This window comes from Haloechinothrix salitolerans (genome assembly GCF_042662605.1).
Lineage (GTDB): Bacteria > Actinomycetota > Actinomycetes > Mycobacteriales > Pseudonocardiaceae > Haloechinothrix_A > Haloechinothrix_A salitolerans.
Genome location: NZ_JBHSXX010000001.1, coordinates 2,850,470 through 2,963,772, shown reverse-complemented (window position 1 = coordinate 2,963,772; position 113,303 = coordinate 2,850,470). Strand labels below are relative to the sequence as shown.

General features: G+C 67.9%; 113 protein-coding genes, 1 tRNA gene and 3 pseudogenes (2 of these 117 running past the window's edge). 48 read left to right on the top strand and 69 right to left on the bottom strand.

The genetic code is table 11. The features are described from left to right. The 3 genes in view from ACFQGD_RS14080 to ACFQGD_RS14070 are tightly spaced (at most 40 nt apart) and all read left to right on the top strand, a layout consistent with a single transcriptional unit that may run on beyond the window. Nucleotides 1-105, top strand: partial view of an acyl-CoA thioesterase gene (locus tag ACFQGD_RS14080; protein WP_345398216.1) — the 3' end only. It extends 330 nt beyond the left edge of the window; 105 of the gene's 435 nt are visible here — the last part of the coding sequence; the start codon falls outside the window, past its left edge; the stop codon is at nt 103-105. A 40-nt stretch (nt 106-145) separates the two neighbouring features. Continuing rightward, nucleotides 146-433 carry an ArsR/SmtB family transcription factor gene (locus tag ACFQGD_RS14075; RefSeq protein WP_390221056.1) on the top strand — a complete coding sequence of 96 codons (288 nt, stop codon included), beginning with the start codon at nt 146-148 and terminating at the stop codon, nt 431-433. Then, complete coding sequence (locus tag ACFQGD_RS14070; protein WP_345398210.1) at nt 430-819, top strand: VOC family protein; 390 nt, start codon at nt 430-432, stop codon at nt 817-819. The genes ACFQGD_RS14075 and ACFQGD_RS14070 overlap by 4 nt, the downstream gene beginning before the upstream one ends. A gap of 160 nt (nt 820-979) precedes the next feature. Here the strand turns inward: ACFQGD_RS14070 and ACFQGD_RS14065 are convergent, their stop codons facing one another. Together ACFQGD_RS14065 and ACFQGD_RS14060 are read right to left on the bottom strand one after the other, a co-directional pair. Then, a complete protein-coding gene (locus ACFQGD_RS14065; protein ID WP_345398207.1) occupies nt 980-2,794 on the bottom strand; it encodes an Hsp70 family protein in 1,815 nt (604 codons plus the stop codon). Nucleotides 2,795-2,898: 104 nt separating this feature from the next. Continuing rightward, nucleotides 2,899-3,804 (bottom strand): alpha/beta hydrolase, encoded by a 906-nt coding sequence (locus tag ACFQGD_RS14060; protein WP_390183614.1) that lies wholly within the window; start codon nt 3,802-3,804, stop codon nt 2,899-2,901. Between the two features lie 54 nt (nt 3,805-3,858). Here ACFQGD_RS14060 and ACFQGD_RS14055 point away from each other — a divergent pair, with 54 nt between their 5' ends. From ACFQGD_RS14055 to ACFQGD_RS14040, 4 genes are all read left to right on the top strand, one after another. Further along, nucleotides 3,859-4,479, top strand: a complete 621-nt coding sequence (locus tag ACFQGD_RS14055) for a TetR/AcrR family transcriptional regulator (protein ID WP_345398201.1) — start codon at nt 3,859-3,861, stop codon at nt 4,477-4,479. A gap of 9 nt (nt 4,480-4,488) precedes the next feature. Beyond that, nucleotides 4,489-5,001: a mycothiol transferase gene (locus ACFQGD_RS14050; protein WP_345398198.1), complete on the top strand. Its 513-nt coding sequence runs from the start codon at nt 4,489-4,491 to the stop codon at nt 4,999-5,001. Between the two features lie 70 nt (nt 5,002-5,071). Next, nucleotides 5,072-5,200, top strand: a complete 129-nt coding sequence (locus tag ACFQGD_RS14045; protein ID WP_345398195.1) for a hypothetical protein — start codon at nt 5,072-5,074, stop codon at nt 5,198-5,200. A 43-nt stretch (nt 5,201-5,243) separates the two neighbouring features. Next, nucleotides 5,244-6,182 (top strand): DNA polymerase domain-containing protein, encoded by a 939-nt coding sequence (locus ACFQGD_RS14040; protein WP_345398192.1) that lies wholly within the window; start codon nt 5,244-5,246, stop codon nt 6,180-6,182. A gap of 162 nt (nt 6,183-6,344) precedes the next feature. Here the strand turns inward: ACFQGD_RS14040 and ACFQGD_RS14035 are convergent, their stop codons facing one another. The 10 genes from ACFQGD_RS14035 to ACFQGD_RS13990 form a co-directional block, all read right to left on the bottom strand. Beyond that, on the bottom strand, nt 6,345-6,842 hold the full coding sequence (locus ACFQGD_RS14035) for a helix-turn-helix domain-containing protein (protein WP_345398189.1): 498 nt from the start codon (nt 6,840-6,842) through the stop codon (nt 6,345-6,347). Between the two features lie 73 nt (nt 6,843-6,915). After that, nucleotides 6,916-8,820 (bottom strand): Xaa-Pro dipeptidyl-peptidase, encoded by a 1,905-nt coding sequence (locus ACFQGD_RS14030; protein WP_345398186.1) that lies wholly within the window; start codon nt 8,818-8,820, stop codon nt 6,916-6,918. A gap of 370 nt (nt 8,821-9,190) precedes the next feature. Continuing rightward, nucleotides 9,191-9,715: an RNA 2',3'-cyclic phosphodiesterase gene (gene thpR / locus ACFQGD_RS14025; protein ID WP_345398183.1), complete on the bottom strand. Its 525-nt coding sequence runs from the start codon at nt 9,713-9,715 to the stop codon at nt 9,191-9,193. Between the two features lies 1 nt (nt 9,716). Continuing rightward, nucleotides 9,717-10,199 carry a helix-turn-helix domain-containing protein gene (locus tag ACFQGD_RS14020; protein WP_345398180.1) on the bottom strand — a complete coding sequence of 161 codons (483 nt, stop codon included), beginning with the start codon at nt 10,197-10,199 and terminating at the stop codon, nt 9,717-9,719. A gap of 102 nt (nt 10,200-10,301) precedes the next feature. Next, the gene (locus tag ACFQGD_RS14015; RefSeq protein WP_345398177.1) at nt 10,302-11,279 is read right to left on the bottom strand and encodes a bifunctional riboflavin kinase/FAD synthetase; all 978 of its coding nucleotides are present in this window, start codon (nt 11,277-11,279) and stop codon (nt 10,302-10,304) included. A gap of 115 nt (nt 11,280-11,394) precedes the next feature. Beyond that, complete coding sequence (truB, locus tag ACFQGD_RS14010) at nt 11,395-12,306, bottom strand: tRNA pseudouridine(55) synthase TruB (RefSeq protein WP_345398174.1); 912 nt, start codon at nt 12,304-12,306, stop codon at nt 11,395-11,397. Between the two features lie 57 nt (nt 12,307-12,363). After that, the gene (locus tag ACFQGD_RS14005; RefSeq protein ID WP_345398171.1) at nt 12,364-12,636 is read right to left on the bottom strand and encodes an HPr family phosphocarrier protein; all 273 of its coding nucleotides are present in this window, start codon (nt 12,634-12,636) and stop codon (nt 12,364-12,366) included. A gap of 44 nt (nt 12,637-12,680) precedes the next feature. Beyond that, nucleotides 12,681-14,333: a phosphoenolpyruvate--protein phosphotransferase gene (locus tag ACFQGD_RS14000; RefSeq protein WP_345398168.1), complete on the bottom strand. Its 1,653-nt coding sequence runs from the start codon at nt 14,331-14,333 to the stop codon at nt 12,681-12,683. A 3-nt stretch (nt 14,334-14,336) separates the two neighbouring features. Next, nucleotides 14,337-15,605 carry a PTS transporter subunit EIIC gene (locus ACFQGD_RS13995; RefSeq protein ID WP_345398165.1) on the bottom strand — a complete coding sequence of 423 codons (1,269 nt, stop codon included), beginning with the start codon at nt 15,603-15,605 and terminating at the stop codon, nt 14,337-14,339. An 11-nt stretch (nt 15,606-15,616) separates the two neighbouring features. Next, nucleotides 15,617-16,369: a GntR family transcriptional regulator gene (locus ACFQGD_RS13990; RefSeq protein WP_345398162.1), complete on the bottom strand. Its 753-nt coding sequence runs from the start codon at nt 16,367-16,369 to the stop codon at nt 15,617-15,619. 143 nt (nt 16,370-16,512) lie between these two features. Here ACFQGD_RS13990 and nagA point away from each other — a divergent pair, with 143 nt between their 5' ends. From nagA to ACFQGD_RS13975, 3 genes are read left to right on the top strand one after another with little or no spacing between them, the layout of a single operon-like run. Then, nucleotides 16,513-17,697 (top strand): N-acetylglucosamine-6-phosphate deacetylase, encoded by a 1,185-nt coding sequence (nagA, locus tag ACFQGD_RS13985; protein ID WP_345398159.1) that lies wholly within the window; start codon nt 16,513-16,515, stop codon nt 17,695-17,697. Nucleotides 17,698-17,752: 55 nt separating this feature from the next. Next, on the top strand, nt 17,753-17,983 hold the full coding sequence (locus ACFQGD_RS13980) for a PTS sugar transporter subunit IIB (protein ID WP_345398156.1): 231 nt from the start codon (nt 17,753-17,755) through the stop codon (nt 17,981-17,983). After that, nucleotides 17,980-18,435, top strand: a complete 456-nt coding sequence (locus ACFQGD_RS13975; protein WP_345398153.1) for a PTS sugar transporter subunit IIA — start codon at nt 17,980-17,982, stop codon at nt 18,433-18,435. Before ACFQGD_RS13980 ends, ACFQGD_RS13975 begins: the two co-directional genes overlap by 4 nt. A gap of 109 nt (nt 18,436-18,544) precedes the next feature. On the opposite strand, the gene ACFQGD_RS13970 is transcribed toward ACFQGD_RS13975, so the two are convergent. The 5 genes from ACFQGD_RS13970 to ACFQGD_RS13950 form a co-directional block, all read right to left on the bottom strand. Then, nucleotides 18,545-19,390, bottom strand: coding sequence for a hypothetical protein (locus tag ACFQGD_RS13970; RefSeq protein WP_345398150.1), 846 nt, complete (start codon nt 19,388-19,390; stop codon nt 18,545-18,547). A gap of 101 nt (nt 19,391-19,491) precedes the next feature. Beyond that, nucleotides 19,492-20,133, bottom strand: coding sequence for a GTP-binding protein (locus ACFQGD_RS13965; protein WP_345398147.1), 642 nt, complete (start codon nt 20,131-20,133; stop codon nt 19,492-19,494). Then, the gene (locus ACFQGD_RS13960; protein WP_345398144.1) at nt 20,114-20,488 is read right to left on the bottom strand and encodes a DUF742 domain-containing protein; all 375 of its coding nucleotides are present in this window, start codon (nt 20,486-20,488) and stop codon (nt 20,114-20,116) included. Before ACFQGD_RS13960 ends, ACFQGD_RS13965 begins: the two co-directional genes overlap by 20 nt. Before the next feature lie 8 nt (nt 20,489-20,496). Further along, nucleotides 20,497-20,925: a roadblock/LC7 domain-containing protein gene (locus ACFQGD_RS13955; RefSeq protein ID WP_345398141.1), complete on the bottom strand. Its 429-nt coding sequence runs from the start codon at nt 20,923-20,925 to the stop codon at nt 20,497-20,499. 13 nt (nt 20,926-20,938) lie between these two features. Continuing rightward, nucleotides 20,939-23,317 (bottom strand): sensor histidine kinase, encoded by a 2,379-nt coding sequence (locus ACFQGD_RS13950; RefSeq protein WP_345398138.1) that lies wholly within the window; start codon nt 23,315-23,317, stop codon nt 20,939-20,941. Between the two features lie 390 nt (nt 23,318-23,707). On the opposite strand from ACFQGD_RS13950, the gene ACFQGD_RS13945 reads away from it, so the two are divergent. The 3 genes from ACFQGD_RS13945 to ACFQGD_RS13935 all read left to right on the top strand — a co-directional run bounded on the left by ACFQGD_RS13945 (nt 23,708) and on the right by ACFQGD_RS13935 (nt 29,077). Next, nucleotides 23,708-24,217 carry a (2Fe-2S)-binding protein gene (locus tag ACFQGD_RS13945; protein ID WP_345398135.1) on the top strand — a complete coding sequence of 170 codons (510 nt, stop codon included), beginning with the start codon at nt 23,708-23,710 and terminating at the stop codon, nt 24,215-24,217. A 17-nt stretch (nt 24,218-24,234) separates the two neighbouring features. Further along, a complete protein-coding gene (locus tag ACFQGD_RS13940; protein WP_345398133.1) occupies nt 24,235-26,412 on the top strand; it encodes a molybdopterin cofactor-binding domain-containing protein in 2,178 nt (725 codons plus the stop codon). 268 nt (nt 26,413-26,680) lie between these two features. After that, nucleotides 26,681-29,077: an ATP-binding protein gene (locus ACFQGD_RS13935; RefSeq protein WP_345398130.1), complete on the top strand. Its 2,397-nt coding sequence runs from the start codon at nt 26,681-26,683 to the stop codon at nt 29,075-29,077. Nucleotides 29,078-29,255: 178 nt separating this feature from the next. On the opposite strand, the gene ACFQGD_RS13930 is transcribed toward ACFQGD_RS13935, so the two are convergent. The 5 genes from ACFQGD_RS13930 to ACFQGD_RS13910 all read right to left on the bottom strand — a co-directional run bounded on the left by ACFQGD_RS13930 (nt 29,256) and on the right by ACFQGD_RS13910 (nt 35,698). Continuing rightward, on the bottom strand, nt 29,256-30,626 hold the full coding sequence (locus ACFQGD_RS13930) for an MFS transporter (protein ID WP_390183620.1): 1,371 nt from the start codon (nt 30,624-30,626) through the stop codon (nt 29,256-29,258). 260 nt (nt 30,627-30,886) lie between these two features. Then, on the bottom strand, nt 30,887-33,259 hold the full coding sequence (locus ACFQGD_RS13925; protein WP_345398127.1) for an FtsX-like permease family protein: 2,373 nt from the start codon (nt 33,257-33,259) through the stop codon (nt 30,887-30,889). Beyond that, on the bottom strand, nt 33,256-33,936 hold the full coding sequence (locus tag ACFQGD_RS13920) for an ABC transporter ATP-binding protein (RefSeq protein ID WP_345398124.1): 681 nt from the start codon (nt 33,934-33,936) through the stop codon (nt 33,256-33,258). Before ACFQGD_RS13920 ends, ACFQGD_RS13925 begins: the two co-directional genes overlap by 4 nt. Further along, nucleotides 33,933-34,475 (bottom strand): PadR family transcriptional regulator, encoded by a 543-nt coding sequence (locus tag ACFQGD_RS13915; RefSeq protein ID WP_345398121.1) that lies wholly within the window; start codon nt 34,473-34,475, stop codon nt 33,933-33,935. The genes ACFQGD_RS13920 and ACFQGD_RS13915 overlap by 4 nt, the downstream gene beginning before the upstream one ends. A 224-nt stretch (nt 34,476-34,699) precedes the next feature. Further along, nucleotides 34,700-35,698, bottom strand: a complete 999-nt coding sequence (locus ACFQGD_RS13910; protein WP_345398118.1) for a DHH family phosphoesterase — start codon at nt 35,696-35,698, stop codon at nt 34,700-34,702. Between the two features lie 86 nt (nt 35,699-35,784). Here ACFQGD_RS13910 and ACFQGD_RS13905 point away from each other — a divergent pair, with 86 nt between their 5' ends. Next, nucleotides 35,785-36,837 (top strand): TRM11 family SAM-dependent methyltransferase, encoded by a 1,053-nt coding sequence (locus ACFQGD_RS13905; RefSeq protein WP_345398115.1) that lies wholly within the window; start codon nt 35,785-35,787, stop codon nt 36,835-36,837. A gap of 38 nt (nt 36,838-36,875) precedes the next feature. Here the strand turns inward: ACFQGD_RS13905 and rbfA are convergent, their stop codons facing one another. The 6 genes from rbfA to rimP form a co-directional block, all read right to left on the bottom strand. Beyond that, nucleotides 36,876-37,313: a 30S ribosome-binding factor RbfA gene (gene rbfA / locus ACFQGD_RS13900; protein WP_345398111.1), complete on the bottom strand. Its 438-nt coding sequence runs from the start codon at nt 37,311-37,313 to the stop codon at nt 36,876-36,878. After that, nucleotides 37,306-37,629, bottom strand: coding sequence for a DUF503 domain-containing protein (locus ACFQGD_RS13895; protein WP_345398772.1), 324 nt, complete (start codon nt 37,627-37,629; stop codon nt 37,306-37,308). The genes rbfA and ACFQGD_RS13895 overlap by 8 nt, the downstream gene beginning before the upstream one ends. 87 nt (nt 37,630-37,716) lie before the next feature. Beyond that, nucleotides 37,717-40,617, bottom strand: coding sequence for a translation initiation factor IF-2 (gene infB, locus ACFQGD_RS13890; protein WP_345398108.1), 2,901 nt, complete (start codon nt 40,615-40,617; stop codon nt 37,717-37,719). Between the two features lie 161 nt (nt 40,618-40,778). After that, nucleotides 40,779-41,018: a DUF448 domain-containing protein gene (locus ACFQGD_RS13885; protein WP_345398105.1), complete on the bottom strand. Its 240-nt coding sequence runs from the start codon at nt 41,016-41,018 to the stop codon at nt 40,779-40,781. A gap of 106 nt (nt 41,019-41,124) precedes the next feature. Then, nucleotides 41,125-42,168 carry a transcription termination factor NusA gene (gene nusA, locus ACFQGD_RS13880; RefSeq protein WP_345398102.1) on the bottom strand — a complete coding sequence of 348 codons (1,044 nt, stop codon included), beginning with the start codon at nt 42,166-42,168 and terminating at the stop codon, nt 41,125-41,127. Further along, nucleotides 42,165-42,731: a ribosome maturation factor RimP gene (rimP, locus tag ACFQGD_RS13875; RefSeq protein WP_345398099.1), complete on the bottom strand. Its 567-nt coding sequence runs from the start codon at nt 42,729-42,731 to the stop codon at nt 42,165-42,167. The genes nusA and rimP overlap by 4 nt, the downstream gene beginning before the upstream one ends. Nucleotides 42,732-42,939: 208 nt before the next feature. On the opposite strand from rimP, the gene ACFQGD_RS13870 reads away from it, so the two are divergent. After that, nucleotides 42,940-43,860: a ferritin-like domain-containing protein gene (locus ACFQGD_RS13870; protein WP_345398096.1), complete on the top strand. Its 921-nt coding sequence runs from the start codon at nt 42,940-42,942 to the stop codon at nt 43,858-43,860. Between the two features lie 10 nt (nt 43,861-43,870). On the opposite strand, the gene ACFQGD_RS13865 is transcribed toward ACFQGD_RS13870, so the two are convergent. The 5 genes from ACFQGD_RS13865 to ACFQGD_RS13845 all read right to left on the bottom strand — a co-directional run bounded on the left by ACFQGD_RS13865 (nt 43,871) and on the right by ACFQGD_RS13845 (nt 48,659). Continuing rightward, nucleotides 43,871-44,584: a hypothetical protein gene (locus tag ACFQGD_RS13865; protein WP_345398093.1), complete on the bottom strand. Its 714-nt coding sequence runs from the start codon at nt 44,582-44,584 to the stop codon at nt 43,871-43,873. A gap of 31 nt (nt 44,585-44,615) precedes the next feature. Beyond that, the gene (locus ACFQGD_RS13860; protein ID WP_345398090.1) at nt 44,616-46,196 is read right to left on the bottom strand and encodes a PH domain-containing protein; all 1,581 of its coding nucleotides are present in this window, start codon (nt 46,194-46,196) and stop codon (nt 44,616-44,618) included. After that, entirely contained in the window at nt 46,193-46,678 is a 486-nt protein-coding gene (locus tag ACFQGD_RS13855) for a PH domain-containing protein (RefSeq protein ID WP_345398087.1), read from the bottom strand. Before ACFQGD_RS13855 ends, ACFQGD_RS13860 begins: the two co-directional genes overlap by 4 nt. Before the next feature lie 135 nt (nt 46,679-46,813). After that, the gene (locus ACFQGD_RS13850; RefSeq protein WP_345398085.1) at nt 46,814-48,217 is read right to left on the bottom strand and encodes an amidase; all 1,404 of its coding nucleotides are present in this window, start codon (nt 48,215-48,217) and stop codon (nt 46,814-46,816) included. Nucleotides 48,218-48,263: 46 nt separating this feature from the next. Beyond that, nucleotides 48,264-48,659 (bottom strand): hypothetical protein, encoded by a 396-nt coding sequence (locus ACFQGD_RS13845; RefSeq protein ID WP_345398082.1) that lies wholly within the window; start codon nt 48,657-48,659, stop codon nt 48,264-48,266. 270 nt (nt 48,660-48,929) lie between these two features. On the opposite strand from ACFQGD_RS13845, the gene ACFQGD_RS13840 reads away from it, so the two are divergent. Continuing rightward, nucleotides 48,930-49,003: transfer RNA gene (locus ACFQGD_RS13840), tRNA-Ile, on the top strand. Here the strand turns inward: ACFQGD_RS13840 and ACFQGD_RS13835 are convergent. From ACFQGD_RS13835 to ACFQGD_RS13815, 5 genes are all read right to left on the bottom strand, one after another. After that, on the bottom strand, nt 48,963-50,552 hold the full coding sequence (locus tag ACFQGD_RS13835; protein WP_345398769.1) for a recombinase family protein: 1,590 nt from the start codon (nt 50,550-50,552) through the stop codon (nt 48,963-48,965). The two genes, ACFQGD_RS13840 and ACFQGD_RS13835, sit on opposite strands and share 41 nt — an antisense overlap. Nucleotides 50,553-50,676: 124 nt before the next feature. Beyond that, nucleotides 50,677-51,771, bottom strand: a complete 1,095-nt coding sequence (locus ACFQGD_RS13830; RefSeq protein ID WP_345398079.1) for an IS630 family transposase — start codon at nt 51,769-51,771, stop codon at nt 50,677-50,679. A gap of 147 nt (nt 51,772-51,918) precedes the next feature. Next, nucleotides 51,919-52,161 carry a hypothetical protein gene (locus tag ACFQGD_RS13825; RefSeq protein WP_345398076.1) on the bottom strand — a complete coding sequence of 81 codons (243 nt, stop codon included), beginning with the start codon at nt 52,159-52,161 and terminating at the stop codon, nt 51,919-51,921. Between the two features lie 618 nt (nt 52,162-52,779). Beyond that, a complete protein-coding gene (locus ACFQGD_RS13820) occupies nt 52,780-54,180 on the bottom strand; it encodes a replication-relaxation family protein (protein WP_345398073.1) in 1,401 nt (466 codons plus the stop codon). 463 nt (nt 54,181-54,643) lie between these two features. Continuing rightward, entirely contained in the window at nt 54,644-56,116 is a 1,473-nt protein-coding gene (locus ACFQGD_RS13815) for a helix-turn-helix transcriptional regulator (protein ID WP_345398070.1), read from the bottom strand. 159 nt (nt 56,117-56,275) lie between these two features. Here ACFQGD_RS13815 and ACFQGD_RS13810 point away from each other — a divergent pair, with 159 nt between their 5' ends. From ACFQGD_RS13810 to ACFQGD_RS13770, 9 genes are all read left to right on the top strand, one after another. Continuing rightward, on the top strand, nt 56,276-56,923 hold the full coding sequence (locus ACFQGD_RS13810; protein WP_345398067.1) for a bifunctional DNA primase/polymerase: 648 nt from the start codon (nt 56,276-56,278) through the stop codon (nt 56,921-56,923). 87 nt (nt 56,924-57,010) lie between these two features. After that, nucleotides 57,011-57,562: a DUF4254 domain-containing protein gene (locus ACFQGD_RS13805; protein ID WP_345398064.1), complete on the top strand. Its 552-nt coding sequence runs from the start codon at nt 57,011-57,013 to the stop codon at nt 57,560-57,562. Next, nucleotides 57,559-59,442 (top strand): hypothetical protein, encoded by a 1,884-nt coding sequence (locus ACFQGD_RS13800; protein ID WP_345398061.1) that lies wholly within the window; start codon nt 57,559-57,561, stop codon nt 59,440-59,442. The genes ACFQGD_RS13805 and ACFQGD_RS13800 overlap by 4 nt, the downstream gene beginning before the upstream one ends. Continuing rightward, on the top strand, nt 59,439-59,996 hold the full coding sequence (locus tag ACFQGD_RS13795) for a phosphoribosyltransferase (RefSeq protein ID WP_345398058.1): 558 nt from the start codon (nt 59,439-59,441) through the stop codon (nt 59,994-59,996). Before ACFQGD_RS13800 ends, ACFQGD_RS13795 begins: the two co-directional genes overlap by 4 nt. A gap of 20 nt (nt 59,997-60,016) precedes the next feature. Beyond that, nucleotides 60,017-61,060: a glycosyltransferase family 9 protein gene (locus tag ACFQGD_RS13790; RefSeq protein WP_345398055.1), complete on the top strand. Its 1,044-nt coding sequence runs from the start codon at nt 60,017-60,019 to the stop codon at nt 61,058-61,060. A 6-nt stretch (nt 61,061-61,066) separates the two neighbouring features. After that, on the top strand, nt 61,067-62,203 hold the full coding sequence (locus ACFQGD_RS13785; protein ID WP_345398052.1) for a hypothetical protein: 1,137 nt from the start codon (nt 61,067-61,069) through the stop codon (nt 62,201-62,203). A 2-nt stretch (nt 62,204-62,205) separates the two neighbouring features. Further along, the gene (locus ACFQGD_RS13780; RefSeq protein ID WP_345398049.1) at nt 62,206-62,952 is read left to right on the top strand and encodes an SDR family NAD(P)-dependent oxidoreductase; all 747 of its coding nucleotides are present in this window, start codon (nt 62,206-62,208) and stop codon (nt 62,950-62,952) included. Then, nucleotides 62,949-63,545 carry a histidine phosphatase family protein gene (locus ACFQGD_RS13775; RefSeq protein WP_345398047.1) on the top strand — a complete coding sequence of 199 codons (597 nt, stop codon included), beginning with the start codon at nt 62,949-62,951 and terminating at the stop codon, nt 63,543-63,545. The genes ACFQGD_RS13780 and ACFQGD_RS13775 overlap by 4 nt, the downstream gene beginning before the upstream one ends. Continuing rightward, nucleotides 63,542-64,309 carry a TylF/MycF/NovP-related O-methyltransferase gene (locus ACFQGD_RS13770; RefSeq protein ID WP_345398044.1) on the top strand — a complete coding sequence of 256 codons (768 nt, stop codon included), beginning with the start codon at nt 63,542-63,544 and terminating at the stop codon, nt 64,307-64,309. The genes ACFQGD_RS13775 and ACFQGD_RS13770 overlap by 4 nt, the downstream gene beginning before the upstream one ends. Before the next feature lie 7 nt (nt 64,310-64,316). Here ACFQGD_RS13770 and ACFQGD_RS13765 read toward each other — a convergent pair whose 3' ends face one another. Beyond that, nucleotides 64,317-64,793, bottom strand: coding sequence for an NUDIX domain-containing protein (locus tag ACFQGD_RS13765; RefSeq protein WP_345398041.1), 477 nt, complete (start codon nt 64,791-64,793; stop codon nt 64,317-64,319). A gap of 100 nt (nt 64,794-64,893) precedes the next feature. Here ACFQGD_RS13765 and ACFQGD_RS13760 point away from each other — a divergent pair, with 100 nt between their 5' ends. After that, the gene (locus tag ACFQGD_RS13760; protein WP_345398038.1) at nt 64,894-65,124 is read left to right on the top strand and encodes a hypothetical protein; all 231 of its coding nucleotides are present in this window, start codon (nt 64,894-64,896) and stop codon (nt 65,122-65,124) included. Nucleotides 65,125-65,439: 315 nt separating this feature from the next. Here the strand turns inward: ACFQGD_RS13760 and ACFQGD_RS13755 are convergent, their stop codons facing one another. The 5 genes from ACFQGD_RS13755 to ACFQGD_RS13735 form a co-directional block, all read right to left on the bottom strand. Then, the gene (locus ACFQGD_RS13755; RefSeq protein ID WP_345398032.1) at nt 65,440-67,002 is read right to left on the bottom strand and encodes a serine/threonine-protein kinase; all 1,563 of its coding nucleotides are present in this window, start codon (nt 67,000-67,002) and stop codon (nt 65,440-65,442) included. A 120-nt stretch (nt 67,003-67,122) separates the two neighbouring features. Beyond that, nucleotides 67,123-70,326 carry a type I restriction endonuclease subunit R gene (locus ACFQGD_RS13750; RefSeq protein ID WP_345398029.1) on the bottom strand — a complete coding sequence of 1,068 codons (3,204 nt, stop codon included), beginning with the start codon at nt 70,324-70,326 and terminating at the stop codon, nt 67,123-67,125. A gap of 3 nt (nt 70,327-70,329) precedes the next feature. Beyond that, complete coding sequence (locus tag ACFQGD_RS13745; RefSeq protein ID WP_345398026.1) at nt 70,330-71,574, bottom strand: restriction endonuclease subunit S; 1,245 nt, start codon at nt 71,572-71,574, stop codon at nt 70,330-70,332. After that, the gene (locus ACFQGD_RS13740) at nt 71,571-73,553 is read right to left on the bottom strand and encodes a type I restriction-modification system subunit M (RefSeq protein ID WP_345398023.1); all 1,983 of its coding nucleotides are present in this window, start codon (nt 73,551-73,553) and stop codon (nt 71,571-71,573) included. The genes ACFQGD_RS13745 and ACFQGD_RS13740 overlap by 4 nt, the downstream gene beginning before the upstream one ends. Before the next feature lie 64 nt (nt 73,554-73,617). Further along, complete coding sequence (locus ACFQGD_RS13735; RefSeq protein ID WP_345398020.1) at nt 73,618-74,220, bottom strand: restriction endonuclease subunit S domain-containing protein; 603 nt, start codon at nt 74,218-74,220, stop codon at nt 73,618-73,620. A gap of 99 nt (nt 74,221-74,319) precedes the next feature. On the opposite strand from ACFQGD_RS13735, the gene ACFQGD_RS13730 reads away from it, so the two are divergent. After that, nucleotides 74,320-75,188 (top strand): IS5 family transposase gene (locus ACFQGD_RS13730; protein ID WP_377478175.1). Its coding sequence is split into 2 segments (ribosomal slippage): nt 74,320-74,685 and nt 74,688-75,188, totalling 867 coding nucleotides; the frame shifts between segments, so codons are not numbered across the junction. Here ACFQGD_RS13730 and ACFQGD_RS13725 read toward each other — a convergent pair. From ACFQGD_RS13725 to ACFQGD_RS13695, 7 genes and pseudogenes are all read right to left on the bottom strand, one after another. Next, the gene (locus tag ACFQGD_RS13725; protein ID WP_345398017.1) at nt 75,169-76,587 is read right to left on the bottom strand and encodes an HsdM family class I SAM-dependent methyltransferase; all 1,419 of its coding nucleotides are present in this window, start codon (nt 76,585-76,587) and stop codon (nt 75,169-75,171) included. The two genes, ACFQGD_RS13730 and ACFQGD_RS13725, sit on opposite strands and share 20 nt — an antisense overlap. Before the next feature lie 415 nt (nt 76,588-77,002). Continuing rightward, nucleotides 77,003-77,731: a DUF2637 domain-containing protein gene (locus ACFQGD_RS13720; RefSeq protein WP_345398014.1), complete on the bottom strand. Its 729-nt coding sequence runs from the start codon at nt 77,729-77,731 to the stop codon at nt 77,003-77,005. Beyond that, nucleotides 77,728-77,928, bottom strand: a complete 201-nt coding sequence (locus ACFQGD_RS13715; protein WP_345398011.1) for a hypothetical protein — start codon at nt 77,926-77,928, stop codon at nt 77,728-77,730. Before ACFQGD_RS13715 ends, ACFQGD_RS13720 begins: the two co-directional genes overlap by 4 nt. Then, nucleotides 77,925-79,583 (bottom strand): recombinase family protein, encoded by a 1,659-nt coding sequence (locus ACFQGD_RS13710; protein WP_345398008.1) that lies wholly within the window; start codon nt 79,581-79,583, stop codon nt 77,925-77,927. The genes ACFQGD_RS13715 and ACFQGD_RS13710 overlap by 4 nt, the downstream gene beginning before the upstream one ends. Then, a pseudogene (locus tag ACFQGD_RS13705) lies at nt 79,537-80,028 on the bottom strand (sigma factor); the annotation flags it as partial. The gene ACFQGD_RS13710 and the pseudogene ACFQGD_RS13705, both read right to left, overlap by 47 nt. Nucleotides 80,029-80,056: 28 nt before the next feature. Then, the gene (locus tag ACFQGD_RS13700) at nt 80,057-80,479 is read right to left on the bottom strand and encodes a YciI family protein (RefSeq protein ID WP_345398005.1); all 423 of its coding nucleotides are present in this window, start codon (nt 80,477-80,479) and stop codon (nt 80,057-80,059) included. A gap of 105 nt (nt 80,480-80,584) precedes the next feature. Then, nucleotides 80,585-81,991: an aldehyde dehydrogenase family protein gene (locus tag ACFQGD_RS13695; RefSeq protein ID WP_017985083.1), complete on the bottom strand. Its 1,407-nt coding sequence runs from the start codon at nt 81,989-81,991 to the stop codon at nt 80,585-80,587. 83 nt (nt 81,992-82,074) lie between these two features. Between ACFQGD_RS13695 and ACFQGD_RS13690 the strand changes: the two genes are divergently transcribed. After that, nucleotides 82,075-83,478 carry a PucR family transcriptional regulator gene (locus tag ACFQGD_RS13690; RefSeq protein WP_345398001.1) on the top strand — a complete coding sequence of 468 codons (1,404 nt, stop codon included), beginning with the start codon at nt 82,075-82,077 and terminating at the stop codon, nt 83,476-83,478. Next, the gene (locus ACFQGD_RS13685; protein ID WP_345397998.1) at nt 83,465-84,400 is read left to right on the top strand and encodes a ribonuclease Z; all 936 of its coding nucleotides are present in this window, start codon (nt 83,465-83,467) and stop codon (nt 84,398-84,400) included. Before ACFQGD_RS13690 ends, ACFQGD_RS13685 begins: the two co-directional genes overlap by 14 nt. A 181-nt stretch (nt 84,401-84,581) precedes the next feature. On the opposite strand, the gene ACFQGD_RS13680 is transcribed toward ACFQGD_RS13685, so the two are convergent. Continuing rightward, nucleotides 84,582-85,396 (bottom strand): IS5 family transposase gene (locus ACFQGD_RS13680; protein ID WP_390183615.1). Its coding sequence is split into 2 segments (ribosomal slippage): nt 84,582-85,054 and nt 85,054-85,396, totalling 816 coding nucleotides; the frame shifts between segments, so codons are not numbered across the junction. Between the two features lie 130 nt (nt 85,397-85,526). Between ACFQGD_RS13680 and ACFQGD_RS13675 the strand changes: the two genes are divergently transcribed. The 3 genes and pseudogenes from ACFQGD_RS13675 (at nt 85,527) to ACFQGD_RS13665 (ending at nt 87,432) form a co-directional block, all read left to right on the top strand. Beyond that, entirely contained in the window at nt 85,527-86,312 is a 786-nt protein-coding gene (locus tag ACFQGD_RS13675) for a DeoR/GlpR family DNA-binding transcription regulator (RefSeq protein WP_017985043.1), read from the top strand. Between the two features lie 267 nt (nt 86,313-86,579). After that, on the top strand, nt 86,580-87,128 hold the full coding sequence (locus ACFQGD_RS13670) for an enolase C-terminal domain-like protein (RefSeq protein WP_345397994.1): 549 nt from the start codon (nt 86,580-86,582) through the stop codon (nt 87,126-87,128). After that, a pseudogene (locus ACFQGD_RS13665) lies at nt 87,050-87,432 on the top strand (enolase C-terminal domain-like protein). The gene ACFQGD_RS13670 and the pseudogene ACFQGD_RS13665 overlap by 79 nt, the downstream one beginning before the upstream one ends. 278 nt (nt 87,433-87,710) lie before the next feature. Here the strand turns inward: ACFQGD_RS13665 and ACFQGD_RS13660 are convergent. Next, on the bottom strand, nt 87,711-87,905 hold the full coding sequence (locus tag ACFQGD_RS13660; protein WP_345397985.1) for a hypothetical protein: 195 nt from the start codon (nt 87,903-87,905) through the stop codon (nt 87,711-87,713). A gap of 741 nt (nt 87,906-88,646) precedes the next feature. On the opposite strand from ACFQGD_RS13660, the gene ACFQGD_RS13655 reads away from it, so the two are divergent. After that, nucleotides 88,647-89,627 carry an AraC family transcriptional regulator gene (locus ACFQGD_RS13655; RefSeq protein ID WP_345397981.1) on the top strand — a complete coding sequence of 327 codons (981 nt, stop codon included), beginning with the start codon at nt 88,647-88,649 and terminating at the stop codon, nt 89,625-89,627. A gap of 74 nt (nt 89,628-89,701) precedes the next feature. Here ACFQGD_RS13655 and ACFQGD_RS13650 read toward each other — a convergent pair whose 3' ends face one another. Next, nucleotides 89,702-90,427, bottom strand: coding sequence for a type 1 glutamine amidotransferase domain-containing protein (locus ACFQGD_RS13650; RefSeq protein ID WP_017985041.1), 726 nt, complete (start codon nt 90,425-90,427; stop codon nt 89,702-89,704). Between the two features lie 260 nt (nt 90,428-90,687). Here ACFQGD_RS13650 and ACFQGD_RS13645 point away from each other — a divergent pair, with 260 nt between their 5' ends. The 12 genes from ACFQGD_RS13645 (at nt 90,688) to ACFQGD_RS13590 (ending at nt 99,696) form a co-directional block, all read left to right on the top strand. Then, complete coding sequence (locus tag ACFQGD_RS13645; protein WP_017985040.1) at nt 90,688-91,707, top strand: DJ-1/PfpI family protein; 1,020 nt, start codon at nt 90,688-90,690, stop codon at nt 91,705-91,707. Between the two features lie 44 nt (nt 91,708-91,751). Beyond that, nucleotides 91,752-92,183 (top strand): nuclear transport factor 2 family protein, encoded by a 432-nt coding sequence (locus ACFQGD_RS13640; RefSeq protein WP_026153522.1) that lies wholly within the window; start codon nt 91,752-91,754, stop codon nt 92,181-92,183. 8 nt (nt 92,184-92,191) lie between these two features. Further along, nucleotides 92,192-92,668, top strand: coding sequence for a nuclear transport factor 2 family protein (locus tag ACFQGD_RS13635; protein WP_026153521.1), 477 nt, complete (start codon nt 92,192-92,194; stop codon nt 92,666-92,668). A 43-nt stretch (nt 92,669-92,711) separates the two neighbouring features. Continuing rightward, nucleotides 92,712-94,244 carry a ferritin family protein gene (locus tag ACFQGD_RS13630; protein ID WP_017985037.1) on the top strand — a complete coding sequence of 511 codons (1,533 nt, stop codon included), beginning with the start codon at nt 92,712-92,714 and terminating at the stop codon, nt 94,242-94,244. Next, nucleotides 94,241-94,549, top strand: coding sequence for a toluene-4-monooxygenase system B family protein (locus ACFQGD_RS13625; RefSeq protein WP_013673011.1), 309 nt, complete (start codon nt 94,241-94,243; stop codon nt 94,547-94,549). The genes ACFQGD_RS13630 and ACFQGD_RS13625 overlap by 4 nt, the downstream gene beginning before the upstream one ends. Further along, nucleotides 94,546-94,863, top strand: a complete 318-nt coding sequence (locus ACFQGD_RS13620) for an MmoB/DmpM family protein (protein WP_013673010.1) — start codon at nt 94,546-94,548, stop codon at nt 94,861-94,863. The genes ACFQGD_RS13625 and ACFQGD_RS13620 overlap by 4 nt, the downstream gene beginning before the upstream one ends. Then, nucleotides 94,860-95,912, top strand: a complete 1,053-nt coding sequence (locus ACFQGD_RS13615; protein ID WP_013673009.1) for a ferritin family protein — start codon at nt 94,860-94,862, stop codon at nt 95,910-95,912. Before ACFQGD_RS13620 ends, ACFQGD_RS13615 begins: the two co-directional genes overlap by 4 nt. Next, on the top strand, nt 95,912-96,238 hold the full coding sequence (locus tag ACFQGD_RS13610) for a Rieske 2Fe-2S domain-containing protein (protein ID WP_026153519.1): 327 nt from the start codon (nt 95,912-95,914) through the stop codon (nt 96,236-96,238). Before ACFQGD_RS13615 ends, ACFQGD_RS13610 begins: the two co-directional genes overlap by 1 nt. Then, entirely contained in the window at nt 96,235-97,476 is a 1,242-nt protein-coding gene (locus ACFQGD_RS13605) for an NAD(P)/FAD-dependent oxidoreductase (RefSeq protein ID WP_345397963.1), read from the top strand. The genes ACFQGD_RS13610 and ACFQGD_RS13605 overlap by 4 nt, the downstream gene beginning before the upstream one ends. Nucleotides 97,477-97,502: 26 nt before the next feature. After that, a complete protein-coding gene (locus tag ACFQGD_RS13600; RefSeq protein ID WP_345397959.1) occupies nt 97,503-98,264 on the top strand; it encodes an iron-sulfur cluster assembly protein in 762 nt (253 codons plus the stop codon). Nucleotides 98,265-98,284: 20 nt separating this feature from the next. After that, a complete protein-coding gene (locus tag ACFQGD_RS13595; protein WP_013673005.1) occupies nt 98,285-98,575 on the top strand; it encodes a putative quinol monooxygenase in 291 nt (96 codons plus the stop codon). 149 nt (nt 98,576-98,724) lie between these two features. Then, complete coding sequence (locus ACFQGD_RS13590; protein ID WP_026153516.1) at nt 98,725-99,696, top strand: AraC family transcriptional regulator; 972 nt, start codon at nt 98,725-98,727, stop codon at nt 99,694-99,696. 5 nt (nt 99,697-99,701) lie between these two features. Here the strand turns inward: ACFQGD_RS13590 and ACFQGD_RS13585 are convergent, their stop codons facing one another. The 9 genes from ACFQGD_RS13585 to ACFQGD_RS13545 all read right to left on the bottom strand — a co-directional run bounded on the left by ACFQGD_RS13585 (nt 99,702) and on the right by ACFQGD_RS13545 (nt 107,490). Beyond that, a complete protein-coding gene (locus ACFQGD_RS13585) occupies nt 99,702-99,935 on the bottom strand; it encodes a biotin/lipoyl-containing protein (protein WP_017985032.1) in 234 nt (77 codons plus the stop codon). Beyond that, nucleotides 99,932-100,978: an alpha-ketoacid dehydrogenase subunit beta gene (locus tag ACFQGD_RS13580; RefSeq protein WP_345397946.1), complete on the bottom strand. Its 1,047-nt coding sequence runs from the start codon at nt 100,976-100,978 to the stop codon at nt 99,932-99,934. The genes ACFQGD_RS13585 and ACFQGD_RS13580 overlap by 4 nt, the downstream gene beginning before the upstream one ends. Nucleotides 100,979-100,996: 18 nt before the next feature. Beyond that, nucleotides 100,997-101,971, bottom strand: a complete 975-nt coding sequence (locus ACFQGD_RS13575) for a thiamine pyrophosphate-dependent dehydrogenase E1 component subunit alpha (protein WP_345397940.1) — start codon at nt 101,969-101,971, stop codon at nt 100,997-100,999. 20 nt (nt 101,972-101,991) lie between these two features. Next, entirely contained in the window at nt 101,992-102,972 is a 981-nt protein-coding gene (merB, locus tag ACFQGD_RS13570) for an organomercurial lyase (RefSeq protein WP_345397937.1), read from the bottom strand. Then, complete coding sequence (locus tag ACFQGD_RS13565) at nt 102,959-103,384, bottom strand: MerR family transcriptional regulator (protein ID WP_345397934.1); 426 nt, start codon at nt 103,382-103,384, stop codon at nt 102,959-102,961. The genes merB and ACFQGD_RS13565 overlap by 14 nt, the downstream gene beginning before the upstream one ends. A 57-nt stretch (nt 103,385-103,441) precedes the next feature. Next, nucleotides 103,442-103,741 (bottom strand): hypothetical protein, encoded by a 300-nt coding sequence (locus ACFQGD_RS13560; protein ID WP_345397931.1) that lies wholly within the window; start codon nt 103,739-103,741, stop codon nt 103,442-103,444. Between the two features lie 80 nt (nt 103,742-103,821). Then, a complete protein-coding gene (locus tag ACFQGD_RS13555) occupies nt 103,822-104,583 on the bottom strand; it encodes an MATE family efflux transporter (protein ID WP_345397928.1) in 762 nt (253 codons plus the stop codon). Beyond that, nucleotides 104,580-106,757 (bottom strand): recombinase family protein, encoded by a 2,178-nt coding sequence (locus ACFQGD_RS13550; protein WP_345397925.1) that lies wholly within the window; start codon nt 106,755-106,757, stop codon nt 104,580-104,582. Before ACFQGD_RS13550 ends, ACFQGD_RS13555 begins: the two co-directional genes overlap by 4 nt. 142 nt (nt 106,758-106,899) lie before the next feature. Then, complete coding sequence (locus ACFQGD_RS13545; protein ID WP_345397920.1) at nt 106,900-107,490, bottom strand: IS5 family transposase; 591 nt, start codon at nt 107,488-107,490, stop codon at nt 106,900-106,902. Between the two features lie 177 nt (nt 107,491-107,667). Between ACFQGD_RS13545 and ACFQGD_RS13540 the strand changes: the two genes are divergently transcribed. Continuing rightward, nucleotides 107,668-108,857, top strand: a protein-coding gene (locus tag ACFQGD_RS13540) for an IS3 family transposase (RefSeq protein WP_390221019.1) whose coding sequence is annotated in 2 segments (ribosomal slippage) — nt 107,668-107,920 and nt 107,920-108,857 — 1,191 coding nt in all. Because the reading frame shifts where the segments join, the coding sequence is not laid out codon by codon here. A gap of 38 nt (nt 108,858-108,895) precedes the next feature. Here the strand turns inward: ACFQGD_RS13540 and ACFQGD_RS13535 are convergent. The 6 genes and pseudogenes from ACFQGD_RS13535 to ACFQGD_RS13510 form a co-directional block, all read right to left on the bottom strand. Further along, a pseudogene (locus ACFQGD_RS13535) lies at nt 108,896-109,066 on the bottom strand (transposase); the annotation flags it as partial. 38 nt (nt 109,067-109,104) lie between these two features. Then, on the bottom strand, nt 109,105-109,437 hold the full coding sequence (locus ACFQGD_RS13530) for an ImmA/IrrE family metallo-endopeptidase (protein ID WP_345404820.1): 333 nt from the start codon (nt 109,435-109,437) through the stop codon (nt 109,105-109,107). Nucleotides 109,438-109,694: 257 nt separating this feature from the next. Beyond that, nucleotides 109,695-110,039, bottom strand: a complete 345-nt coding sequence (locus tag ACFQGD_RS13525; RefSeq protein ID WP_345404817.1) for a helix-turn-helix domain-containing protein — start codon at nt 110,037-110,039, stop codon at nt 109,695-109,697. Between the two features lie 111 nt (nt 110,040-110,150). Beyond that, nucleotides 110,151-110,771: a DUF2637 domain-containing protein gene (locus ACFQGD_RS13520; protein WP_345404814.1), complete on the bottom strand. Its 621-nt coding sequence runs from the start codon at nt 110,769-110,771 to the stop codon at nt 110,151-110,153. Continuing rightward, nucleotides 110,761-111,687, bottom strand: coding sequence for a replication-relaxation family protein (locus tag ACFQGD_RS13515; protein WP_345404811.1), 927 nt, complete (start codon nt 111,685-111,687; stop codon nt 110,761-110,763). Before ACFQGD_RS13515 ends, ACFQGD_RS13520 begins: the two co-directional genes overlap by 11 nt. 101 nt (nt 111,688-111,788) lie before the next feature. Then, complete coding sequence (locus ACFQGD_RS13510) at nt 111,789-112,292, bottom strand: recombinase family protein (protein ID WP_345404808.1); 504 nt, start codon at nt 112,290-112,292, stop codon at nt 111,789-111,791. Between the two features lie 175 nt (nt 112,293-112,467). Between ACFQGD_RS13510 and ACFQGD_RS13505 the strand changes: the two genes are divergently transcribed. Continuing rightward, nucleotides 112,468-113,013: a helix-turn-helix domain-containing protein gene (locus ACFQGD_RS13505; RefSeq protein ID WP_345404805.1), complete on the top strand. Its 546-nt coding sequence runs from the start codon at nt 112,468-112,470 to the stop codon at nt 113,011-113,013. 74 nt (nt 113,014-113,087) lie between these two features. Then, nucleotides 113,088-113,303, top strand: the 5' end (the start) of a protein-coding gene (locus tag ACFQGD_RS13500) for a hypothetical protein (protein ID WP_345404802.1). Its footprint extends 351 nt past the window's final position; 216 of the gene's 567 nt are visible here — the first part of the coding sequence; it begins with the start codon at nt 113,088-113,090; the stop codon falls past the right edge of the window.

Below are 113,303 nucleotides of genomic sequence, written 5' to 3'. Positions count from 1 at the left end.
CAAGGTACGCAGACGGTCGCCTGCATGCGCCGTGACGACCACGGCACCACGCCGACGGAGATCCCCGACGAACTCGCGAGGGCACTACGGGCGTTCAGTGACTGACCATTGACAGGCAAGTCGTCACTTGCCTATGGTCTGCCGTGTGAGCGACATCTTCAAGGCACTCTCCGACCCCACGCGCCGGGCGATCTTGGATGAGCTCACCGACCGCAACGGACAGACCCTGTTCGAGATCTGCGCGCGGCTGACGACCAAGTACCAACTCGGCTCGTCCAGGCAAGCGATCTCGCAACACCTCGACATGCTCGAAACCGTCGGACTCGTCATGACCCGGCGCGAAGGCCGCTACAAGTACCACTACCTCGACGTCACGCCACTGGAGCCAATCGTCGACCGGTGGCTGACACCCAACCGAAGGAACACGCCATGAGGATCACCATCACCAGTGTCTTCGTCGACGACCAGGACAAGGCGCTCGACTTCTACACCAACGTCCTCGGATTCCAGAAGAAACACGAGGTCCCTCTCGGCGAGGACCGGTGGCTCACCGTCGTGTCCCCCGAGGACCCCGACGGCCCCGAACTCCTCCTCGAGCCCGACGGACACCCCGCCGTCAAGCCGTACAAGTCGGCCCTTGTCGACGACGGCATCCCCTGCACCAGCTTCGCCGTCGACGACATCCAGGCGGAGTTCACCCGGCTCCGCGACCTCGGCGTCACCTTCACCCAAGAACCACTCGAGATGGGGCCTGTCACCACCGCCGTCCTCGACGACACCTGCGGCAACCTCATTCAGATCGCCCAGCACCACGGATGATCGCTTATCCCGGCCCGCTATGCGCCCGGTGTGACAAGAAAATGTTCCTGATGTCCGGTTTCAGTTGTCACAGCGGGCGTGAAGCTGGGCGAACCAGAGACGTGACCGTGCCCAACGCCATTCGGCACGTCGCGGCCGACGCGGCCGGCCGAAGCTGCCCTCACCGGTACACGGCGGCGTCCTCCCAGCTCCCGGTGTCGCTGAGGCGTTTCGCGAAGCAGTCGTCCGCTGGGAACCCCTCGGCATCGCACCACTGGTTCGCCTCGTCGGGGCTGGCGAACGGCACCGCGAACACCGTGACGAAGTAGTTGTCGAACCGGAAAATCGGATAGTCGCCAGACCACAGCAGGCGAGCCTCGGGGTAGCGTTCACGCAGGTCGTGGTGGTTGGCGAGGATCGCGTCGGCGTCGTAGGTCGTCCCGTCGACGACGAGCCCTTCGGACTTGGCCGACAACTGCGGCACCCAACTCCCGAGCAATCCTCGCACGTCGGCCTCGTCGCCGTCGAGGATCGCGGCCAGTTCCTCGGCAGCCGTCGGCGGCTCCTCGGTGAAGCCACTGTCAGACGTCGTCTCCCCCGTATCCGCACGACTATCGGCACCGTTGAACCACCCAGCCTGGTCACCCCACCACCAGGTGCCGAGCGCCGCGACAAGGAGCAGCGCGACGCCGACAAGGGCCGGCACCAGGAGGCGACGGCGACCGCGCGTCACCGATGTGGTGGACGTCGTGCCGGGGTCCGCGTCGACCGGCGCGGGCTGCGGCACGGTCAGCGGCTCGGTGCGCTGCGGACGTCCCGAGCCGTCGTCGGCGGGCACGGTCACGCGCTGCGTCGTGGCTGCCGGCGTCACCGGCGGTTGGGGATGTCGGGCAGGCGGAGGGGCGGCCGGGGCTTGCCACTGCCTCGGCGGTGCGAGCGCACCGGCGGCGAGCCAGGACGCGCCGATCGCGACGGCGTGTTTCGGGTGGGCGTCGACCGCGACCGGCCTGCCGAGCTCGGACCCGACCAGCTGCGAGACCAGCGGCATCCGCGAGGCACCACCGACCAGGAGCACCGAGTGCAAGTCGTTGGCCGCTACGTGCGCGGACTCCAGCGCCCGCCGCAGCGCCTCGATCGTGCCGTGCAGCATCGGCCGAACCGTGGTTTCCAGTTCCTCCCTGGTCAGTCGCACTTCGGTAGACGTGTTCGGCAGCAGCACCGGAATCGTGGCATCGGTGTCCGCGGACAGCGCCTCCTTCGCCTCGACGCACTCCTGCTTGAGCCGCGCGACAGCGGTCAGGTCGGCGGGGTCGTCCTCGTCCAGGTCGTCAAGGGTGTCACCGAGCGTTCGGCTGACGTGGTCGAAGACAGCGGCGTCGATGTCGATGCCGCCGAGTTGCTCGACGCCTTCCGGCCTGCCGAGGATCTCGAACCCCGACGTCCGTTTGCGCAGCACCGTGGCGTCGAAAGTGCCACCGCCGAGGTCATACACCGCGACCACCGAGCCAGGGTCGACCCGCTGCTCGTGGGCGTAGAAGACGGCCGCGGCTTCGGGTTCCGTGGTGAATCGGAACGGCTGGCTCAGCCCGGCGATCCGGACCGCCTGGTGCATCCGGTCGCGTTTAAACGGGCCCCAGTTGGCGGGGTGCGAGAGGCAGACGTGCGCCGGTGGCTCGCCCTGACGTGCGCTGACCTGCTCGACCACGGCGGCGATGAGCTTCGCGACCAGTGCCTCCGGGGAGTACGGCGTGCCGCCGAGCAGGATTGGGACGCTGTCACCGATACGACGTTTGAACTCGCGCGCCACACGCTGCGGCTCGCTCAGGGCTCGTCGTTGTGCGGTCTCGCCGGTCAGCACGGTCTCGTCCTCGCGCACCAGCACGATCGACGGGATCGCGGCGGTCTTGTCACCAAGCGGGAAGATCTCCGCGCGCCCGTCGCGCCAGACCGCCGCTGCCGTGTAGGTCGTGCCGATGTCGATGCCGAGCCCGTACATCAGTGCTCCCAACCGCTGACCGCCGAGCCTGGCGGAACGCCCAATTTCTCCGGTTTGACGGTACTCGACAGCAGCGTTCGGTGGGACCCGGTCGTCGCGGGCGGCTACCTCGCGTCGAGCAGGCCGTCCCGGACCGCGCGCAGTGCCGTAGCGAGCTGTGTGACACCAGGTTCCTCGATCGGAAAGTGCCCGCAGCCTTCCAGCAGCACCAACGACGTCGGACCGGCGATGCGTTCGAGAAAACGGATGCTCAATTCCGGCGGCGTCCACTGGTCCGCCGCCGGGTGCACCAAGGTGACGGGCGCGGCATCGAACGTCTCCGGCCGGGTGTGCTGGAACGTCAGATAACTCGCGAGTAGTCCGATCGGCACTCGGGTACCGCCGCCCTTCGGGTCCGTGGCACACAGCCGTGACAGCGCGTGGTTCGCGCTCATGCGACGCATGTTGACCAGCCATTTGATCGGCACCCTGACCTGCCCGACCACACGATCGAGCGGGCGCAGGACGGTTGGCCCGTACCGCCCGGCGACGCGGAACCGTGCCGCGGCAGCGCGAGCGTCGGCGTCTGACGGATCGAGCAGGCAGGTCGCGACCACGGCGTCGGCCAGCCGCGTGCGGGCCGCGACCTCGTACGCCAGCATCCCTCCCATACTCGCGCCGAACAGCACGAGCGGGCGATCGTCGTGACGATGTTCGGCGGCGACGAGATCGCACAGCAGCTCCAGCCACGTCTCGTAGCGGACCCGTGCCGGGTCAGGCTCGATCGTGCCGCCGTACAGCGGCAGGTCAGGAAACGCCAGCTCGACGTCGTCCCCGGAAATGAGCGCCGCGAGCGGCCACAACGCGCCGGAGTAACCACCGGCACCGTGGATACCAATCATCCGAACGTCGGCGGACGCGTTGTCCGACCGTGCGATGTGGACACGCCTGCCGCGCCAGTCCCACCACGTCGACCGTGGCTGGCTCCAGGTGGCGCACGGGAGAAACGCCGCGTAGTTTTCGCTGTTCACAGGCATAATCGTCGCCATAGCCAACGGGCGTTGACAACTCGCGTTAGGAGTGCCGTGGCCGGACCCCGCAAAACGCCGTCCCAGCAGCGGTCGCGCTTCACCTACGACACCATCCTGGAAGCGGCTGCTCGCGTTTTCGACCGCGACGGCCTAGCGGCGACGACCAATCGGATCGCCGAGGTCGCGGGCGTGTCGGTCGGGTCGCTGTATCAGTACTTTCCGAACAAGCACTCGATTCTGCACGAGCTCGCGCTCCGGCATCTCGACCACGCCGAAGCCGAGTTCGCCGCCGCGCTCCAGCGTTTTCGGGTCACCCGCCCGAGCCTCGAGTCGGTAGTGACCGAACTCGTCGGGCTCGCCGTCCGGGAGAACACGCCGTTCGCACTCGCGCACCGGTTGATGCGCGAGCACGCGCCTCGCACGCCGGAGTTGACGGAGCGCTTCGAGCGCCTGACGACCCTCCTCGTCGACGGATTGTCCGACGTTCTTACGTCGTCGGCGGACGAACGAGCAGAGCTTCGACCACGGCTCCAGTTGGCCATCGCCGCGCTCGACGGGCAGGTGCACCAGATCGTGCTCGACGCGGCCACGCCGGAGGAGCGTGGCGCTCGGACGGCATTAGCCGTCGAGCACTGCCTGCGCGCGCTCACTGCTGATCGCGCGCCGCGGCGGTAGCGTCGAAGCATGACTAGCGCGGAGCTGCTCACGGATGCGTTCGACAGGGTGCGACAGATCGTCCATGACGTCGTGGACGGGCTCAGCCCTGACCAGCTGGCATACCGCATCGACGACGACGACGCGAACTCGATCGGCTGGCTGATCTGGCACCTCACCCGTGTCCAAGACGATCACGTCGCCGACCTCGCGGGTACCGAGCAAGCATGGACGTCGCAGGGCTGGATCGAGCGATTCGCGCTGCCGTTCGACGAAGCCGACATCGGATACGGACACAGCAGCGAGCAGGTTGCCGCCGTGCGCGTTGAGTCGCCGGACCTGTTGACCGACTACCACGATGCTGTGTACGAGCAAACGATCGCCTATATCAGCACGCTGAGCGACGACGACCTGCCACGGGTCATCGACGAGTCGTGGGACCCGCCCGTCACGGTCGGCGTGCGGCTGGTCAGCGTCATCGGGGACGACATGCAGCACGCGGGTCAAGCGGAGTTCATCCGGGGCATTCTCGAACGCCGCTGAGCCACGAGACCCCTCAGGGCGCCGCGAGAATCCCTTGACCTTAAGTCGACTAGAGGTCCGAGACTGTTGGGTGCTGGAGGAACTCCGGCCGAGCCGGTACCGGGTCATCGTCGGTCAGGAGGACGCCGAGCGACTCGACCTGTCGGCAGGCATGCCCGCCGACATGCTCGTCTGGCTGGCCCGCGCCCGGCGACTCTGACATCGGAGTTGTCCGGGCGTGCCGAGACGAGGAAGATGATCGGGTGGGCGCCGACGAGGTGCGCGACGGAGTGTCGCTGACGAATCTGGACCAGCCGCTGTTCGACGGCGCTCAGGCGACCAAGCGTGACCTGGTCGACTACCTGGACGCGGTGCGCGACCGGATCATCCCAGTGCTCGCGGACCGGGCGCTGTCGGTGATTCGAGTGTTGCGCGGACAGCAGCCGTTCATGCAGAAGAACGTCCCGAAGTACACACCATCGTGGGTGCGCACCGTGCCGCTGTGGGCGGAGACCTCACAACGCGAGGTGCGCTATGCGCTGTGTAATGACCGCCGCACGTTGCTGTGGTTCGCCAACCAGCGTGCCGTGGAGTACCACCCCACACTGATCCGCGACCAGCGCGTGACCCACGTGGTGCTCGACCTCGACCCACCCAACGACGACTTCCGCGCGGTCGTCGACACCGCCTACCTGGTGCGCCAGGCGCTCGCGGACGCCGGTCTGGCGGGGACGGTCAAGACCAGCGGCGCGAAGGGCCTGCACATCGTCGTTCCGGTCGAGGCGGATACCGCGATCGACGACGCGGCCGCGGCCACCCGCGCGATCGCCGCCCGGGCCGAACGGCTGGACCCCGCGCTCGCTACCACCGCCTACATCCGGGAAGACCGTGGCGGCAAGGTCTTCCTCGACTCGACACGAGCAGGCGGAGCGACGGTGGTGGCGGCCTACAGCCCTCGGGTGCGGCCGGGCACGCCCGTGTCGTTTCCGGTGGACTGGGCCGATCTGGACCAGATCACGCCGAATGACTTCACCCTGCACACGGCGGTCAGGCTGCTCGCCGACCGTGACCCGTGGGCGGAGCGCATGCCGGACCCGCAGCGGCTGAGCGCCGAGCTGGTCGAGGAGGGTCACGCGATCCCGGTAGCCAGGGTGCAGGCGATGCACGAGGGCAAGCGACGTGCCCGCGCTCGCCGCACCTGACGTCGTTGTGCGGTGACTCCCTCCCGCAGTTCGGAGTAGCCGTCGACCTGGCCATGTCGACCGACCATAACGGCTGGAACACACCTTCTTCGGCGATGCTCAGCAGGGTGTCGCACAGCAGCGGCTTGAAAAGCACGCAGGTGTCGAGCAGCGCCCTGAACATCAGCCCAGGTTATCGCGCTCGGCAGATGTCGAAAGGCGCTCGATCGTGGCATCTTCGGGAAGGTCGTACATACCAGCGTCTTCGGCGTCCCGCACCATCTCATCCAGACCTGGCGCTCTGGCTCGCTGCATTCGCTGCTGGTAGGCGAGGACATCGTCGAGCCGCACCTTACGATGCCGTGCTGGCTGCTCGTAGGGAATCTCGCCCGCTTCAAGCAGCCGAACCAACGTCGGCCTCGAGACGCCGAGGAGGTCAGCCGCCTCGCTGGTGGTGAGCACAGTGTGCGTCGGAGCGACCGTGATGGCGAGCCCGTCCGCCAACGACTTCACGACATCGCGCAACACTTCGAACAGCTCCTCGGGCAGGTCGATGCGGCTCCCGTCAGAAGCAATCAAGGCAGGTGTACGCACCTGTTCCTCAGTGCCGAGAGCACCGAGCAGTTCGAGTAGGCGCTGCGGCTGCTCGGGTGGCATGACCGTACGACCGGTGGAACTCATAGCTCCACCGCACCCTTAAAACGAACAAAACGAAAGCTAGAAGTACGGCGTCGTGACGCGCTCACCTCCACAGTCACCCCGCGAACCGCAGTGCCGACGCGCCGCCGACCACCGGCAGTGACACGCTGCTCCGGCCGGGCGTCACGCTTAGCTCGGTCCCTGGCTTCGGTCGCAGGGTGTAGCGCATGTCGGTGGACACCACGACGAGTCCGATCCGGCTGCCCGCGTCGAAGACGTAGTCCTCGGCCTGCATATCCCAGCGGAACGTGTAGTTCCAGCCCTGATGGATCGGCACGCTGACGTGGTCGGCGAAGCGGTTTTGCGGATCCATCCAGCCACGCGTCACCATCACCGGTTCCCGGTCGCTGCCGGCGGGCCCGTAGTCAACCAGCACCGCGGTCAGGTTCGCGGCGTACCGGTTGTCCACCGACGCCCGCAGCGACACCCTCGGCGTCCCGCTCAAGTGGACGTCGTCAGCCAGCGGCGGCGAGACGTAGGCGAGCCGGTTCGGGTGCGCGGTGTCCGGGTCGGGCAATAGCTCCGTGTCGGTGTCCAGTTCACGACCCCGATCGACGAAGCTCTGCCTCGGCGCGTCGACGTCCCGCCGCGTGCCTAGGCTGCCGGGCTCGGTCGCGCTGGACGCACCTAAGTGCAGGCGCGCCTGCCTAGTGCCCGGTGCGGGCCAGGAATCGTACCGCTCATAGGTGTCGTCCGGGCGGTGCACCGTCGCCGTGGGTTCGTCCATGATTCCGTTGTCGACACCGAACAGCCAGTGGTCCATCCACCGATGCAGCGTGTGCAGGAACGTGTCGAAATCCGGCGGCCACCGGTGCCCGCCCGAATGCAGCCAGATCTTGCGCGGCACGCCGCTCGCGGCGAGCCGCTGCCACCAGGGTGCGAACGCGTTGGTCATGACGTTGTAGTCCTCAAGCCCGTGCACGAGGAACACGCTCGCGTCGACCCGATGCGCTCGGGGCTGATAGTTCCGATGACGCCAGAACGCGCTGTAGTCGCCGGTCTCCCGGTCCTGTTCGCGCCGCAGCTCCTCGATCACGTGCGCGCACTTCTCGGCCCGCTTCTCGCCCTGCGTGAAGATCGCCAGCACGTCGGTGTCCTCGCCCTGGTAGGCGTTCTCCCCCACACCGGACTCGGCCGAGTGCGGCGCGCGGACCAGACCGTTGGCGCGGTAGTAGTCGTACCAGTTCGAGATCGCCGCGATCGGCACGATCGTGCGCAGCCCGTCCACGCCGGTGGTGGCCACCATGTTCGGCAGCGTGCCGTTGTAGGAGACGCCCATCATGCCGACGTCACCGGTCGTCCAGTCCGCTTCCACCGGCTCGCCGTCCGCCGTCCACGCCTTCGCGCGCCCGTTGAGCCAGTCGATGATCGCCTTGGTGCCCTGCGTCTCCTGCCGATCGCCGACGGTCGGACAACCATCGGAGAACCCGGTGCCGATGCTCTCGCCGAGCACGACCGCGTATCCGCGCGGCACCCAGTAGTCGTCGAGCCACCCCGGCAGATCCGGCGTCGCCTTCGGCTGCCCGGCCCGCGCCGACATCGTCTTGGTACCCGCCACGCGGCGATGTCCAGGCCGGATGCTCTCCTGCGGCAGTTCGTCGACGTCGACGTCGTGGTTCGGGGCGCCGTTGACGTCGTACCGGTACGGGCTGTGCTCGAAGATCACCGGCACCTTGATGCCATCGGACTCAGTCTCGCCCGGCCGCGACAGCTTGAGGCGCACCCGGTCGCGCTTGCCGTCGCCGTCACTGTCCACTCTGGTCTCGACGAAGACCGTCTCCTCGATGGCGTCATCGCGGGAGAACCGAGGCTGACTCACGCCGTTCTCGATCTCCAGCCACGACGGCGGTGTCGGGGTGTCGTCAGGGGATTCTCTGTCCGCTGACGCCGCGGGGGCGATGGTGACGGCTGTGGTGGCGGCCGCGACCAGCGCGATGAACGCTCGTCGACACTGTCGCATGAGGACCTCCGTCTGCCTTGTGGGCGCACGCGAGCGACGGCAGAGTAGCGGCGGCGCTCGGCGCGGCGGGACCGACTTTCGTCGGGAATCCCAAGCCGGAGCGGCGAATGGACGTCGACGTCGGGCCCAAGTTGAGAGGTCGGGGCGAGTTGCGACGTCTAGCACAGGCTAGTTGATCAGCTTCCCCTGCCTTAGCACCACCAGAACCCGTCAAAAAGGACACGAGGTGGTCACAGCACAGGGGGAGTTGATCGACTCCGACGTCAGCGGGTGCGACCGCGAGCGAGGCGGTCCATCGGGCCGGACGGCGACACCACGCGGAGCCCGCGCGGCGACACTGCGGGGAGGGACGGCGTCTGTAGCGGCGGCGCTATCCCGCCAGCGGCGCGCGGTGCTGGACCGCGTACGTCGGACCGTGGTGGTCCCGCACGCTGCTCATCAGCACGACCTCGTCCGCCTGCCAGCGCGGGCCGCGGTAGTCGGCCAGGGCCGCCGCGATGCGACGGGCGGGACGCTGCGCCGAGCGACGCTTCCACCGGGCCAGCGTCAGATGAGGGTGGAACGGTTTCGCGTCGCCACCCGGCCCCCGAAGCGCGACCGCCAGCGCTCCCAGCGCCTCGACGTCGCCCTGGACACCGGCCCACAGCACGCCGGTGAACGTCCCGGCACCGGCCAGCCCGAGCCCCAGTGGGCCGTGCCCGCGCACCTGCTCCGCAACGAACCGCGTCCGCTCCCCAAGGTCAGCCTCCCCGTAGAACGCGAGCGTCAGATGCCACAACGGCCGGCCGGACCAGCGCAACGGAGAGTCGGGCGAACGGACGTCGAGGCGCGTCAGTTCGGCGTCCAGCGCGTCCAGCACCTCGGGCGGCGGGACGATCGCGGCGAACAGGCGCATCTCAGGTGGCGCTCTTCCCCGCCCTGCGGAGCAGATCCGCGATCGCGGGGAAGTCGTTGTCCAGCCGGGCCGCCGCGTCGACGAGGTTCTCGTCCTCCGCGACGTCGCGCAGTGCGGCGAGCAGGGTCTGCTCTTCGACACCGGGGTGCACCGGCACGGTGTCCCTGCCGACCGTCGGGTTGGAGTCCTTGACGTCTTGCATCGCGGCGTCGATCGCCGCCTGATCCCCCGAAGCGACGCCTGGCGTGAGGATCTTGCGCTCAAGCATGATCAACCGGGCGAGCACGGCAGGATTGCCGATCTTCGCGCGGCGCCCACTCATCACCTGACTGAGCATCGGCGCGCTGATCCCGAGCACATCGGCGAGGAAGGCTTGCGAAACGTCGAACGCCTTGACGAGCCGCCGAACCCGGTCGCCGAGCGGCTCCCCGTACCACTGGCGCTGCAGCTCGATGTTCTTCTGGATGCTGTTGTTGTCTTCCACGCCTGCACTCCCCTATTGGCCGCGACGACATACCCAGATACTGCATCCTGCCGCATCAGCTCGTTCGCCGGGCGGAAACGTCTCACCCGTTCGCACACGCACTCACGAAGATTCGAGAATCTCTCGCGTTTGCTGGACGTCGTCGCTGATCTGGTCGACCAGTTCCTCCACCGAGGAGTAGCGAACCATGTCACGCAGGCGGGCGACGAAGTCGAGCGAGGCGTGCTGGCCGTAGAAGTCCTCGTCGACGTCGAGTACGAACGCCTCGACGCTGCGCTCCCTGCCCGAGAACGTCGGGTTGCTGCCCACCGACACCGCCGCCTTCAGCCGCTCGCCGGGACGTCCCGAGCTGGTGAACCAGCAGCTGTACACCCCATCGGCCGGGACCGCCGCGTAACGCGGGATAGACAGGTTCGCCGTCGGATACCCGAGATCCTGGCCCCGCCCGTCACCGCGCACGATGATGCCTTCCAGCCGGTGCGGCCTGCCCAGCGCGGCGGCAGCGGCCTCGACGTCGCCCGCGTCGATGCAGGAGCGCACATACGTCGAGGAGTAGGTGATCTCACCTTCCACCGTCTGTCCCCCCGCGTGGCCGCCTTTGACCGACGCCCCCTGCAGCTCGGCGCCGTGCACGACGTAGCCGAACCGGGTACCGAGCTCACGCAGCAACGCGACGTCACCAGCCGCCTTCGCCCCAAAGGTGAAGTTCTCCCCCACCAGCACCACGGCGGCGTGGAGCTTGTCGACCAGGATCTCGTGCACGAACTCGTGCGCGGTGACCTTCGACAGCTCCAGCGTGAACGGCAGCACGGCGAAGACGTCGACGCCCAGCTCCTCGATCAGCTCCGCCTTACGACGCAGCGTGGTCAGCTGCGCGGGATGGCTGCCCGGCCGGAGGACCTCGGAGGGGTGCGGGTCGAACGTGAGCACCACGCTGGGCAGCCCCCGCTCGCGGGCGACCTCGACGGTGCGCCGGATCAGCTCCTGATGTCCGCGATGCACACCGTCGAACACACCGATCGTCACGACGCACCGGCCCCAGTTACCGGGCAGGTCTTCCAATCCTCGCCAACGCAGCACACGCAGAGGGTAACCGTTCGACCCGCGCCGCTGATCCGACGCCCGCCGGAACGAGGTCGCCGTGTCGGGCGACCTCGCCGCACGCCTAGCAGCCTCATAGGACTGGCGGTCGAGCTCAGGCCGGAGCGAGGACTACCAGGTACTTCGCGTGACCGCCCTGGTCGGTTGCGATGGCGAGCGCGCGACCCTCCGCGTCGGCGATGCCGTAGGTTCCTGGCAGACCGGCCGCGGGTGTGCGCTGGCCGTATCGCACCGCCCGCGCGGTGGCGGCGTCCACCATGTGGACGTCGAACGCGGTGGTCACCGCCTCGTCGAGGGTGAGTGACAGGCTCGGGTCCTCCTCCAGTCGCTCCAGCGTGCGGGCCCTGGCCAGTCCGAACGGCCCGACCTCGGTGCGCCGTAACGCCGTGAGGTGACCGCCGACACCGAGCGCCGCGCCGAGGTCACGGGCGAGCGCCCGCACGTACGTGCCGGACGAGCAGTCCACCAGTGCGTCGATCTCCAGGCGTGGCTCGGTGCGCAGCGCGAGCCGGTCGAAGCGGTGCACGGTGACCGGGCGGGCGTCCAGCTCGACCCGCTCCCCCGCTCGCACCTTCGCGTAGGCGCGCTCCCCGTTGACCTTGACCGCGCTGACCGCGCTCGGGACCTGCTGGATGTCGCCGGTCAGGTCGGCGATCGCCTTGTCGATGTCAGCCTCGGTGATCGCGGCGAGCGCGTCAGGATCGGCCTGGGTGAGCGCCTCGCCCTCGGCGTCGTCGGTGGTGGTCGACGCGCCCAGGCCGATGGTGGCCAGGTAGCTCTTGCGATCCAGCGCGAGGTGCCCGAGCAGCTTCGTCGCGCGTTCGACGCCGATCACCAGCACGCCGGTGGCCATCGGGTCGAGCGTGCCCGCGTGGCCGATCTTGCGGGTGCCCATGATCCGGCGCATCCGCGCGACGACGTCGTGTGAGGTCATCCCGTCCGGCTTGTCGACGATCACCAGACCGGGTGGTGGTGCGGGCTTGTTACCGCGCTGCTTGCGTGACACGCAGTGCAGGGTAACGGCGTGGTGGTGCGGGGCGGCGGGTGCGTGGCACCGCGCGGGTCAGTCGTGGTCAGTCGCGAGCAACCCGGCGAGGTGATCGAGGGCGGCCTCCGCTCCGTCGCCGTCCGCGGTGAGGACGACGTCGTCGCCGTGGCGCGCGCCGAGGGACATCACACCCATGATGCTGTCGGCGGCGATGGCGGTCGCCTGGTCGGTGCCGTCCTTACGGATGGTCACCTTCACCGGCTGAGCGGCGGCCGCCCGCACGAACAGGGCGGCGGGGCGGGCGTGGAGGCCGACCGCGCTGGCGATCGTGACGGTTCGTTCGGGCATGGGAACTCCTGACTGGTCGATAGGTGCTGGGTGACGCTGGGCGGTCAGGTGCCGAGGGCGGCGCGCGCACGCCGTCGAGCATCGGCGGGATCGGTTGCCTCGACGGCGATCCGGGCGAGGTGCTGGCAGTCGTCGTAGGAGACAGCGGCGAGTGAGGCGGCTACCGCGGGGATGGCGCGAGCGCTCATCGAAAGGCTGGTGACACCGAGGCCGACGAGCACCGCCGCGAGCAGCGGGTCCGAGGCCGCCTCGCCACACACCCCGACGGGCTTGCCCGCGCGCCGACCCGCCGCGCCGATCAGCTCGACCAGCTGGAGCAGGGCGGGCTGCCACGGATCGGTCAGCTCGGCGAGTTCGCCAAGCTGACGGTCGGCGGCGAGGGTGTACTGCGCGAGGTCGTTGGTGCCGATGCTGACGAAGTCGCAGGCGGCCACGACGGCGTCCGCGGTCACGGCGGCGGACGGAACCTCGACCATGACACCCACTGTGCGCAGGTCATGCGCACGTGCACGCTCCGCGAACGCCGCGGCCTCGATCGCGGTGGCCACCATGGGTGCCATGACCCAGACCTCGGCGTCAGTCCCGAGCGCGGCGGCGGAGATCGCCCGCAGTTGGTCGTCCAGCAGCGACGGCGTGTGACGGGCAGTGCGCAACCCCCGGACCCCGAGCGCGGGGTTCGGTTCCCCTTGCGCGGTCAGGAACGGCAGCGGCTTGTCCGCGCCCGCGTCGAGCGTGCGGACGACGACCTTGCGTTCCGGGAACTGGGAGAACACCGACCGGTATGCGGTGACCTGCTCGTCGAACGACGGTGGCTCGGTGCGGTCGAGGAAGCAGAACTCGGTGCGGAACAGGCCGATCCCCTCGGCACCGACGTCGACGGCGGCCGACGTCGACCGCGGGTCACCGACGTTCGCCAGCAGCGCCACGGGAAACCCGTCGGAGGTCTGCCCGTGCCCCGCGAACGGCCCGGGCAGGGCGGCGGGTGGGGCGTCGCCGGGGACGTCGGGGGCTGGGTCCGGCACGACGACGCTGTCCGTGCCATCCACCAGCACCGGCGTCCCGTCCCGCAGGTCGGTGATCCCTCGGGCCGCGACGACCGCGGGCAGGCCCAGCGCCCTGGCGAGGATCGCCGTGTGGCTGGTGGGCCCACCCTCCTCGGTCACGAGGGCGAGCACGGCCTCCGCGTCAAGTGTCGCGGTGTCGGCAGGAGCGAGATCCCGCGCCACCAGCACGAACGGCTCGGGGTGGGTCGGGATGCCCGGTGCCTGCGTGCCGTCGAGCGCGGCGATGATGCGGTCGCGGACGTCCCGCACGTCGCGGGCCCGCTCGGCGAGATACCCACCGGCGGCCGTGAGGGTCCGCGCGACGTCCTCCGCCGCCTCCCACACGGCTCGGGGTGCTGTCTTGCCGTGGTCGAGCACCGCGGCCCGGGCGGCGTCCGCGAGCGCGGGATCGGACGCCATCAACGCGGTCGCGTCGAGGACGTCTTTCGCCTCGCCGCTCGCTCGCCGCGCCCGTGCGGTCAGCTCCTCGGCCACGCGCGCCGCCGCTGGGGCGATGCGCGCGGCCTCTGCCTCCCGTTCGGACGGAGCGAGGATCGCCGCCGCGTCCGGTTCGGACACCGCCTCCACCATCCGGAACGCGGGACCGACGACGCGACCGGGACTCACCCCGATGCCGCTGATCCGGTTCGTCACGCCTCAGTCCCTGGCCTCGGGCGACGACTGGGTCGTAGCCTCGGTCGTGACGGACGTGGCAGACGTGTCGGGCGCGGCCTCGGCGGACTCGTCGTCTTCCCGGCCCGGGGTGCGCAGGTTCCATTTCCGGATCACGAAGCGGAAGGTCACGAAGTAGATCACCGCGTAGGCCAGCCCGATCGGGATGAGCAGCAGGGCGTTGGTCGCGAGACCGAAGTTGAGCAGGTAGTCGATGGCGCCCGCGGAGAACCCGAAGCCATGGTGGATGTCCAGCGCGTTCACGACCATCATCGACGTCCCGGTCAGCACGGCGTGCAGCACGTACAGCGGCCAGGCGACGAACATGAACGCGAATTCGAGCGGCTCGGTCACGCCGGTGAGGAACGACGTGAGCGCGGCGGAGAACATGATGCCGCCGACCACCTTGCGTTGCGACGGCCGTGCCTCGCGCCAGATCGCGAACGCCGCCGCGGGCAGCGCGAACATCATGATCGGGAAGAATCCGGTCATGAAGACGCCCGCTTCGGGGTCACCGGCGAAGAAGCGGTTGAGGTCGCCGTGCGCCTGCTCGTAGTCGCCGACGACGAACCAGACCACCGAGTTGATGATGTGGTGCAGGCCGAGTGGGATCAGCAGCCGGTTGACCACGCCGTACACGCCTGCGCCGATGACGCTGCTCCCGGTGATCCACTCGCCGAACGACGTCAGGCCCGCGTTGAATACCGGGTACAGCAGGCCGAGAACGACGCCGAGCACGAGGCCCGCGACCGCGGTGATGATCGGCACGAACCGGCGTCCACCGAAGAACGCGAGGTACGGCGGCAGCTTGATCCGGTAGAACCGCTGCCACAGCACCGCGGACAGCACGCCCATCAGAATGCCCGCCAGCACCCCGTAGTTGATCTCGATCGGGTTGTCAGGGTCGTCGGAGATGAGCGGCCCCATCTCCTGGAACACGCCGTCGAGCACGAGGAAACCGACGACGGCGGCCAGCGCGGTCGAGCCGTCGGCCTTCTTGGCGTAGCCGACCGCGACACCGACGGCGAACAGCAGCGGGAGATTGTCGAACAGCGCGCCGCCCGCGGCGCCGATCACCGCCGCGACGTTCTCCAGCACGGCGACACCGCCGAGCAGGTCGTCCTGGCCGAGCCGCAGCAGGAGCGCGGCGGCTGGCAGGACGGCGATCGGCAGCATGAGGCTGCGCCCGATGCGCTGGAACGCGGCGAGGCCCCAGATGCGGCGCCCGCCGTCGATGGAAGCTGCGGAGGACATCGGTTTCTCCTTCAGTGGTGGGGAGGGGCAGGAGTGAACGAACTGTCGAGGGACATGTGCACCCGGTAACGATCGCCGCGGTACCACGAGGTGGTGTATTCCACGGGGATGCGTCCCGCGGACGAGACACGCTGGAACGCCAGCAGCGGCGCCCCGGCGCGCACGCCGAGCATCCGGGCGTCGGCCGCGTCGGCGACCGCTGCCCAGACGGTTTGCTCGGCCGAGTCGATCGTCAGGCCGTACAAGTCGGTGAAGATGGTGTAGAGCGAGCCGGACAGGTCCTTGTCGAGCAGGTCAGGCAGCGGGCCAGGGTCATACCAGCTGTCCTCGAACGCCATCGGCGTGCCGTCCGCGATGCGCAGCCGTTCGAGGTGATACGCCTGTCCCTCCGGGGGCAGATCGAGCGCCTCGCGCACCCGCTCCGGCGGGTCGGCGAGTTCCGCGCGCAGCAGCGCGGTCGAGGGGGTGAGGCCACGGCGGCGCATGTCCTCGGTGAACGAGGCGAGGTGCAGCTGCGACTCGACCTTGGGCGGGGCGACGAACGTGCCCTTGCCGCGCACGCTGTAGAGCTTGCCCTCGCTGACCAGTTGGCCGATCGCCTCCCGCACGGTCATGCGGGACACGCCGTGCTCTGCCATCAGTTCGCGCTCGGAGGGAATCGGCGCGTCCGGCGCCAGCCGGTCATCGATCAGTTTGAGCAGAATCTCTCGCAGTTGCGCGTGTTTGGGAATGGGGCCTTCGGTAATGGCTCGCTCGGGGGCCATGTGCCGCCTCCGTGGTCGTGGGCGATGCGAGAGTCTCGACTACCGACCCCGCAGCTGGTACGGTCCAGTCCGTACCGGAAGGATGCATCCCCGACCGGGGCACGTCAAGACTTCCGCAGGGAAAAACCGAACGGAGCGCAGCAATGGCCCTGTGCATCACCGCACCCCGTGTGGTGACGGCCGGACAGGTGATCGAACCGGGATTCGTCCTGGTCAATGACGGTCTTGTCGAGCAGGTAGGCACGGGTTCACCTCCGGACGCCGACGTGGTCCTGCCCCACGGCATCCTGACCCCTGGCCTGATCGACCTCCAGCTCAACGGTGCCTTCGGCGTCGACCTGGTGGATGCCACACCGGACCAGTGGGTCGATGTCGTACGCCAACTGGTCCGTACCGGTTGCACGGCTTTCACACCCACCTTCATCACGGCGCCGGTGGACGCGCTCGTCGCGGCGCTCACCCGCTACCGGGAGGTGCGGCCGCGACTGGACGCGCTCGACAGGGCCGCGCGCACGCTCGGCGTCCACGTCGAAGGCCCGTTCCTGTCCACCAAAAGGCGTGGCGCACATCGGGAGGAGTACCTGTGCGATCCGACCCCAGAACGGGTCGAGCGCCTCATCGACGCGGGCACCGGCGGGACGCTGGCATACGTGACCCTCGCACCGGAACGGGAAGCCGCACCGAAAGCCATCACGCGGCTGCGGGAGAAGGGCGTGCGCGTGTCCCTCGGGCACAGTGACGCCACCGAAGACGTCGTGCGCGCCGCGGTCGACGCCGGCGCGTCGCTGATCACGCACCTGTTCAACGCCCAGCGTCCGTTCAGCCACCGGGATCCCGGCGTGGTCGGCGCCGCGCTGACCGATGAGCGACTGACGGCGGGCCTGATCGCCGACCTGCACCACACCGACCCCACCGCCGTGAAGCTGGCGTTCGCCGCGGCTGGCGATCGCATCGCGCTGGTCACCGACTCCGTAGCGGCGATGGGGATGCCCGCGGGCAGCTACGTGCTCGGCGGGGACCGCCTGCACGTCGAACCCGGCGGCCCGCCCCTGCGCGAGGACGGCACGATCGGCGGCTCCGCGCTGCGCCTCGACGAAGCCGTCGGCAACGCCGTCGCGTGCGGGGTTGACCTGGCTGTCGCCGTCGACGCGGCGACCCGCGTGCCCGCCGACGCACTGGGGCACACCCATCTGGGCCGTCTCACCGCGGGCGCCGCCGCCGACCTCGTCTGGCTGTCGGACGACTTCCGCACGCTCGGCACCTGGGTGGCGGGCACGCTCGCCTACACCGATCCCGACGCCCCGCCGACCAGGAGGTTCCCTCGTTGATGGCCACCGCGACCACCGTCACCCAGACCGATCCCCGCACACCAGGAGGTACCCGATGAGCAAGGCAGAACAGATCGTCAACGGCCTCGGCGGAGCGGCGAACATCGTCGAGATCGAAGCGTGCATCACCCGGCTGCGTACCGAGGTGGAGGACGCCGCGCTGGTCGATGACGCGACGCTGAAGGCAGCGGGCGCCCACGGTGTCGTGCACTCCGGCACGGTGGTGCAGGTCGTCGTCGGCCCCGAGGCCGACACACTGGCCAGCGACATCGAGGACATGCTGTGAGCATCGCCGTCGCCGCGCCGCTGCCCGGTACGGTGGTGCCGCTCGCTGACGTGCCGGACGCCGTGTTCTCCGCCGCGCTGGTCGGGCCAGGTGCCGCGATCGACCCGCTCCGAGGACCGGTGGTCGCGACCGCTCCGGTGGCGGGCAGGATCGTCAAGCTACATCCGCACGCCTTCGTGGTCGCGACCGACGACGGAGCGGGCGTGCTGGTTCACCTCGGCATCGACACCGTGCAGCTCGACGGCGAGGGATTCACCGTGCATATCACCGAAGGCGTGACCGTCGAGGCCGGCGCGCCTATCGTGAGCTTCGACGCGGCCGACGTCGAGGCGGGCGGCCGGTCACCGATGTGTCCCGTGGTGGCCCTCGACGCGGATGGCGCCGCACTCACCGACCTGCGTACCGATGGTGCCGTCGCGGCCGGGGACGTGCTCTTCGGGTGGACGTACTGAGGACGCCCGACGCCGTGTGAGCGAACGGCATTCCACGCATCCTCCGGCCGGGCTTGACGATGCCGTGCGGAGGCTACCGCCCGCTGGCCGAAGGACGAGCGGAAGCCAACTAGCTCAGGTGGTGCTTGCCGTAGCTGGGGACGTCAGCAGCGTGCCGGTTCCGCGCCTCGGCGGGCCGCTGCGCGGGCGGCTGCTGCCGTGCGGCGGTCCTGTCGGGCACACGTTGTTCGGCGCGCTGGGCCGGGCGTGCTTCCCTGCGCTCGTCCGGGTACCACTCCCTGCGCTGCGCGGGGGGACGCTGCGCGGGGGGACGTTGGGCAGGCGGACGCTGGGCAGGCGGACGCTGGGCAGGCGGACGTTGTGGCCGGGCACTGGAACGACCGTCCTGCGGGGAGGGCGGTCGCTGCGGCGGACGCCACTCCGATGCGCGCTGTGGCGCGCGAGGCACCACCGGCACCGCCGGCATACCGTCGCGCAGCTCGAAAACCGTGGTGTCTTCCCAGCAGTCGCACGGGCCGTCGTGGTGGGCGACCTGACGGGGCATGCAGCACACGGGCTCCGCGTCGACGGCGTCCGGTTCCGCCACGGGCCACGGGCCAGGGTCGGACGCGTCGTCCGGTCGCCACCCCGCGGCATGCTCACCACTGGCCGCCGCTGCCCGCCCGCGACTACCCCGAATCGCCTGCCGCTCTCCGGTTTGGCGCACCGAGGCACGCTCGCCGGTGTCGCGCGCCGCCGTCCGCTCGCCGGTCGGCTCACCACCCGGCGAACGGCGGGAGCGCCGCTCCGGCTCACGACCCGGCACCTTGACCGCCTCGTGGTAGTACGTCTGGCTCATCCGCTCGGCGATCCGCGTGCGCCTGCGGTCGCTGATCTTGCTGTTCAGCACCCACCACAGGCAGCCAAGCACCGGCGCGCAGGCCAGCGCGATCACCAAGAGGAAAAACCAGTTCATATCGACCATGATTTGCTCGATTCGGGGTCCGGCTCGGGGCGGCCGTGCGACCAGTATGGCCGACGGTGGCAGCCGACACGCCGGGAGGACTACGTAACCGGCTACGTAGGCGCGCTCGACCTGGCCTGTTGCGAGGGCACCCGATCGGCTAATCGTGCGGCGGCCATCACGTGCTCCATCAGCTTGACCAGCAGTTCCTTAGTGGACTCCCGCTCCCGGGCATCGCACAAAATCACCGGAATGAATGAATCTATGTCGAGGGCGGCGCGGATCTCGTCGACGTCGTACGGCTGGTCGCCGCCGAAGCAGTTCACGCCGACGACGAACGGCAGCTCCCGCCGCTCGAAGTAGTCGATCGCGGCGAAGCACGCGTCCAGCCGCCGGGTGTCAACCAGGACGACAGCACCGAGCGCGCCTCGCGCCAGCTCGTCCCACATGAACCAGAACCGATCCTGGCCGGGCGTCCCGAACAGGTACAACACCAGCTCGGGGTTGATCGTGATGCGACCGAAGTCCATCGCGACCGTGGTCGTCGACTTGTCCTCGATGCCGCTGACGTCGTCGATACCGTTGCTCAGCTCGGTGATGACTTCCTCGGTGCGCAGCGGCACGATCTCGCTGACCGCCGATACGAGAGTCGTCTTGCCGACGCCGAACCCGCCGGAGATCAGCACCTTCACCGCGACGGCGTCGATCGCGGGTCCCGCGACCGGGCTGGAGGGGTTAGAGCTTGCGGATACCATCGAGAACCTTCTGCATCGTGTCCATATCCGGGGCGTTGCGCACCGGCTGCCAGCCGGTCCGGTAGATGACGTAGTCGACCTCGATGAGGTCGGCGAGCATCACCTTGACGACGCACAACGGCAGGTCGATCTTCGCGGCGACCTCGGCGATCGACAGCGGGTGCTCGCACACCCAGAGCACATCGGCGTACTCCGGCTCGACGATCCGCTCGTGCACCTCGGGCCGCACCGAAACGACCAGCGTGACGAGATCGAGGCCGTATCGGTTGTCCCTGGTTCTGCCGCGGGTCAGCGCGTACGGCCGAACCAACGGGCCTGCCGCGTCGTCGAACCAGACCTCGTCTCTGCTCGCCATCGGCGTCCTCATGACGCCTTCGCGTCGACCCGCTCGCCCTGGGGATTACGCGGCGTCGTCGCGAGCGCGGCGCCGACCCGTTTGACAAGCAGGTTCATCTCGTAGGCCACCAGACCGAGGTCGGCGTCGGCCTCGGTGAACAGCGCGAGACACGCGCCTCTGCCAGCGGCCATGACCAGCAGATACCCGTGTTCCATCTCGACCATCGTCTGCCGCACCTCGCCGAAGCCGAAGTGCCGCCCGGTGCCGCGCGACAGGCTCTGGTACGCCGAGGCGACCGCGGCGAGATGTTCGGCGTCCGGCCGCGTCAGGCTCTGCGAGCGCGCCATCAGCAGCCCGTCCGCCGAGAGCACGACCACCCTGTCCACGTCGACGACCCGCTCGACGAGATCGTCGAGCAACCAGTCCAGATCGGTCGACCGCGATGTGACCGTCATGTGTTCACCTCTCTCAGTTGTGCCCGTTGAGGCTGACTTCCGTGGTGCGACCACGGAGGTTCCCCTGCTGTAGCGCCGCCATCACGGTGCGCGTGCGTTCGGCGTCCACCAGGTCGTCGTCCGCGTCCGGCACGTCGGCGGCTTGCTGCTCTGAGGCCAGCTGCGGCGCGATGTTCGCCTGCCGTGTGCGCTGCGGCAGTGGCGGCTTACCGTCGCGCCGTGGGGTGTTCGCCTGCCCCTCGCCACTCGACGTCGCGCCGTTCGACGCGGGCGGTGCCGAGCGCGCGGACGGTGGCGCGTTCTGACCCTCCGGCTTGTCGAAGACGACCGTGCGCCACGACGATCCGATCGCGGGCACGTCGGTGGCCGTCGGCAGGCCGTTGTCCGGGTCGGGCAGCGTGCCCTCGTGGCGCGGCTCCCGCTCGTATCCGGCACCGTCGTCCTGAACGCCGATCCCGCTCACCATCGGTGGCTCGTGCGGGGTGGTCTCCTGCGCGATCAGATCGGTCGGCACCAGCACGATCGCCGTGGTGCCGCCGTAGATCGACTCCCGCAGCGTGATCTTGATGCCGTGCCGGGACGCCAGCCGCGCCACCACGAAGAGCCCGACGCGCGACTCGGTCGACAGTGCCATGACGCTGAAGTCCGGCGGCTTGCGCAGCATCGTGTTGAACTTGTCGAGCTGTTCTTTCTCCATGCCGAGGCCCTGGTCCTCGACCTCGATCACCACACCGCGCCCTACGGCGTTGCCGCGCACCTCGACCTTGGACTGCGGTGGTGAGAACGCGGTCGCGTTGTCGATCAGCTCGGCGAGCAGGTGCGCGAGGTCGGCGACGACCTTGCCGTCCATCAGCGTGTCCGGAATGGACACGGCTCCGACGCGCGTGTAGTGCTCGGTCTCGGAAACCGCGCTACGCACCACCTCACGGAGCGAGACCGGGTTGCGCCACTGCCTGCCGGGCTGCTCACCACCGAGGATGATCAGGTTCTCCGCGTTGCGCCTGCTGCGGGTGGCGAGGTGGTCGAGCTGGAACAGCAGCTGCAGCTGGTCGGGGTCGTCCTCGGAGCGTTCCACCGAGTCGAGCACCTTGAGCTGGCGGTGCACGATGACCTGGGTGCGGTGGGCGATGTTGAGGAACACCGATCCGACGCCCCTGCGGGTTTCGGCCTCCTGCACCGCGGCGGAGATGGCGGTCTGCTGCGCCTTGTTGAACGCGTTGGCGACCTGGCCGATCTCGTCGGTGCCGTGGTCCAGCCACGGGATCTGGTACTCGACATCGACCCGGTCGCCCTGCCGCAGTCGCTCGACGACGCCGGGCAGCTCGCGGTTGGACAGATCGAGGGTCTCTTCCCGCAGCCGGGTGAGCCGTTCGATCAGCGCGCGGGAGAGCCGCAGCGCGATCACCATCGCCGCGAGCGCGGCCGCGAGGATGCCCACGCCGGCGAGCGCCGAGGTCCACAGGGTCGCGTTGCCGCTGGCGGCGCCGAGGTCGGCGGCGTACGAGGAGTGCGACATGTAGAGCCGCAGCAGTCCTTCGGACAACGTGCGCGCGGCGTTCTCCCACTCAGCGACGTCGAAGTTCGGCGCGTGCTTGCCCGGCCCCTGCGCCATGATGTCGTTGTCGCCACCAGTGAGCGCCGCCCAGGCGTCGGTCTCCTGCAGTGCCGCGTACTGGGCCTGTTCATCGGCCGTCAGCCGCGCCTCGATGAGGTTGATGAGCTCGTGGTACGTACCCATCTGGTGGGCCAGCTCGTGGTAGACCTTCGAGTCGAGGCCGCGCGACATCGCCAGCCCGACGAGCACGTGCGACCGCGACTGCGCCTCGACCGAGCGGAAGAGGTCGTAGCTGATCATCTGCTCGAAGGCGACCTCGGCGTCGCTCGCCGACCGGGCGGTGCCTTGAATGCCCTCGCCTACCCGCTCGACCAGCTCGCCGTAGAAGTCGTACACCTCGAGAGGTGTGGCGTCCTTGCTGTTGATCCGGCTCCGCATGCCGGGCAGTTCCCGCGCGTCAGCCGCCAGGTCGTTGAACGCCGCGCGCACGGAGCCCGGCCCGCTCGAGGCCAGCCGCTCACCCGCGGTGTAGACGTCGTTCAGCGCGACATCGACCTCGCGCCGCTGCCGCTGCAGGTCACCGGCGTCTACGGCGCCCGTTGTCAACAGCAACGCGGAGAGCCTGCGTTCCTCCTGCAACTCGACGACGACCCGCGCGGTGGGCTTGAGGGATGCCCTGACGTCCTCGGCGAACTCTTTCGCCTGCAACCCCTTGTTGATCAAGTACCCGGACACCGCCGCACCGACGATGAGCAGCGCGATGCTCGGGATCAGCGCGATCGCCAGCACCTTGGCTTTGATCGTCTTCGACCCCGCGCCTATAAATGTTCGGAGCATGGTGAGCCGTCCAGATTCTTATTTCGCGACGAAGCACGGCGATGCCATTCGATCGGCACCGCTACGGGTGTTGGTTCCTATTCGCGAGCGGTGACGCTACGGGCGCCAATCCCCGCCGTCAATAATGCTTCGATAGAATTACGCCAAATGGACTCACCCAGCGAGATCAAATACGAATAACGCATTCCGTTACCGGGCGATCACCCACTATATACGCTCCTCACCTGCTGGTATGTCGCCGACAAAATGGGCCGAACAGAGTATGGACCCACCGCGTATCGGTCCTTAAAGTGTCGCTTCCAGGGCCCGAAAAACCGCGTGTCAAGTGATGCGACGACACCCGTACGTATTCCTACGTACGCGACTACGTAGGAATACGTAAGAATTCGCATGCCCAGTCAAGAAAATGGCAGCGACAAACAGATCGACAACGCCGAGGAGCGCGAGAAAGTGCCCACGTACAAACTTTTCGTCAATGGCGAGCGCGTCAGTGTGGACGCACCGGCCGACATGCCGTTGCTGTGGGTGTTGCGGGACCTGCTTGGTCTCACCGGCCCCAAGTACGGCTGTGGGGTCGGCGCGTGCCGGGCCTGCACCAGCCATCTCAACGGCAAGGAGATCCAGCCTTGCGTCGTGCCGATCGCTGACTGCGCGAACCGGCACGTCACCACCATCGAGGGGCTCGCGAACGGCGACACCCTGCATCCGGTGCAGCAAGCATGGCTCGACGAGGACGTGCCGCAATGCGGCTTCTGCCAGCCCGGCCAGATCATGGCCACCGCCGCGCTGCTCAAGAGCACCAACAACCCATCGGACGCCGACATCGACGCGATCGCGAACGTCTGCCGCTGCGGCACCTACTGCCGCATCCGAAGCGCCATCAAACGAGTCACCGCGTGAACCGAGGGCGACACGACATGACCAGTACAGAGCACACCACCACATCCGTCGCGCCCGACAGGCCAGACATGGGTCGCCGCCGCTTCGTCACGTTCCTCGTCGCCGCGCCAACGCTGACCGTGGCGGCACGTCTCGGCATCGACCTCACCACCCATCCCTCGGCATTCGCCGCGGGTCGCCCTTCGGCGGCCAGTAGCGAGACCACGACGGAGACGGATCTCGGTACCACGTACGTGCTGCGGGTGACCAGCGACAACCGCATCGTCTTCGAGTCCCCCAAGGCCGACGTCGGCCAGGGCATCAGCACCGCGCTGTCGATGCTGATCGCCGAAGATCTCGACGCACGGCTCACCGACGTGCGCACCGAGCTAGCCGACGCCGCGAACCTGCCAGGCCAGTCGGTCGGCGGGTCCCTCTCGATCCGTGACGCCTACGACCCGGTTCGGGAGATGGCGGCGCAGGCCCGCGCCCGCCTTGTCACCGCGGCCGCGCGGCGCTGGGGCGTCGACGCCGACACCCTGACCACCCACGACACCGCGGTGCACGCCCCCGACGGTAGAAGCGAGACCTACGGTGCGCTCGCCGCGGACGCCGCCAACGTCACTGATCCCGAGGTGTCGACCGCTCCGAAACCGTTCAGCGAGCACACCGTGATCGGCAGCCCCGCCTCGCAGCAGGAGGGACGCGCGATCGTCACCGGCGCGATGACCTTCAGCCTCGACGTGCCGGTGGCAGATGCGCTGCCCACCGTCGTCGCCAGGCCACCGACGATCTATGGCACCGTCGAGTCCGTCGACGCCTCGGCGACGACATCGATGTCCGGCGTGATCGCGGTGACCACCATCCCTACCGGGGTCGCCGTCACCGCTCGCTCCTTCCACGAGGCGATGCGCGGGCGCGACGCACTGCGGGTGACCTGGGGGCCGGGTCCGGTCGACGACGTCTCGGACAGCACCATCAACGAGCGGCTGGCGCAGGCCATCCCGCCGTTCGCCGACCCGCCACTGCTGTCGAACCACGTCGACGGCCGGTTCGAGTTCGCCTTCGTCAACCACGCGCCGATGGAGACGAACGCCGCCACCGCCGACGTCCGTCCCACCTCGGCCGTGGTCTGGTCATCAACCAAGGTACCCAACAGCACCCGGCGTCAGGTCGCCGAGGCGATCGGTTACGCGGAAGACGCCGTGACAGTGCATGTGACGCGCGGCGGTGGCTCGTTCGGCCGTCGATTGAGCTCGGAAGCGCAAATCGAGGCCGCGCGCGTGTCACACGCGCTGGGTAGGCCCGTCAAGTTGATGTGGACCCGCGACGACGACACCCGCCACGGCAGGATGCGCCCGGCGAGCATGCACCGAATGCGCATCACGTACCTCGCGGGCGAGATGGTGAGCTTCGAGAACCTCAGCTCGGCGGTGCAGCTGGACTTCGGGGTGAGCTCGGTCATCACCGGCATCGACCCCGGCGCGCTCGGCTACCCATCGATCGGCTCGGCGTTCTTCGCGCTCACCCAGCACACCCCGTACGCGCTAGGCACCGAAGCCAAGGAGCTCAACGAAGTCCCGTTGAAGTTCCCCACCGCGACGTGGCGCTCGGTGTACTCCGGGCACAACCGCGCGGCCGAGGAACTGATGATGGACCGGCTGGCCAGCAAACTGGGCAAGGATCCACTGGGGCTGCGAATCTCGCTGGCCAAGGACCAGCCCGCCAAGGCGCTGCTGCGGCGCCTGCGCACCGAGAGCGGGTGGGGGTCGAGCCTGCCCGCCGGCTGGGCGCACGGCGTCGGCTACCACGAGGAGTACGACGGCAGGGCCGGCTGTGTCGTGACGATCGACGCCACCGACCCGAAGGCTCCCCGTGTCATGTCCGCGCTGGTGGTCGCCGACATGGGCATCCCGGTGAACCCGCGCGGACTGGAAGCGCAGTTCATGGGCAGCGTCATGGACGGCATTGGCACGATCCTGCGGGCGGGCAACCACATCGACAACGGCAGCGTGCGGGAGTCCAGCTTCGCCGACTTCGCCTGGCCCCGGCAGCGGCACGCGCCGAGGGACTTCCGGCTGGTGCTGATGCCCGCGACGGGCACCAGCATCGCCGGTGCGGGCGAGATCGCGGTCCCCGCCGCCGCGGCGGCGGTGGCGAGTGCCTTCGGGCGAGCCACCGGCACCCAGCCGTGGCGGTTCCCACTCACCTTCTAGCGCTTGGCGTTCTCGCGTCGTCGCAGCTCAGCGAGCCAGGAAGCGAACAGCCACCACGCGGTACCGACGACGGTCACCGCGAGTGGCGCCAGTACGAAAGTCGCGGAAACGGACATGCCCCGAGCATGACTCGAGACGATCGAGAAAAAACCCGGATTTACCCGTAACCCGCTACGTATCTCCTCGTTGACCTTTACAGGTGTAGTGTGCCCAATAGGCTATTTGGCCTATTGACCTGGTCAGTATCGGCGCATAGCTTTTCGGCACAATGGTGCGAAGGATCCCCGACCCGAGACCACGGTCATCTCTTCCCGTCGAAGCCGCCAGCTTCGTCGGCAGGCGCCATGAACTCGCCAAGATCCGCACACTGCTCGGGAACAACCGGCTGGTGACGCTGCTTGGTGTTGGTGGTGTCGGCAAGACGCGGCTGGCGCTGCGCGCCGCCCACGACCTGCGGCGCGCGTTCCACGACGGTGTCTACGTCGTCAATCTCGCGGGGTTGTCCGACGCCGGGCTGCTCCCCCAGACCACCGCCGCCGCGCTCGGCATGCGCGACGACTCCCCGCTGCAACCGACCGAGCGACTGATCGAGCAACTGGCCGAGCGACAGGTCCTGATCGTGCTGGACAACTGCGAGCACCTGATCGACGACTGCGCGATGCTCGTTGACGCCATCCTCTGTGGCTGCCCCGACGTCAGGGTGCTGGCGACCAGCCGCACCGCGCTACAGATCGAGGCGGAATGCACGTTGCCGCTGCCGCCGCTGTCCGTGCCGGAAGCACCGGAGAACCCGGACGACCCGGGCGGCATCGTGTCCGCTGAGGCCCTGCTGGCCTCCGACGCGGTCGAGCTGTTCACCTCCCGCGCGACTGCCTGCTACCCCGACTTCGAGCTGACCGAAGACAACGCCCCCGCCGTCGCCGAGCTGTGCCGCCGCCTCGATGGCATCCCGCTCGCGCTGGAACTCGCCGCGGTACGCATCCGCTCGCTGTCGGTGCGGCAGATCCTGGACGGCCTTTCCGATCGATACCGGCTGCTCACCCAAGGCAGCCGCACCGCACTGCCCCGGCAGCGCACACTGCGCTCGCTGATGGACTGGAGCTACGACCTGCTCACCGAGGAAGCCAGGCTGCTGTGGGCCCGGGTCTCGGTGTTCGCGGGCAGCTTCGAGCTGGACGCGGCCGAAGGCATCTGCCCCGACGACGCGCTGGCACGCGAAGACGTCCTCGACCTGCTCGCCGAGCTGGTCGACAAGTCGGTGCTGCTTCGTGACGAACGGGACGGACAAGCGCGTTACCGGCTCCTGGAGACCATCAAGGAGTACGGCCTTAACCGGCTGCGCGCCTCCGGTGAGCTCGCTACGCTGCGGCAGCGCCACCGTGACTGGTACGCGGGGCTTACCGCGCACGCGCTCACGCAGCTCGAGGACGGCGAGCAGATCGAGGCCTACCACCGGCTCCGCGCTGAACAGGCCAACCTGCGTGCGGCGTTCGAGCTCTGCACCGCCTCGTCCGATGACGCGCGGCTCGGGCTACGGATGGCCGCCGACCTGCGTCACTTCTGGATCATGTCGGGCGCGTTCAGCGAAGGCAGGCGCTGGCTGGAGGAGTTGCTGGCGTTGGCGCCCGCCGCCCCGGAAGCCGTTGGCGGGCTCACCGCGGCGGGCAAACTGGCGGTGCTGCAAGCCGACGTCACCGAGGGACGGCGGCTGCTCGCGCGAGCACGCACGCTCGCGACGTCGACCGGCCAGGAAATGTGGCTCGCCGAGATCACCCACAACGAAGGCATCGCCTCACTGTTCCACGGCGACCCCGCCACCGCGCTCACCCACTTCACCGAATCCCACGACGCGCACAAGAAGGCGGGCAACGACTTCGGCATCATGGTCGCGCTGATCCAGTCCGCCGCGGCCAGATCACTGCTCGGCGAGACCAGTCACGCGCTCGAACTGTGCGAGGAGTGCCTGGAGATCAGCACGCGGCACGGTGACCGCTGGTGCGCCGCGCTGGCGATGTGGACACAGGCGTTGCTGCGGTGGCACTGGAACGAACCGAAACGCGCCGAAGCACTGGCCACCGAGACCTTGGCGATCAAGGAGGCCTTCGACGATCGGCTCGGCATGGCCATGGCGATGGAGCTGATCGCCTGGGTCACCGAGCAACATGGCCAGCACGCCCGCGCGGCCACACTGCTCGGCGCCGTGCAGTCCGCCATGCGCTCGGTCGGAGCGACGTCGCTGTTCAAGCACCTCGAACGCGGCCACGCCATCTGCGAGGAACGCACGCGGGCCGCGCTCGGCGAGACCTGGCAGACCCATGTCGACAAGGGCGCCGCGATGGACACCGAGAGCGCGATCGACCTCGCGTTGCGGCGCACCGCCAAGCCAGTCGTGGCGCACCACGGCGCCAGGCTGGACGACGAACTGACCGGCAGAGAGCGGGAGATCGCCCAGCTTGTCGCTGACGGGCTGTCCAACCGTGACATCGCGGCCAAACTGGTGATCTCGCCCCGCACGGCGGAGAAACACGTCGAGAAGATCCTGACGAAGCTCGGTCTCAGCTCGCGCACCCAGATCGGGGTCTGGTTCGCGACCGGCCGGCAGGACGACCCCACCAGCTCGTCCTACTCGCGGTTCCACGACCGACATCACGCCGTCGGCGCCTGAACGATCGCCGCCCCCGCGGTGTGGCAATGAGGGTCCCCCACTCCCCCATTGCCACACGGGGCCGCGCCGGTGGAGAGCGCCACTGGGCTCGCCCATGCGATGCGGCGAGCACATCACCGCAGGTGACGCTACGCGGGCGACGACGTCACGACTACCTACGAAGGTCGGGAATCGGTCATCAAGATCCGGTCGACGCGCGCTCTCGTGACGGGCGCCGCGCTTTCGTGCACTCCCGCGCCACCAGCGGCGTGTCCCAGGTCCTGCGCCGCAGCCGAACCGGCACGTCCTCGCCGCGGGACTCGGCGGCGAACACGGCGGCGCGGGTGCGGCGGTACCAGACGGCCATCCGCCACGCCCCGGTCAGCAGCATCAGGACCAGCGCGGACAGGGCGATACGGAAGTTGCCGTCCGACAGCTGCAGCAGCACGCCAACCAGTAGCGAGGCGATCGTGGTCGCGAAGAAGCCACCGACGTTGACCACGCCGGTCGCGGTGCCGACCCGCCACAGTGGGTTGTAGTCGCGGGCGAGCGCGAACGCGACCGTCGAGACCGGACCGCCGAGGGAGAGCAGCGCGAACGCGACGAACAGCAGGCCGAGCGGGATCGTGCCTTGCCAGCCGAGCACCACCGCCCACACCACCAGCGCGGTGACGAGGTAGCCGATCACCAGCGGCATCCTGCGTTCCCTGCGACGCGAGGTGACCGCGCCGAGCAGCGGGCCGGTCAGCATCGCGCCGATGACCAGCACCATCAACACACTGCTCGCCGTCGTCGGCGAGTAGCCCTGACCTTGCACCAGGAACGGCATGCCCCACAGCAGACCGAGCGTGGTGGGGGCGAACATCGTCGAGAAGTGGGTCCAGAAGCCGAGCCGGGTACCGGGCACGCGCCATGCCGCGAGCACCTGCGCGCCGACCTCGCGGGCGGACGTGTGTCGCGTCACCTCCCGCACGCTCCCGACCGGGACGTCGCGCACCGCGAAGCGCACCAGGAACACGACCAGCGCCGTCACGATGCCCGCGCCGAGGAACGTCGTGAACCAGCCGGGACCGGCGAGCAGCAGCGTCAGCGGGACGGTGGCGGCGAGCGCACCGACGAAGCCGAGTGCGCTGGTCAGCGTCGTGACGATGGTGTACTGCCTGATCGGGAAGTGGTTCGCGGCCAGCCGCAGCACCGAGACGAAGGTGAGCGCGTCACCGAGGCCGAGGACGCCGCGCGCGGCCAGGCCGAGCCAATACGTCTCGGCGAGGGCGAGCAGCAGTTGTCCCGCGGCCAGCAAGACGAGGGCGGTGATGAGGATCCGGCGGGGGCCGTAGCGGTCGACGAGGACGCCGGTGGGGATCTGCATCGAGGCGTACACGCCGATCTGCAGCACAGTGAAGGTGCTGAGCGCGGCGGCGCCGACGCCAAATCGTTCGGCGGCCTCCAGCCCGGCGACGCCGAACGATGTCCGGTGGAACACCGCGAGGATGTAGACGAGGGCGCCGGTGAGCCACACGATCCAGGAGCCAAGCGAGGCGGATCGCACCGGGCCAGGCTGGGTGGGAATGGACTTCGACGGCGTGGACGACGTCGGCACGGATCTCCTTCACGGGCGGCGGGCGGACACGGACTCACGACGCGGCACGGGGCTGCCGGTGCGGCACTGGCCACGACAGGCAGCGCGGCGCGTCAGCTCGCGCTGCGGGCATTGGCACGCCCGCACGAGAACGGTACCCCCGTACCACTACGTATATCGCTCCGTGACCTCGAATCCATACCACTTTTCGCCGTGGGATCGACCACACCAAGACCCCGCGAGTCCCGACCTCACTCGGTGCGGAGGTGCTGCGTCGACACGGCGGCACGGAGCGCGGGGAGGCTCAAGACCGTCAGCAGCAGCGCGAGCACCGCCGCGCTCCCGAACGGCAACGCCACGACTGTCCAGTCGACACGGATGTGTCCAGCTGTAACCGGCAACAGAATCACGGCGAGCAACACACCACCCGCCAGCGCGAGCAGCGCCGCCAGCGCGAGGGGAATCGCATTCTGCCACAGCAGCGACCGTGCCAACGTGCCGAATCCGACGCCGCCCGCCGACATCGACGCCAACGCGCGTGCGCGTTCGCGCAGGTGCTCAGCCGAGGTGACCAGCACGCCCAGCACGGCCACACCAAGGACGAACAGCAGCCCCGTCATGAGCAACGCGCTGATCGAACCGATGCCGTGGTACGCCGAGGCGTACCTCGTGCCCACCACGGTCACGCCATTCAGCTGGTCCGAGGGGGTCGTCGATAGTCCGTAGGTACCCCGGACGTACTCCTCGATCTCGACCCGCAACGCGGGATCGACGGATCGTCCCAACACCGCGAACGCCATCGGCTCGACATAGTCGATGCGTTCGAACGCCGTCCCCAGCGCGGTCGGCGTGACCACCATCGAGACCTCGTCGAGCCCCGGGAACAGCTCAAGTTTCGTCGTGGTGGCCGAATGTGGCACCGTCCACCGCGCTGACGACGACTCGTCGATCACAAGGTCATCGCCCGGTCCCACGTCGCCGAGCACCCTCGGGTCGAGGAAGACGTCGCCGTCCTGGCACGTCGGCACGACGTCGCTGTCGAGCAACGGGCCACACTCCGCGATCAGCACCTGCGCCCCGGCATGCTGATACTTCTCGTAGAACATGACAGCGTGGTGCATCAAAGTGGCGCTCTCGACGTCGGGGCGTTGCCGCAACGCGGTCAACGCGGGCTCGGCGTCCGGCGGCGTCATGAGCAGAACCTCGCCGCCAGCGGCGGAATCATCCGTTCCGATGGACCCCGTAGCCTGAAGGCTGCCGATAATGACCTGCGCGGCGACACCGCTAACCAACGCGAGCGCGAGACCGCTGAACACCCGCGCCGACGTTCCGGCGTCAAACCGCAACCGGCGAATCGCGAGCTGCCACGACGGGCCACCGCGATCGAGCCGCGTGATCGCACGCTCCACCGCCCACGGCAGCAGGGCGGCGAGCCCGAGCAGCATCACGAGAACACCGAGCACAACGAGCGACGACTGGAGCGGGATGTAGGTACGTTCGAGGAACCTGCCGATCGACGCACGCCCCCAGGTTGGCGTGATCAAGATCGCCACGCCTGCCCCGAACAGCAGCAACCGCCACCAGAGCCGCCGTCTGCGCGCGGTGGCCTGCCGGACAACGCCCAACGGCTCCACGATGAGTCGACGTTGTGCCACCATGGCCGATCCGATCGCCAGCACCGGGACCACGCACACGATCACTGCCACCAGCACCGGCGATGGCACGATGTCCGACGCATACGTCGAGTACCCGAAGAACTCGAACTCGGCGACCACTGGCCGCGCCACGAGGAACAGCGCAGCACCCAGTAACAGTCCGAGCACGGCTGGCACCATCGACTCGGCGGCTGAGATGCGGCGAACTCGTCGTGCGGCCGCACCGACCAGCCGGATCGCGGCCAGTCGCCGGTCGCGTTCGGTACCGGCGATCCGCGTGCTCGCGCCGATGAGGATCAGAATGGGAAACAGCAACGTGACGACGCCAACCACGACGATCGTGGTGATATCCAGGGGCAACGGCGTGTCAGTGTGATCCCTGCCAAAACCATACGTGGCTCGGACCGGGTCTCTGGACTCTTCGGCACCGCGGGACAACGAGGCGTCCGCACCGATATAGAACGTCAAGTCACGCGGTTCCACCACGCCTGCCTTGCCGATGGTCGCCACGCGTCGCAGGCCGTCGAACCTGGACCGGAGCGATGCTCCCTCCGGTGAGTCCAGCAGTTCGGCGAGCGCGGGCGAGACCGCGAGTTCACCGGGCTTCAGATGACGGGACAACCCCGGCGGAACCGGAGCGCTCTCCCCTGACGGATAAACCCATTCCCCGGTGACCCATTCGTCGCGGAAGGCGAAACTGCCACTCTGCGTGTACAGCGGATCGACCCCCGGCTGCGGCACCGACTGCTGTAGCTGTTGCGCCTGCCGGACTTCATGCCGGTCCACGATGTTCGACAACGATGCCGCGCCCAGCAGCAACGCCACCGCCATCGCGACACCGAACGCGCCGACCACCAGCCGCAGCAACGCTGTCGCCGGGCTCCGGCTGACCCCCAGAGCCAGCCGGAACCCGAACGACACGTCGCGCCACCACTGGGCCAGCGCGTTTCCTCCCCCGGTCGGCGTCACGCCACTACCCCCGACTGAGTGCGGCCGTCACGGACGACCACCTCGCGGTCGGCGTACGCCGCTACCCGAGCCTCGTGCGTGACCAGTACGATCGCCGCGCCGCTGTCCCGCGCGGACCGCGTGAGCAATTGCATCACGCGCTCGCCGTTGAGCGAGTCGAGTGCGCCGGTCGGTTCATCCGCGAAGATGATCCTGGGGGTGGTGACCAACGCGCGGGCGACCGCCACGCGCTGCCCCTGACCGCCGGAGACGTCACCCGGTCGTTTGCGCGCCGCCTCAACGACGTCGAACGTCTCGAGCCACTGTTCGGCTTCCGCTTCCGCGAGCTTGCGGCGCATCCCGCCGAGTCGCAGCGGCAGCGCGACGTTCTCCAGGCACGTCAGCTCGGGCACCAGCTGTCCAAACTGGAACACGAAACCGAACTCGCCGCGTCGCAGCTCGCTGCGTTCGCCGTCGGACAACGTAGTCAGCTCACGGCCGTCGTAGCGCACCGATCCCGCGTCAGGTTTCATGATGCCCGCCGCGCAGTGCAGCAACGTCGACTTACCGGAGCCGGATGGCCCCATGACCGCGACCGTCTCCCCCGCCGCGACACTCAATGAGGCCCGGTCCAGCGCTTCGGTCGGCCCGAACGCCTTGAACAGCTCCGTAGCCGCGAGCAACGGCTCCGTGCTCATGTATCCCCCTCAGGCTTCGTGCGCACCTGTTCAGCCAGTTGATCGATCCTGGCCGCCGTCAGCTCGAGCCAGCGCAAATCGGCTTCCAGGTGGAACAGCGCGTGGTCGCAGATGAGTTGGTCGACCAGGTCACCGTCCGACTTGCGTTTGGTCAGCTCGCGCATGTGCTTGAGGTGTTCCGCGCGCTGGGCGTCGAGCACCCGCTGCGCGTCGCGGCCGGACAGCAACGCCAGCACCACCTTCGCGTAGAGGACGTTCTGCAGGTAGATCTCGGGCTTTTCCGGCGCGGCGAGCCATGCTTCGACATCGGTGATGCCCGCGTCGGTGATGGCATAGCGCTTGCGGTCGGGGCCGTCACCGGACTCCGTGCCGACGGCTTCGACGAGACCGTTCCGCAGTAGCCGCGACAGCGTCGAGTAGACCTGCCCGTAATGCAGCGGCCGGTCCGCGCCGAGGTGCGTGTCGTAGGCGCGCTTCAGGTCGTACCCGTGGCGCGGACCCGCCTCCAGCAGCGCGAGCAACGCATGACCGATCGACATGAAAGGGACTATACACCATGTGTATACATCGGGTGTATAGGTCACCCTCATGCGTCGTGTCCGACGCTCAGGCACGCGTGTTCGTACCGGGAGTAAGGAATACGACGTCGGGAACGTCAGACACAACGTCGTGAGTGTCGGACACAGCGTCGGGAACGTCAGACACAGCGTCGTGAGTGTCGGACACAACGTCGGGAACGTCAGACACGACGCACGTGGAGGCGTCAGAGGCGAGGGGCGTCCGCGAGGGCCTTACGAAGGACGTCCAATGCTTCGTCGGCGGTGCCGTCGATGGTGCAGCCTGCCGCGAGCCGGTGGCCACCGCCGCCGCACGCCTTCGCGACGGCCGAGACGTCGATGGCGCTCTTCGCGCGCAACGACACGGTCCAGCACTGTGACGCCGTGCGTGGCTCGGTTTCCTTGAGCACGATGGCGACCTCGGCTTCGCTTGTCGCGCGAACGACGTCGATAACGCTCTCGACTTCCTCGAACCGCACCGTCGAGGCGGCCTCGCGGGTCACGACGGCGTGCACGAGCCCCATGCCCTGCGCACCATCCGATTCGAGCCGCGCACCGGAGAGCACGTTCGCCAGCATCGGCAACCACGCGAACGGGTGAGCGTCCATCAGCTCATAGCTGACAACGTTGGCGTCGACACCCGCCTCGACCAGCCGTGCGGCCATCCGGTGCGTGTCCCCGCCGGCACGGCGGAACCCGCTCGTGTCGGTCAGCAGGCCCGCGTACAGGCACCGCGCGATGTTCGCGTCGAGCTCGTGGCCCAGTTCGTCCAGGATCCGGAGCACGAGGACGACGCTCGCCTCGGCCTCGACGTCGATGACGTTGTGCGTGCCGTACTCGGTGTTCGACGGGTGGTGGTCGATGACGAGCACGGACCCGCCCGCCCGCTTCGTCGCCGCCACGCGCTCACCGAGAACACCGAGCCGCTCGACAGCGGGTGTGTCCACCGCGACGAGCAACGGTTCCGACTCCGGCAGCTCGGCGGGCGGAACGACGAGGCCCTCGGCGTCGAGAATGCGCAGCGACTCCGGCAACTCGGCGGGCTCCGCGAAGCTCACACGCACGTCGGCGCCGCGAGCGCGCAGGGCGAGACCGAGCGCGAGCGCACCGCCGATGGCGTCGGCGTCCGGATTGACATGCCCCAGCAGAGTGACGTCACGCGCCTCCCGCAACAGGGTGGCGACGTCGGCAAGCGAAGTACTCACGGTGGGCACGCTACGCGCTCGGGTCGGCGACGTGTCCAAGCGCTACCATCGAACGCCCCGTTCCACCACGTCCGCGAAGGCTGTGCATGACCGACTACGTCCTTTTGGTGCTGCCCGCCGCCAACCGCGTCTACGCCGACGCCACGAGCAGGCTGTTGCGCCACGAGCTGGCCGTGCTCGGCAACCGCGGCATGGACGTCGAACCGCACGACCTCGCGGAGACCCGGATCGGCGGCGTCGACTACGTCGGGTTCAGCACGCCGTCGCCGCTGACCGACGACGACCTCGCGGTCCTGTCGAACGCCTCCGCCGCCTACGCGCTGTTCGAGGTCGTCGACGCGGATGAGCACGGGCGCGTACTGCGCCCGGTGACGCTCACGCCGCGAGATCGGTTCGACTCCGATCTGCTGACGATCCAGAAGTACACCGGGAAGACGAACGAGCTGTTCACGCGGCTGCTGGTGAACCTGACGTGCATGGCGATGGACGAGCCGCGTGCGATGCTCACGCGACGACTACGGCTGCTCGACCCGCTGTGCGGACGCGGCACCACGCTGAACCAGGCGATGATGTACGGCTTCGACGCGACCGGCGTCGAGATGGATGGCAAGGACTTCGAGGCGTACGAACGTTTCATCAAGACGTGGCTGCGCACGAAGCGCTTCAAGCACACGGCGGAATCCGGGGTGCTGCGCAAGAACAAGCAGCGCCTCGGCCAGCGGCTCGACATCACGTACGCGCCGACGAAGGAGCAGTTCAAAGCGGGCGAGACGAACACGTTGAGCTATCGAGGCACGGACACGTTCCAGGTGGATGAGTTGTTCCCGCCGCGCTCATTCGACCTGATCGTCACAGACGCGCCGTACGGCGTGCAGCACGGCAGCCACCGTGAAGCCGACCTGGCGCGCAGCCCACGGGACCTGCTCGCGGCGGCCGTGCCGGTGTGGCTGCGGGTGCTGCGGCCCGGCGGTGCGCTCGGGATCTCGTGGAACGTCAAGGTGCTGCCGCGCGATGAGCTGGCGGCGATCCTGCGTAAGGCAGGACTCGACGTCCACGACGGACCGCCATTCGACGGCTTCGTGCACCGGGTGGATCAGGCCATCGAGCGAGACCTACTGGTGGCGTCGCTCCCCCACTGAGGTCGGGAACGGGGGACACGGCGTCGGGACCGGGGGTGTCAGTCCTCTTCGGGTGTCCGATACGGGTCGGCGTCCCCTGCGGGCTGGGCGCCGGTGGCGCGGCGGGCGACCTCGGCGTCGGCCTCCCGTGCCTTGGCGAGCAGCTCGTCGATGCGGCGGGCGTCGTCCGGCATGGTGTCGGCGACGAACGTCAACGTCGGGGTGAACCGGACGCCGGTGCCCTCCCCGACCTTGGTGCGCAGCACACCTCGCGCCGACTCAAGCGCCGCGGCGGCACCAGCGATGTCCGGCTGGGCATCGACGCTGTCGCCGAGCACGGTGTAGTACACGGTCGCGTCCCGCAGGTCACCGGTGATCCTGGTGTCGGTGATGGTCACGTTGCCGAGGCGCGGATCCTTGATCTCGTGCTCGATGGCGGACGCGACGATCTGCCCGATCCGCTTCGCCAGCCTGCGTGCGCGTGTCCTGTCAGCCACGGCGCACCTCCTGTTCGTGCTCCTCGTCGTCCGGGCCGAACCAACGCCTGCGCGCGGACAATAGTTCCAGTTCCGGTCGCCCGGCCACCTGCCGTTCACAGGCGTCGAGCACATCGATGACGTGACTGGCATCAGCGGCGACCACGGCGACACCGATCAACCCGCGTCGATGCAGGTCAAGATGTCCCGCCTCCGCGGCACTGACGTCGAACCGTCGCCGCAGTTCCGCGATGACCGGACGCACCACGGACCGCTTCTGTTTCAGCGAATGGACATCACCGAGCAAGACGTCCAGCTCCAACGCACCCACGTACACCGTGCTCACCCCATCACGCCCTTGCCGGTGCGGCTGGCATGGGGACGTCCACAACAGACGTCCCCATGCCAGCGGCGAAGGCCGCGCTTACTCGCGCGGCTTCTCGCGCATCTCGTAGGTCTCGATGACGTCGTCGACCTTGATATCGCTGTACTTGCCGAGCGTGAGACCGCATTCGAAGCCGTCACGGACCTCGGTCGCGTCATCCTTGAACCGCTTCAGCGACGCGATCGGCAGGTTCTCCGCGACAACGACGTTGTCCCGCAGCAGCCTTGCCTTCGCGTTGCGGCGGATGATGCCCGACCGCACCATGCAGCCCGCGATCGTGCCGACCTTGGACGACTTGAACACCTCTTGGACCTCTGCCCTGCCGAGTTCGACTTCCTCGTACTCGGGCTTGAGCATGCCCTTGAGCGCGTTCTCGATCTCCTCGATCGCCTGGTAGATCACCGTGTAGTAGCGGACGTCGACGCCTTCGCGGTTGGCCATCTCAGTGGCCTTGCCCTCGGCGCGGACGTTGAAGCCCATCACGATGACGTTGTCGGCGATGGCGAGGTTGATGTCGCCCTCGGTGATAGCGCCGACGCCGCGGTGGATGATCCGCAGCTCGACGTCCTCACCGACATCGATCTTGCTCAACGCGTCCTCAAGGGCCTCGACGGTACCCGAGTTGTCACCCTTGATGATCAGGTTGAGCTGGCTGGTCTCCTTGAGTGCCGAGTCAAGGTCCTCAAGGCTGATCCGCTTGCGCCGCGCCGCGTGCTGGGCGTTGCGGATGCGGGCCTGCCGCCGCTCGGCGATCTGCCGCGCGGTGCGGTCCTCCTCGACGACGAGGAACGTGTCGCCAGCGCCTGGCACCGAGGTGAACCCGATGACCTGCACCGGACGGGAAGGCAGCGCCTCCTTGACGTCCTCGTTGTGCTCGTCGACCATGCGCCGCACGCGACCGTAGGCGTCACCGGCGACAACCGAGTCGCCGACCCGCAGTGTGCCGCGCTTGACCAGCACCGTCGCGACGGGACCGCGGCCTCGGTCAAGGTGCGCCTCGATCGCGACACCCTGCGCCTGCATCTCCGGGTTCGCCCGCAGGTCGAGCGTGGCGTCCGCGGTCAGCAGGATCGCTTCCAGCAGCCCGTCGAGGTTGGTGCCCTGCTTGGCGGAGATGTCGACGAACATCGTCTCGCCGCCGTACTCCTCCGCGACGAGCCCGTACTCGGTGAGCTGCTGACGGATCTTCTGCGGGTTCGCGCCCTCGACGTCGATCTTGTTGACCGCGACCACGATCGGCGCCTTGGCGGCCTGCGCGTGGTTGATCGCCTCGATCGTCTGCGGCATCACACCGTCGTCGGCCGCCACCACGATCACCGCGATGTCGGTCGAGCTCGCACCACGGGCACGCATGGCGGTGAACGCCTCGTGACCAGGGGTGTCGATGAAGGTGATCAGCCGTTCCTGGTCGTCGAGCTCGGTCGCGACCTGGTAGGCGCCGATGTGCTGGGTGATGCCACCCGCTTCGCCCTCAGCGACCTTCGCCTTCCGGACGGTGTCCAGCAGCTTGGTCTTACCGTGGTCGACGTGACCCATCACGGTCACGACCGGCGGCCGGTACTCGAGGTCCTCCTCGTCGCCCGCGTCCTCACCAAAGGTGATGTCGAAGGACTGGAGTAGCTCGCGGTCCTCCTCCTCAGGGCTGACGACCTGAACGTTGTAGTTCATCTCGGAGCCGAGCAGCTCAAGGACTTCCTCGGAGACGGACTGCGTCGCCGTGACCATCTCACCGAGGTGGAACAACACCTGCACCAGCGATGCCGGGTTGGCGTTGATCTTCTCGGCGAAGTCGGTCAGCGAGGCACCGCGCGGCAGCCGGATGGTCTCGCCGCTGCCCTTGGGCAGACGCACACCACCGACGGACGGCGCCTGCATGTTCTCCATGTACTCCTGGCGCTTCTGCCGCTTCGACTTGCGACCGCGCTTGCTCGGACCGCCGGGACGGCCGAACGCGCCCGCGGCGCCGCCACGGCCACGTCCGCCACCGGGCCCTCCTCGGAAGCCGCCGCCGCCACCGGGGGGACCGCCAGGTCCGCCACGGAAGCCGCCGCCACCGCCGCCGGCGGGAGGACCACCGGGTCCACCGCGACCGCGACCGCCACCGCCGCCGGGAGGACCACCGGGACCGCCACGGCCACGACCACCACCGGGCCCGCCACGGCCGCCACCGGGACCACCGGACGGCTTCGCCGGGCGCGAGGGCATCATGCCGGGATTCGGCCTCGGTGGCATGTTTCCCGGGCTCGGCTTGCTCGGGCTGGAACCACCACGCGCGGCGGCGGGACGCTCGGCGCCGCCCTGGCCACCACCGGGACGACCCTGACGCTCGCCGCCCTTACCGCCACCAGGGCGCGCGCCACCTGGCCGGGATTGCTGGGTACCACCGCCGACGCCGAACGGGTTGTTGCCAACCCTCGGCGCGCGCGGACCGGGCTTCGGACCCGGCTTGGGGCCCTGCGGCTTCGGCGGCACCACCGCGCCACCAGGACCGGGCTTCGGTGGCTCCTGCCCCGGACCCGGCTTGGGGCCAGGCTTCGGCGCCTCCGCCTTCTCCTGCTTGGGCTCTTCGGCCTTCGGTTCCGCCTTGGGCTCCGCCTTCGGTTCCTCGGCCTTAGGTTCCTGCTTCGGACCTGGCTTGGGACCGGGCTTTGGCGCTTCCGGCGTCTTCGGCTCGGCGGGCGCCTCGGGCTTCGTGTCCTTGGTGTCCTTGGCCGGCGCCGACTTCGCGCCGGACTTGGACTTCGCCTTGGCACCGCCGTCGGTCTTGGCGCCACCGTCCGACTTGGGGAACGCGTCGCGCAACCGTCGGGCAACCGGTGCCTCGACGGTCGATGACGCTGATTTCACAAACTCGCCCTGCTCCTTGAGCTTGGCGAGAACCTCTTTACTCGTGACTCCGAGCTCTTTCGCGAGCTCGTGCACGCGGGCCTTGCCTGCCACTGCTCTCCTCGTCTGGTGAGGCCGGCGGCTAGACCCGCAGACCTCGTCCTATCGTCGCGCGTTCATGGCTTCAGCTTCACGGCTGACTCATGACGGGTCGACCTGCTTCCTTTACCTCGGCAAGACACGAGACTTCCTCGTATCTGTCTTGTCGCCACGAGCTAACGGAGCCGACGATCGAGATATTCCTCGACGCCGTTGACGTCGAGCGCACCAGAAACCCGCAATGCCCTGGGAAACGCCCTCCGCCGAGCCGCGGCGGCAAGACAACCGGGGTCGAGGTGCAACCACGCTCCCCGGCCGGGCATCCGTCGACGCTCGTCGACGACTACCCGCCCGTCCACCGCGACAACTCGCAGCAGCTCGCTGACCGACGCCCGTTTCCGACATCCGATACACATTCGCACCGGACCCTCATGTCGAGGGGCCGAAACCGCGCCATCGATCACACTCAAGTCTAACCGTTGTCTCTGTTCCGGCCACCATCCCCCCACGGCGGCGCCGCGGTTAGTCGGCGGGACCGGCCGCGGCGGTGTGCGGCGGCTCGACCCTGGCCGCGTGCGCCGGTTCGCCGGCGCCCGCCGCGTCACTGCGGATATCGATGCGCCAACCGGTCAACCGCGCCGCGAGCCTCGCGTTCTGGCCCTCCTTGCCGATGGCGAGCGAGAGCTGGAAATCGGGCACGACGACCTGTGCGGTCTTGGTGCGCTCGTCGACCACCCGCACCGAGACGACCTTGGCCGGCGAGAGCGCGTTCCCGACGAACACCGCTGGGTCATCGGCGTGGTCGATGATGTCGATCTTCTCGCCGTTCAGCTCGCTCATCACGTTGCGCACGCGGGAACCGACGGGCCCGATGCAGGCGCCCTTGGCGTTGACGCCAGGCACCGTGGAGTGGACCGCGATCTTGCTGCGGTGCCCCGCCTCGCGAGCGACCGACGTGATCTCGACGGTGCCGTCGGCGATCTCGGGCACCTCAAGCGCGAACAGTTTGCGTACCAGATTCGGGTGTGTGCGCGAGAGCGTGATCTGCGGGCCACGCATGCCGCGCGATACCCCGATCACGTACGCCTTGAGGCGCGCGCCGTGCTCGTAGGACTCGCCGGGCACCTGCTCCGCTGCGGGCAGCACGCCCTCGGTGTCTCCGAACGCGACGACGACCATGCCGCGCGCGTTGGCGCGGGAGTCGCGCTGCACGACACCGGCGATGATCTCGCCCTCCTTGGCGGAGAACTCGCCGTAGGTCTTCTCGTGCTCGGCGTCGCGCAGCCGCTGCAGAATCACCTGCCGTGCGGTGGTGGCGGCGATCCTGCCGAAGCCCTCCGGGGTGTCGTCCCACTCCTCGGCGACCTCGCCGTGCTCGTCGAGCCGGTAGGCGATCACGCGGACGTAGCCCGTCTTGCGATCGATGTCGATCTTCGCGTGCGGCTGGTGACCCTCGGTGTGCTTGTACGCGGTCAGCAGGGCGGACTCGATGGTGGCGAGCACGGTCTCGAAGGGGATGTCCTTGTCCCGCTCGATCGCGCGCAGTGCCGCGATGTCGACGTTCACTTCGGATCCTCCTTCTTCTTACCCCCAGTGTGACCCTGACCGGCCGTTTTCGCCGCCTCGATGACGTCTGCCTCGTCCGCTTCGAGCTGTTTGAGCTCCTCGGTGCGCGGCTGCTTGAACTCGATCTCCACGACCGCCTTGGCCACCGACTGATACGAGACGTCGACGATCCGGGAGTCGACGAGCACCCGTGCCCGTGTCTCTCCCGCGTGACCCACTCGGCCGACGTACTCCTTGCCGTCCTTCGGCGTGATCCGGACGAGGCGGAACCGGGCACGACGCCAGTGACGCTGCGTGGTCAGCGGCCTGCTCAGGCCTGGCGAGGTCACCTCAAGGTCATAGGAGCCGGCGATCAGGTGGTCGTGGTCGTCGAGCGCTGCGGAGACCGCACGGTTCGCGTGCGCGAGCTTGTCGACCTCGACGCCGTCGTCGGAGTCGATCGTGACCTTGACCAGCTTCTTGCGACCTGCCTGCTGAACCTCGAGTGCGTCGAGGTCGAAGCCGACGCCGCTAACCGCGTCGGCCACGATCGGTTCCAGCCGTTTGGCGAGATCGTTGGGCAAGGTGACTCTCCCCTATTCGGCTGCGGCGAGCAATTGTCGTTGGTGTCGCGACAGCTGGCCGGAATCGGTCCCCACCGACGCGGTCAGCGCTGTCGCTGTCTACCCAGCTTAGAGCAAGCCGCGCTGACACGAACGTTCGCGCCACCGAGGCGAACCCGCCCAGCGACGCCTGGCAGGATGGATCACCGTGCGTGCAGGGGCTAGACCGGTGATCACAGGGCTGAGCAGGCGAGAGCTGCTGCGATCCTGCGCGCTGGCCGCGCTCGCCGTGCCACTCGCCGCATGCCGCGAAGGCTACGACGACTCACCCGATCCGTTGAGCGCGCTCGTTGCGGCGGCCCGGGCCGATGCCAAAGCAGCCCGGACGATCACCGGATCGGGCGCCGAGATCGCCACCGCCGTGGCCACCGTGCGCGCCGCGCACGCCAGCGCACTCCAGCGGGAGGTCGACCGCGCCAACCGACCGACCGTCGCCCCGCCCCAGCTCACGCCGGTAACGGACCTGGCGTCCCTTGGCGCACGATTGCGCACGGCGGCAGACCGCGCGCGGGAGCTGATGCTGACGGCACCGTCGCACCGGGCCGGGCTGCTCGGGTCGGTGGCCGCGGGGTGTGCGAGTGCCCAGGCACTGGACGACGCGCTGGGCGAGGTGACGAAGCCCACATTCGACGCGCCTTCGACGTCCGGGGAGCTCGGCGAGGAGGTGCTTGGCACGCTGCAGCAGGCGCTGGCCGCCGAACACGCCGCCCTGTGGATCTACGAGCTGGTCACCGCCTTCCTCCCCGAGGCGTTCGACGACAGCATCGGCGCCGCGATCGATGAGCACCGAGCGCGCGGGGACGTCGCGACGAGCGTGCTCAGCGACAGCGGGGTGACGCCGGTGCTGGCCGAGCCCGCCTACCGGCCGCCGGAGCCGGTGACGGACGACGTCTCCGCCATGGCGGCCGTCGTGTCCGCCGAAACGGACGCGGCGACGACATGGCGCGGCGTCCTTGTCCGCACCGATGACACCGCCTTGCGTGGTTATGCCGCTGACGCATTGCGAGCGTCAGCGGTGCGCGCGACCCACTGGCGGGCGGAAGCCGGGATGTCCCCCGCCGCGATCGCGCTGCCGGGTACGCCCGGCTGACCCGCCAACCTCACCCCTGGTGCTTCGCGACGCCCACGGCGGCGGTCGCGATCTCGTCCAGCAACGCCCGGTCGGAGTGCCCGCCGTAGAAGGCGCCCTCCACGATCACGACGGTGTCGCCCTTGAGTCGCGAAGCGTACGCGCGGCCAGCGACCTGTGGCGCGCTGGGCAGCCGAACCGTGCCGTCCCGGACCATGTCGGAGACGTTGCCGGTGCCGCTGGTGTCGGTGATGCCCTTGAGCTCGGACGCCTTCCCGTCGCTTGGCATCGTCACCGCGATGACCGACACGAGCGCCTTCGCCTCGCCGACGGTCGTGGCGTAGAGCCCCCTGCTGACCTGCTGGCAGGGGTTGTTCGCCAGCCAGTTCCGCACTTTCCCGTAGGACACGCCCGCGCAGTCGGAGGTGACGTCGGTGGGCGCCATCGCTCGGAACGTGAACCGCCCGGCCGTGACCTCGCTGGGCGTCGTATCGCTCGGCGACGTCGAGGTACCGTCAGTGCCGCCATCGGACGTCGCGGGAGCGGTGGTCGCCGGTTGCCCGCCCGCGGTCGGGGTCATCGCACCCGGATCGTGCCGGATCAGCCACCACACGAATCCGGACAGCACCGCGACTCCCAACAACGCCACCGCGAGCAGCAGCGCGCGCACGGTGGGCGAGCGCTGACCAGCGAGCGGCAGCACCGTCGTTGGGTTCTCGGGTCGTTGTCCTGTGGGGTGTGTCATGGCGGTCACTACCGTAGCCGCTCCCGCTACGTCAGCGCTCCCGCGTCACCGTCGTCGCCGGCGACTCGCCGGGTCGCTCGATGAACTCCGCCAGCAGGTCGGGCACGGCCTCGTCGGCGAACGCGACGCCCTCGGTGACGTCGACGTCCGGGATGGTGTACGCGCCGCTGCCCGCCGCCGTGGTCGCGACCAGCGTGAGCAACCCAGACCTGCGCTGGAAAATGGACTGCCGGACGGTCCAGCCGATCACGCCCGTGCGCTGCACCAGCGCGGTCGAGCGACGTGCCACGCCCCGGCGCGCAACCAGGTAGCGACCGGACAGCCCGTGGCCGAGGTTGCGGTAGGCGTCAACGGCGAGCAGCACCGCGATGGGCACGGCTATCACCGCGAACACCCACGGCACCGCCGCGACAAGACCCGCGAGCGCCGAACCAGCCCTCGTAGCGATCTGGTCGCCCGCCGCGAGTTCGACCGTCAGCAGCACGGCGAATACCAGCGTCACCGGGGCTAACGCCCACCGCAGCCGACGCGAGCGCGCGGCACGGGGATGCGGTGTCAGGCCGGTGAGCGCACCGGAGACGTCCGGTTCCCGCAGCACATCGGACACCACCCGCAGCGCCACCGCCCTCGGCGCGGCGGGCAGGAGTGTCTTGTGGTCGGTGCGCTCGCCTTGCCCCGTGCCGCCTTCGCGGATGCCGGTGGCGATGGCGTCGACACGTCCCGCCCGCGCGAGCCGGACACCGAGGGGTTCGATGATCTCCGCGCCGCGTAGCCGACGTTCCTCCAGCGAGATCGAGCGGCTGGTCAGCAACCCACGCCGGACGTGAAGCGTCCCGCCTGGCTCGCGGTCGAGCCGGTAGCCCCACCACATCTCGACGAACAGCAACAGCGCGCCGATCGCCCCGGCGAGCAGGACACCGATCACAACGGTGACGTAGCCGAACAACGCGGCGGCGATGAGCAGGTCGGACACGACCGAGCCCACGACGTCGTCGGAGTCCCCGAACCAGCTCGCGACGTTGGCGACCGCACCGACGGCGGCGGCGCCAAGCGCGGGCGTGAGCACCGACAGCGGCGCGTACGCGGCCCAGCGCCAGTCCAGCTCGGCGAGCGTGCCGTCGTCGGTGTGCGGCTCGGCGTCGGCGGCGTGCCGGAGCAGTTCCCGCCGCAGTTCATGCGCCCGTTCCCGCGAGACGGCGTCCAGCTTGACCTCGGACTCACCGGACTCCCCTGACTGCCCGGTACCGATCACGACGGCGGCGATGCCAAACAGTCGCTGCAACGGGCTCGCGGTGACGTCGACGGTGCGGATGCGGTCGCGGGCGAGCGAACGCCGCCGGTTCAGCACGAATGAGAACCGCAGCTCAAGACGTTCCTCGCTGAGGCGGTAGGTGGTGGCGCGCCAGCGGATGTAGTCGACACCGACGCTGAGCCCGAACACCACGAGCGCGCCGCCGAACACGGCGAGCATCGTGACACCGGCTGGTGTTCCCGACGAGATCATCGCCGAACCCGCGACCACCGCGCCCACGACGGCGATCACGCCGGTGAGCACCGCGGTCATGGTGATCATGCGCCGGTCGAGGCGCTCGGCGCCCTCCAGCTCGCTCATGTGGCGTCACCCGGCGTGGCATGGGTGATGCGGGTCAGCTCGGCGGCGAGGTCGGCGGCCAGTTCGGCGTCCAACCCCGCGATGCGGACGGCGCCCTTGGCCGACGCCGTGGTCACGGTGACGGTGGCGAGCCGCAGCAGTTGTTGCAGCGGCCCGCGCACGGTGTCGACGGTCTGGATGCGCGACATCGGCGCGATCCGGGATTCCTGCCAGAAGTAGCCGGTGCGGGTGTAGACGGCCGTGTCGGTGACCTCCCAGCGATGCACCCGGTACCACCACATCGGCATGAGCACGCCGTACGCGAGACCGGCCGCCGCGGCGATCCCGGCGAACACCGTCAGCACCGGCGCGACCAGGAACCCGATGAAGGCCAGCGCGGCCACGATCGGTGCCACGACGAGCGCGGTTCGGGCGCGCCACCACAGCAAGCAGCGGCGGTTGAGCTGATTCTTCGGCGGGCGCAGTCGCACCGTGTTCCCCATGCGCCTCACCCTAGTCATCCCACGCACGACGTCCGGCAGTACCGCGAGCGAGCCGCCGCGACGACGTCCGGCGAGTGTGAGTCGTTCTGGTCGCGACAACGACCACAACGACTCACACTCGCGGCCAAGGCACGCTCAGCCGAGCGAGGGCCGGTGGTGTGCCCAGGGACGTGCCGTTTCCAGCTGGGCGGCGACCCGCAGAATGCTCACCTCGTCGTGTGGCCTGCCGACGAGTTGCACCGACAGCGGCAAGCCGTCGGCGCCGAACCCGGCTGGCACGGCTGCGGCCGGGTTGCCAGCGACGTTCCACAGCGCGGTGTAGGCGATCATCGGCAGCGCACGTAGCTGTGCGGTCAGGGTGTTCGCGCCGTCCAGCGCACCAATGCGGCGGGGTCGGTGCGCGATGGTCGGGGTCAGCAGCAGGTCGACGTCGTCGAAGATCCGGTTGACCTTGGCGGCGAACCGGTCGGTGTTGGCGACCGACCACTGGATGGCCCGCTCCGGCATGAGCTTGGCCAGCGCCAGGGTCTGCTTGGTGCGCCGCTCCAGCAGGTCGGGCCGCTCGACCAGCTTCGCCTCGTCGCGCACACCGCCGTAGTACTGCGGCGTGAACATCGCGGTGGCGTCCGGGTAGCGCGGGTGGATCTCGCGGACGTCGTGGCCGAGTTCGCGCAACGCGGCCGCGGTGTCCGCCAGCGCGGCGACGTGCTGGGCCTCGGGGCGCAGGCCGCGCACGGCCGGGGTAGCGGAGTAGCCGATCCGCAGCTTGCCGGGCGGGGTCGCCGCTGCCTCGGCGAAGGTCATCCGCGGTTCCTCGGCGTGCCAGCGGTCGACGTCGACGGTGCCCCTGATGGCGTCGTAGAACAACGCACTGTCGGCGACGCCGCGGGTCAGCGGGCCGGAGGTCCCCAGCGTGAGCCACAGGTCGCGGTGCGGCGCGGTGGACACCCTGCCGCGCTGCGGTTTGAGCCCGAACAGTCCGCAGCACGCCGACGGGATGCGGATGGAGCCACCACCGTCGCCGCCGAGCGCCGCCGCGACCATTCCCGACGCGACGGCGGCCGCGGAGCCACCGCTGGAGCCACCGGGGGTACGCGTGGTGTCCCACGGGTTGCGGGTGGCGCCATACGCGGCAGACTCCGTGAACGGCCACTGGCCGAACTCAGGCATCGTGGTTTTGCCGACGATGACAGCGCCCGCGACACGCAGTTTGCGCACGACTTCCGCGTCAGCCGTAGCCGGCGTCCGGTTGGCAAGGCCGCCGAACGTGGTGACCGCGCCTTCGACGTCGATCTCGTCCTTGATCGCGACCGGCACGCCGTGCAGCGGCCCGCGCTCGCCGGCGGGGACGTCGTCCAGCCGTGCCGCCTCCGCGAGCGCGGCGTCCGCGAGCACGGTGCGGAAGGCGTTCAGCTCGGGGTTGAGTCGATTGATCCTGGCCAGCACCGCCTCGGTCAGCTCAAGGGAGCTGACCTCGCCAGTCGCCACGAGGTGCGCCTGCTTCGCGAGGCCCGCGTACATGAGTTCCTGGGTGTCCATGACAGGCATTGTCTCGGCGGTCGGGCTCGCTGGTCGGGCCGCCTGGTCAATCCTCGAGGGGCACGAGCCGCACGAACCGCACCCGTGTCCCCGCCTCGATCGGCACCGGCTGATCCAGGTTCTCGTACTGCTGGTCACCGATGAAGACGTAGTAGAACCCGTGCTCGAAGCCGTCGATGGCGGCACGCACCACCTCATCGACGTCGATTTGCCCACAACGCGAGCCGTTGACCGGGGTCTCCCGTTGGTTGTCGATGTGCTCCGCCGCGAGCACTCGCAGGAACCGTCGCAGCCGTTCAGGGTCGAGTTCCGAGCCGACCTCCCCGCGTACGACGTCGGCGATGAGCTGCCGCAACGTGACCGGCTGGCGAGGCTCGTAGGCGAACTCGTGTGGCTCAACCACGGCGTGGGACCGGCCGAGCACGCGAGCTTCGACGAGCATCACCATTCCTCCTCGCACGCGGACGGCCCCGATGCCTCACCCACTTGTCACCCCCACGCGCCAATCCGTTACGCACTATTTGCAGATATACCACCATGTGGACGCGGTCGTTCCGCCGAACGCGCGATGATCGTGTGACACCATTTCGCCCAATGACATGCGCCCGTGTGAAAGCCCGCCCGAGAATGACCCCAGGCTGGTCAGCGCGCCGCGAACACACGGGGTGGTATGCGGGCCCCCGCGCCGTCTGCGTAGGCTGAGCGATCAGAAGGGCCGGTAGCTCAGTAGGTTAGAGCAGGGGACTCATAATCCCTTGGCCGCGGGTTCGAGTCCCGCCCGGCCCACCGATTTAGTCATTGTGCGAACCACTCCGTTCGGCGCCGTTTCCGCTGGTAGGGCGGGGGCGGCCCCGTCGTTGTTGCGGGGTTGGGGGATGCGGAAGACCGGGATGAGCCGGTCGGGGCCGGTGATGGTGACCTTGGCGACCAGGGCTTCGACGAGTGCCTTGATCTGGTTGTGGGTGCCGCTGGTGATGATCTCGGCGATCTGATCGGCCACCGCCGCCAGGGTAGCGGGCTCCGGCATGGCGGGCTCATCGTCCAGCGCGAGAGTCAGCTCGTCGCGGCGGACGCGGAGTTGCTTGCTCTTGGCGCGCAGCTCGGTGAGCCGGTCGGCGACCAGCTCCTCGTCCATGGTGCCGCGCTCGAACGCGGTCAGGTACCGGGCGATAGCCACCCCGGTCTTGGTCATCTCGCTCTCGACCGTGGCGAGTTCGGCGTGCCGGTCGGCGTGCGCGGCCCGATGTTGCTTCTGTTCGTGGGTGATGGCGTCGGCGATGAGGTCGTGCCGGGTGCGGTAGAAGGTGGTCAGCGCGTCCAGGACGGCCGCGTCGACGGCGTCGGCGTTGAGCCGGCGGAAGTCGCACTTGCTGGCGTCGTACCTGGCGAGGTTCCAGCAGGTGTAGTAGCGGTAGGTGCGGTTCCGGCCGGTGGCGCGGGTGCCGATCATGGCCTTGCCGCACTTCGGGCAGCGCAGGCGGCCGGTGAGCACGTAGTCGGAGCCGGACGCGGCCCGGTGGGCGTGGGATTCGCCGCGTGCGTCGAGGATGGCTTGGGCTTGCTCCCATCGGGTGAGGTCGATGATGGGTGCGTGGGTGTCGGTCACGGTGGTCTCCCGGAACGTCAGTTCACCGAGGTAGACGCGGTTGTTGAGGGCGCGGATGACTTGGTAGCCGGACCACTTGCCGCCGGAGCTGGTGCGGTGGCCCCGGTCGTTGAGGATCTTGGCGATGGCGCGGGAGCCGAGCCGGTCTTTGGTGTAGAGGTCGAAGATCAGCCGCACGATCACCGCCTCGTGCTGGTCGACGATCAGTGTGTGGGTGGTCTTGTCGACCTGGTAGCCGAAGGGGCGTTTGCCGCCCTTCCACTTTCCCTTGGCGTGCTTGCGTTCCATCCCGGCGATGACGCGGTCGATGATGGTGTCGCGTTCGAACTGGGCGAACATGCCGAGCATCTGCACGAGCATGCGGCCCATTGGGGTGGAGGTGTCGAAGGGCTCGGTCGCCGATCGGAACACGACTCCGGCTTGGTCGAGTTCGTCGAGCAGCATCACCATGTCCCGCAGGTTGCGGGAGAACCGGTCGACTCGGTAGACGAGCAGCACGTCGATCAGTCCCGCGCGGGCGGCGGCGAGCGCGCGTTGCAGTCCGTCGCGTTCGGTGGTGGCGCCGGAGGCGTCGTCGGGGAACCGTGCCACGAGCCGCCAGCCGGGCTGGGAGCCGATGTAGGCGTCCAGGCGGGTGTCTTGGGCTTCGATCGAGTAGGGCTGGTGCTCGTCGTCGGTGGAGCGCCGCACGTAGATTCCCACCCGCACGTCGTCGCCGAGTGTGGTCATTGCGGCTTTCTTGGTGCGTTGCGCGGTCGTGGATCGCGCCATTATTCCGACCCCCTTGGTTGGTATTTCCGCGTGCCCTGTAGTGGCCGTTTCTTCGGCTAACTACAGGGCGACTACGCGGCTACTAGTGTCCCGATCTTGAAATGCGTTCACAAAGTCGGCCGAGTTTGCCGAGGATTTCTTCGGCGGTCTTGGTCCAGACGAACGGTTTGGGCTCGGCGTTCCAGGTGTCCACCCAGTTGCGCAGGTCCCGTTCCAGCGCTTGGAGGTTCTTGTGCACGCCGCGCTGCAGCAGCTGGCCGGTTAGGTAGGCGAACCAGCGCTCGACTTGGTTGAGCCAACTGCTGTAGGTGGGGGTGTAGTGGATGTGGAATCGGGGGTGTTTTTCCAGCCACCGTTTGATCTCGGGGGTCTTGTGTGTCTGATAGTTGTCGCAGATCAAATGGACGTCGAGGTCGTCGGGTACTTCGCGGTCGATCCGGTTGAGGAACTTGCGGAACTCGGTGGTGCGGTGACGTCGGTGGATGGCGGTGATGACCTCGCCGGTGGCGGTGTCGAAAGCGGCGAACAGCGTGGTGACGCCGTGCCGGACGTAGTCGTGAGTGCGCCGCTCGGGCATGCCCGGCATCATCGGCAGCACCGGGGCCGACCGGTCCAGGGCCTGGATCTGGCTCTTCTCGTCGACGCACAGCACGATCGCGCCGACGGGCGGATCCAGGTAGAGCCCGACGACGTCCACGACCTTGTCGAAGAACAGCGGATCGTTGCTGATCTTGAAGGTGTCTGCCACGTGCGGTTTGAGGTCGAACCGGTTCCAGATCCGGCCAATCGTCGTCTTGGACAAGCCCGAGTGCTTGGCCATCGATGCCCGCGACCAGTGCGTGGCATTCTCGGGCGTCTGCTCCAGGGTCGTAATCACCACATCCTCGATCCGGTCGATGGTGATCGACGGCGGCCGGCCGGGTCGCGGTTCGTCGCACAAGCCTTGCAACCGCCTGGCCGCGAACCGCTTGCGCCACCTGGCCACCGTCGGCCGCGACACCTGCATCGCGGCGGCGACCGACCCGTCCGTGGCCTCCGGCTCGGCACACGCCAGCACAATCCGCGACCGCAGCGCCAAAGCCTGCGAGGACGAGGCTCGACGCGACCAACGCACCAGCGTCTCGCGCTCGTCCTCGGTCAGCTCCAGGCGCACAGTCGGCCGTCCCATTCTCGACATGGGACAAATCTACACATTGATAACCAATTTGAGGTTCAGAACACTAGATCACTACCAACGTCGACTTAAAACCGCAGCTCACGGGCGGTGTGTCGTGCTTCCATTATCGCTCATCAAGCGCGGTAAGGGAAGCGGAAAAGCGTCGTTCTATGCGGCTTTTTCGTTGCCCTCCTTGCGGTTCTCCTGGTTGTTGCGCCATTGGCCGATGAGTGTGGCCAGGGTGGTGACGGCGAGGTCGTATTGCTGGGCGGTCATCGGTTCGGTGTCGATCCGCTCCACGCGCCAGGTGTCCTGTGTGGCTGATCGTGTGGGGCGGAACGGGAGCACGGTGGCGTCATCGCCACCGTTGTCGGCGTCGTGTTCGGTGTGGTCGGGTGTGTGCTGGGGCATGGTGCACCTCGGGTGGCCCGCGAGCCCGCACTCGATGGCTGGAGGTCGCGGGCGGCTGTCGGGCGGTGACTGGGCAACCGTCGATCAGCAGGACCCGCCGGCTCTCTGGTCACCAGCACCCCGGAAGCCTCCACAGTAGAGGGTTCGTGGTGGGGGTGATGGCCGCGCCGCTACGCGCGATTCAAGAACCGGCTGGGTCTGAACTGCTCCAACCATTGTGCCGCTTCGACTCCCCGACTGCCGTAGCACTCATCGGGGCCAGCGATCACCGGTTGACTGAACCCTTCCCACTGTCCACCCGAGACATTCGGCGAGACCGCCGCCGGGACCGCGAGACTCGGTGCGGGACTGGGTGTCTCGCTGGTCTCGTCGTGGTCTCGGTGGCTCGTCTCGGCTCGTCTCCGTGTCTCGGTGTGGTCTCGTCAGGTGCGGGACCGCGAGTGGACAGCTCGACGTACAACGGGTTCAGATTTCCCTGCTGTGCAAGAGAACGGCGGGCCGAAGCCAAAACGGACCGGCGCGGCCGTCATCGCTGTCGTTCTCACGGGATCAGGTCATCGTCGGTCACCTCCTTTCGGGCAGGCGAAAGCGTGCGGGAACCCGCGCGGGGAGAGGGCTTCAGGCGGCCCAGCGTGTCCGCCGGGGCCGCTGCGTGTCCGGTCGCGCCGGGGCTATCGGTGCGCGGTACACGTTGTCATCGTCTGCGTCATCGTCCGTGTCGTCGTAGAGCGTCACGTCGTCGAGGTCGTCATCGTCGTCCACATAGCCCGCCGGGTCGGCCGGTTCGGGCTGAGCTGTGTGGATGCGGCGCGACATCTCCCGGTCGTCCGGGTCGAACGCAGCCTCGTTCAACGGCTGGTCGGTGTTCGAGGCGCTATGCTCGACGGAGGGGCCACGTTGGGGCAGCTCCGCCAATCGGTACCGGCGCGACACGCTCTCGCCGCTACGCGGCGTCCACAGGCCCCAGACCGGCCCTGCTGGGCCGTCCCCGTGGCCGAAGGTCTTGCCGTCGCGGGTCGCGGTGGCGATCACGAACCCAGGATCTCCACCACCGAGCGCGCGGCGCAGCGCCGCCCGCAGGGCGATCTCCCGCCGGGGCGAGTGCACCGAGAACAGCAGAACGCCGAAGGCGTCGGTCGGGAAACCGCTGTAGTCGTCGAGCTTGCCCGTGACCTTGGTCAGCGATTCGGTGCCGGTGTCGTGTTCGAGGAAGAACCGCACCGTGCGCCCGTGCTCTTCCCAGCAGCCGTAGCCGTCCGGGCGCAGCCGGGTCTCCCGACCTGCGCCCTGGTACCGCCAGAAGAACTCGGTGCACCGCTTCTCCGACCACCACTGGGTCAGCCCGCTGATCTCACCCTCGCGGCCCGCCTCGCGCAGCCGGGCGGGATTGTGGTGCGCGGCCAGGGCGCAGAAGAAGTCGTTCACGCCGAGCTGATGATCCAGCTTCGGCCACAGCGCCAGCCGTTCCAGGCTCTCGGTGTACGCCTTCGGCGCGGGCGGGCGCTCCGCGCGCTGCGCGGCGATCAGCCGAGCGCCGAGGTAGCCCAGCGCGTAGCGCGTCTGGCTCGTCCCGCCGCGCACGTAGGACTCGCGGAACGCGAACACCACGCCCAGCTCCCGCAGGTGCCGCAGCCGGTCCTGCGCGCGGCGCACCGACAGGAACTCGATCGCGGCGATCTGGTTGGTGGTCAGCACCTTGTGCTCGGCCAGCAGGGCCAGCAGTCGCCGGTCCCGGTCGACCAGACGGAACCACAGGCCCGCGTCGGGTTCCCCGGCCCTCCGGCCGCCGCGTTCCGCGCGCCCCCGATGTGTGGATGGGTGAGAGTCACTCCTCAGTCGGCCTTCCGCCTGTTCCCGCCGAAACCACTGCTGACCAGCGGAGTTAGTAGCAGCGGCCTCGGCGTTTTGGTCGGCGGATTCAGAACGCCGAGCCCCCGCCGACCCAGACGCGGAACGAGACGCCAACCCATCCGCACCGACTACGTCACGACTGCCAGTGCGGTCAGCACTGTCCACCATGATCACCACCGCCTTCCACCCGGAGCGGCCGAGAGATCCCCGGCACCCCTCAACTCCGGATTTCGGCCCCGAAATTGACAGTGGTAATCAAAAAGTGACAGAACCGTGCTCTCGCTGTGACCAGCCGTGCGGTGATCATGTCGCGTCGATGTTCGGCGAGTGGTGACCATGATCGACCGTCCCTTCCAGTGTGCCAGGAACCCCTGCACTACTGAAGGCCGATTTTTCGGCCGATTTTGGACACCGACCCCGCCGCTGTGACCAGGCCGTTACCTCAGCCCATCTGCCGCCGCACGGGCCGCAACGAGCCTCGGGGGCCGCCGTGCGCGGCCATCGCGCTCACGACGCGCCGACCCGCCAACAGGGTCGATGAACTGCGGAAACAGTGAACCATGCGCAGCCGGTGGGCCAGGCCAATCACAGGTGGCCTGCTCACTGGCCGACCGACTGGCTCGCTACCGCCTCAGTCGAGCAGGACCTTGCGATTGCTCCAGGCAAGGTGCAACGCCGCCGATGCGCCGGGAGAGAGGCGCTTGGACTCGCGGAGCCATGTCAGGGTGTTCTCCTCGAAGGGAAAGGCTCGTGCGGGCATGGAGCCCTCCGAGTTGGTCTCGACGGCGTTGGCGAATAGTTCGTCGTAGGTGTCCGGGGCGATGACCGCGACGGTGAGAATGTCGCCGGCAAGTGTGAGCGCGTCGAGCGTGACACCGAGGCAGAACACGCGGATGTGACCGTCGCGCACCGCCTCGTCCATCGTGGTGAACGGTTCCAGCTTGTCGTATCGGATCGGCTTACCGGAGCCGTCGTACTCGTCATGGCCCAGCAGTTCCTCGGCGTACTCACGCTGGATGTTGCGCCAGATCGAGAAGTCGGCGGCGACGGCGGCCGGGATCACGGAGGAGGGCTGGAAGATGCCCGCGGGCAGCAGGTGTGCCATCCCGCCGCCGCCTGCGACGCTGGCGGAGTCACGCTGGTGAAGGACGACGCTGGGGCTGTCGCCGCCCCTGATGGTCAGGGTGCCAATCGCTCCCATGAGAGGTCGGCGGCCGAGGTCGAACGGGTCTGCGATCAGCTTGCGGAAGGTCAGCCGTCGCATGGAGGCGCGCGGCATGACGGTTTCCCGGTCGCTGTCGATGGCGAGGTGGTGGGCGGCGAGTTCGTGGGCAAGCGCCTCGTTGGTGTCGACCGCGTCGAAGAAGCCCATCTGCCCGAAGTGCATGCTCGGCTGCGTCCAGTCGAGTCCGAGCAGGCGGAAGCACAGCCGGTTCTCGAACAGGCGTGGCGCGGCGAGGTCGCGGATGGCGTCGTGGTAGCTGCGGTAGCGGGCGTCGATGGTGGCCAGCGGGCGAACCAGGGCGCTCTCGGGTTCTTCTCCGGTGATCGTGGGTTCGGCGGCCATGGAGTCCAGCGTCAGCGTGATCTCGTTCAGCCGGACAGGCTCGGCAGGTATCCAGTTCGGCGCGCTGATGACGCCTGTGTTCTTCAGTCCTGGCACGCGATGGTCGCGGTAAAGCGCCTCGGCGAGCACCGCGAGATCGCGGCGGTGCCTGCCCAAGGCCGACCGGACCTGGCGCCACTCCTCCTGGTCGCGCTCGACATGCGGCTCGGCGGTCGCGGGCGCGGTGGCGAACGTGAGCGGCGCGGGAAGAGGCTCGGTCTGGTCCTGCTCGGGTCGGCCAGAGCGCGGCCTGCGGAAACCGAGTTCGTCGCCCGCGCAACCGAAGAACTCGGCGAGCAGTCGGCGATAGAAGGGCTGTGGCCACACGACTTCGCCGCGTTCCCATCGGCCGATGGTCTTGCGCGTGATCTGCGGGTGCTTGCCGTACCGGGTGGCAAGGTTCGTCAACTCGTCAGCCAGGTCCTGCTGGGACAGCCCGCCCCGCTCGCGCAGGGCGATCAGCACGGTGTTCGGTACGCGGGGCTCATCGGGTGACACAGGATCAACGGTAGGGCGTGCCACACCCGCAGATCAGGAATGTCCCCCCAATGTCCCCGATCTGGCCCAACTGTGGGCACTCGCTGTGGTCGTGTTCGTCCCTGCTGCCTGGTGAACTCGTAGACGCAGTTACACCACGTCAGCCGGAGGCGACTACCAGTGAGTGATCGTATTGACGCCGCTCGGCGACCGACGAGCGCACCCCTGGTACCGGGGATTCCGGGGCTGGCCTGGGCCGACACGCGTGCCGCCGCCGTCGACCTGGCGCAGCACGGCTGGCCCGTGCTGCCGGGAACCTACCAACTTGCCGAACACGGGGCTTGGCTGGGCAGGCGCGGCGCGGCAGGGCTGGAACCGGTCGCTCCGCTCTGGCAACTGGCCACGACGACCAACCCGGACGTGGCGATGGAGTGGTGGACACGGCGGCCGTACTCCGTGCTGCTGGCGTGCGGAGCCGGGGTCGACGGGATTGAGGTACCCGCCGCCCACGGGCAACGCGCGCAGGCGCAGCTCTCGCCGGCCCGGCGTGGTCCGGTCGCCGTCACACCCTTCGGTTCGTGGTTGTTCTTCGTGCGCAGCGACGACGAACCGCTGCGGCCCGAGCTGGCCGCGAACGGACATGCGCAGTTGCACGCGAGCGGGGCGTGGTTGCCCATCCCTCCAACGGCGCGTGGTGGCCTGCCGTATCGCTGGCAGGTGTCCCCGTCCACCGTCGGCTGGGCGCTGCCCGCCTCGGGCGAGGTTCAGCGAGTGCTGATCGCGTCGCTGAGCCGTCGAACCGGCGGCGCACGACCCAGCCTCGCCTGAGTAAGCCGCGCCTGCGCCGAGGATGCCCCGACCGCCCTCGGTGCAGGCGCACCCATGCCCAAATCAACCGAAGGGGAGGTGCCGATCATGGCTGACCGCGGTGAACAGGCCACACAGCACGTGGCGCGTGTGCGGGAGATTTTGCCGCGATCCGCGTCGATCATCGAGGCGTTCCGCGACATCAGCAGCAGAGATCATCCCGGCCAGCTCGTCCTCGACACCGCGAACGAGCTGGCGGCCCAACACGAGCAGCAGTGGCAGGCCGAGGATGTCAGCCGCGCTTCCGGCGCGTCCGCCGACGCCATCGCCGAAAGCAAGCGGCTCATCGACGACCTCAACGCCCGACGGGTCGCCCTGGTGGAACGGATCGACGAGTGGGTGTCGACCCAGGTCCACAGCCGCGCGGACGCCTCGCTGCACACCGAGACCCTCGGCTCGGTCGTCGACCGCCTGGCGATCGCATGGGTCCGCGCGAACAGCCTGATCAACTCGGGCGGCGCCCGCGATCGAGCCCGCTTGGCCCTGCGGCAGCTCGCCGAGCTGGCCGACGCCTACGACGACCTGGTCCGCGATGTCGCCACCGGCCACCGACGGCTCCCGGCGTGGCGGCCCCTGAAGACCTACCGGAGCGCATCGTGACCACAGAGACGCACCAGCACCTGTCGGTGTCGCTCAACGGCGTTGACAACGTCGGGAAGACCACGCAACTCGCCTGGCTCCAGCGTGGGATGCCCGACGCCCACCTCGTGGGCACTGTGGATGCCTGGGATTCCCGATGGCGCGAGGTCGCGGCGGGCGACTTCGCCCATTGGTGGTTCGTCGGATCCACCACGGCCGAGCACGTCGGTCTGATGCTGGGCAGCCACGTCGCCCGCCGCGACGCGAGCGGACCACTGGCACTGGAAGACCGCGGCTTACCCATGCTCCGGGCGACCTGCGCCGCCACCGCCGCGCTCAAGGACGGACTGTCCCCGACAAAGGCGCTCCGGCTGGTGGACCGCCTCGCGGCCGATCTCCCGGCCGCCGCATCTCGGCGGGAAGTCCACGTGCTGTTACGCCGGTCCGGTGACCCGGCGCGGGAAGCGGCCGAGGCGCTGCGGCGCGAGCCACGACCGGCCAACGAACGGTATGCCACCTATCAGCGCACGCTCGCGGAGGTCGTGTCCGTCCAGGTTGAACGCGGGGACTACCACGCGGTGCTCGACCTCGGCGACGCCCCGATCCTGGAGGTCCAGCGAACGCTCCGGAGCCACCTGGCTGACGCGGGTGTCACCGTGGAACCGCTGCCGAAGGACGTGCTGGACCGGCTGTGGGTGCTGGGCGGCATGTCGGAGAGCGGCAAGAGCACGGTCGGCGAACTGTTGCGCGACGAGCACGGCGTAACGAGGTTGAAGATCGGCTACCTGCTGGAAGTCGCCGCCATGCGGGCTGGAGTCGTCGACCCGTACGAGCACTGGTCGGAGCGGGAGCAGGCGGAGCGGCTTACCGAGGAAATCCTGCGGTTCGCCGAGACAACCAAGGCACGCACGATCAGCCTGGAAAGCGCGCACCGCTTCGAGGCGACCGCGCACCTGAAACGGGTCTGGGGTGACCGCTGCCAGGTTGTGTACGTCGATGCGGACACGACCGTCCGGGTGAGTCGCGCGGCGGAGAGCGAGTCCCGGTTGCGTGGCCGCGACGCGACCAAGCGCGAACGCGGAGCGGACCGGATCGCGGAGATCGCCGATCACCTCATCGACAACTCCGGGTCGCTGGGCGCGCTCAAGCTCGCCGTCAGTCGAATCGCGTCGACCGTGAACCTGCCCAGGGTGACGCTCCACGCGAGTGGGCCGGTGCCCCAGAGCGGATGGTTGGGCCAGGCCACCGACCACGTGTGCGACGAGCAGGTCGCGCTCGTGCTCGCAACCGGCAGCACGGGGACCACGAGCTGGCGGGATGGGTGGAGCGATCTTGACCTGCTCGTGGTTCGTGACACCGCGCCCGCCGCCTGGCTGCGGGACGTTGCGGGCACCCTTCCCGCGCCCGACGGGATCAAGGTCGGCCTCAGCGTCTTCACCACCGCCGACATCGACGCGCTGCGGGTGCCACCGCGCGTCGTGCAGTCGCTGCGCCGCGCTGCCCAGGGGGTCGGCGTGCTCTACCGGCGAGCGGGCCATCTGCTGCCGGTGCCGGCCGCCGCACACGGCGATCGCACCAGCCGAGGCGAGTTGGGACTCGTGCTGATGACCACCCGCCGCCTCCTCACCGCCGATCAGCCGGACGTGCGCGCCGTGCACAAGCACCTGGTGCTGCTCGCCAAGATCGTGCTGCGCGCCGACGGACACGACCTCCATGACGCCGATGACGTGCTCACCGCGTTCCGCGAGTTTCACCCCGCCGCCGAATGCGCGCCGCCTGAGCTGTCTGACCTCATCCGTCGCCCCAGTGATCCGGTCCTGCGCGGACAACTCGTCGACGTGACGGACCGACTGTTGACCTACCTCGACCGACTCGACCACATCGTGAGGACCAGCGAATGACCACCGTTCCCGAAGATCTCGCCTACCAGGCTCGGCGCATTCGCCGTCTCGGCGTGCCCCCACAGACTCGGGATGTCCGGATCGTCCACGAGCTGGACGGCATCCTCGACCAGGTCCACCCCGCGACGTTGCTGCGGACCGGTAGCGCGCTGTGGGAGGCGTGGTCGCGCCACCCGGACTTCACGGCCCCTGACGTGCTGCTCGGATTGGATGCGGGCGGCATCCTGCCCACCGTCGCCGTCGCATGGGCCGGCGACCTGCCGTACCGCCTGGCCTGGAAGCTCGACCTCGACCTGCCCGACAAGCGGCGCTTCACCGAACCCCATGCCCGCCGCACCGAGGTCTTCACCTACGGCGACCTCGCGGGAACCCGCGTGCTCATCGTCGATGACGAGATCACCACAGGGAACACGCTGGCCAACCTGATCACGGTGCTCCGCGAGTCGGCCGTGGAGGTGACCGGCATCGCGTGCTTGATCGAGGACACCACCGGTAACGCCCGTCCGCTGTTGGAATCGCTGGGAGTACCGCTGTGCACTCTCACGCGACTGTGAGCCCGTGGACGATCGAGCCGGTGACGCTGCAACGCGGCGGGCCGGTCATCGTCCCCCGCCAGCACGCACCCCTGGCCCGCGCGCTGCCCTTCCGGCGCGCGGCCGGGGAGCTCCCGTCCTACACCAGTGGCGCAGACGTGATCGGCGAACGCGGCTGGTCGGTCGTTCTCGGTGACCGCGGTCTCGGTGATGCTCTGCTCGCGCTCGGACTCGTTCAGGCCCTCGCCGACGGGACCGGGCGCGACATCGAACTCCACTACGAGGGGCCTCGTCCACGCCTGATGCAACGCTGCCGGCTGCCGTGGAGCACAAGCCACACTGAAGGCCCGCACACCGTTAGCACCAGGCACGGCAAGGGATTCACATTCCACGCGATCCCCGAACGGCCCCAGGCGTGGCTGGACATCCTGGACGACGAACTCGTGGAGGTCCACGCCGCTCTGCCGATGCGGTACTACCTCGCCGCGGAACAAGCTCTCGGCGTCCGGCTCCCCGCCGACCGCGCGCCGCTTCCGACGTTCATGTCGACGGAGCGGGCACGACCGTTCCACGTCGTGTTCGTCTCGGCGACCAGTTGGCCGAGCCGGAAGGACTACGGTGCAAGCGGCTTCGCCCGCATCGGGGCTGTCCTCGCCCAGCGCTTCCCGGCGCCGTGGACATTCACCTTGATCACCAGTAGCTATGCCGAGCCGATGGCCTTCGACGGCGTCACGGTTCTGGCCGGGTTGGATGCGGTGGACTGCCTGGACGTGTTCGCGTCAGCCGAGGTCGTGATCGGCAATGACACGGGCCTGACCCATCTGGCCGCGCTCACCGAACGCCCGGACGGAACCGGACCACATGTGATCGGGCTCTACGGTCGCCACGCCCACACCAAGTGGACCACCGGGAGGGCACGTCACCACGCCATCGCCACCACGTTCTCGCAGATGCTGGCCCTCGCCGACCGCTGCCCGGTGCGCGACCACCTGGACGACGCACTGTGGTCGCAATCAGCGAGCCTTGCCGACCTCCCGGCGGAGGTCATCGCCGAGTTCGCACGCGACCTCGCCGGTTGGTGGTGACTGCTCATGCTGAGGATCACCAACCACCGCCGCTTCACGGCCAATCACACCTGGCACGTCGACTGGGCCGGACACGCGCTGTTCGTCAAGGCCAACCCGAACCACGACGAGGCCAGTGCCGAATGCGCAGGACACGCGCGCATCCGCGAGTTCTACCCCGTACCAGTGCTGCGTGGCGCGCGACGGGTCGCCCGCTGGACCGTGCTCGCCTACGACCGGTGGCCGCACCTCGGCCACGATCACGGCCTGCTGCTCGACGAGATCACCCACGCCGACCTCACGGGCGACCTGGTGCGCCTCGACACCTGCCTGACCGCGGTGTTCCGCCACTACCAGCACGTCATCGGCAGCACCCTTCGCCCCACGACCCACGGGGAGACGACCAGCAAGCTCTACGGCGACCGCGCCGCTCCCAATGGCCGCCTTGACCAGTACTACAGACCCAACGCACCGTGGCCGATCGGCAGTGGAACCCGGAGAGTCCGCCCACAGGATCTGGCAGACGTGCGACTGGTCGTCAACGGCCGCGAGCACACCGTTGACTTCGCCGAACTGATGACCAGGCTGCGGGTCCACTTCGCCCGCCACAGCCCGGTCTGGGCCGCTATCACCCAGGGCGATCCCACCGACATCAACATCGGCTGGTCGCCCGAGGGTGGACCGGTGTGGTTCGACTACGACACTGGAGGACTCAACGCGCTGCCCGGCGAGTTCGCGTGTTTCCTGCTCTACCAACGCCTCCACGGCGCATGGCTCACACCGCACTACAACCGGGCCGCGTTCGACGATCACCCCTCAGCGCTCACCCCGGCGAGCCTCGCCGAACCCGTTGTCCAGGTCGAACGCACCGGTTCATCGCTGGTGATTGACTATCGGCACAGGCCCAGCCGAGCCCGCCGACATGTCCTGTGCCGCTATCTCGATGAGGTCATCCGGCCCATTGCCCGCCATCTCGGCATCGACGACCTGATGGCGTGGATGCGCCCGTACCTGGTGATGCGGCTGCTCGCCGTCTACCACCTCGCCGACCTCGAACCCCATGACACTGCGCTGTCGCTGGCCCTGCTCGCCCAGGCACTGGACCCCGACACCAACTTGCCGGACTTCCTCGCCCTCACACCATCAGATGCGGAGGTCAACTGACCGTGGCCCGTCCCGTCGCCATCGTCACCGGAGCCGGTTCCGGCATCGGCGCGGCCATCGCCGCGCGCCTCGCCGACCGGTACGACCTCATCCTCACCCACCTCCACGACGACCCGGATCTACACAACGTGCTCGCCACCGTCGAACAACGCGGCGCTGCCACAGCGGCGATCACGGGCGATCTCACCGACCCGCTGACCATCGACACGCTCGCACACGAAGTCGAGCACGCCGCCGACCGGCTGGAAGTCCTCGTGTCCAACGCCGGCGCCTATCCGCGTATCCCCTGGACCAGCCTCGACCTGGACACCTTCCGCGAGCAGATCGAGATCAACCTGATCACTCACGCGGCGTGTGCCCAGCTCGTCACGCCATCACTCACAGCGCGCGGCCACGGCCGCATCATCACCGTGTCCTCGGTGCTCACCCAACTCGGCCGCGTCGACCTCGCCGCCTACATCGCGGCCAAGAGCGGCCTGGAAGGACTCGTCCGCGCCCTGGCCCGAGAACTCGGACCACACGGCATCACCGTCAACTGCGTCCGCGCGGGCTCCATCGAAGTACCCGCCGAACACGCCGTCGTCCCCGACCACGACGCGATGATCACGCGACAGCTCAACCGCCAGTGCGTCAAACGCCGTGGACACCCCGACGACATCGCCGCCGCCGTCGACTTCCTCGCCTCCCCCGACGCGGGGTTCATCACCGGCCAGTGCCTCACCGTCGACGGGGGCTGGTGCATGACATGACCCCCGCCGCGCTCTGGATGCGCCACGGCACCTGCGACGACGGACTCTGCCGCCCCGGCGCCCACGCCCGGCCCGACAGCCCACTCACCATCGCAGGCACCGTCGAAGCCGAACTGACCGCCCGCGAGCTGCGCGACCATCGCTGGCAACCGGCACTCATCGCGTCCAGCCCAGTGCGCCGCGCTCGCCAGACCGCCGCCATCGTCGCCCGCGTATCGGACAGCCGACTTGCCGAACCGATCAGCGCGTTCGCCGATTGGCGCGCCCCACACTGCGTGCTGGGCCTCGCCCCCAACCAGTACCCGCCCGACTACATCACCTGGCGGCAACAGCGCGCCGACAACCCGGACAGCGCCCTGCCCGGAGGCGAAAGCCCCCGGGCGTTTGCTGAACGCGTACTCGAAGCCGCGACCATCGCCAGCGACCTCGCCACCGAGCACGGCCCCGTGCTGATCGTGTCACACCGGCTGCTCATCGGCGCCCTCGCCGCCCTGCACCACGGCTACCGCCACCCCGCCGACATCTTCGGCTACGCCAGCGACTTCCGCCTTGCCCCTGCCCATCTGTGGGCACCACCCAGGGAGACCACGTGATCAACGATCAAGCCGACCACCGGATCTTGCCGCACGAATCGGCCCACGAGCGAGCCGTCCGCCACCGCCTCGCCGACCTGCTGGCCGATACCCCCATCCCGCCCGAGGAACTGGTCGACAACCTGGCCCTGTACCTGCGCAGGCAGCCCCTGACCGACCTGCTGTCCCTGGACGCGCTCTACCGGATGATCCTCAACGTGCCCGGCGTGATCATGGAGTTCGGCGTGCACCGCGGACGACACCTCGCCGCCCTGACCGCGTTGCGCGGCGTGTACGAGCCGTACAACCCGCACCGCCGGATCATTGGCTTCGACACCTTCACCGGATTCCCCGACGTGACCGACATCGACACGACCAGCCCCAGCGCCGTCGCTGACCGGTTCGCGCTCACCGACGGCTACCCCCACCACCTGCGCGACGTGCTCGACGCACACGAGCAGGGCGAACACCTCGGCCACATCCAGCGCACCCTGATCGTCCAGGGCGACGTGCGCGAAACCCTCCCGCGCTACCTGACGGACAACCCGCACACCGTCATCGCACTGGCCTACTTCGACCTCGACCTCTACGAGCCCACCCGCGACGCCATCGACGCCGTCCGGCCGTACCTCACCAAGGGCAGCGTGCTCGCCTTCGACGAACTCGCCCACGCCAAGTGGCCGGGAGAAACCGCAGCCCTGCGCGACACCCTCGGCACCGACCACGGCACGCTGCGCACACTGCCCGGCCGCGCCACCCCGACTTACCTGCGGTGGGGCACGTAGCCGCAGCTCAGGCGGCTGCGCCCGCCTCGACCAGCAGAGCCTCCCGGTTGGCCAGGATGAACTCCTTCAACGCGGTCGGCTTCAAGTCGATCGACGCGAGATCGTCTCCCCGAAGGTCAACCCGGTCCAGGTCGTACCCGCCGCGCGACGGGTCGCTGAACTCCGGGCCGCTCCGGGCGGACTCGTCCAGGCTGGCCAGCCGCGCCACAAAGAAGTGCTGCACAGCGACACCGGCGTCCGACGGCGAGCTGAACAGGAACACCTGCGAGGCATCCGTGGCCTTCGCGCCCAGTTCCTCCGCCAGCTCCCGGTACAGAGCCGCCTCCACCGAGGCGTCGACGTCCTCGACACCGCCACCGGGCGCGGTCCAGTACGGCGCCTGCCCCGGCTTGGTCCGCTTGATCAACACCAGCCGCCCGAGATCGTCGATCAGAATCGCTCGTGCTGCACGCCGTCCCACTGCCACCGTCACCTGATCCGTCACGGCACAAGCTTACGGCCCGCTGCTTCTGCCCAATCACGGCACTCGCTTGATCGACGACCGTCCGTCACAGCCGAAAGAACCGGCGCTCTACGCTGGCTTGGTGACCTCGCGTGTCGAACTCGATCTACCTCCAGCAGGTGACTTCCTGCCGTTGAGCGACCTGGAACGCTTCGTGGAGCACGTCCGTCACGCAGGCGCGGTCGCCGACACGCCCGTCATCGCAGTCGCCGCCGAGCAGGACCCTGATATGACCATCGCGCTGCGGGTCGAGTTCTACACCGCGGTCACCGAGCGCGCGGACTTGGACGACCTGCTTCGCCTGCTCACCTAGATCGAACACAGCAGCGCCAGCGGCGGGCACGCCGTTACCGCCACGGCGAACACGCTCAGCTCCGGGGCCGCTGCCACGTTCGCGCACACCGACAGATCGGGCCCCGTGCGCCAGCCTACGCAGGCAACACCCTGCGAGCCAGTCATCGGCCGGCCTACCGGCACATGCGGGACCCGAATGCGGAGGTAGTCGGCTTCGCACACCGCACAAGCCAACCCGTCTGCTGCAACGCCGTCAGTCCGGCGATGATCGTGTCGTGTTCATCGGGCGCTACCTGCCGACAGGCGACGGGTGCCGACCGGGCGGACCGTGATCTCAGGGCCTTCGAAGTCGCTCCAGCAACTCGCCGACGTAGCGTGTGTCCTCATGATCACTGCCCTTGACGAGCATGAGGTCGTCGTGCAGAGCGCGCAACGTCCGTTTGGCTTCGTCGATGTCGTTGCGCGCCGCCTGGAGTTCGCCGATGTTGCGGCGTACCTCGAACGCGGTGTCGGCTCCGTCACCGCGCTCGCTACTGATCCTGCTCAGGACGTCGTTGAACCGGAGGAGCGCCTCATCGACCTGGCCCAGCTCGGCTCGGCAATACGCGGACTGCCGCAAGCATTCCACCGCGTCGTCGCTGCGTGGCCCTTGAGTACGGGCGAACGCGTTCTCGAGCGCGTCGAATTCGGGCCGAGCGACGCGATATTCGCCTGCGACGACCAGGATCGCGGCCCGGCGCAACCGGAGCTGTAGCACTTGCGGGTTCTCCGCGCCGAGCGCGTCGCCTGCCGGTTGAATCGCGGCGTTGAGGACTTCAGCGGCCTGGACGAACCGCTCTTCCTCCAGCAGCACGTCCGCCCGGTGGACCGCGTCTTCCATGGACTCCCGCAGGGCCGTGCGCGGCACCCGGGACGCCGCCGCCGATTCCGCCACGCTTGCGCGTTCCAGGACCGGGCCGAAATCGGGTCGGCTGCCCGGCGCGTTGGGGCGGCGGAACACCAGTGTGGGGTCCGGCATCCCGCTCGACGCCGCACCGCGCGCATCAGGCGCCGAACCGAGGGCGGGCAACAGCGGCAGCAGCCGCTCGTAGACCTCCACAGCGTCAGCAGGACGGTCGGTCGGCGCCTTCGCGAGCAGATCCAGCACCAGCCGATCAAGCTCGGCGGGAACGTCCGCGCGCACGTCCCGTAGCGGCACCGGAGTTTCGTCGAGATGCCGGTTCCACCGGTCGATGTCGGTGTCCCCACCGAACACCGGGTAACCCGACACCAGCTCGTAGAGCACGCAGCCCAGTGCATAGAGATCGCTGTGCGGGGTGACCTGTCTGCCCCGGATCTGTTCCGGGGACATGTACAGGCTCGTGCCCATGGGAATTCCGGTCGCGGTGAGCCGGGCCGTGTCGGGCCGCAGCACGGCGGCAATGCCGAAGTCGAGAACCTTCACCGCACCGTCGCGGGTGACCAGCACGTTTTCCGGTTTGAGGTCCCGGTGCACCACCGGAACCGCATGAGCGTGGGACAGCACTGTCGCGAGTTGCGCACCAAACGCCGCAGCCCAGTTGACCGGCAGTGGTTCCCGAGGATCGATGAACGCGCGCAGCGGTACACCGTGCACGAGTTCCATGACCAAGTACAGTTCGGCGACCCCGCTGTCAAGCCCGGCGTCGTAGACCTGCGGGACACCGTGGTGCCGGATTCGCGCGGTGACGCGAGCTTCGCGCTGGAAGCGTTTCGCGAGTTCCTGTACCGCTTCGCCATTGCCGATGGCCTGCGGATTGATCCGCTTGACCGCGACCTCGCGGTCAAGCACGACATCGAACGCTCGCCAGACCGTGCCCATCCCGCCGGAGCCGATCTCGTCGCGCAGCTCGTAGCGACGGCCGACCCTGTCCGCCACCCGTCCTCCCCTTCCGACCGTCACGCTCCACCGACTGCCGCCCGGGACTCATGATCCCGTGCACCTGACCACGAGTCCACCGGTTCGACGAAAACCCTGGCGCCACCCCACCGAACGCGCTCAGGCCACCTCGTCGATGCCTTCCTGCTTGCGGATCAGTCGCCACGCCGCGCTTCGGGCACTGCGGTTCAGCGACTCCTTGAACGTCCGGTCACGACTGCTGAAGTACTGATCGCCGAGGCCGGCAATGGTGTCGATGTGGTCGGCCATTTTGTCTTCGAACACGTCGTCGAAGACCGCCCCGAAGTTTTCCTCGTTGTTGACGATCGCGGCCTGCCGGACCTTTTCGTCCTCGACGGTCTCGTTGAATGGCCGCGCCACGTCCTCCTCGGTGAACGTGGTGCCGTGCCGATCATTGAATCGCTCGATCAGCTCCGACAACAGCGACTTGTCCTGGTCCTTGCCCGCGCCGGTTCCATCGCCGAAACCACGCAGCTCCGCGGTGCCCTCCGGCGCCAGCCCGAGATCGTGCTGACCGGTCTTCTCGACCCGTAGGTGACTGAGGTCGACCTCGCCGATGTCAACGCCGCCGTCCTTGCCGCGCGGTAGCCGGTTGAGCAGGTGCCGCCCGAACAGATACAGCCGCTCCAACTCGGCGTCCCGGTAGGGCACGATCTGCGAGAGGAACCCGTATTTGCGGACGAAGTCGCCGAGATCGAAGCGGAACTGGTCCGCGAGCTCCGACAGGGTCTCGTCGTTCAGGAGGGCCTCGTAGCGTGCAACGGCGGGTGCGATGTGCCGATAGAGTTCGGCGTGCAGCCTCGCCCACTTCGCCTCGCTGCCGCCGGCGACCCGTTCGGCGGCCAGGAACGCTCGCGCGAACTCGATCATCTCGGCGTCCACGAGAATCTGCGCCGACAGCACGCGGCTCTGCGCGTTATAGAGCAGGTTCGGGTCCGAGGGCAGCGTCGCCGCGTCCTCGAAATACGGCCGGAACGACTCCTGGATCGCGTCGGCGTCGTTGACGAAATCCAGTACCGCCAGATCCGCCTGGGTCTTGCGGTCGGTGGTCCGGTTGAGCCGCGACAGCGTCTGCACCGCTGAGATCCCGCCGAGTTTCTTGTTGACGTACATCGTCGTAAGCAGCGGCTGGTCGAACCCGGTCTGATACTTCTCCGCCACCACCAGAATCCGGTACTCGGGCTTCCCGACACCACCGTTGCGGGTCGTGAGGTCGTCGGCCCGGGTGTAGGCGAACGCCTTCGGCAGCGCACCCTCGGGCAGGCCACCGTTTTCCCGTGACTCGGTAACCTCCTCACCGTCGTAGGTCAGCGAGCCGGAGAACGCGACGAGCACCCCGATGTCGCCGCGAAGCTTGCCCTGCTTGCGGAGGTCGTCGATGTATTTCTTGAGGGCCCGCGACATCTGCACCGCACTCTGCCGGGAGGAGGTCACGACCATCGCCTTCGCGCGCCCACCGAGCCGCCCGAGCGTGTGCGCCCGGAAGTGGTCGACGATCACCTGCGCGTGCTGTGCCACGGTCGAGGGGTGCATCACCGCGGTGCGGGCAAGCTCCGGAGTGGCCTTGGCCGGGTCCACCTCGCGGTCGTCGGGGTTCTTGCTGATCAGCTTCCAGTAGGTGTCGTAGGTGACGTAGTTGCGCAACGGATCGAGGATGAAGCCTTCTTCGATGGCTTGCCGCATCGAGTAGGTGTGGAACGGCACGAACGCGGACTTGCCATCGTGCTCGCCGAGGACGCCGAAGTACTCCAGGGTCTTGGCCTTCGGGGTGGCGGTGAACGCGAAGTACGACAGGTTCGGGTTCTTCGCGCGCTCGGCGATGCGCTGCTTGAGCTTGACCTCGATGTCGTCCTTGTCGATCTTCACCTCGGTTGCGCCGGCCTCGCCGCTGTCGTCGTCGGCGTCGAGCGCGAGTCCGCGCAGCGCCTTGCGCACGTCGCCGGCGGCGTCGCCGGACTGCGAGGAATGCGCCTCGTCCACGATGATCGCGAACTTGGCGCCCTTGATCTCGGTGGGGTTCCGCCGCAGGTAGTCCAGCAGCGCCGGGAAGGTCTGCAACGTCACCGTGATGATCTTGCCCTGCTCGCTGGACAGGCGTTTCGCCAGCTGCTCGGACTTCGAGCCCTGCTTCTCGTCGATCGCCACGACCGTGCCCGCGGTCTGCTCGAAACTGCCCACCGTGGCACGCAGCTGCCCGTCGAGGTTGCGGCGGTCGGTGATGATGAGGACCTTGTCGAACACCGGCGTCCCCGGCTTGAGCCCCTTCTCCCGCGCGTCGGCGTCCAACTCGGTCGGGTCGGTGGGCGTATGCAGCGAGGACAGGCGGTAGGCCAGCCACGCGATCGTGTTCGACTTGCCGGAACCGGCAGAGGCCATGACGAGATAGTCGTGGCCGGTGCCGTGGTGGGCAGCGTGGGCGGCGAGTTTTTTCACGACGTCCCACTGGTGGAACCGCGGGAAGATCACCGACTTCTTCAGCCGCCCGTTGGCGCCCTTCTGACGACGCTCGTGCACGAACCGTTCGAGCAGGTCCAGCCAGTTGTCCCGGTCCCACACCTGTTCCCACAGGTAGGAGGTGGCGTACTTGCCGAACTCGGCCGCGGCGGGGTTGCCGGCGCCGCCGGGCTTGCCGGGCCCGTTCGAGCCGGTGTTGAACGGAATGAACCTGGTGCGTTCGCCGCGCAGCTCGGTCGCCACGAAAACGAGATCGGGGTCGACGGCGAAGTTCACGACCACCCGCTTGGCGAAGATGAGCTCGCTGGGGTCGCGCTCGTAGCGGTACTGGTTCTTCGCATGCTCGACGCCCTGGCCGGTCAGCGGGTTCTTCAACTCGGCCGTGGCAACCGGGATGCCGTTGACGAACAGCGCCAGATCGAGGCGGTTGCCCCGGTCAGCCTGCTTGGCGGCGTAGGCCAGCTCGCGAACGACGGTGAGCCGGTTGGCGCGATAGTCGTCGAGCGCGGAGTCGGACACGACCAGCGAGGGTTTGAAGTAGGCCAGCCGAATGCGCACACCGCGGTCCTTGACGCCCTTGCGCAACACGTCGAGCACACCATCGGTGTCGATGGCCTTCGCGACCCGCTGGGCGAACCCGCGCTGCGCGGCATCGGCGTCACCGCCGTAGTAGGTAAGTAGCTCCTCCCACTCGGCTGACTGGGTGGCCCCGATGAACGTGAACAGCTCGCCGGTATCCAGACCGAGCTCGGGGTCGTAGTCGGCGGAGGTACCCACCTCCCAGCCGCGCTCGGTCATCGCGTCGACGATCGCGGTTCCGAACACGGCCTCGTGATGAATCGGGCTCATCGGCTACTCCTCGATCCCGCGCCCACTCGCGGCGGACACATCGAACTCCCCAGTGACAGCGGCGGTGATCAAGGCCTGGCGGCGTTCAGCCAGCAGTTCGCGTTGGCGAGTTACCTTGTCAACGAGAGTGTCGAGGCGACGATTCTGCTTCCTAATCGCGTCCACGATCCTGAGCTGCTCGTTCATCGGCGGGAGCGGAACCCTGAGCATCTGGAGATCCGGCACATAAATCGTCTTATGTGTCGAGCCCATCGCGAGCCGCCCGAGAAGATCTGGCCGCATCGCGCGCAGACACCACAGGAGGTAGTACGGGTTCAGGCGCGGGCCACACGTCCAGGTCACGATGTCCTGGCTTGTGGCCATGTCCAGTCCCATCACACCCGAATAGCCAGCGGATGCGGCTGTGCGGCATAGGAAAACCGTTCCCTTTGGATGGAGCTCAGCAGCCGAATTTGCTAGGCCGATCTCGCTGATCTTCTCCCGAGTATCGACGAGATCCTCGATGCGATCATTGCGGAGCTGACTGACTTCGCCTGTAGTGACCCAGGGAATCGTGCAGTCCACCCACCACTCCGGTTTGTTGCGGCTGGGCGTATGTCCACTACCCATGCGTGAAACAAGTCCGAGTCGGACTTCCTCCCAATGGGCGGGAACATTCGTCAGCCATTCCAATTTAGACGGTCGGCGCTCAGTTGTATCCCCGCCAGCCACGAGATGCGCAACACCAGCACTCCTACGCTCGGCGAAAAGCCTCAGTTCCTTGGTTAGAACCGAGACGAACTTGTCGATGCAGGCGGTCTCGGCATCGAGGAATTCGGCGATGCGGCGCTGCTCCTCCAAGGGAGGCAACCACGTCCGGTACTCGGCCATCAACTCCCATGATGTCCGAGGCATCTTCGTGCCGTATGCCGTCGTGTTCGCCCACTCGATCCAAGCATTGGAAAGCGTCACGTAGAGCAAGAAACGCCTATCGACTTCCGTCCCCGGTCGAAGCACAAGGAGCTCGCCAGTTGCGGTACCCGGTTCTCTGGGGCAATACGATTTCGCTAGGTAGGGCCGCAACTTGCTGAACAGCACGTCGCTCGGCTGGTGGAGAAGACTGTCGTCCGCCGCTTTCAATGGCAAGTCGCCAACCAAGAGTCTGCCCGTACCGCTCTCCACGTCCTCAAGCCCGATGAACGGTCGAGGCTCACCGTCGGCCTTTTCGACGATATTGCGGACGACAGACTTGATCCGTACCAGGCTCACTCTGTCACCTCTCCCAGCAGTTCTTGGATCTCTGCTTCGAGGGCCTTGAGTTCGGCGTCGATTTCTTCCAACGGGCGCGGTGGCTTGTACACGTAGAAGTGCCGCGTGAACGGGATCTCGTACCCGATCTTGGTCTTGGTGTGGTCGATCCATGCGTCGGGGATGTGGGGAAGGACCTCGCGCTTCAGGTACTCCTCGATGTCCTCGTCGAGGGGCACGTTCTCATAGTCCCGGAGTTCGGGGTCGGGTTCGGGCTGGCCCTTGACGGTCTGGGCTTCGCCTTCGGGGTCGCGGACGCCGACGGCGTCGCGCAGTGCCTTGGCGAACGGGGCGCCGGTGGGCCAGGTGAGTCCGGCATCGGTAACGGTCTCGCGAATCTCCTTGACGGCTTCGGTTTTCTTCCACCACGTCTTGCCCAGCAGCGGGCGTAGCGCCTCGACGAACTTCTCGGGCTCGTCGAGTTTCTGGAACGGCTTGGTCTCGCGCAGCGCGGCGAGGGTGTCTTCGCTGATCTCGAACCGCAGTTTCAGCGGGCGTTCGACGGTGATGCGGCGGTAGCCGAAGTCATCGTTGTCGAAAACCTTGACCTTGGCGTGCTGCGGGTGGCTCTCGTCCTTGGCGGCGTGCAGCGCTTCGGCGTAGAGGCGGGTGATCTCGGCGATCTGGTTGGGGTCGATGTATTTGCGCTTGTCGCCGAGCGACTTCCGCATCTTCTGCCACTGGTCGCGGGCATCGAGCAGCACGACCTTGCCCCGGTGGTCCGGGCTCTTGCGGTTGGTGAGAATCCAGAAGTAGGTGGAGATGCCGGTGTTGTAGAACAACTGGTCCGGAAGCGCGACGATGCCTTCGAGCCAGTCGTTCTCCAGGATGTGCTGGCGGATCTGCGACTCGCCGGATCCGGCGGCTCCGGTGAACAGCGGCGAGCCGTTGAAGACGATCGCGACACGGCTGCCGCCCTGCTCGACCGGTTTCATCTTCGACAGCATGTGCTGCAGGAACAGCAGTGATCCGTCGTTGATCCTGGGCAGCGCGGGCCAAAAACGGCTGTTCTCGCCGAGCCGTTCCAGGTCGCCTTCGACGTCCTCCTTGACTTTCTTCCATTCGACGCCGAACGGCGGGTTCGCGAGCAGGTAGTCAAAGGTGGCGTTCCGGTGGCCGTCGTCGCTGAAGGAGTTGCCGAACTTGATGTTGTCGGGGTCCTGGCCCTTGATCATGAGGTCGGACCGGCAGATCGCCCACGACTCGGGGTTGAGCTCCTGCCCATAGACGTGGACGGTCGCGTCCGGGTTGAGGCTGGTGATGTGCTCGTAGGCGGCGCTGAGCATTCCGCCCGTGCCGCACGCCGGATCGAGCACCTTGCGGACGACGCCTCGTTTGCTCAGCGCGTCATCGTCGGGCGCGATGAGCAGGTTCACCATCAGTTCGATGACCTCGCGCGGAGTGAAGTGCTCGCCCGCGGTCTCGTTGGACTGCTCGGCGAATCGCCGGATCAGTTCCTCGAAGATGTAGCCCATCTGGTGGTTGTCGACAATATCGGGCCGCAGGTCCAGGTCGGCGAACGTGCTGGCTACCTTGTAGAGCAGGTTGGCGCCGTCGAGCTTCTTGATCTGCTGCGCGAACTCGTAGCGCTCCAGGACCTCGTAGGCGTTGGGAGAGAACCCGCCGATGTACTGCGTGAGGTTGCGCGCGACATGCGAGGAGTCTGCAGTGATCGACTTCAGCGTCAACGGGGTAATGTTGTAAAACCGGTGCCCAGATGCCTTCCGGAGAAACCGGTCGGCGTCGATGTCGCGATCGCGGTACTTCTCGACCGTGTCGAGCACCTTGTCGCGGGTGGGCGCGAGCACACATTCGAGCCGGCGCAGCACCGTGAACGGCAGGATCACCTTGCCGTAGTCGGACTGCTTGTAGTCGCCGCGCAGTAGGTCGGCAACGGACCACGCGTGGTTCGCCAGCTCGGTGTGCTTGTTGGTATTCAACAACGTTCCCTCGTTTTAGTAATAGTGGACAATGGCGCTGGATTCATGACGAGCCGCCGGTGGGTCACGGATCATCCAGCGGTGGCAACAGTGCTCCGCTGGTCAGGCCGAGCGCCCAGTGGTCGGCCAAGTCTTGTGCGATCTTCGCGGCGAGGTTCGCGGCCGAGCGCATGGCGTGGACCCGGCGGAACGTGTGCCCGTATCGGCGTTGGCGTTCCATCGGGATGAGCGGTAGCCGCAGCCGTCTGATATCGATTCGCTGGATGGAGCTACCCACGGCCGCGCCATGGATGTTCTGGTCGGCGGAAAGGAACCCGGCCAGGAAGTACGAATCCAGCCGTTCTGGATCCGGGCGCAGCAGGAACAGGTGCGGGCCGAGGACGCTGCCCGCATCGTGTTCGTCGGCGACGCGGGCCGTGACCGGGCCGACGTGGTGCAACGTCTCCGGCAGGAGCACGTCGCCCACCTCGATCGGGACAAGCTTGTCGACCGGCTTGCCGTGCAGGGAACCAGACGGCGGTTCGCCAGTGCGGACATCGTGTTGGGTCAGCACCGATGGTGGTTCGCCAGCGTCGCGCGATACCGCCTCTCGCGTCGGCGTCGCGCGGTACAGGGTGAGAGCGCCGCCGCGCAGAAGGTCGGCGACCGTGGCCGTTCGCCACGACACCGCTTCCGCTCCCGCCGTCCGCCACAGCCGCCCATGGCTGAGACCGACTAGGGCGTGTCCTGTAAATGATCTAGCTGCGGATGGGGTTTGATCTTGTCCGTGGTTGGTCGGGGTGAGTTGACGGATCGGGCCTGGGCGCGGATTGAGCCGCTGCTGCCGGCGGTGTCGGGGCCGGGGCGGCGGTGGCGGGATCACCGGCAGGTGATCAATGCGATTCTGTGGAAGCTTCGGACCGGCGCGCCCTGGCGTGATCTGCCCGAACGGTATGGGCCGTGGAAGACCGCCCATGAGCGGCTGCGGTTGTGGACCAAGGACGGTACCTGGCAGCGGATTCTGGACGAGGTGATCGTCAAAGACGACGCTGTCGGGGACGTGGAGTGGGTGATCAGTGTCGATTCCTCGGTGGTCCGGGCTCACCAGCATGCTGCGGGAGCCCGGAAAAAGGGGGCTGCACGCCCGCCATCGAGGCGATCGCGGTCGACGGCGAAGGACTCGGACGTTCCCGCGGCGGATTGAGCACCAAGATCCACCTCGTGGTCGAGGGACGCGGGCTGCCCATGCGGGTTGTGCTCACCCCGGGGCAGGCTGGTGACAATCCACAATTGGTGCCGCTGCTGGACGGGATCCGTGTCGCTCGCACCGGGCCTGGCCGCCCACGCCGCCGTCCCGAGGTGGTGATCGCGGACAAGGCCTATTCGCACCCCTCGACCCGCCACGCCCTGCGACAACGCCGGATCCGGTTCGTCAGCCCCGAACGCGACGACCAAATCGCCCGCCGCGCCGCGCACGGCTCACGGGGCGGACGCCCGCCCGCCTTCGACGCCGAGTTGTACAAGCAGCGCAACGTCGTCGAACGCTGCTTCAACCGGCTCAAACAGTTCCGCGACCTAGCCACCCGCTACGCCAAACGCGCCGCCTACTACCAGGCAGAACTCACCATCGCCGCCATCATCCTCTGGCTACGATGAATTGCAGGACACGACCTAGAGCGTTTCCAGTACGCCGCAGCCGGTCCCGTAGTTCGTGGGCGAGCGCGTCATGGAGGTCGGGATCGAGGACGGCCCCGCCCCGCACGTGACGTTGTGGAGTGAGGTCGACCGTGTCATCGAGGAGGTCCACTACCGACCTGGTACGAACCACGCCGGGTTCTGGCTCGACGCTTTCCGGGTCCTCGCGGAATGCGCGCCAGGCCGCCAGGACTCGTTCGGACACGGCCTTCCAGTCGATCTCCCGGCCACGGTTCGGTTCTGTCGAGGCGTCGACGAACAGAATCGGCCGCGGACCGGCGCTCGGCGGCGGAGCCAGCACCCACAGCTGCAGGTTGACATGCAGCGGCAGCGCGGCGCCTTGCGGCAGCGCGATCACCGCCCGCAACGCGCCTGTGCGCACAAGTTCGGCGCGGATGCGCCGACCGCCGGATCGTACGGCCGCGCCTGGCGGCATCACGACCACGGCCGTACCGTCCGCGCGCAGATGCGCGAGGCAGTGCTGCACCCACGCCAGTTCGGACTCCGACCGCGGCGGCAGGCCGTAGACCCACCGCGGGTCGTAGGCGAGTTCGTCGTGTCCCCAGTCGCGGACGCCGAAGGGCGGATTGCACACCACCGCGTCGGCTCGCTTGTCCGGAAAGGCATCCGACCGAAGGCTGTCGCCACGATGCACGTCACCGTCCGAGGCCGTGATGTCGACACGGACCCGCGCCAACGCGGCCTGATCGTCGGCGATCTCCTGGCCGAGCACGCATTCCGCGCCCGCACGTGCCGCTGCCGCCAGCAGTCCCCCGCCCCCGCAGGCGGGGTCCAGGGTTCGAGCGACGCTGCCCGGCAACGCAACCAGGAGATCAGCCAGTTCACGCGGGGTCGGGTACATCCCGGTCGCCGCGGCGTCGATCAGGTGTTCAGCGAGGAGCTGCAACGTCACCTCTGCGCCCCGCGCATCCAGACAGCGCAACAGCGCTCGGGCCGCCGAACTAGGCACCGTAGGCAGCTCAGTGTCGTCGCGCGACGCCCCGGCCAACTCCTCGCCGAACGACTCTTCGGGCAGGTCGGCGAGCTTTGCCAACCCCTCCGGAGACAGCCCCGCGAGCGGCGGAACGAGCGGTAGCAGTTGCCGGGCCAGCGCACGTCCATCGAGAGCCCCCCGCAACGCCAGGCGTAGCTCCGCCTCCGGCGTCGCCTCCGGTAGTTGCCCGCGCTCGGACAGCCATTCGCGGACGGAATCCAGGTCGTAGGTCGGGCTCGTGTCCGTGCCACCTGTCGGGCTCGGGAAATCTGGGTGACGGCGTCGCCAGTTGCTCACCGTGGCGCGCGTGACCCCAGCCAGTCGCGAGATCTCGGCGGCAGTCACCTGCGCTGTCGAGTCGGGCATCGCGGCGTCCTGTCATCGGCGATCGGCGGAACGCGGCGAAGACTACTCCTGTACACAGCTGCAAGCCAAGTTTGACTGGACAGTGCCTATTGACAGTGCTTTCAGAAGCGATCTTGAGAACTGCTTTCGTGGTGACATCGCACGCAGGACGATCTCCCCATCGCGCGCGCTTGGCTTCACTCAGTCCACTTCGCAGGAGGACGCTCGTTACTACATACGCCATAGGCCAGGACATCGGTTTCGACGTCCAGGCCGTTCCGCACCAACGCGTGATCGAATGGTCGGCGACCGTTGTACTGACTACGAACCGTGCCCGAACTCCGCCTCGCCGCCGATGAGATCGTGGTGGTACAACCGAGAAAACGCAGGTCAAACAAGATCGAGCTGTCGAGCGCGGTATGCCTGGCGCGACTCGTCAGCTCGGCTGGCGCACGGCCTGCCCATCTGCAGGCAGGACCCGTCCCGTGTTGCCCACATGCACCAACCCGCTGTATTCGGTGATCCGGCCGGTCTCCGCCCAGCGCCGCAGCACCCTGCGGCCGTAGTTGTTCGTCCCAGCTGCGCGGTCCAGCTCCGCGCCGGTCGGCGTGCGGCCCTTGGCCCGCTCGGTCACGTAGTACGCCCACATCCGCTGCTCGGCGGTCGGCTCGACCGGACGAGCCTCGTCCGGGACCACCGCGAGATGCACCGCCGGAGCCGTCTCGTCGCCCGTCTCGCCGGTCTCGCTGGCGGTCTCGGCGCGGTGCCGCTTGAGCGCGCGGTTGAGCAACTCGACCGCCAACAGCAGCGCCAGCGGCGGGCACGCCGCCACCGCCACGGCGAACACGCTCAACTCCGGGGCCGCCGCCACGTTCGCACAGAGCGAGAGACAAATCCCGAATACGAAGGACAACCAGGCCGCCCACCGGCCACCGGCACGGCGGCCGTGGCTGGTCTTCCACAGCTCGACCGTGGCTGTGGTCAGGATGCCGTCCACGATCAACGGCCAGATCGCCGCCGTCGCCTCGTCGGCACCGAACCGCAAGGCGAACTCGCGGCCGTGCCGGTAGGAGGCGTACGCCGCGCCGAGCGCGACCAGCGCGGTGCACGCGCACTGCACCCACAACGCACGGTCCCGCCGAGCCGGGGTTGCCGTGGCGCTCATCGCCGCACACCTCTCGCCGCGCGCGGTGCGTCGTCCGGGCAGCAGCCGACGCAGGCGAACACCTGCGAACCGGTCACCGACCGGCCCACCGGAACATGCGGAACGCGGACCTGGAGATAGTCAGCTCCGCACGCCACGCAGGCCAGCCCATCAGCCTGCACCGTCGTCAGCCCGGCGATGATCGTGTCGTGGTTCATCGGGCATCGCCTGCCGACAGGCGACGGGTACCGACCGGGCGGATCGTGATCTCAGGGCCTTCGACCAAGATATTTTGGTTCGTACGCTGAAGCGTTAGGCCCACCTTAGAGGTCTTACTAGAACAAGTGCCTGAATGAAGGCCACGAAGTAGGACCGCGACGCCTGGAGGCGAGCAGGGGCCACCCGCATTGCGGGTGGCCTTCTTGTTTGTGGGCAGCGGGCTGGTCGCTGTGGCCTTGGCCTGGTCGCCCTGGATGGCGTGGAGCAGCCCGAAGGGCTCCTGGAGTTCACCGTCTGTGATCTCCTCGTCCTCGATGTAGAGGGCTTGGAAGATCGCCTGGTTGAGCAGCCGCCGCTGCTGGTCGTTGCAGCGTCGGTACAGCTTGTCGGGCTGTTCGAGCAGCGCGAGACTGGCGTTGACGAGCTGGGCGCTGTCGGTGAGGTCGGCGTTCGCGGTTTCGAGGCGCCCTTCCAGCTTGCGGCGCTCGATCGCGATGTCGCGGAGCCTCTCCTTGACCTTGGTCCGCGGAAGGGTGCTGTCCGCTGCGAGGTCGATCAAGTTCTCCTCCTTGGTGTCGAGTTCCTTGAGTTGTGCGGTGATCTGCTTGCGCAACAGCCTCGCGGACTTTTCCTGATCGCCGATCACGGCATCGACTTGGTCGCGCATGTCAGCGATGAAGGACTGGCTGAAGCGAATCGCCGCGTAATGCCGCTCGACGGCGTCCTCGATGAGCGCGACGTTGACGTACGGTGCTTGGCACGCCCCCTTCTGTCGGCCTCGGCAGAAGAAGTACGTGTACTCGGCGCCCTTTGAGTTGGTGGTCTGCTGGATGATCATCCGCCGCTTGATGCCCTCGCGTCGGCAGCGCCCGCAGAAGAGCGATCCTTTGAGGTAGTGGTGGTGCACACGGCGGCGTTCTTGGGCTGTCATTCGCGAGTCGAGGATCTCCTGGACTGTGTCGAAGAGGTCCTCGTCGATGAGCGCTTCGTGCCGCCCCTGGATTTCTTCGCCGTCGTAGTCGACGTAGCCGAGGTAGTAGCGGTCGTGCAGCATCTGCGAGATCTTGTTCTCCGAGACCTTCTTGGCCGGATGCCGCCGGGTGGCCCTGGTGTGGAGACCGCGGTCGTAGAGTTCGTCGGACAACTCCTCTTGCGTGTAGTCGCCGGTGGCGAAGAGGGCGAAACCCAGTTGGACAAAGGGCGCGCGTTCGGGGTCGACGATGATCGTGCGGATGACGCGGCCGTCGGAATGGTCGATGTGGTTGAGGTAGCCGAGCTTGGCGCGGCCGAGAGTGCCGCCGCTGCGGGCTTTCTGCCCCATCTTGTAGGCGATGTCGGCACCGGACTGGCGGGACTGGTACTCGTTGAACGTGGCCAGGATGCCGTGCATCAGCTGACCGACCGGGGTGTCGTCGATGGCCTCGGTGGCCGAAACCAGGGTGACGCCGCGCTTGCGCAGGTCCGCCATGACGACCGCGTCGTCGTAGCGGTTACGCGCCATGCGCGAGAGCTGGTAGATGATGATCACGTCGACATCGCCCTGGCTGCGGACCCGCGCGAGCATGCGCTGGAACGCCTCCCGTTTAGTCATCTCAGTTCCCGAGCGTCCGGGTTCGACGTACTCCCACCGTCGACTCCGGCACCAGGAACGCACGCGCGATCTCGTCCGTCGTCAGCCCGCCCAGCAAACGCAACGTCAGCGCCACCCGCGCCTCCGTCTTCAGCACCGGGTGGCACGCCGTGAAGATCAACCGCAGCAGGTCGTCCGGCACCTCGTCCGGCTCGACCTCGATCGCCTGCTGCGTCGTCTCCAGGTCGAGCCCGATCTCCTCGTGCTTGCGCTCCGCCATCTTCAGGTGCCGGAAGTGGTCGATCGCGCGGCGCTTGGCGATCGTCATCAACCACGCGCCCGGGTTCGGCGGCACACCCGAGGACGGCCACTGCTCCAGCGCCGCCACCAGCGCGTCCTGCGCCAGCTCCTCGGCCAGCCCGACGTCGCGCATCATGCGCGTCAGCGCGGCGATCAGCTTCGCGGACTCGATGCGCCACACGGCATCGACGGTGCGGTGTGCTCGGTGACCGTCACGGTCACCGAGCACACCACCTCACCGCGGCGAGGGCAAGGTCTTACTGACCGTGCTGCTCGGCCACCTGCTTGCGCATCCGCTCCTCGGCCTCGCGCAGCTCCGGCGTGAGCGCGTCACCGAAGTCCTCGGCCTCGAACACCTGCCGGATCTCGATCTCGGTGTCCCGGAACGGCGCCCGCTTCAGCCACTCGACGGCCTCCTCCTTCGACTTCACGTCGAGGATCCAGAAGCCCGCGATCAGCTCCTTCGACTCGGCGAACGGGCCGTCGATCACGGCCGTGCCCTCGCTGGAGTACCGCACGCGCGCACCCTTCGAGGTGGGGTGCAGGCCCTCGCCGGCGAGCATCACACCGGCCTTGACCAGCTCCTCGTTGAACTTGCCCATCTCGGCCAGCTCCTGCTCGGTGGGCATGGCGCCGGCCTCGGTGTTCTCGTCGCCCTTCACCAGGACCATGAACTTCATCGTCGTCTCCCTGCTGTCGAGGTGGTCCCCAATGGGACCGTCACGATGACATCGATCGAGCCCCGGGCGGATCGACAACGGCGGACAATTTTCTTTCGGGAATCTTCAGCGCACCCCGGTCAGCACGAGAACCCGCTGCTCGGTGAGGTCTTCCATCGTCGCGCGGACCCCCTCCCGGCCGGTGCCGGACTCCTTGACCCCGCCGTAGGGCATCTGGTCGGCCCGGTAGCTCGGCACGTCGCCGACCACCACGCCGCCGACCTCCAGCCGCGCCGACGCCTCGAACGCGACCCGCAGGTCGTGCGTGAAGACCCCGGCCTGCAGACCGAACCGCGACGCGTTGACGCGCTCGAAGGCCTCCTCGACCGAGTCGACCGGGGCGAGCGACAGCACCGGGCCGAAGATCTCCTCGGCGTTGACCGCGCAGTCCTCCGGTGCACCGGCGAGCACGGTCGGCGCGACGGTCGCGCCCTGCCGCGTCCCGCCGGCGAGCAGTTCGGCGCCCGCCGCGACCGCGTCGTCGACCCATGACTGCACCCGAGCCGCGGCCGCCTCGTTGATCAGCGGGCCCACCTCGCCGTCCACGTCCAGCTTGCGCACGTGGGCGACGACCCGGTCGGCCAGCTCGGCGTACACGTCCCGGTGCGCGTAGACCCGCTGCACCGAGATGCACGACTGGCCGCCCTGGTAGGTGCCGAAGGTCGCGATGCGCTGCGCCGCGAACTCCAGGTCCGTCCAGTCCGGGCAGACGATCGCCGCCGCGTTGCCGCCCAGCTCCAGGGTCACGTGCTTGCGCGGCACCCGGTCCTGGATGGCCCAGCCGACCGGCCCGGACCCGGTGAACGACACGACCGGCAGGCGAGGATCCGCGACCAGTTCGCTCGCCGCCTCGTTCGGCATCGGCAGGACCGACCACGAGCCGGCGGGCAGGCCGGTCTCGGCGAGCAGTTCGCCGAGCACCAGCGCGGTCAGCGGGGTCGCGGGCGCGGGCTTGAGCACGATCGGGCAGCCCGCGGCGATCGCCGGGGCCACCTTGTGGGCGACGAGGTTGAGCGGGAAGTTGAACGGCGTGATCCCCAGGACCGGCCCGCGCGGCGCGCGCCGGACCAGCGCCAGCCGCCCGGCGGAGGCGGCGTCGGTGTCGAGCCGCTGCAGCTCGCCGGAGAACCGGCGGGCCTCCTCGGCGGCCCAGCGGAAGGTCGACACCCCGCGCCCGACCTCGGCCCGCGCCCACTTCAGCGGCTTGCCCGACTCGGCGTGGATCAGGTCCGCGATGTCGTCGGCGCGCTCGGACAGGCGCCGGGAGACGTGGTCCAGGGCGTCCGCGCGCACGTACGCGGGCAGCTGCGCGACCTCGTGCCGGACGTCGTGCGTGGCCGCGACGGCGGCTTCGACGTCCGCAGCGGTCGCGTTGCTGGTGGTTCCGGCGAGCGCGCCGTCGCGGGGATTGCGGACTTCGACGAGATCGTCGCTCGTCGCCGGGCGCCCGGCGACCCAGTAGGGGAAGGTCATCGGTCCAGCATAGGCCCGCCCGGCGCGGACGGAAATGGCCGGACTGGCCAGTCGCTGGTCCGAGAACTGGACGAAGTGGCAGAGTGGTGCTCGTGCCGGTGACTCTGCGGCGACTGCTCGCCGACCCGACGCTCGGTCTGCGCGTGCTGGCCGGGGAGTCCGGTTTGGACCGCCCGGTGGGGTGGGTGCACGTCAGCGAGCTGGACGATCCGACGCCGTTCCTCGAAGGCGGCGAGCTGCTGCTCACCACGGGACTGCGGCTGTCCGGCGAACCCGGGTACGTGACCAGGCTGACGGCGCGCGGGCTGGCCGGACTCGGGTTCGGCATCGGGCTCAGCCACGCCGAGGCGCCCACCGCGCTGGTGCGCGCCGCCGCCGACGCCGGGCTGCCACTGCTCGAAGTGCCGCGGCGGACGCCCTTCATCGCGATCAGCAAAGCAGTGTCGGCGGCGCTCGCGGCCGACTCGTACGCCGAGGTCACCGCAACCAACGCGGCGCAGCAGGAGCTGACGCGGGCCGCGTTGCGGGGGCCGGACGCCGCGGTGCGACGGCTGGCGCGGCTGCTCGACGGGTTCGTGCTGCTGGTCGGTCGCGGTGGCGAGCTGGTGCGGGCCGCTCCGGCCGCGGCCGCGGAACGGCTGCCGTCCGTGGCGGGTGAGCTGGCGCGGCTGCGCGGCGGGCCGGCGAGTGCCAGTTTCGAGGTGGACGGGCAGCACGTGGTCGTCCAGGTGCTGCGCGACCAGGGGTTCCTCGTCGCCGGGCGGCCGGAGCCGTTCGACCGGACCAGCGGGCACGTGCTGAGCGCCGCCGCGTCACTGCTCACCCTCACGGTGACGCGGGCGCACGGGCTGGAGTCGGAGCGCCGCAAGGTTCATGCCGCATGTATGCGTTTGTTGCTGGCCGGGCAGCACGAGCTGGTCGCCGGGATCGCCGGCCTGCCGCCGGAGCCGGTCGAGGTGTTCGCGCTGACCGGCCGGCCCGACCGGGTGCTCGACGCCCTCGACGGTAGCCCGGCGTTTGCCGCCGAACTGGACGGGCTCGTCGTGGCGATCGGGCCGTCCGGCTGGTCCCCGGAACTGGCCGGCGGGGTGGCGCCGGCGGCCGGCTACGCCGAGCTGGCGCAGGCGCACCGACGGGCGATGTGGGTCGCCTCGAAGACCGAGCTGGTGCGGTTCCGCGGTGACCTGGTCTCGCTGCTGCCCGCGGAGGAGGCGCAAGCGTTTGCCGCCGCGGTGCTGGAACCGTTGCTGCGCCACGACGAGACCGGGCGCGGCGATCTGGTGGCGTCGCTCGCGGAGTGGCTGCGGCGGCACGGGCAGTGGGACCCGGCGGCGGCGCGGCTCGGCGTCCACCGGCACACCCTGCGCAACCGCATCGCCAAGGTCGCCGAGCTGACCGGGCGCGATCTCGACGACCCAGACGTGCGGGCGGAGCTGTGGACGGCGTTGCGGCTGCGCGGCCTAGGGTCGGGGGGTGTCCGTGCGTGAACTGGTGGTGCTGGGGACCGGGAGCCAGGTGCCGACACGCACCCGCAACCACAACGGCTACCTGCTGCGCTGGGACGGCGAGGGACTGTTGTTCGACCCGGGCGAGGGCACGCAGCGGCAGATGCTGTTCGCCGGGGTGGCGGCCAGTTCGATCACGCGGATCTGCCTGAGCCACTTCCACGGCGACCACTGCCTCGGCGTGCCGGGCGTGGTGCAGCGGTTGTCGCTGGACGGGGTGCGGCACCCGGTGGTCGCGCACTACCCGGCCTCCGGCGCGGAGTACTTCGCGCGGCTGCGGCACGCGAGCGTCTTCCACGAGACGGCGGAACTGGTGGAGTCGCCGGTGACCGAGCCGGGTGAGATCGCGCGCGGCGCGTTCGGCCGTCTGGTCGCGCGGCGGCTGTCCCACCCCGTCGAGTCGTTCGGGTACCAGCTCGTCGAGCCGGACACCCGGCGGATGCTGCCGGACCAGCTGGCGGCGCTCGGCGTGTGCGGCCCGGCGGTCGGGCAGCTGCAGCGGGACGGGTTCGTCGAGGTCGGCGGGCGGCGGGTCGAGCTGTCGGCGGCGAGCGAGCCGCGCCGGGGCCAGCGGTTCGCGTTCGTGATGGACACCCGGCTCTGCGACGGCGTCTTCGAGCTGGCCGAGCACGCGGACCTGCTGGTGATCGAATCCACGTTCCTGTCCGCGGACGCCGCGCTGGCCACCGAGTACGGGCACCTGACGGCCGCGCAGGCCGGACGGGTGGCGGCGGAGTGCGGGGTGCGGAAGCTGGTGCTGTCGCACTTCTCGCAGCGGTACCCGGCCCCGGAGGCGTTCCGCGCCGAGGCGGCCGGGTCGTTCGGCGGGGAGATCGTGGTGGCCTCCGACATCAGCCGGATCGCGGTGCCGTCGCGGCGTCCCTACCGAGCGGCGGCAGGCTGACCATTTTCCGCCGGTCGGCGCGGCCGCGATATCGCCGCGAAACCACCGATGGGAGCCGTTACAGTACCCCTGCCGCGATGGGGCCCGCGTCACACGCGTGGGGGATAATCGCAGGTCATTGACGACTGACCCAACCAGACCTCCCTCGCCCCCGATCCACAGCCGATCTTTAGAGCGTGTCTCACTTGGCTTGTTTGGGCTTCTTGAAGCAGGTCAGTGCGGCGGCGAGGGCGAGGAAGCCTTTGAAGGCATCGGCGCGGCGTTCGTAGCGGATGGTCAGGCGTCGGTAACCGGCCAGCCAGGCGATGCTGCGTTCGACGACCCAGCGGTGGCGGCCCAGTTTCTGGCTGGTCTCGATGCCGATGCGAGCCAGGCGGGGCACAATTCCCCGTCGCTGCAACCAGACTCGGCGTTCGGCACTGTTGTATGCCTTGTCGCCGTGCAGCTTGCCGGGCTTGCGGCGGCGAGGTCCGCGGCGGGACCGGATCGCGGGGATGGCGTTGACCAAGGGCTTGACAGCGAACCCGTCCGGGGTGTTGGCCGCGGAAATGCCGGTGGCCAGGGGCAGTCCGCCCCGGTCGGTGAGCACATGCAGCTTCGAGCCCGGCTTGCCTCGGTCGACCGGATTCGGTCCGGTCATAGCGCCCCCCTTTTCGCCCGCACCGCGGCGGCATCCACCACGGCCCGGGACCAGTCGATCAGCCCTTGACTGCCCAGCTCGTCGAGCACCCCCCGGTGGATCCGGGCCCACAATCCGGCCTCGGTCCATCGCAGAAACCATCGATGCGCGGTGGGCACTTTCACCCCGAACGACGGCGGTAACCACCGCCAGGCACACCCGCTGGTGAGCACATACACGATCGCGGTGAACACCTTGCGTGCATCCGCCGGTGCCCGCCCACCACCCTGCGGGCGCTCTCCAGCCTGTGGAATCAGCGGCTCGACCAGCTCCCAGAGCTCGTCGGGAACCAACCGCTGTGACAACGCATCAACCACAGACGATGATCTTGCCCTGAACACCGATCAAGATCCAAACGAGACACGCTCTTAACGCGTGTTTCCTCGCCGAGGGGCGATACTTGCGCGGGTCGGTGGACGGGCGGACAACGCGGGATCGGGGCAAAGGTTGGATCGGCACGAACGGCTCGGCGCGCTGCTGGAACTGTTGGGGCGGCACGGCAAGCTCGACGTCGAAACGCTCGCGGCCGAGCTGGCCGTCTCGACGGCCACGGTCCGCCGCGACCTCGACCACCTCGCCGAGCAGCAGCTGCTCATCCGAACCAGGGGCGGAGCCGTCGCGAACGGGGTCGCCTACGACCTGCCCGTGCGGTACCGGACCGGCAGGAATGCGGTGGCCAAGGGCAGGATCGCGCGGGCGGCAGCGGAGCTGGTCGAGCGCGGCAGCGTCATCGGGATCAATGGCGGTACCACCACCACGGAGGTCGCACGCAGCCTCGCCCTCCGGTCGGACCTCGCGTCGATGGGTGACGACGTGGCGTTCACCGTGGTGACGAACGCGCTGAACATCGCCAACGATCTGGTTCCCCGGCCGCAGGTGAAGATCGTGGTCACCGGCGGGGTGGCGCGCCGGAAGACCTTCGAGCTGGCCGGGCAGCTGGCCGCGCGCATCCTGGACGATCTCACCCTGGACCTGCTGTTCCTCGGGGTGGATGCGATCGACCCCGCGTTCGGCGCCTGCGCGCACAACGAGGACGAGGCCGGCATCAACCGGTTGATGGTGGAGCGGGCGAGCCGGGTGGTGGTGGTCGCGGACAGCTCCAAGCTCGGTGCCGGGGCGTTCGCCAGGATCTGCCCGATCGGGGCGATCGACACGCTCGTCACGGACGACGGTGCGCCGGCGGATCTGGTGCGCCGATTCCAGGACGAGGGCGTGGTAGTCACCGTGGTGTGATCGTCCCGGTGCGATCCATGGCAGGCGTGTCCGCATTTCATGCGCGCCTGTCCGCACTTCGTGAGCGGGTGTCCGCACTCTGCGATCGCGTGTCGTGCATCCACGAACAGGAGCGCGGGGCTTTCCCGCGGCGACCCCGGCCGCACGCCACCGGTCGGGATCGAAACTGGCATCAAGCGCGCCAGCACGAGCGCTGCGCTCCCGAAGGACAGCCCGATGCCGTGGGTCCCCCCTTGGCCCAGGTGCGGAATCGCCGAGGTGCCGGCCTTGCGCGCCACCATGGACCGGCTGGTCGCGGAGAACCGGTTCGCCAAGGCCGCGGTGGAGGTGGCGCTCTTCGATGCCTGGGGCAGGACCGTCGGGTTGCCGGTGTACGCGCTGCTCGGCGGGCTCGCGCAGGATCGTGTCCCGGTCACCTGGGCGCTGGGTGCCGCCCGGCCGGACGAGATCATCGAGGAGGCCACCGGCAAGCTGGATGCCGGGAAGCACGCCAGTTTCAAGCTGAAGATGGGTTCGCAGGATCCGGAGGCCGATGTCGAGCGGATCGAAAAGGTCGCCTCGGCGCTGGCTTCCCGGGCGAGCCTGCGGATGGACATCAATGCGGCATGGGACGAGCTGACCGCCACCCGCTACCTTCCGCGGCTGCAGGCCGCCGGCGTCGAGCTCATCGAGCAGCCGCTGCCGGCCTGGGACACGACGGGGCGGCCCGGCTCGCCCAGCTCCTGGAGATCCCGATCATGGCGGACGAGAGCCTGCGCAGCGAACAGGACGCGCTGCGCATCGTCAAGGCCAACGCGGCGGACATCTTCTCGCTGAAGGTCACCAAGTCCGGCGGTTTCACGGTGACCCAGCGGATCGCCGCGGTCGCCACCGCGGCCGGGATACCGTGCCACGGCGGCACGGCCATCGAATCGCCGATCGGCACGGTCGCCGGCTGCACCTGTGCTGCGCCACCCCGTCGGTGACCTTCGGCAGCGAACTGTTCGGGCCGCTGCTGATGGCCGAGGAGCTGCTCGTCGAGCCGCTCGACTACCGGGACGGGCACCTGCACGTACCGCACGGTCCCGGCCTCGGGGTGACACTCGACGACGAGAAGGTGCGCCGACTCACCCGGGGATGAGCAGGTGTGATCCGGCTGCTCCCGCAGGGCACGCGGGAGCAGCCGGACGGCTTTCGGCGCTTGGCGCCCTCCGTGTCCGGTCGTGGCTTGCCGGCATCCGGCCGATCCGCATGCACCCGGCCGATACAGGGGTGGTGACCACGTGTCCGGCGTCGGTGACCGGGTGTCCGGCATTGGTGACCACGTGTCCGGCATTGGTGACCACGTGTCCGGCGCCGGTGACGGGGATTCCCGATCGGACAGCGGGAGAATGCATCAACGTTGCTCGGCGTGGAGTGTTAGAAGGGTGGTGGTTCGTTGTCGGGCTTGGCGTCGGGTGCGGGTTCGGGTGTGGGTGCAGGTGGTGTGCGGGGTTTGTCTGATTCGCTGGGTTTGCGGCGGCGGGCTTCGGCGTCGACCCGCCCATAGGTCGCCGTCCCCACCGCCACCGGTTGGTCCGAGGTGAGGGTGACCATGCCCTCGCCCTGGTCCATCAACTGGACGTCGCGGCCGTGGCGGCGGGCGGGGTCGACTGGCGTACCGCCCGTTGGGTGGATTTCCGCAACGAGCGCCGGTACTTAGGGTGACCGGGCATGCGATCCGGTGGGAATTCGCGCCACCAGCCACCCCGCCATGATGAGCATACGAGCGCGAATCCCCACCGGTGCGCCGAAGGCGTGCCCGAAACCCAACCACCTCTCTCCCAGAACGCCGATACCGCCTGGCACCCGACGTCCGGTGCAACGCCTCGCCCCACGGCCAATCCCCGCCAACGGCGATCCAGTCGGAATCCGCACGAACTCAGTAGGAATCCACATCATCTCGGTCCCCGACCAGCCGTAATGTCGATCAGTGCCGCACGGGACGGGGTGCGCACCGGGAACCTGCATGGGGAGGAATGCGGTGATTGGACTACCGGCCGAGCTCGAATTGCCTGCTCAGGCGGCTAGGGCGAGCGCTGGGCGATACGGCGCGGCGCTGGTAGCTCCGGCCGAGCCGCAGGTGGCGACGGAGGTGGTCCCGACTGGGCCGTACGCAGCGGCGCTGGTACCTGCAGGTGAGCGGTACGGCGTGGCACCGGCCTCGGCCCAGCCGCGTGGTGGGGCGTTGGCTTCGACCGAACCGAGCGCGGCATCGCTGGCCCCCGCCGAGTCGCACGCGGCACTGGCTCTGGCCGAACCGAGCGCGGCACTCGCAGCCCCAGTCGGTTACTCCTCGATCGGACGCCGGGCTCGATGATCGACACCACGGGAGATGCCGACATGACCGAAATGCTTCGTCAGCTCCACGAGATCCACACCTCGGGTGACCTGCTCACCGAGATCCGATCCCGTGCCCCGGAGCTCGGCGGCAATAACGGGGGATGGCCAGGGCTGACGTTCTATCGTTTCACGCATCCGGTCGCGCCGAAGTGGGCCGAGGTCAAGTCGCTGTCGCTGTGCATCATCGCGCAGGGGCGCAAATGCGTCACGGTCGACGGGCAGAAGTACTTCTATGACCCGTTCAACTACCTGGTGCTGAGTAGCAGCCAGCACTTCCAGGCCGAGATCCTCGAAGCCACCCCGGCCAAGCCCTTCCTGTCCTTCGTTCTGCAGATCGATCCCACCCTGGTCCGGCGGGTGTCGTCGGACATCCTCGACCGCCGCACCACGACCTTCGGGCGGCCGGTGGAGAGCAAGCCGGAGCGCGCGTTCGTCACCGCGCTCGACTGTAACCTGATGGGCGCGGCGATGCGGTTCCTCCGTGCGACGCACACCGGGGCCGACCGGCGGGTGCTGGCGCCGGTCTATCTGCAGGAGATGGTCTACCGGGTGCTGCAGGCGGAGCAGTACGCCCGGCTGCTGGAGATCGCCGCCACCCAGGCCGCCAGCAACCCGGTCAGCGCGGTCATCTCCTACGTGCGGAAAAACATGTCCGAGCCCCTGACGGTGAGCGACATGGCGGAGCAGGTTTCACTCAGCCCGTCCGCGTTCTCTCATCTCTTCCGCGACGTCACGGGTAAGTCGCCTTACCAATTCGTGAAAGAGACGCGGCTCAACCGCGCGCGGGAGTTGCTGATCGAGAACAAGCTGAGCGTAACGCAGATCTCGCGGGCGGTCGGCTATTCGAGCGCATCCCATTTCATCAATGAGTTCCGCGACCGGTTCGGTGCGACCCCGCGTGCGTACTGCGATCTGCAGTCGCTCAGTCATGAGCTGCGAATCCAGAAGGGCTGACGACGAGAGGCCGTGCTCGTGGGGCGGCAGGGTGCCCCACGAGCACGGCCTCGTGACGGCGGAAGCGATCCGCGTTACTTCACGGTTTCCAGCACCGCGCTGTGCGCCTTGACGAGCTGCTCCGCCAGAGGCTCGGAGGCCGCCGGATTCTGTCCGGTGTAAAGGTTCCCGTCCACCACCACGTGCGGTTCCCATGGGCCGCCGCTCTTCTCGAACTTGCCGCCGCTGGCGATGAGCCGGTCTTCCAGCAGCCACGGCGCCTTGTCGGCGAAGCCGACCTGCCCCTCCTCGACATTGCTGAAGCCGGTGACCCGACGGCCCGCGAACAGCCAGTTTCCGTTGTCGTCCTTGGCCGGTAACAGGGCGGCCGGGCCGTGGCAGACGGCCGCGACCGCTTTCCCGGAGTCGGTGAAGTTGCGGACGAGCGCGCCGAACTTCTCCGACACGGCAAGATCCTCCATCGGCCCGTGTCCACCGGGGACGAACACGAAGTCGAAGTCGCCGGCGTCCACTTCGTCCAGATCCACCGGCGAGTTGAGCTCGGCGGCGATGCTGTCGAGGTATGCGCGGAATCGCTTGCCCGGCTCCTCCGAACCCCCGTTCATGGCCGCGGTGAAACCGGCTTCGTCCGCCGTCGGGACGGCGGCGCCAGGGGTGGCGATCGTGATGTCGAAACCGGCAGCGCGGAAGACCTGGTGCGGAACGGCCAGCTCCTCGGGCCAGAAACCGCAGGAGTGCCGGGTGCCGTCGGCCAGCGTCCAGTAGTCCTTTCCGGACACTGCGAACAGTACGCGCGTCATGGAATGCCTCTCTGCGTCGGATGTGATGAGGTTTCCGCGGCGCCACGCACGCGGAAACATGTTATGACCCTAATCGCGGCGAACCTGAACGGTCAGCTCCTTCGGCTGAATCTTGCAGAGATCAGCAGGAATCCACACACCCCTCCCAACCGTGTCGGAATCCGCACAACTCTCGTAGGAATCTTCGATGCGAGCCGGGTCACACGCTGGGTACCGTTCCGCCACGGTCTTCGATAACCAGCCGTTCACCTGGAGTTGACATGCCGCGTATCGCTTACCTGGTCTCGAGTGCTCGCGAGATCGAACTCGCAGACGGCACACTGCATCCCACCGGTTACTTCGCCGAAGAAGCCTTGAAACCGTACGAACGGTTTGTTGCCGCGGGCGCCGACGTCGTAGTGGTCACCCCGGACGGCCGCGAGCCTTTCGCCGACCCGTACGGGCTCGAGAACTTCTTCCACTATCCCGAAGAGGACCAGGACTACTTCGCCTCCGTCACCCGTACGTTCCACCAGGATCCCGACGACGTCCGGGTGACGCTGCACCATATGACCGAACAGGGTCTGGTCGCGGCACGCCGCATCGCGGCGCGACTCAAGGAGCGCGGGATGTCGGCGAGCGACGCGCATGCGCTGGTCAGCAAGGCGGCGAAGATCGCGTGGCGGGAGGACCGCCAGCTGATCGATGTGATGGTGGAGGAGGGTATCGACGGCGGTCTGTCCCGTGCGGAGATCCAGGCGGCCGTCGACGAGCTAGACGAGGCGAGCCGGGCGCTCGCCGCGGAGCGCCGCAGGCGACTCGAAGCCATTCCGGGCTTCCGCAATCCCGTTTCCCTAGCCGATCTGACCGACGAGCAGCTCGCCGAGTTCGACGCCGTGTTCGCCCCAGGCGGGCACGGGCCGATGGTCGACCTCGCAGACAACCCGCACGTCGCCCGCCTGCTGACGATCCTGCACGAGAAGACCGCGCCGATCGCCTCGCTGTGCCACGGCCCCGCCCTGCTGCTGTCCGCGCCGGAGCGGGAAGACGGGCAGTGGCTGTTCGACGGCTACCGCATGACTTGTTTCACCGACGAGGAGGAGGACCAGACGGCCCCCGGCAAGCTCGGGTTGCCGTGGTACGTGGACACCGCACTGAAGAACGCCGGCGCGGTGTTCGACGACGGCCCGGCCGCGTGGGTCTCGCATGTGGTGGTCGACCGCAATCTGATCACCGGTCAGAACCCCGCATCGACCGAGGCCACCGCGGACGCTGTCCTCAAGGCACTCCAGATCCGATGAAGCTCTTCAAACGCAAGTCGATTCCCCGTGAGGAGCAAGGGATTGTGAACACTACGCCGGAACAGACCGTCAGGGCATTCCTCAACGCCTTCCAGCTCAGGGATGTCGAGGCAGCACTGTCCGTTGTGGACAAGTCGGTCCGAGTGGAGATCTTTCCCCTCGATGTCCGAGAAGGCGGCTTCGACGACATCCGCACCGCGCTGACGGACATCGTCACCGCATTCCCCGATCTTCACCTGGTGATCAAGGACGTCATCGAAACCGGCTCGGTGGTCACCGCGGAACTCAAGGTCGAGGGCACCCAGGCCGCGGACTACGCCGGCGCGGTCAACCAGGAGAAGCACCTGGACGTCGATCAGGCGTGGCGGTTCACAGTGGATGGTGACCACATCGTCGGTATCCACGTCTACTGGTGCCAGAACCAGCTCTACCGCCGCCTTGCCGTGAAACGACTCGACCAGATCGCGATTGTGTGAGGGCTCCCATGACTACCACGGAACCAGCAACCCGAGAGCTCACGTCCCCCGCCGATGTGGTCGCCGCGTTCTTCGAGGCATACTCGCGCCACGACGTCGAGACGATGACCGAGATGTGCACCGACAACGCCGACTTCTCCTATGTCCCGTACGAGGTGTGGGGGAAACAGCGGGTGCTGCGCGGGGACGGCAAGGTGCGCACCGTCGGCAAGGTCATCTGGAGCGGCCTGATCAACTCCTTTCCCGATCTGTTCAACGTGGTCCACAGCATCGACGCCAATGACAAGGGCGATGTCGTTGTGATGTGCGACATCGGCGGAACCCAGCAGTCCCCGTGGGGGTTCGCCGCACCGAAGGGTGGCAGGTTCAGCGAGCCACACCTGTTCATCTTCCACGTCGACGAGAACGGCCTCATCGACAAGATCAAGGCTTACTGGAATGGGGCCGGAATCAACCGCCAGCTCGGCCACCTCGAAGTCGACTGACAATCCCCTTCTTGCACAGCGCAGTGAAAGGAATCTCGGAGAAATGACCTTGCTGAAACGCGAAGAGTGGCAGCACTTCGTTCGTGACGTCGACTGGACCTTCCGCTACGTTGACGACGAGGCGGTGTTCCCGGAGTGGCACAGCGGTACCGGCAAGGTGCCGCGTGAGGCGTGGTTGTCCTGGGAGGAGAACTACAAGGTCACCTACCCTGAGTACGTCGCGACACAGCGTGAGAAGGAAGCGTCGGCGTACGCGGTGAAGGCGGCGCTGCAGCGGTCCACCGCCTTCGACAACCTGGACGAGGGCTGGAAATCCTCCACCAAGATGCACTTCGGCGGGGTGGCCCTCGTCGAGTACGCCGCGGTCCTCGGCGAGCTGAAGATGGCTCGGTTCGGCCTCAACGGGGCCTGGCGCAACATGGCGACCTTCGGTCAGCTGGACGAGCTGCGCCACGCGCAGATCACCACCTTCTTCGGGCACGAGTTCGTCGGCAAGGACCCGCAGTACGACTGGACGCAGAAGACCTTCCACACCAACGACTGGGTGCCGATCGCGCTGCGGAACCTCTTCGACAACATGATGATCTCGCCGAACGTGGTCGACCTGGCGATCGAGCTGCCGTTCACCTTCGAGACCGGCTTCACCAACCTCCAGTTCGTCGCGCTGTCGGCCGACGCGCTGGAGTCCGGCGACGTCAACTTCGCGAACATGATTTCGTCGATCCAGACCGACGAGGCCAGGCACTCCCAGCAGGGCGGGCCGACCATGGAGATCCTGGTCGAGCACGACCCGGTGCGCGCGCAATGGGTCATCGACCGCAGTTTCTGGGGTTCCGCTCGCGCGTTCGCCGCGCTCACCGGCCCGGCGATGGACTACTACACCCCTCTGGAACACCGGAAGCAGTCCTACCGGGAGTTCATGGAGGAGTGGATCATCGACCAGTTCATCCACACCATCGAGGACTACGGGCTGAAGAAGCCCTGGTTCTGGGACGAGTTCATGCGTGGCCTGGACACCTGGCACCACGGGCTGCACATGGGCCTGTGGTACTGGCGCCCGACCCTGTGGTGGCGGCCGAAGGCCGGGGTCAGCAAGGACGAGCGCGAGTGGCTGCAGGAGAAGTACCCCAACTGGGAGAAGGTGTACGGCGGCAAGTGGGACACCATGATCGACAACATCAACGCGAACAACGTCGAGGCCACGCTGCCCGAGACGTTGCCGTGGTTGTGCAGCATGTGCCACCTGCCGGCGTGCAACGCCACCCAGTCGCGCGACGGCACCTGGCGGGTGCGTGACTGGTCCCTGTCCTACGGCGGGAAGACCTATCACTTCTGCACCAACGCGTGCCGGCAGATTTGGTGGAAGGACCGTGACAACGTCAACCACGAGACGCTGATCGATCGCTTTCTGGCCGGCCATATCCAGCCGATGGACGTCGGCGGCATCCTCAACTACATGGGGATGACCCCGGACGTGATGGGCGACGACCCCGACTACGCCGCATGGACTAAGGACTACACTGGCCGGCCGGCGACCGGGCTCGCGCTGAGCACGGCGAAGGGTGACCAGTCATGACCGAGAATGCCACGGTGGAGCTGCCCATCGAGGACCAGGCGCCGCAGGTGGTGCCGCTGAACGCGGTCTTCGCCGACGACTTCGTGCAGATCCTGGTGCCGGTGACCACCGCAGACACCGTCCGCGAGGTCGCGGCCGCGGTCGCGCACCACGTCGAGGGCAAGCGGGTCCGCGCCCTGCCCTACGAGAAGGTCGTCTTCCACAACGGCAGGCGCCTGCCACCGGAGATGACCGTCGCCGAAGCGGGCATAGCGCCGCTGGATCACGTCCGCGTCGAGTACGACATCCCGAAGGGCAAGTCATGAAGAATCCTGTCGGGCCGATCCTGCGGATGGGCGACGAGGTCGAGCAGATCATCGCCGCCATCGAAGACGACAACCCGGACCACGAGATCGAGGTCATCGACCGCGGCTCGTACATCCGGGTGCAGGGCGAAGATCGCCTGGTCGTCACCCAGGACACGCTCCGCGCCTACCTCGGCGCGGACTACGAGATCCGCACCTTCGAGTCGATGATGTCGTCCTTCAACGGCCGCATCACCACCACGAGTGACTCGATCACGTGGGAGAAGGTGTCGGCGAAGAAGAACGCCTTGGCGAGGGAAGGAGCGCGGTCATGACCGGTCAGCCGAGGAAGGCGCGCCCGCGCCGGACCTTCAGCGCATTCGGCGACGTGCGCCGGATGCCGAGCGAGTACGAGATCGTGACGCACGGGCAGAACTGGACGATGCGTGCCAACCGCCCGTCGGCGTTCGAGCACAACCCGTCGTCCCCGCCTAACCTGTGGTTCCTCACCTACCGGGAGAACTCACCGCTCAAGGCGGAGGACTGGGAGCAGTTCCGCGACCCGGACTCGATGACGTACAAGACCTACGTCAACCTGCAGGCCGAAGCCGAGACCAAGACCGCGGGCGTGCTGGAGGAGTTCGCCGAGGCGAACGCGGACTCGGCGCTCACCCCCGGCCAGGTCGCGCTGCTCGGGTCGATGTTCACCCCGTCCCGCTACCTCCTGCACGGATGCCAGCAGGTCGAGGCCTACATCGGCTACATGGCGCCGACGTCGTACGTCACCAACGCGGCCAGCTTCGCGACCGCGGACTACCTGCGTCGGGTGACCCTCACCGCGTACCGAACCCGCGAGCTGCAGCTTGCCCACCCGGACTCGGGCATCGGCACCGCGGAGCGCGGGATCTGGGAAAACGACGAGGCATGGCAGCCGGCACGGCAGGCGATCGAGAAGGCACTGATCGCCTACGACTGGGGTGAGGCGTTCACCGCGCTCAACCTGGTGCTGGCACCGACCATCGATGACGTGCTGGTCCGCCAGTTCACGGAGGTCTCGCGCGACAACGGCGACCAGCTCTCCTGGTTGCTGCTGTCCTTCCTGCAGGCGGACAACGATCGCCGCAACCGGTGGAGCGCCGCGCTCGCGGGCTTCTGCCTGCAGCAGAAACCCGAAAACGCCGACGTGCTCCGTCGCTGGATTGCCCGCTGGACCCCGGTCGCGGACGCGGCGGCACACGGGCTCGGCAGGTTACTGGAGACCCGGCCGGAGCACGGTCGAGCGGCCGACGAGGTCGCGGCCGGGGCCAAGGCGGCGCGGGAAGCCTTCCACGCGCGACTGTTCGAGGGGCTGGAGGCGGCCGGAGAAGGGAAGAGGGCAGGGTGATGAGCAGCGCAATAACCGGGCAGTGGCAGGAAGCCATGCATCTCGACGACCTCTGGGAAGGCGAGATGGAGGGCGTCGAGATCGACGGCAAGAAGGTCCTGCTCGTCAATATCGACGGTGAGGTCCGGGCGTACAAGAACCGGTGCCCGCACCAGGCGTGGGCCCTCGACGAAGGCGACTTCGACGGGCAGACCATCACCTGCGTGCGCCACATGTGGACGTTCGACGCGCTCAGCGGCAAGGGCACGAACCCGGACAACTGCGAGCTGATCACCTACCCGTGCCGGGTCGAAGAGGACGGCACGATTCTGGTGGACGTCCGATGAGCACCCGGCGTCATGTGCTGGTGGGGGGCGGGGTCGCGGCCGCGGCCACCGCCACCCACCTGCGCAAGCACGGATTTGACGGTGAGATCGTGCTGGTCGGCGACGAGCCACAGCCACCGTACGAGCGGCCGCCGCTGTCCAAGGACTTCCTGCTCGGGACCACCGAATTCGAGGAGTTCCAGGTGCGGCCGCCGGCCTGGTACGACGAGCAGTCTGTCGACCTGCGCGTCGGCATCAGGGTGACCGCGATCGATGTGCCGGGGCGGTCGGTGACCTTGTCCACCGGCGAGCGGCTCGGGTACGACGGGCTGGTGCTCGCCACCGGGGTGCGGCCACGGCGGCTGCCTGGGCTCGACGGCGACCGGGTGCACTACCTGCGGACCGCCGCGGACTCGCAGCGGCTTCGCGCGCAGCTGGCCGAGTCCGAGCGGGTGGTGGTCATCGGCGCGGGTTTCATCGGGTGCGAGGTGGCCGCGGCGGCGGTCGGGCTCGGCAAGCAGGTGACGATCTTCGATCCGGCGCCGACCCCACTGGCGCGGGTGCTCGGCGCCACGATCGGCTCCGTGATGACCGGGATCCACCGGTCGCGCGGGGTGCAGATCCGGGCGGGGGAGTACATCAGCGAGCTCCGGCACACCGGGGACGGGATGCTGCTGACCTCCAACCTCGGCCACCGTGTCGAGTGTGACCTGGTGGTGGTGGGGATCGGCTGTGAACCCAATGTCGAACTCGCCGCCGAGGCCGGCCTGGCGACGGACGGCGGGATCGTGGTCGACGAGTACGGGCGGACCTCGGCGCCGGATATCTACGCGGCAGGCGACGTGGCAGCGCAGTATCACCCGGTCTACGGCAGGACGATCCGGGTGGAGCATCACGACAACGCCCTGCGCCAGGGCGCCAATGTGGCACTCAATCTGACCGGCTCGGCGGAGCCGTTCGCCGAGGCGCACTGGTTCTGGTCGGATCAGTACGAGCACAGCCTGCAGTCGGTCGGCCGGCCGGCCGACCTCGAAGACCTCGTCATCCGCGGCTCGTTGGAGGACCACGACTTCTCGGCGTTCTCCCTTGTCGATGGCCGGATCCAAGCGGTGATCTCCCTCAACCGCCCCCGAGACGTGCTTGAGGTGCGGCGGATGCTCTTCGCGCCGCACGAGGTGACCGCCGAGCAACTGCGCGACGAATCGGTACCCCTCAAGCGGCTGATACCGCGGTCGCCGTGGGCCACCGCCCGAGCTTGAGCCGCCACGTCGGAGAAGGAGTCACCATGACCACGATGGGAATACTGGCCGTCCGGGAGCAGCAGGCGCGGGTCGTCGCGGACGAAGCCCGCGTCGCGCTCGAAGCGGTCCGAGGGTTGCCGGCCGTCAAAGCGGTGGCCAAGCTCAGGCTCGGACCAGGACGGACCTGCGAACCGGTCGCGCGGGTGATCGACAAGGCGCTCGCGCGGGCGGACGCGGCGGGTATCGCGGCGGACCAGCTGGTCGTCGCGGGTGGATCGGCCGAACCGGCGGAGGACATTGTTCGCGTCCGGCGCAAGGCACACGGCATCGCGGACTGGATCAGCAGCCCCACCGCCGATGTGTCCGTCGAACTCCAGCCGGCCGGGCTGTACGTCACTCAGGTGGGCACTGCTCCCGCGCCGCCCGATCGACCCGGCACCACGGCGAGCCCGCAGGCGAGCGCGCAGCAGGACGTCACACCGAACCCGATGGCCGAGACCGTCCGCGAGGCGCTGTACGAGGTGATCGACCCGGATCTCGGGGTCAACATCGTCGACCTGGGGTTCGTGCGCGACGTCGTGGTCGACGACAACGGGGTCGCGACCATCACCATGACGCTCACCTCGGCGGCCTGCCCGCTGACCGAGGTGATGGAGGATCAGATCCGCACCGTGCTGCTGACTGACAACGGCGGCCTGGTTTCGGACTTCCTCGTCGAATGGGTGTGGGTGCCGACCTGGCGGCCCGCGGACATCAGTGCCGAAGGCCGCGAGCAGCTGCGGGCAATCGGCTTCACCAATTTCTGATCTTGCGCAGGAGGGTTCGAATGGCGTACGTGGTGATCGCGACCTGGAAGGCGAAGCCGGGCCAGGCCGAGCACATCAGGAAAGTGCTGGAAACGGTGACCCCGATCAATCGGGCCGAGGAGAAGATGCTGCACTTCCAGGCCCAGGTCAGCATCGACGACCCGGACACGTTCGTGGTCTACGAGAAGTATGTCGACGCCTCCGGCTATGCGGACCACAAGGCGAGTGACGCGTTTCAGTCCTACGTCGTCGGCGAGGTCATTCCCAACCTGGTGGAGCGCAGTGTCGCCACCTTCGAGACGATCGACTGACGCCGCCTTCATGGTCAACCCCGTGCCGTCGCGCTCGAACATCCCGGAGGGCCATTCGGCGGAGTAAACTCCTCGATTACGGCGTGACCGCGGCTCGCGGTTCACCGGCAGTGGTGTGCTGACTGCTGGCGAGCGGGGAGGAGTGTGGCATGCACAAGGAAGTGCGCGCCCTCGAAGAGAGGATGACGTCCGGCGACCTCATCGCCGCGTTGCTGGAGCGGGCCCCGGAACTCGGGGCCAACACCGGGCTATGGCCAGGGCTGACCATCTACCGGTTCGCCGAGCCGGCGGCGCCGACCTGGGAGGAAGTCCAGTCGCTGTCGCTTTGCGTGGTCGCGCAGGGACGCAAATGTGTGACCGTCGACGGCGTGCCCTACCGCTACGACCCGTTGAACTACCTCGTGCTCAACAGTCACCTGCATTTCCAGGCGGAGATCGTCGAAGCGAGTGCCGCCAAGCCGTTTCTGTCCTTCGTGCTGCAGATCGATCCGGCCGTGGTGCGGAAGGTCTCGGTCGAGATGGTCGAGCGGCGGTCGGCCGCGCTGACCGAACCGTCGCCGGGCGCCGAGTCCGCTCCCGCGTTCGTCTCCGCGTTGGACTGCGGCCTGATGGGCGCCGTCCTGCGGTTCCTGCGCGCGCTGGACAGCGGTTCGGACCGGCGCATCCTCGCCCCGGCCTACCTGCAGGAAATGGTGTACCGCGTGCTGCAGGCGGACCAGTACTCCCGGCTCCTGCAGATCGCCGCGGACCAGCAGTTCCACGACCCGGTCACCCGTGCCATCTCCTACGCCCGCGACCACCTGGCCGAGCCGCTGTCGGTGGCGGACATGGCCGAGCACGTCTCCCTCAGCCCGTCCGCCTTCACCGCGCTGTTCCGCGAATCCACCGGTAAGTCGCCCTACCAGTTCGTCAAGGAGATGCGGTTGAACCGCGCGCGGGAGCTGCTCGTGTCGGGTGGCGGTACCGTGGCCAGCATCTCGCGCGCGGTCGGCTACCCCAGCGCATCGCACTTCATCAACGAGTTCCGCCGCCGGTTCGGCCTGTCACCGCGCGCCTACTGCGACTTCGCCACGCTGAGCAACGGCCTCGACGCGCGGCAAGCAGCCGGGAGCTCCGGGTAGCGCGGTCACTCGATGCGGGCCACGACGGTGCCCTGGGTGAGGACGTCACCTTCCTTGGCCAGTAACCGAATCACGCCGGATGCGGGGGCCGGGATCTCCATGTCGACCTTGTCGACGGCTACCTCGGCGATGAGGTCGCCCTCCCGCACCTGGTCGCCATCGGTGACGAACCAGGTGGCGACCACCCCCTCGGCGTCCGGGTCGGTGTCGGAGATGATCGGACACGGGATCTCGGTCACGCGGTGACCACCTCGAGCACGGCCCGCCGGATCCGATCCGCGGTCGGCAGGACCGCGTATTCGAGCGAGCGGGCGTACGGGATGGGCACGTCGGGAACGCAGACTCGCCTGGCGGGAGCGCGCAGCAGGGTCGGATCGCGCTCGACGACGCGGGCGATCACCTCGCCGGACAACCCGAACGAGAGGTAGTCCTCGTCCACCACGAGCAGCCTGCCGGTCCGGCCAACCGATTCGAGGATGGTGTCGGTGTCCATGGGCACCAGGCTGCGCAGGTCGATGACCTCGCACTCGACGTTGTCGCCGGCCAGCTCGTCGGCCACGTCAAGGGCGTGGTGCACCGACAGCGACAGGGTCACGATCGTCACGTCCCTGCCGGGGCGGACGATGCTCGCCTTGCCGATGGGCACCTCGTACTCGTCCTCCGGCACCGGGCCGATCGAGCGCCGGTTCTTGGCCATCCACGGCAGGCCCATGATCCCCTTGTGGAACAGGTAGACCACCGGGTTGTCGTCGCGGATGGCGGAGATCATCAGGCCCTTGGCGTCCGCGGGCGTACTCGGCACGACCACCTTCATGCCGGGCAGGTGCGCGAAGGTGCCCCAGAGGCACTGCGAGTGCTGCGCACCATCGGAGTAGCCGCCGCCGACCGCCGTGGTGAGCACCATCGGCACCGTGACGTTGCCGCCGGACTCGAAGTGGATCTTGGCCATGTGGTTGTAGATCTGGTCCATGCACACGCCGAAGAAGTCGACGAACATGAGCTCCACGATCGGCCGCATGCCCTCGACCGCGGCCCCGATCGCGGTGCCGATGAACGCGGTCTCCGAGATCGGCGTGTCCAGCACCCGCTGCGGGCCGAACTTCTCCAGCAGCCCGGTGGTGGAGCTGAAGATCCCGCCGTAACTGCCGACGTCTTCGCCGAGCACGAATACGCCGGGATCACGCTCCATTTCCTGCGCGATGCCCTCGACCATGGCCTTGGCGGTACTGAGCTTGCGTTGGGTCGAGGTGGGTACCGGTGACGAGGGTTCGGTGAGCGTCATGGCTTCTCCTCGATCGGGTCAGGCGAACACGTAGTCGCGTGCGGTTTCGGGTGCCGGTTCGGCGCTCTGCTTGGCGAAGGCGATCGCGTCCTCCACCCGTTGCGCCGCCGCGTCGGCCGCCTCCCGCGCCCCGGCGTCGCCGAGTACGCCGGCTCGGCGCAGCTCGGCCTCGTAGGTCGGCAGCGGATCGCGGCCGGGCACGCCTTCGAGGTCGGGCCGGTAGCCCTGCGCGTCGCCTTCGAAGTGTCCCCAGAGCCGGAGCGTGTGGACCTCGATCAGGCTGGGTCCCTCCCCGGCCCGCGCACGGGCGACGGCCCGCTCCGCCGCCGCGTGCACCGCCTCGACGGAGTTGTCTTCGACCCGCTCGCCCGGCATGTCGTAGCCGGCGGCGCGGACCGCGTTCGAGGTGACACAGGTGGATGCGCTGCGCGGCACCGAGATGCCCCAGTCGTTGTCCTCCACCACGAACACCACCGGCAGCTTCCACAGCGACGCCAGGTTCAAGGATTCGTGGAAGGCGCCCTGGTTCGCCGCGCCCTCGCCGGTGACCGCCACCGCGATGCGGGCGTTGCCCTGGCGCTGGAACGCGAGCGCCTGCCCGAGCGCCGGCGGGTAGCCCTCGGCGATGATCCCGGAACAGGAGACGTGGGTGTCGGGGTCGAACAGGTGCATGTGACCGCCCCGGCCGTGGCCGAGCCCATCGACGCGGCCGAAGATCTCCGCGGCCATCTTCCGCAGGTCGACGCCGTGCGCGATGGCGAAGTGGTGCGGCCGGTGCGTCGCGGTCACCGCGTCGTCGGTGGTGAGGTGTGCGCAGACACCCGCCGCGACCGGTTCCTGGCCGGCGGACAGGTGCATCTCGCCGGGAATCTGCCCCGCGCCGATACGTTCACCCCAGCCGTCGTATGCGCGCCCCCAGTTGACCCGACAGGCCCTGCTCCCGCCAGGTGCTGCTGGCCAACCTCCACGAGGCGACAGATGTAGGGAACTCACATCACGTGGCTTCCGAATCGCTATTCGGTCAGCAGGTGGCCGAAGGAAATGCGGGCGATCTCGATGGCCTCGTGCTGGCCAAGGACCGAGCCGTGCAGTTCGGGATGCTGTGTCAAGTGACGGTGGGCGTGGTCGTGATCTACGTGGAAGGTGATCGACGGGCACAGATACTCGGCGGCGGTGCCGCAGCCGACGGTCTGCGCGAGGAGCACCACCGTGGTGGCGGGAACCCACAACCACCGATCTCCGCGTCGCTGCACGCTAATGACTTGCTGGGTTGTCGGGTCGATGCTCGTGATCACGGCGTCCCGGTCGGTCATGAGCGGGAGGCCCAGGGCGTCGATAGCGCACATGGCGTCGACCGCGGGCAAGCCCGGCAGCCGCACGCGGTGCCCGGTCGGTTGGCCGGAGAACGGGTAGGCAACCAGGATTCGCCTGTCCTGTCCGCACTGGACCAGATCGAGTTCGGACAGGCAGCGCAACCCGTCTGCCAGGCTGACCCCGAACCCGTCGGCAATCGACTGGAGTTCCGAACGGTGAGGTGCTCGACCGGCGGTCAGGAACGCGCGGAGCAGCTCACGATGCAGGCGGCGCACCGGTTCGGGGAGCGCCGCGGCCCGCGCGGCGGTTCCGTCCCGAGCGGCGTCGCGCAGCGAATCGAGTGTCAGCGGCCGGCCGCACCCGGTCAGGCTGGCGTTGATCGCGGCGAGTACGCGGTCGCGGCTGGGCAAGTCGAGCCGGCAGGCGTCCCCGTCCACCGGGTCACTACTCGCCGCACGCATTACGTCGACACCGTTGACCAGGACGGTCGGAGACCGGTACCGGCCGACCCGCTCGACCACTGGAACGGCCAGGCCGAGCTCGGTCAGACAGTCCACCAGCATTCGGCGGGTCGCGGCCACATTCGGACAACCGGGTGCCGAGAGCAGCTCGACGCGAACCGGCGTGCTGTCGTCGGGGCAGTCGAGCATGGAACGCCCAGCCGGGTCAGTCGTGTTCATGAGGTTCTTCCGGTCGGGGAGTGTGGTGGGCGATGCCGTGCAGGATCGGGCATTCGCGCTGGGCGCGAGGCTGATCGCAGGTGGTGACCAACCTGTCCAGCGCGTCTCGCATGGCGCGCAGGTCGGCGATGCGGCGGTCGACGTCCGCGATCCGGGTCCCGGCCATCGACCGCACCGCGTCGCAGTGGTCGGGGCCGCCCGCAGCCAAGTGCAGCAGGTCCTCGATGTCGTCGAGAGTGAAGCCCAGCCGTTGGGCGCGCTTGATGAACCGCACGGTCCGCACCGCGTCCGCGGTGTAGGCGCGGTACCCCGACAGCTCGCGCTCCGGCTCCGGCAACAGCCCTCGGCGCTCGTAGTAGCGCAATGTCTGGGTATTCACCCCGGCCTGCTCGGCCAGCTGACTCGTTCGCACACCACCAGCATGAACCCTGTACCGAGGTACAGGGTCAAGACGAGCACCGCCGTGCCGCTACGGCAGGTGCCGGTCGAGCCAGCGCAGCAAGACGCCCAGCTGGCCGCGCTGATGCCAGCCCTTTCTGATCACAGTTGCGCGAATGGCGCGGATCCCGCCGCGCAGTCGCCCGCCCGGTGATGGATGCCGTTCGTCAAGGCGTTGGACAGCACGTCGTTGCAACCACCGCGCGCACCGCAGGCATACTCCGACCTCGGGATGCTGTCCCAGACGCACCAACTCGGCCTCCGAGTACTGAGTGCCGCAGCACCAGCAGCTCTCCACCACAGCGGATGCCTTTTCGGGCTGAACGGTCATCGGCCACCTCCCGAATACCCGGTTCGGACGACACGACGCGCAGTCGCCACCCTGAGCAGTATCACCCCCGTCGAGCGTGTTCATGCCGCCTGTGCCGCCCGTTCGCCACACTCCGAACGAATGATCTTGACCAACTGCCGGGCCCGGCCCGCACCGATGTGCAGACGAACACGCAAGCTGTCGGCCGATATCGGCCTCTGATGGGCCTCGCGATGGGCGGCGTCCTCCCGTCGTGCCTGCTCCAAGAGTGCATCGAGGGGACGCCTCCGAGGAGGCTGTCGACCGTGCTTCCGCACTCCGAACTCCTGCTGTTCGGGTAGGCACTGCACCGATGCACCCTCCGACTTGTCCAGGGCATGAGGCTCAGGTTGCTCGATGCCGACGAGGCCGTTGACGTCTGCCGACTGCGTGGTCGCGCCGAGCGCTTGCAGGAAGCCGGGGCCGACCTCGGCCCAGCCGATCAGAAGCAGCGGCCCAACCGTGTCGAAGGCCGCCTTTCCGTACTCACCCGCGACTACCGGGTCTGCCACGTTCAACGCCAACGTGACCACACTCGCGAAGATCAGCAGCCGACGAGCCGGCCGCAGTACGTCCGCGGAGGCCCCGGCGAGCGCCAGATGCCGGGTACCCAGCAGCAGACCAAGGACTGACAGATCGACCGCAGGTGCGACGAGCGGAGCGACCCAGACTGGTACACCAAGCCGAAGCCCGAGATTGAGGACGTTGCCGAAGCCGAAGAGAAAGGTGAGGCCGACGACCACACCCATGATCACGGTGACGGCCTGCACGACACTGGCACCGTCCGCAGATGATCGCGCCGACATAGCCGCACGCCGCGTCATCGAGTACCACCTGCTTCGACGCGCGGGCGCCCGTGGGTGTCTCGCGTAGGGATGCCGCGTTCGCGCAGCTTGTTCAACACGGTGGTGTGGTTGACCCCGAGGTGATCACCGACTCGGGCCAGGGACCAGCCGAGGTTGTAGAGGTGGATGGCGTCGTCGACCTGCTCGGGCGAGAGGCCGCGGCGGCGCATCGGCACGCCGTGCCGGTGGAGGATGCTGCTGACCGTTCGCCGTTCGATGCCGAACCGGTCGCCGAGCTCGTACACCGTCGCACCGGACCGGTAGTCAGCGATCAGCTGCTCGACCTGCTCGGCGCCGAGTTGCCGGGCGCGGCCGGGACGGTCGCGCTTGATCTCCGGCGGCTCGGGTGTATCGAGGCGGGGAAGCTTCTCACGGAGCTCTTCCAGGGCCCTGACCTGGTCTTTTGTGTTCGAGTAAGCTCCCCTAACCTCCACCAAAGCGGTTCTATTCGAACCCTGACCCGAAAGGATCAGGGCGAGTCGGCCCGCTTCGGTCGAACCGTCACCAGCCTCATCCTTCGGGATGGGGCTGGTTTCGTTGTGGGGGAAGGTCAGGCTGCCCGTGCGTACGGCACGGCGCAGGTAGCGCCTGCTGGCAGGTTGCCCGGCCTCGACCAGCTCGGCCAGGCCGTCCTTGAGGACATGGCCGGTCACTCCGTCGGCATCGTCGATGTACAGCCGTTCGAAGATGACCTTGTTCAGCGCCCGGCGGAGGCTGGTGCCTGCGTCGGTGTAGAAGCGCTGCGGGTCACGCAACAGGTCGAGGGCACTCAAGAAGTAGCGCCGTCCGACGTCGATCTTGCCGGTGGTGTCGGCGAGCTTGTTCAGGATTTCGCCACGTTCGCGGTCGATCGTGGCGAGCTTCTGCTTGAGCTTGCCTTGGGGCCACTCGGGGTCGCCCACGAGGTCGAGGTACTGATCTTCCTTCACGCTCAGCTCGTCCAGGCGGGCAGTGAGCCGCTTGCGGAGGGTGTCCATGCTGCTCAGCTCGTAGACTAGGGCGTCGTCAAGCTGGCGGCGTACACGTTGTTGGAACGCATCCACAAGGCGGACGGTCGCGTAGTGCTGTATGACTTGCCGTTCTACCTGCTCGATCGACAGGTACGGCTGGTCGCAGATGCCTTTCTGCCGTCCGACGCAGAAGAAATAGAAGTAGGTACCGCCGTTGCCTTTGGCGCGCTGGACGACGAAGCGCCGTTGGCATCGGGCACACCAGACCGAGCCTTTGAGGTAGTGGTTGTGTTGCCGCTCCCTGGTGCCGCCGCCGTGCCGCAGGGCGAGCACGCGCTGTACGCGGTCGAAGAGTTCGGGCGTGACGATAGCCGGGTGACGGCCTTCGTACTCCTCGTCCTTGTACGTGACAACCCCGATGTAGTAGCTGTCTTGCAGCATCTCGTAGATGGTGTTGAGGGAGACGGGCTGTTCGGGCTTGCGCTTGGTGGCACGGGTCGTGAGTCCGGCGGCGGTGACGACTTGATGCACCTGCTCTCCGGTGTAGTCGCCGGTGCCGTACAACTCGAAGGCTTTGAGCACGAGCGGTGCCCGCTTCTCATCAAGGGCGATAGTGCGGATTTCGCGGCCGTCGATCTGCTCCCGGACGTTGCGGTAGCCGATTTTGGCCCTGGCGACAGTGCCGCCGTTCTTGGCCTTCTGGCCCATCTTGTAGGCGATGTCCGCGCCGCTGGCTTGGGACTGGTATTGGTCTACGGCGTGGATGATGGTCTCGACCATCTGGCTTTCGGGCGACTCGCCCATGTCGAGCACGGTGGAGACGACCCGAACGCCGAACTTGCCGAGTTCCCGCTTGGTGATGGCGGCGTCGATGCTGTTTCGGAAAATGCGGTTGAAGTGGTAGACGATGATGTAGTCGATGTCGTCTTGGGCCTTGACCCAGGCGATCATCTCTTGGAACACGGGCCGTTTGTCGATGCTTGTTGCCGTGCGGCCTGGTTCGACAAACTCATTGACGACTTTGGCCTTGAGTTCGCCAGCCTTGCGCTCACCCGCCTCACGCTGGGCGGGGATCGAGATTCCTTCGGGGTTGTAGTCGGTGTTGACCTGGCTGGGCGTGGATACGCGGAGGTAGAGCACGGCCCGCTTGGTTGTGTGTGTCCCGCTGGCCGCTTCCCGGACTTGTCGATTGGTTGCTCTCATGCGTTCTCCTCTCTCAGGCGGCCAGGCCGCAGGTAACGGGTTGCTTGACGGATGCCTTGCGGAAGTAGCCGCGGACTGGGCGGGTGAGACCGCGCAGGCGGGCGTGGCGGGTGCGTGGTTCGACTAGGGCGTGTCCTGTAAGTCATCGGAGCCACAGGATGATGGCGGCGATGGTGAGTTCGGCTTGGTAGTAGGCAGCGCGTTTGGCGTAGCGGGTAGCCAGGTCGCGGAACTGTTTGAGCCGGTTGAAACACCGTTCGACCACGTTGCGCCGCTTGTAGGCCTCAGCGTCGAAGGCGGGGGGTCGCCCGCCGCGGGAACCTCTGGCGACGCGGCGAGCGATCTGATCCTCGCGCTCGGGACTGACGAACCGGATGCGCCGGTCCCGCATCGCTTGCCGGGTTGAGGGATGCGAGTAGGCCTTGTCCGCGACCACCGCGTCAGGTCGGCATCGCGGTCTGCCTGGTCCGATCCGGGCGACCGCGATGCCGTCGAGCAGCGGCAGCAGTTGCGGATTGTCACCGGCGTGGCCTCCAGTGAGCAGCACTCGCAGTGGCAGCCCGCGGCCGTCGACGGCGAGGTGAATTTTGGTGCTCAGTCCGCCGCGAGACCGGCCGAGTCCTTCCCCGTCGACCGCGAGCGCCTCGACGCCGGGCGTGCAGCCCCCTTTTTCCGGGCGCCAGCAGCGTGCTGGTGCGCCCGGACCACGCTCGAATCGACCGAAATGATCCACTCGACCTCGCCGACAGAGTCGTCTTTGACGATCACCTCGTCCAGGATCTTCTGCCAGGTGCCGTCCGCGGTCCACAACCGCAACCGCTCGTGCGCGGTCTTCCACGGCCCATTGAGGGGCTGTTGATCTTCCGGACAGCGAACCCACTAGGGTTTTTGTTCGGAAGAGAGGAAGCCAGTGTCAAAGAATCGTCGGTCGTTTACTCCTGAGTTCAAGGAGGAGGCGGCGAAAATGGTGGTCGAGACGGGCCGCCCGGTGGCGTCGGTCGCGCGGGAGAACGGGCTGAACGAGCAAACGCTTCGTAACTGGGTGAACGACTACCGGAAGGCTCATGCTGCGGACGAGCCACCATTGACCGTGTCGGAGCGCGCGCGGCTGCGTGAGCTGGAGAAGGAAGTCCGTGAGCTACGGATGGAGAAGGAGTTCCTGGGAAAAGCCGCAGCCTTCTTCGCGAGCGAGTATCGGTGAACGAGAGGTACGAGTTCATCGAGGTGGAGAAGGGCGCAGTGACCGATACTGGCGAGAAAAAGTACACAGTGACCAAAATGTGCGAATGGTTGGGTGTGTCGAAGTCGGGATTCTATGAATGGCGTTGTCGGCCCAAGTGCGCGACGGCGCAGCGTCGCGCCTACCTGGCTCCGTTGATCACGAAGGTTTTCGACGATTCGGATGAGACCTACGGTCACCGGCGCGTCCACGCCCAGCTGCAGCGCCAGGGTGAGCGGTGCACCCCTGAGCTGATCCGCAGCATCATGCGTGAGCTGGGGCTCGAGCCTTGCCAGCCCCGTCCGTGGCGACTCGGCCTGACTGAGCCGTCTGCCAGCTTGCTGCCCGACCTCGTTGGCCGCGACTTCGCCGCATCCGCGCCCGGCGAGAAGATGGTTGGCGATATTACCTATATCCCTACGTGGGAGGGCTGGGTTTATCTCGCGACGGTCATCGACTGTCATACGAAGGGCGTTATCGGGTGGGCGATGGACGATAATTACCAGACGCCTCTCATCGAGAAGGCGATTCGCATGGCCGTACGCAACTATCCTATCGCACGCGGGGCGATATTCCACTCCGACCGTGGCAGCAATTACACTTCCGCCCAGTTTGCCAGCACGCTCCGATCATTGGGCATCAGGCAATCGGTCGGACGCACGGGAATATGCTATGACAATTCGATGGCCGAATCGTTTTTTGGTGCCCTGAAGAACGAGCGGGTTCACCGAGTGATCTACTCCACCCGAAAGAGGGCCAGGACAGATATTGCTGCCTATATCGAACTTAGATATAATAGTCGACGTCTCCATTCGGGACTCGACTATAAGGCCCCAAATGAGGTCTACAACGAGTACCTGAACCGGCAGCAAGCGGCATGAATTGACCCACTAAACAGCTGTCCGGAAAGATCGAGGCCGCTCACATACCGTTCGGGCAGGTCACGCCACGGCGCACCGGTCCGCAACTTCCACAGAATTGCGTTGAGCACCTGCCGGTGATCCCGCCACCGCCGCCCCCGACCCGACACCGGCGGCAGCAGCGGCTCAATCCGCGCCCACGCCCGATCCGTCACCTCACCCCGACCCACCACAACCCAAGATCAAACCAGAACCACAGCTAGATCAATTACAGGACAGGACCTAGGCCGATTTGCTGGAGCCGGACGGCCATCGCGGCCTCGGACACGTTGAACATGGCGGCGAGGGCGGCTTGGTCCTGCACACCGTTGGACCAGGCTCGCTTGAGCCAATTCCGGGGCATCAGCAGGCAGCCTGCGAAGTAGTCGCAGAGTTGCTCAATCTGCCGCTCGCGTTCGGCCGCGTTTTTGCCCAGGTCGTTGTAAATGACCTTGATGAAGGGGTGATCGAGTACGTGCTTGAACTCGTGGCTGAGCGTGAAGCGGCGGCGGGTGGGCTGTCGTCGCGGTTGACCACGATGAGCCAGCGGCCGCGATTCCATTGTGAGAAGCCAGACATGCCGCCGACATGAAGATTAGGCTCAACTTTGACTTCGACGCGCGGCAGGTCAGCAATGAGGGCGACGTCAACTGTCGGCTCGTGTTGGCCGAGTAGCTGCAAGAGCTTGATTGCCTGGCGTTCGGCAATGCTGCGGGCTTCGTGCTCCTCAAGTGGTCGCAAAGGCATGAGGGAGCGAAGCTGCCGGATTATTGATTGTGGGTTTCCGTTCATAAGCAGGTCCTCCTCTCTATGAACGTGTTACGTGTTCTTGTCGATGATGCGTTTTATCTGTTGCTCGGCTTCGGCTAGGGCGTCGCCGGTCAGGTTGTACTTTGCGCGTAGGTATGGTGCGACGCTTGGCAAGTCCTTGGGTGGCGTGACGCCGATGAAGGCGAACAGGTCGGCGGTGTCCAGCTCCAGGACGCTTGCGATTTTCTGCAAGATTTCAGCCGAGGGATTGGCTTTCTTTCCGGCTTCAAGCTCCGCGATGTAGCTGGGCTGTATGCCGCTGAGCCTGGCGACTTGGCGAATCGTCATATCGCACGCCTCCCGCTGGGTCCGAAGATAGGAGCCCAGGGTGAGAGAATTGCTACTCTCTGTCATTTCCATTTTCCTCCGCTTACTTATTAGAATTGTACCGAATTGTGTTCGCTGTGGCGAACGTTAAATAAACAACGTTATCAATTCTTATGCTTTCGCGCTGGAATGCAGTCATTAGTCGGGCTGTCTTTCTCGCAGGGTTCGCAGCAATGCGCTTGCCCGTTCCGTGCTCACCCGCAGCACCTTCCGCAACTCGTCACGAGTGATCGGCTTGCCGTGCTCGGCGCGGTGTGCGGCGTCGGCGTGCTGCGCCTGGGTCAGCAGCTCGTCAGGTGTCGCCTCGGTGTCGTCTTCGGGCTCGTCCTGGTCGTCCTCGACGGCCGGGACGTGGGGCGCTTCGGTCTGGCTCCGCAGGACGGCCAAGTGCGACAGAAACCCGAGTACCGCAGGCGGTACGGCCCCCACCAAGACGACGATCACCCACGAGACCGTGAGCACCTGGGCGGCGATCAGGTGCCAGACAGCATTGCCGATGAGTGACAGCCCAATCGCCATGATGGCGTTCCACCGAGCGAAGCGGCGCGCTCGCCCTGAGCCCGTCGATCCGGACAACCAGACCCGCGTAGCCGTCATGGCGTAGGCGTCCACGGTGAGCGGAAACAGCGGCGACAGCGCCTCGGGCCACCCGGTCGCCACCGCCAGCGAGCGCAGCCCCGAGAACGAGCTGACCGCCGCCGAGATTGCGGTGACGGTCATGCCGAGGATGACCCACCAGTCACGTGTCCTACTGGCCATCGGCGTCGTCCTGTTCGTGGAGGACGGCGACGATGAACGGGACGGCGTCGTCCTGGGTTTCGACGTGCAGCAAGGACGGGGCTGGTAGGGACAGCCGGGCTATGAGGTCTTCGACGGCATCACGCCGCGCCTCGTCGATCACGGCGACGAGCACGCGCGGCAGGATGTCGTCCGGCCCAAGGTGCCCGGCTCGGGCAGCATCGAGGTAGACGCGGAGTTTGCTTGCGAGCGTCGTCAGGCTCTCGGTGCCCTGGTCCACCTCGATCCACCAGGCGTCCTCAACGGTGGCGTTGGCAACGAGTGCATAGGCGTCGGGCTTGAGCAGGCCGAGGGTCGCGGTCTGCTGCCAGGAATCGGGTTCGGCCAGGAAGCGAAGCACCTCAACGCCGCCGCGCAGCTCAGCTTCGCGGAGCTGTACGTACAGTTCGCTCGCCGCCAAGCGGTGTCCGAGGAAGCGGGCCGAAGGTGTCCAGGGGCGCCGGGCCGGCTTACCCGCGCCGGGGTTGGTCGTGAGCCGTTGCCCTGCGGTGTCGAGGGCGTAGACCAGTCCGGCTGAACCCGCCCGCACTCCGCCGATGCGCCGTTTGAGCGTGACCAGCAAGCGGAGCCGAACGAGCCGGGCGAGCACCCGGCGGCGTATGACCGGACGCGATGACTCGGCAAGATCGGTGAAGTGCAGGCGTTCGAGCTGTGCCCCGGTTGCTACCCGCAGCTGCTTGACCGTCTCGACAATGGCCCGGTCCCGTTCGCCGAGCCCTTCAGCTACTAGTGCAACGTACTCAGCCCGCACCCGGAGACGACTGCCGCGCTCTTGAGGAGCGGGAGTTTCGCCGTCGTTACCGGCAGTCAGACGGTAGTTGGTCAGCGAGAATGGCGACCCGAGTTCGACGCGACGAGAACGGCGAACAGAACTCATGACGATCCCCCTTGCCGCCGTGGGCGTCATCCGATCCGCAGCGTGTATCTGGCGGGCTTCTCGTCTGGGCACGGCTGGAGCCAATCTCTCCGCGACGGCGGTCATGTTGATGCCTCCGGGCTCGGATACATGACAACAACGCACGCGCCCGTCTTGCGCTCCAGCATCTCTTTAAAGGCCAACTGAATCCCTGGAGAGCGGGCGAAGTGGTGGAGAGCTGGGACAATGACGTGCCGCGCTTCGCCCCGCTCCAATGAATCGACGAGCGCTGAGAATCCCGAAGTTTGAGCCTCGTAGTGATCCGTATAGACCTCGCCGAGGGTGAAGCCTTCACGTTCGGCGTAGGCGGCAATCTCGTCTTGGTATTGCCTCGCGCGACCATCCGATGCGTCACGCGAAATCCGAAAATAGCCAAGCGCCAGCGGTCGCACCCTTGCCTCCACAAGCATGGAGGGCCAGACCGGCGACGGCTTCGATAGCGGCATCGCCAGTCCGGCCCAGTTTGTGAGCGGCTGATAGTGCCGCAGGGTTGTCACGGACGCCGTGTCATCAGAAACGGAAAACGAATCGGATTCCGCAAAAGCGGTTGATCTGGTGTGTTCCATTACCGCTTCCTCCGTTGCTGTTCGGCATCCGGGCGTCGTACCCTGCACGTAACCGGGAGTAGCGGTATTGGCACCAGAGCAGGACGCGCGCACCGTTGTCTCAGGGTTGTGGCACGCGATGCCCTGACCAGCGGAAACGCGCGTTCCGGGTGCGTGTAGCGAGAAGGGCGGGCACATGGCGTCACGGCGGCAGCGCTTCGCGCAGCGCCGCAAGGCGGTCGGCTTCAGCCAGGAAGGGCTTGCCGAACGGCTCGGCATCGACCGCTCCACCGTGGCGCGCTGGGAGTCCGGCGAGACTGAGCCGCTGCCGTGGTTGCGGCCCAAGTTGGCGCGCGCCCTCCAGGTGTCCATCGAGCAACTTGACGAGCTGCTGGCTGAGGCTGGTGAGCCCGAAGCACTGGCGGACGAGCGGTTGAGCTATGCCCTGGAGCACCCGCGCAGCGTTGATCTGGTGGCCGTCGCCCGCCTGCGCGAGCGCGTGCACGACCTCGACCTGCGCTACGACAAGGCACCGTCAACGTCGTTGCTGGCTGACGCCGGGCAGTGCTTGGGGCAGGTTGGCTTCCTTCGGGCACACGCGGCCACGAGCCGTGTCCGCCGTGAGCTGTTCGCCGTCGAAGCCGAGGCGGCCACCCTCATGGGACAGCTTGTCTGGGACGCTTCCCAACGCCGCGATCACGCCACGGCCCGTGCCTACTTAGATCAGGCTGTTGAAGCCTAGATCAGGCTGTTGAAGCCGCCCGGCAGCTCCGTGACCCGACGGCCGAAGGTCTTGCCCTCCTACGGACAAGCTTCGTGGCGCTCTACGGCGAGAAGAACCCGGACGCTGGACTGACGCTCGCCATGCAGACAGCCGAGGCTGTGAGAGACAGCAGTCACGTGCTTGCGGGCCTCGCCGTCCTCCACGCCGCTGAGGCGCGGGCCATGCTGGGGCAGCGGCAAGACTGCGAACAGTCACTGAGCGAGGCTGAAGCCCACTTCGAACAGATCGGCACCGCGGACGCGGCGGCT

Coding starts and splice junctions, on each gene's coding strand:
- ACFQGD_RS14070 (WP_345398210.1), top strand. CDS start 430: ATGAGGATCACCATCACCAGTGTCTTCGTCGACGACCAGGACAAGGCG.
- ACFQGD_RS14065 (WP_345398207.1), bottom strand. CDS start 2,794: ATGTACGGGCTCGGCATCGACATCGGCACGACCTACACGGCAGCGGCG.
- ACFQGD_RS14050 (WP_345398198.1), top strand. CDS start 4,489: ATGACTAGCGCGGAGCTGCTCACGGATGCGTTCGACAGGGTGCGACAG.
- ACFQGD_RS14035 (WP_345398189.1), bottom strand. CDS start 6,842: ATGAGTTCCACCGGTCGTACGGTCATGCCACCCGAGCAGCCGCAGCGC.
- ACFQGD_RS14030 (WP_345398186.1), bottom strand. CDS start 8,820: ATGCGACAGTGTCGACGAGCGTTCATCGCGCTGGTCGCGGCCGCCACC.
- thpR (WP_345398183.1), bottom strand. CDS start 9,715: ATGCGCCTGTTCGCCGCGATCGTCCCGCCGCCCGAGGTGCTGGACGCG.
- ACFQGD_RS14005 (WP_345398171.1), bottom strand. CDS start 12,636: ATGCCCGAACGAACCGTCACGATCGCCAGCGCGGTCGGCCTCCACGCC.
- ACFQGD_RS13995 (WP_345398165.1), bottom strand. CDS start 15,605: ATGTCCTCCGCAGCTTCCATCGACGGCGGGCGCCGCATCTGGGGCCTC.
- ACFQGD_RS13990 (WP_345398162.1), bottom strand. CDS start 16,369: ATGGCCCCCGAGCGAGCCATTACCGAAGGCCCCATTCCCAAACACGCG.
- nagA (WP_345398159.1), top strand. CDS start 16,513: ATGGCCCTGTGCATCACCGCACCCCGTGTGGTGACGGCCGGACAGGTG.
- ACFQGD_RS13980 (WP_345398156.1), top strand. CDS start 17,753: ATGAGCAAGGCAGAACAGATCGTCAACGGCCTCGGCGGAGCGGCGAAC.
- ACFQGD_RS13970 (WP_345398150.1), bottom strand. CDS start 19,390: ATGAACTGGTTTTTCCTCTTGGTGATCGCGCTGGCCTGCGCGCCGGTG.
- ACFQGD_RS13965 (WP_345398147.1), bottom strand. CDS start 20,133: ATGGTATCCGCAAGCTCTAACCCCTCCAGCCCGGTCGCGGGACCCGCG.
- ACFQGD_RS13960 (WP_345398144.1), bottom strand. CDS start 20,488: ATGGCGAGCAGAGACGAGGTCTGGTTCGACGACGCGGCAGGCCCGTTG.
- ACFQGD_RS13955 (WP_345398141.1), bottom strand. CDS start 20,925: ATGACGGTCACATCGCGGTCGACCGATCTGGACTGGTTGCTCGACGAT.
- ACFQGD_RS13950 (WP_345398138.1), bottom strand. CDS start 23,317: ATGCTCCGAACATTTATAGGCGCGGGGTCGAAGACGATCAAAGCCAAG.
- ACFQGD_RS13945 (WP_345398135.1), top strand. CDS start 23,708: ATGCCCAGTCAAGAAAATGGCAGCGACAAACAGATCGACAACGCCGAG.
- ACFQGD_RS13940 (WP_345398133.1), top strand. CDS start 24,235: ATGACCAGTACAGAGCACACCACCACATCCGTCGCGCCCGACAGGCCA.
- ACFQGD_RS13935 (WP_345398130.1), top strand. CDS start 26,681: ATGGTGCGAAGGATCCCCGACCCGAGACCACGGTCATCTCTTCCCGTC.
- ACFQGD_RS13920 (WP_345398124.1), bottom strand. CDS start 33,936: ATGAGCACGGAGCCGTTGCTCGCGGCTACGGAGCTGTTCAAGGCGTTC.
- ACFQGD_RS13915 (WP_345398121.1), bottom strand. CDS start 34,475: ATGTCGATCGGTCATGCGTTGCTCGCGCTGCTGGAGGCGGGTCCGCGC.
- ACFQGD_RS13905 (WP_345398115.1), top strand. CDS start 35,785: ATGACCGACTACGTCCTTTTGGTGCTGCCCGCCGCCAACCGCGTCTAC.
- ACFQGD_RS13885 (WP_345398105.1), bottom strand. CDS start 41,018: ATGTGTATCGGATGTCGGAAACGGGCGTCGGTCAGCGAGCTGCTGCGA.
- ACFQGD_RS13865 (WP_345398093.1), bottom strand. CDS start 44,584: ATGACACACCCCACAGGACAACGACCCGAGAACCCAACGACGGTGCTG.
- ACFQGD_RS13860 (WP_345398090.1), bottom strand. CDS start 46,196: ATGAGCGAGCTGGAGGGCGCCGAGCGCCTCGACCGGCGCATGATCACC.
- ACFQGD_RS13855 (WP_345398087.1), bottom strand. CDS start 46,678: ATGGGGAACACGGTGCGACTGCGCCCGCCGAAGAATCAGCTCAACCGC.
- ACFQGD_RS13850 (WP_345398085.1), bottom strand. CDS start 48,217: ATGGACACCCAGGAACTCATGTACGCGGGCCTCGCGAAGCAGGCGCAC.
- ACFQGD_RS13845 (WP_345398082.1), bottom strand. CDS start 48,659: ATGCTCGTCGAAGCTCGCGTGCTCGGCCGGTCCCACGCCGTGGTTGAG.
- ACFQGD_RS13835 (WP_345398769.1), bottom strand. CDS start 50,552: ATGACCACACTCGGCGACGACGTGCGGGTGGGAATCTACGTGCGGCGC.
- ACFQGD_RS13830 (WP_345398079.1), bottom strand. CDS start 51,771: ATGTCGAGAATGGGACGGCCGACTGTGCGCCTGGAGCTGACCGAGGAC.
- ACFQGD_RS13825 (WP_345398076.1), bottom strand. CDS start 52,161: ATGCCCCAGCACACACCCGACCACACCGAACACGACGCCGACAACGGT.
- ACFQGD_RS13820 (WP_345398073.1), bottom strand. CDS start 54,180: ATGGTGGACAGTGCTGACCGCACTGGCAGTCGTGACGTAGTCGGTGCG.
- ACFQGD_RS13805 (WP_345398064.1), top strand. CDS start 57,011: ATGGCTGACCGCGGTGAACAGGCCACACAGCACGTGGCGCGTGTGCGG.
- ACFQGD_RS13795 (WP_345398058.1), top strand. CDS start 59,439: ATGACCACCGTTCCCGAAGATCTCGCCTACCAGGCTCGGCGCATTCGC.
- ACFQGD_RS13785 (WP_345398052.1), top strand. CDS start 61,067: ATGCTGAGGATCACCAACCACCGCCGCTTCACGGCCAATCACACCTGG.
- ACFQGD_RS13775 (WP_345398047.1), top strand. CDS start 62,949: ATGACCCCCGCCGCGCTCTGGATGCGCCACGGCACCTGCGACGACGGA.
- ACFQGD_RS13750 (WP_345398029.1), bottom strand. CDS start 70,326: ATGAGCCCGATTCATCACGAGGCCGTGTTCGGAACCGCGATCGTCGAC.
- ACFQGD_RS13725 (WP_345398017.1), bottom strand. CDS start 76,587: ATGCCCGACTCGACAGCGCAGGTGACTGCCGCCGAGATCTCGCGACTG.
- ACFQGD_RS13720 (WP_345398014.1), bottom strand. CDS start 77,731: ATGAGCGCCACGGCAACCCCGGCTCGGCGGGACCGTGCGTTGTGGGTG.
- ACFQGD_RS13715 (WP_345398011.1), bottom strand. CDS start 77,928: ATGAACCACGACACGATCATCGCCGGGCTGACGACGGTGCAGGCTGAT.
- ACFQGD_RS13700 (WP_345398005.1), bottom strand. CDS start 80,479: ATGAAGTTCATGGTCCTGGTGAAGGGCGACGAGAACACCGAGGCCGGC.
- ACFQGD_RS13695 (WP_017985083.1), bottom strand. CDS start 81,991: ATGACCTTCCCCTACTGGGTCGCCGGGCGCCCGGCGACGAGCGACGAT.
- ACFQGD_RS13660 (WP_345397985.1), bottom strand. CDS start 87,905: ATGGACCAGGGCGAGGGCATGGTCACCCTCACCTCGGACCAACCGGTG.
- ACFQGD_RS13655 (WP_345397981.1), top strand. CDS start 88,647: ATGATCGACACCACGGGAGATGCCGACATGACCGAAATGCTTCGTCAG.
- ACFQGD_RS13650 (WP_017985041.1), bottom strand. CDS start 90,427: ATGACGCGCGTACTGTTCGCAGTGTCCGGAAAGGACTACTGGACGCTG.
- ACFQGD_RS13645 (WP_017985040.1), top strand. CDS start 90,688: ATGCCGCGTATCGCTTACCTGGTCTCGAGTGCTCGCGAGATCGAACTC.
- ACFQGD_RS13635 (WP_026153521.1), top strand. CDS start 92,192: ATGACTACCACGGAACCAGCAACCCGAGAGCTCACGTCCCCCGCCGAT.
- ACFQGD_RS13630 (WP_017985037.1), top strand. CDS start 92,712: ATGACCTTGCTGAAACGCGAAGAGTGGCAGCACTTCGTTCGTGACGTC.
- ACFQGD_RS13625 (WP_013673011.1), top strand. CDS start 94,241: ATGACCGAGAATGCCACGGTGGAGCTGCCCATCGAGGACCAGGCGCCG.
- ACFQGD_RS13620 (WP_013673010.1), top strand. CDS start 94,546: ATGAAGAATCCTGTCGGGCCGATCCTGCGGATGGGCGACGAGGTCGAG.
- ACFQGD_RS13615 (WP_013673009.1), top strand. CDS start 94,860: ATGACCGGTCAGCCGAGGAAGGCGCGCCCGCGCCGGACCTTCAGCGCA.
- ACFQGD_RS13610 (WP_026153519.1), top strand. CDS start 95,912: ATGAGCAGCGCAATAACCGGGCAGTGGCAGGAAGCCATGCATCTCGAC.
- ACFQGD_RS13605 (WP_345397963.1), top strand. CDS start 96,235: ATGAGCACCCGGCGTCATGTGCTGGTGGGGGGCGGGGTCGCGGCCGCG.
- ACFQGD_RS13600 (WP_345397959.1), top strand. CDS start 97,503: ATGACCACGATGGGAATACTGGCCGTCCGGGAGCAGCAGGCGCGGGTC.
- ACFQGD_RS13595 (WP_013673005.1), top strand. CDS start 98,285: ATGGCGTACGTGGTGATCGCGACCTGGAAGGCGAAGCCGGGCCAGGCC.
- ACFQGD_RS13590 (WP_026153516.1), top strand. CDS start 98,725: ATGCACAAGGAAGTGCGCGCCCTCGAAGAGAGGATGACGTCCGGCGAC.
- ACFQGD_RS13580 (WP_345397946.1), bottom strand. CDS start 100,978: ATGACGCTCACCGAACCCTCGTCACCGGTACCCACCTCGACCCAACGC.
- merB (WP_345397937.1), bottom strand. CDS start 102,972: ATGAACACGACTGACCCGGCTGGGCGTTCCATGCTCGACTGCCCCGAC.
- ACFQGD_RS13560 (WP_345397931.1), bottom strand. CDS start 103,741: ATGACCGTTCAGCCCGAAAAGGCATCCGCTGTGGTGGAGAGCTGCTGG.
- ACFQGD_RS13555 (WP_345397928.1), bottom strand. CDS start 104,583: ATGACGCGGCGTGCGGCTATGTCGGCGCGATCATCTGCGGACGGTGCC.
- ACFQGD_RS13550 (WP_345397925.1), bottom strand. CDS start 106,757: ATGAGAGCAACCAATCGACAAGTCCGGGAAGCGGCCAGCGGGACACAC.
- ACFQGD_RS13530 (WP_345404820.1), bottom strand. CDS start 109,437: ATGGAATCGCGGCCGCTGGCTCATCGTGGTCAACCGCGACGACAGCCC.
- ACFQGD_RS13525 (WP_345404817.1), bottom strand. CDS start 110,039: ATGACAGAGAGTAGCAATTCTCTCACCCTGGGCTCCTATCTTCGGACC.
- ACFQGD_RS13520 (WP_345404814.1), bottom strand. CDS start 110,771: ATGGCCAGTAGGACACGTGACTGGTGGGTCATCCTCGGCATGACCGTC.
- ACFQGD_RS13515 (WP_345404811.1), bottom strand. CDS start 111,687: ATGAGTTCTGTTCGCCGTTCTCGTCGCGTCGAACTCGGGTCGCCATTC.
- ACFQGD_RS13510 (WP_345404808.1), bottom strand. CDS start 112,292: ATGGAACACACCAGATCAACCGCTTTTGCGGAATCCGATTCGTTTTCC.
- ACFQGD_RS13505 (WP_345404805.1), top strand. CDS start 112,468: ATGGCGTCACGGCGGCAGCGCTTCGCGCAGCGCCGCAAGGCGGTCGGC.